Source organism: Streptomyces sp. Ru71, assembly GCF_002920535.1.
GTDB lineage: Bacteria > Actinomycetota > Actinomycetes > Streptomycetales > Streptomycetaceae > Streptomyces.
Genome location: NZ_PQSS01000019.1, coordinates 1 through 108,203, shown reverse-complemented (window position 1 = coordinate 108,203; position 108,203 = coordinate 1). Strand labels below are relative to the sequence as shown.

The 108,203-nt window shown below is 72.0% G+C and carries 95 protein-coding genes, 1 tRNA gene and 3 pseudogenes; 37 read left to right on the top strand and 62 right to left on the bottom strand.

The features are described 5' to 3' along the window. A pseudogene (locus C3489_RS14755) lies at nucleotides 1-498 on the bottom strand (hypothetical protein); the annotation flags it as partial. A 158-nt stretch (nucleotides 499-656) separates the two neighbouring features. On the opposite strand from C3489_RS14755, the gene C3489_RS14750 reads away from it, so the two are divergent. Further along, the gene (locus C3489_RS14750) at nucleotides 657-1,859 is read left to right on the top strand and encodes an amino acid deaminase/aldolase (RefSeq protein WP_103782257.1); all 1,203 of its coding nucleotides are present in this window, start codon (nucleotides 657-659) and stop codon (nucleotides 1,857-1,859) included. Nucleotides 1,860-1,872: 13 nt separating this feature from the next. Here C3489_RS14750 and C3489_RS14745 read toward each other — a convergent pair whose 3' ends face one another. Genes C3489_RS14745 through C3489_RS14725 form a run of 5 tightly spaced genes read right to left on the bottom strand, consistent with a single transcriptional unit; the run spans nucleotide 1,873 to nucleotide 7,695 of the window. After that, entirely contained in the window at nucleotides 1,873-2,859 is a 987-nt protein-coding gene (locus C3489_RS14745; RefSeq protein WP_374936744.1) for a DUF2510 domain-containing protein, read from the bottom strand. A gap of 28 nt (nucleotides 2,860-2,887) precedes the next feature. Continuing rightward, nucleotides 2,888-4,132 carry a hypothetical protein gene (locus tag C3489_RS14740; RefSeq protein WP_103782255.1) on the bottom strand — a complete coding sequence of 415 codons (1,245 nt, stop codon included), beginning with the start codon at nucleotides 4,130-4,132 and terminating at the stop codon, nucleotides 2,888-2,890. Nucleotides 4,133-4,157: 25 nt separating this feature from the next. After that, nucleotides 4,158-4,940 carry a 3-oxoacyl-ACP reductase gene (locus C3489_RS14735; RefSeq protein WP_103782254.1) on the bottom strand — a complete coding sequence of 261 codons (783 nt, stop codon included), beginning with the start codon at nucleotides 4,938-4,940 and terminating at the stop codon, nucleotides 4,158-4,160. Next, nucleotides 4,937-6,325 carry an aldehyde dehydrogenase gene (locus C3489_RS14730; RefSeq protein WP_103782253.1) on the bottom strand — a complete coding sequence of 463 codons (1,389 nt, stop codon included), beginning with the start codon at nucleotides 6,323-6,325 and terminating at the stop codon, nucleotides 4,937-4,939. The genes C3489_RS14735 and C3489_RS14730 overlap by 4 nt, the downstream gene beginning before the upstream one ends. Nucleotides 6,326-6,333: 8 nt before the next feature. Further along, the gene (locus C3489_RS14725) at nucleotides 6,334-7,695 is read right to left on the bottom strand and encodes a glutamine synthetase family protein (RefSeq protein ID WP_103782252.1); all 1,362 of its coding nucleotides are present in this window, start codon (nucleotides 7,693-7,695) and stop codon (nucleotides 6,334-6,336) included. A gap of 96 nt (nucleotides 7,696-7,791) precedes the next feature. Between C3489_RS14725 and C3489_RS14720 the strand changes: the two genes are divergently transcribed. Beyond that, nucleotides 7,792-8,538: a FadR/GntR family transcriptional regulator gene (locus C3489_RS14720; RefSeq protein WP_103782251.1), complete on the top strand. Its 747-nt coding sequence runs from the start codon at nucleotides 7,792-7,794 to the stop codon at nucleotides 8,536-8,538. A gap of 44 nt (nucleotides 8,539-8,582) precedes the next feature. After that, complete coding sequence (locus C3489_RS14715; RefSeq protein ID WP_103782250.1) at nucleotides 8,583-9,287, top strand: gamma-glutamyl-gamma-aminobutyrate hydrolase family protein; 705 nt, start codon at nucleotides 8,583-8,585, stop codon at nucleotides 9,285-9,287. A gap of 52 nt (nucleotides 9,288-9,339) precedes the next feature. Here the strand turns inward: C3489_RS14715 and C3489_RS14710 are convergent, their stop codons facing one another. Beyond that, the gene (locus tag C3489_RS14710; RefSeq protein ID WP_103782249.1) at nucleotides 9,340-10,290 is read right to left on the bottom strand and encodes a LysR family transcriptional regulator; all 951 of its coding nucleotides are present in this window, start codon (nucleotides 10,288-10,290) and stop codon (nucleotides 9,340-9,342) included. 70 nt (nucleotides 10,291-10,360) lie between these two features. Between C3489_RS14710 and C3489_RS14705 the strand changes: the two genes are divergently transcribed. Then, a complete protein-coding gene (locus C3489_RS14705) occupies nucleotides 10,361-11,482 on the top strand; it encodes a TDT family transporter (RefSeq protein ID WP_103782248.1) in 1,122 nt (373 codons plus the stop codon). Here the strand turns inward: C3489_RS14705 and C3489_RS14700 are convergent. From C3489_RS14700 to C3489_RS14685, 4 genes are all read right to left on the bottom strand, one after another. Further along, nucleotides 11,394-12,113 carry a helical backbone metal receptor gene (locus C3489_RS14700; RefSeq protein WP_103782247.1) on the bottom strand — a complete coding sequence of 240 codons (720 nt, stop codon included), beginning with the start codon at nucleotides 12,111-12,113 and terminating at the stop codon, nucleotides 11,394-11,396. The two genes, C3489_RS14705 and C3489_RS14700, sit on opposite strands and share 89 nt — an antisense overlap. Continuing rightward, nucleotides 12,110-12,679: a helix-turn-helix domain-containing protein gene (locus C3489_RS14695; protein ID WP_103782246.1), complete on the bottom strand. Its 570-nt coding sequence runs from the start codon at nucleotides 12,677-12,679 to the stop codon at nucleotides 12,110-12,112. The genes C3489_RS14700 and C3489_RS14695 overlap by 4 nt, the downstream gene beginning before the upstream one ends. 419 nt (nucleotides 12,680-13,098) lie before the next feature. Then, the gene (locus tag C3489_RS14690; protein WP_103782245.1) at nucleotides 13,099-15,708 is read right to left on the bottom strand and encodes an ABC transporter permease/substrate binding protein; all 2,610 of its coding nucleotides are present in this window, start codon (nucleotides 15,706-15,708) and stop codon (nucleotides 13,099-13,101) included. Then, nucleotides 15,701-16,795 carry a glycine betaine/L-proline ABC transporter ATP-binding protein gene (locus C3489_RS14685; protein WP_103782244.1) on the bottom strand — a complete coding sequence of 365 codons (1,095 nt, stop codon included), beginning with the start codon at nucleotides 16,793-16,795 and terminating at the stop codon, nucleotides 15,701-15,703. Before C3489_RS14685 ends, C3489_RS14690 begins: the two co-directional genes overlap by 8 nt. Nucleotides 16,796-17,023: 228 nt before the next feature. On the opposite strand from C3489_RS14685, the gene C3489_RS14680 reads away from it, so the two are divergent. Next, nucleotides 17,024-17,929 carry a 5'-3' exonuclease gene (locus C3489_RS14680; protein WP_181139675.1) on the top strand — a complete coding sequence of 302 codons (906 nt, stop codon included), beginning with the start codon at nucleotides 17,024-17,026 and terminating at the stop codon, nucleotides 17,927-17,929. Nucleotides 17,930-17,995: 66 nt separating this feature from the next. After that, nucleotides 17,996-18,838 (top strand): siderophore-interacting protein, encoded by an 843-nt coding sequence (locus tag C3489_RS14675; RefSeq protein WP_103782242.1) that lies wholly within the window; start codon nucleotides 17,996-17,998, stop codon nucleotides 18,836-18,838. A gap of 50 nt (nucleotides 18,839-18,888) precedes the next feature. On the opposite strand, the gene C3489_RS14670 is transcribed toward C3489_RS14675, so the two are convergent. Then, nucleotides 18,889-19,470, bottom strand: coding sequence for a GNAT family N-acetyltransferase (locus tag C3489_RS14670; RefSeq protein ID WP_181139674.1), 582 nt, complete (start codon nucleotides 19,468-19,470; stop codon nucleotides 18,889-18,891). 80 nt (nucleotides 19,471-19,550) lie between these two features. On the opposite strand from C3489_RS14670, the pseudogene C3489_RS14665 reads away from it, so the two are divergent. After that, nucleotides 19,551-20,521, top strand: a pseudogene (locus C3489_RS14665) (RluA family pseudouridine synthase). Here the strand turns inward: C3489_RS14665 and C3489_RS14660 are convergent. The 16 genes from C3489_RS14660 to C3489_RS14585 all read right to left on the bottom strand — a co-directional run bounded on the left by C3489_RS14660 (nucleotide 20,499) and on the right by C3489_RS14585 (nucleotide 37,034). Continuing rightward, on the bottom strand, nucleotides 20,499-22,079 hold the full coding sequence (locus C3489_RS14660) for a cytochrome P450 (protein ID WP_103782240.1): 1,581 nt from the start codon (nucleotides 22,077-22,079) through the stop codon (nucleotides 20,499-20,501). The pseudogene C3489_RS14665 and the gene C3489_RS14660 overlap by 23 nt on opposite strands. Before the next feature lie 51 nt (nucleotides 22,080-22,130). Beyond that, entirely contained in the window at nucleotides 22,131-22,751 is a 621-nt protein-coding gene (locus C3489_RS14655) for an ATP/GTP-binding protein (RefSeq protein WP_103782239.1), read from the bottom strand. Then, nucleotides 22,732-23,142 carry a DUF742 domain-containing protein gene (locus tag C3489_RS14650; protein ID WP_103782263.1) on the bottom strand — a complete coding sequence of 137 codons (411 nt, stop codon included), beginning with the start codon at nucleotides 23,140-23,142 and terminating at the stop codon, nucleotides 22,732-22,734. The genes C3489_RS14655 and C3489_RS14650 overlap by 20 nt, the downstream gene beginning before the upstream one ends. Further along, nucleotides 23,139-23,546 (bottom strand): roadblock/LC7 domain-containing protein, encoded by a 408-nt coding sequence (locus C3489_RS14645; RefSeq protein WP_103782238.1) that lies wholly within the window; start codon nucleotides 23,544-23,546, stop codon nucleotides 23,139-23,141. The genes C3489_RS14650 and C3489_RS14645 overlap by 4 nt, the downstream gene beginning before the upstream one ends. Continuing rightward, nucleotides 23,543-25,192 (bottom strand): sensor histidine kinase KdpD, encoded by a 1,650-nt coding sequence (locus C3489_RS14640; RefSeq protein WP_181139673.1) that lies wholly within the window; start codon nucleotides 25,190-25,192, stop codon nucleotides 23,543-23,545. The genes C3489_RS14645 and C3489_RS14640 overlap by 4 nt, the downstream gene beginning before the upstream one ends. A gap of 399 nt (nucleotides 25,193-25,591) precedes the next feature. Next, the gene (locus C3489_RS14635) at nucleotides 25,592-28,399 is read right to left on the bottom strand and encodes an RNA helicase (protein WP_103782236.1); all 2,808 of its coding nucleotides are present in this window, start codon (nucleotides 28,397-28,399) and stop codon (nucleotides 25,592-25,594) included. Nucleotides 28,400-28,629: 230 nt separating this feature from the next. Beyond that, nucleotides 28,630-29,580 (bottom strand): twin-arginine translocase subunit TatC, encoded by a 951-nt coding sequence (tatC, locus tag C3489_RS14630; protein ID WP_103782235.1) that lies wholly within the window; start codon nucleotides 29,578-29,580, stop codon nucleotides 28,630-28,632. A 47-nt stretch (nucleotides 29,581-29,627) separates the two neighbouring features. Beyond that, nucleotides 29,628-29,912: a Sec-independent protein translocase subunit TatA gene (gene tatA, locus C3489_RS14625; protein WP_103782234.1), complete on the bottom strand. Its 285-nt coding sequence runs from the start codon at nucleotides 29,910-29,912 to the stop codon at nucleotides 29,628-29,630. Between the two features lie 187 nt (nucleotides 29,913-30,099). Beyond that, nucleotides 30,100-30,294 (bottom strand): hypothetical protein, encoded by a 195-nt coding sequence (locus tag C3489_RS14620; protein ID WP_103782233.1) that lies wholly within the window; start codon nucleotides 30,292-30,294, stop codon nucleotides 30,100-30,102. Between the two features lie 58 nt (nucleotides 30,295-30,352). Further along, nucleotides 30,353-30,613, bottom strand: a complete 261-nt coding sequence (locus C3489_RS14615) for a hypothetical protein (protein WP_103782262.1) — start codon at nucleotides 30,611-30,613, stop codon at nucleotides 30,353-30,355. 29 nt (nucleotides 30,614-30,642) lie between these two features. Then, complete coding sequence (locus tag C3489_RS14610; protein ID WP_103782232.1) at nucleotides 30,643-31,707, bottom strand: YafY family protein; 1,065 nt, start codon at nucleotides 31,705-31,707, stop codon at nucleotides 30,643-30,645. A gap of 18 nt (nucleotides 31,708-31,725) precedes the next feature. Continuing rightward, nucleotides 31,726-32,679, bottom strand: coding sequence for a YafY family protein (locus tag C3489_RS14605; RefSeq protein WP_103782231.1), 954 nt, complete (start codon nucleotides 32,677-32,679; stop codon nucleotides 31,726-31,728). Nucleotides 32,680-32,809: 130 nt separating this feature from the next. After that, the gene (locus tag C3489_RS14600) at nucleotides 32,810-33,181 is read right to left on the bottom strand and encodes an FKBP-type peptidyl-prolyl cis-trans isomerase (protein ID WP_103782230.1); all 372 of its coding nucleotides are present in this window, start codon (nucleotides 33,179-33,181) and stop codon (nucleotides 32,810-32,812) included. 93 nt (nucleotides 33,182-33,274) lie between these two features. Next, nucleotides 33,275-34,276 carry an FKBP-type peptidyl-prolyl cis-trans isomerase gene (locus tag C3489_RS14595; protein ID WP_103782229.1) on the bottom strand — a complete coding sequence of 334 codons (1,002 nt, stop codon included), beginning with the start codon at nucleotides 34,274-34,276 and terminating at the stop codon, nucleotides 33,275-33,277. Between the two features lie 127 nt (nucleotides 34,277-34,403). Beyond that, nucleotides 34,404-35,765, bottom strand: a complete 1,362-nt coding sequence (gene pafA, locus C3489_RS14590) for a Pup--protein ligase (protein ID WP_103782228.1) — start codon at nucleotides 35,763-35,765, stop codon at nucleotides 34,404-34,406. A gap of 9 nt (nucleotides 35,766-35,774) precedes the next feature. Continuing rightward, complete coding sequence (locus C3489_RS14585) at nucleotides 35,775-37,034, bottom strand: MFS transporter (RefSeq protein ID WP_103782227.1); 1,260 nt, start codon at nucleotides 37,032-37,034, stop codon at nucleotides 35,775-35,777. A 95-nt stretch (nucleotides 37,035-37,129) separates the two neighbouring features. On the opposite strand from C3489_RS14585, the gene C3489_RS14580 reads away from it, so the two are divergent. Next, the gene (locus C3489_RS14580) at nucleotides 37,130-38,149 is read left to right on the top strand and encodes a LacI family DNA-binding transcriptional regulator (protein ID WP_103782226.1); all 1,020 of its coding nucleotides are present in this window, start codon (nucleotides 37,130-37,132) and stop codon (nucleotides 38,147-38,149) included. A gap of 57 nt (nucleotides 38,150-38,206) precedes the next feature. Here C3489_RS14580 and prcA read toward each other — a convergent pair whose 3' ends face one another. The 6 genes from prcA to arc form a co-directional block, all read right to left on the bottom strand. Beyond that, nucleotides 38,207-38,944 (bottom strand): proteasome subunit alpha, encoded by a 738-nt coding sequence (gene prcA / locus C3489_RS14575; RefSeq protein ID WP_103782225.1) that lies wholly within the window; start codon nucleotides 38,942-38,944, stop codon nucleotides 38,207-38,209. Nucleotides 38,945-39,007: 63 nt separating this feature from the next. Next, the gene (gene prcB, locus C3489_RS14570) at nucleotides 39,008-39,853 is read right to left on the bottom strand and encodes a proteasome subunit beta (RefSeq protein ID WP_103782224.1); all 846 of its coding nucleotides are present in this window, start codon (nucleotides 39,851-39,853) and stop codon (nucleotides 39,008-39,010) included. After that, nucleotides 39,805-40,410, bottom strand: coding sequence for an endonuclease VII domain-containing protein (locus C3489_RS14565; protein WP_103782223.1), 606 nt, complete (start codon nucleotides 40,408-40,410; stop codon nucleotides 39,805-39,807). The genes prcB and C3489_RS14565 overlap by 49 nt, the downstream gene beginning before the upstream one ends. A 50-nt stretch (nucleotides 40,411-40,460) precedes the next feature. Next, nucleotides 40,461-40,679 (bottom strand): ubiquitin-like protein Pup, encoded by a 219-nt coding sequence (locus tag C3489_RS14560; RefSeq protein WP_020939002.1) that lies wholly within the window; start codon nucleotides 40,677-40,679, stop codon nucleotides 40,461-40,463. A gap of 191 nt (nucleotides 40,680-40,870) precedes the next feature. Beyond that, a complete protein-coding gene (gene dop, locus C3489_RS14555) occupies nucleotides 40,871-42,382 on the bottom strand; it encodes a depupylase/deamidase Dop (protein WP_374936743.1) in 1,512 nt (503 codons plus the stop codon). Between the two features lie 244 nt (nucleotides 42,383-42,626). Next, the gene (gene arc, locus C3489_RS14550; RefSeq protein ID WP_103782221.1) at nucleotides 42,627-44,393 is read right to left on the bottom strand and encodes a proteasome ATPase; all 1,767 of its coding nucleotides are present in this window, start codon (nucleotides 44,391-44,393) and stop codon (nucleotides 42,627-42,629) included. 243 nt (nucleotides 44,394-44,636) lie between these two features. Here arc and C3489_RS14540 point away from each other — a divergent pair, with 243 nt between their 5' ends. Next, complete coding sequence (locus C3489_RS14540; RefSeq protein WP_103782220.1) at nucleotides 44,637-44,942, top strand: ferredoxin; 306 nt, start codon at nucleotides 44,637-44,639, stop codon at nucleotides 44,940-44,942. A gap of 116 nt (nucleotides 44,943-45,058) precedes the next feature. Here C3489_RS14540 and C3489_RS14535 read toward each other — a convergent pair whose 3' ends face one another. The 3 genes from C3489_RS14535 to C3489_RS14525 form a co-directional block, all read right to left on the bottom strand. Next, nucleotides 45,059-45,625, bottom strand: coding sequence for a hypothetical protein (locus C3489_RS14535; protein WP_103782219.1), 567 nt, complete (start codon nucleotides 45,623-45,625; stop codon nucleotides 45,059-45,061). 225 nt (nucleotides 45,626-45,850) lie between these two features. Then, nucleotides 45,851-46,753, bottom strand: a complete 903-nt coding sequence (locus C3489_RS14530; RefSeq protein ID WP_103782218.1) for a tRNA (adenine-N1)-methyltransferase — start codon at nucleotides 46,751-46,753, stop codon at nucleotides 45,851-45,853. Between the two features lie 60 nt (nucleotides 46,754-46,813). Further along, entirely contained in the window at nucleotides 46,814-48,340 is a 1,527-nt protein-coding gene (locus tag C3489_RS14525; RefSeq protein ID WP_103782217.1) for a site-2 protease family protein, read from the bottom strand. 922 nt (nucleotides 48,341-49,262) lie between these two features. Here C3489_RS14525 and C3489_RS14520 point away from each other — a divergent pair. Further along, nucleotides 49,263-50,195, top strand: a complete 933-nt coding sequence (locus C3489_RS14520) for a RecB family exonuclease (RefSeq protein ID WP_374936745.1) — start codon at nucleotides 49,263-49,265, stop codon at nucleotides 50,193-50,195. Nucleotides 50,196-50,276: 81 nt separating this feature from the next. Further along, nucleotides 50,277-50,948, top strand: coding sequence for a response regulator transcription factor (locus C3489_RS14515; protein ID WP_103782216.1), 672 nt, complete (start codon nucleotides 50,277-50,279; stop codon nucleotides 50,946-50,948). A 112-nt stretch (nucleotides 50,949-51,060) separates the two neighbouring features. On the opposite strand, the gene C3489_RS14510 is transcribed toward C3489_RS14515, so the two are convergent. The 4 genes from C3489_RS14510 to metH all read right to left on the bottom strand — a co-directional run bounded on the left by C3489_RS14510 (nucleotide 51,061) and on the right by metH (nucleotide 59,084). Then, nucleotides 51,061-52,641, bottom strand: a complete 1,581-nt coding sequence (locus tag C3489_RS14510) for an ABC transporter substrate-binding protein (protein WP_103782215.1) — start codon at nucleotides 52,639-52,641, stop codon at nucleotides 51,061-51,063. A 66-nt stretch (nucleotides 52,642-52,707) separates the two neighbouring features. Next, nucleotides 52,708-54,312 (bottom strand): ABC transporter substrate-binding protein, encoded by a 1,605-nt coding sequence (locus tag C3489_RS14505; RefSeq protein ID WP_103782214.1) that lies wholly within the window; start codon nucleotides 54,310-54,312, stop codon nucleotides 52,708-52,710. A 431-nt stretch (nucleotides 54,313-54,743) separates the two neighbouring features. Beyond that, on the bottom strand, nucleotides 54,744-55,445 hold the full coding sequence (locus tag C3489_RS14495) for an HAD family phosphatase (RefSeq protein ID WP_103782212.1): 702 nt from the start codon (nucleotides 55,443-55,445) through the stop codon (nucleotides 54,744-54,746). A 126-nt stretch (nucleotides 55,446-55,571) separates the two neighbouring features. After that, entirely contained in the window at nucleotides 55,572-59,084 is a 3,513-nt protein-coding gene (gene metH / locus C3489_RS14490; RefSeq protein ID WP_103782211.1) for a methionine synthase, read from the bottom strand. A 349-nt stretch (nucleotides 59,085-59,433) separates the two neighbouring features. Between metH and C3489_RS14485 the strand changes: the two genes are divergently transcribed. The 6 genes from C3489_RS14485 (at nucleotide 59,434) to C3489_RS14460 (ending at nucleotide 66,328) form a co-directional block, all read left to right on the top strand. Then, on the top strand, nucleotides 59,434-60,198 hold the full coding sequence (locus C3489_RS14485; protein WP_103782210.1) for an IclR family transcriptional regulator: 765 nt from the start codon (nucleotides 59,434-59,436) through the stop codon (nucleotides 60,196-60,198). Nucleotides 60,199-60,519: 321 nt separating this feature from the next. Next, nucleotides 60,520-61,314, top strand: a complete 795-nt coding sequence (locus tag C3489_RS14480) for an MIP/aquaporin family protein (RefSeq protein WP_103782209.1) — start codon at nucleotides 60,520-60,522, stop codon at nucleotides 61,312-61,314. A gap of 113 nt (nucleotides 61,315-61,427) precedes the next feature. Then, complete coding sequence (glpK, locus tag C3489_RS14475) at nucleotides 61,428-62,966, top strand: glycerol kinase GlpK (protein WP_103782208.1); 1,539 nt, start codon at nucleotides 61,428-61,430, stop codon at nucleotides 62,964-62,966. Nucleotides 62,967-62,973: 7 nt separating this feature from the next. Beyond that, complete coding sequence (locus C3489_RS14470; RefSeq protein WP_103782207.1) at nucleotides 62,974-64,590, top strand: glycerol-3-phosphate dehydrogenase/oxidase; 1,617 nt, start codon at nucleotides 62,974-62,976, stop codon at nucleotides 64,588-64,590. Nucleotides 64,591-64,710: 120 nt separating this feature from the next. Further along, a complete protein-coding gene (locus C3489_RS14465) occupies nucleotides 64,711-65,277 on the top strand; it encodes an SMI1/KNR4 family protein (RefSeq protein ID WP_103782206.1) in 567 nt (188 codons plus the stop codon). A gap of 133 nt (nucleotides 65,278-65,410) precedes the next feature. Further along, entirely contained in the window at nucleotides 65,411-66,328 is a 918-nt protein-coding gene (locus C3489_RS14460) for a PAC2 family protein (RefSeq protein ID WP_103782205.1), read from the top strand. Between the two features lie 159 nt (nucleotides 66,329-66,487). Here the strand turns inward: C3489_RS14460 and mshC are convergent, their stop codons facing one another. The 4 genes from mshC to C3489_RS14440 form a co-directional block, all read right to left on the bottom strand. Continuing rightward, nucleotides 66,488-67,717 carry a cysteine--1-D-myo-inosityl 2-amino-2-deoxy-alpha-D-glucopyranoside ligase gene (gene mshC, locus C3489_RS14455; protein WP_103782204.1) on the bottom strand — a complete coding sequence of 410 codons (1,230 nt, stop codon included), beginning with the start codon at nucleotides 67,715-67,717 and terminating at the stop codon, nucleotides 66,488-66,490. A gap of 162 nt (nucleotides 67,718-67,879) precedes the next feature. Beyond that, nucleotides 67,880-68,701, bottom strand: coding sequence for an SCO1664 family protein (locus C3489_RS14450; protein WP_103782203.1), 822 nt, complete (start codon nucleotides 68,699-68,701; stop codon nucleotides 67,880-67,882). Next, a complete protein-coding gene (locus C3489_RS14445) occupies nucleotides 68,665-69,255 on the bottom strand; it encodes a DUF3090 domain-containing protein (protein WP_103782261.1) in 591 nt (196 codons plus the stop codon). The genes C3489_RS14450 and C3489_RS14445 overlap by 37 nt, the downstream gene beginning before the upstream one ends. Nucleotides 69,256-69,327: 72 nt before the next feature. Continuing rightward, nucleotides 69,328-70,014, bottom strand: a complete 687-nt coding sequence (locus C3489_RS14440) for a histidine phosphatase family protein (RefSeq protein ID WP_103782202.1) — start codon at nucleotides 70,012-70,014, stop codon at nucleotides 69,328-69,330. Between the two features lie 62 nt (nucleotides 70,015-70,076). Between C3489_RS14440 and corA the strand changes: the two genes are divergently transcribed. Beyond that, a complete protein-coding gene (gene corA / locus C3489_RS14435) occupies nucleotides 70,077-71,072 on the top strand; it encodes a magnesium/cobalt transporter CorA (protein ID WP_181139671.1) in 996 nt (331 codons plus the stop codon). A gap of 52 nt (nucleotides 71,073-71,124) precedes the next feature. Here corA and C3489_RS14430 read toward each other — a convergent pair whose 3' ends face one another. Further along, nucleotides 71,125-71,913, bottom strand: a complete 789-nt coding sequence (locus tag C3489_RS14430) for a hypothetical protein (RefSeq protein ID WP_103782200.1) — start codon at nucleotides 71,911-71,913, stop codon at nucleotides 71,125-71,127. A 220-nt stretch (nucleotides 71,914-72,133) separates the two neighbouring features. Next, nucleotides 72,134-73,189, bottom strand: a complete 1,056-nt coding sequence (locus C3489_RS14425; protein ID WP_103782199.1) for an LLM class F420-dependent oxidoreductase — start codon at nucleotides 73,187-73,189, stop codon at nucleotides 72,134-72,136. Between the two features lie 182 nt (nucleotides 73,190-73,371). Here C3489_RS14425 and C3489_RS14420 point away from each other — a divergent pair, with 182 nt between their 5' ends. Both C3489_RS14420 and C3489_RS14415 read left to right on the top strand, forming a co-directional pair. Next, nucleotides 73,372-74,358: an aldo/keto reductase gene (locus C3489_RS14420; protein ID WP_103782198.1), complete on the top strand. Its 987-nt coding sequence runs from the start codon at nucleotides 73,372-73,374 to the stop codon at nucleotides 74,356-74,358. Next, nucleotides 74,355-76,598 (top strand): helix-hairpin-helix domain-containing protein, encoded by a 2,244-nt coding sequence (locus tag C3489_RS14415; RefSeq protein WP_103782197.1) that lies wholly within the window; start codon nucleotides 74,355-74,357, stop codon nucleotides 76,596-76,598. Before C3489_RS14420 ends, C3489_RS14415 begins: the two co-directional genes overlap by 4 nt. 144 nt (nucleotides 76,599-76,742) lie before the next feature. Here the strand turns inward: C3489_RS14415 and C3489_RS14410 are convergent, their stop codons facing one another. After that, nucleotides 76,743-77,441, bottom strand: coding sequence for a hypothetical protein (locus C3489_RS14410; protein ID WP_103782196.1), 699 nt, complete (start codon nucleotides 77,439-77,441; stop codon nucleotides 76,743-76,745). Between the two features lie 47 nt (nucleotides 77,442-77,488). Here C3489_RS14410 and C3489_RS14405 point away from each other — a divergent pair, with 47 nt between their 5' ends. Then, nucleotides 77,489-77,677 (top strand): DUF5703 family protein, encoded by a 189-nt coding sequence (locus tag C3489_RS14405; RefSeq protein WP_103782195.1) that lies wholly within the window; start codon nucleotides 77,489-77,491, stop codon nucleotides 77,675-77,677. A 73-nt stretch (nucleotides 77,678-77,750) separates the two neighbouring features. Here C3489_RS14405 and C3489_RS39855 read toward each other — a convergent pair whose 3' ends face one another. The 3 genes from C3489_RS39855 to C3489_RS14390 all read right to left on the bottom strand — a co-directional run bounded on the left by C3489_RS39855 (nucleotide 77,751) and on the right by C3489_RS14390 (nucleotide 80,518). Beyond that, the gene (locus C3489_RS39855; RefSeq protein WP_103782194.1) at nucleotides 77,751-78,593 is read right to left on the bottom strand and encodes a chaplin; all 843 of its coding nucleotides are present in this window, start codon (nucleotides 78,591-78,593) and stop codon (nucleotides 77,751-77,753) included. 165 nt (nucleotides 78,594-78,758) lie between these two features. Further along, on the bottom strand, nucleotides 78,759-78,992 hold the full coding sequence (gene chpH, locus C3489_RS14395) for a chaplin ChpH (protein ID WP_039651765.1): 234 nt from the start codon (nucleotides 78,990-78,992) through the stop codon (nucleotides 78,759-78,761). Between the two features lie 200 nt (nucleotides 78,993-79,192). Continuing rightward, nucleotides 79,193-80,518, bottom strand: a complete 1,326-nt coding sequence (locus C3489_RS14390) for a M20/M25/M40 family metallo-hydrolase (RefSeq protein ID WP_103782193.1) — start codon at nucleotides 80,516-80,518, stop codon at nucleotides 79,193-79,195. A gap of 207 nt (nucleotides 80,519-80,725) precedes the next feature. Between C3489_RS14390 and C3489_RS14385 the strand changes: the two genes are divergently transcribed. Together C3489_RS14385 and C3489_RS14380 are read left to right on the top strand one after the other, a co-directional pair. Further along, a tRNA-Leu gene (locus tag C3489_RS14385) sits at nucleotides 80,726-80,810 on the top strand. A 75-nt stretch (nucleotides 80,811-80,885) separates the two neighbouring features. Next, nucleotides 80,886-81,263 (top strand): YchJ family protein, encoded by a 378-nt coding sequence (locus C3489_RS14380; RefSeq protein WP_103782260.1) that lies wholly within the window; start codon nucleotides 80,886-80,888, stop codon nucleotides 81,261-81,263. A gap of 40 nt (nucleotides 81,264-81,303) precedes the next feature. On the opposite strand, the gene C3489_RS14375 is transcribed toward C3489_RS14380, so the two are convergent. Further along, the gene (locus tag C3489_RS14375; protein ID WP_103782192.1) at nucleotides 81,304-82,005 is read right to left on the bottom strand and encodes a FadR/GntR family transcriptional regulator; all 702 of its coding nucleotides are present in this window, start codon (nucleotides 82,003-82,005) and stop codon (nucleotides 81,304-81,306) included. A 130-nt stretch (nucleotides 82,006-82,135) separates the two neighbouring features. On the opposite strand from C3489_RS14375, the gene C3489_RS14370 reads away from it, so the two are divergent. Together C3489_RS14370 and C3489_RS14365 are read left to right on the top strand one after the other, a co-directional pair. Next, nucleotides 82,136-82,657 carry a gluconokinase gene (locus C3489_RS14370; protein WP_103782191.1) on the top strand — a complete coding sequence of 174 codons (522 nt, stop codon included), beginning with the start codon at nucleotides 82,136-82,138 and terminating at the stop codon, nucleotides 82,655-82,657. A 45-nt stretch (nucleotides 82,658-82,702) separates the two neighbouring features. Next, nucleotides 82,703-84,100, top strand: coding sequence for a GntP family permease (locus C3489_RS14365; RefSeq protein ID WP_103782190.1), 1,398 nt, complete (start codon nucleotides 82,703-82,705; stop codon nucleotides 84,098-84,100). A 67-nt stretch (nucleotides 84,101-84,167) separates the two neighbouring features. Here C3489_RS14365 and C3489_RS14360 read toward each other — a convergent pair whose 3' ends face one another. From C3489_RS14360 to C3489_RS14345, 4 genes and pseudogenes are all read right to left on the bottom strand, one after another. After that, complete coding sequence (locus C3489_RS14360; protein WP_103782189.1) at nucleotides 84,168-84,794, bottom strand: cytochrome b/b6 domain-containing protein; 627 nt, start codon at nucleotides 84,792-84,794, stop codon at nucleotides 84,168-84,170. Further along, nucleotides 84,778-85,509: a molybdopterin-dependent oxidoreductase gene (locus C3489_RS14355; RefSeq protein ID WP_103782188.1), complete on the bottom strand. Its 732-nt coding sequence runs from the start codon at nucleotides 85,507-85,509 to the stop codon at nucleotides 84,778-84,780. Before C3489_RS14355 ends, C3489_RS14360 begins: the two co-directional genes overlap by 17 nt. Before the next feature lie 67 nt (nucleotides 85,510-85,576). Further along, nucleotides 85,577-87,121 (bottom strand): APC family permease, encoded by a 1,545-nt coding sequence (locus C3489_RS14350; protein ID WP_103782187.1) that lies wholly within the window; start codon nucleotides 87,119-87,121, stop codon nucleotides 85,577-85,579. Between the two features lie 66 nt (nucleotides 87,122-87,187). After that, a pseudogene (locus C3489_RS14345) lies at nucleotides 87,188-88,137 on the bottom strand (hypothetical protein). Nucleotides 88,138-88,552: 415 nt separating this feature from the next. Between C3489_RS14345 and C3489_RS14340 the strand changes: the two are divergent. From C3489_RS14340 to C3489_RS14325, 4 genes are all read left to right on the top strand, one after another. After that, on the top strand, nucleotides 88,553-89,446 hold the full coding sequence (locus C3489_RS14340; protein WP_103782186.1) for a DMT family transporter: 894 nt from the start codon (nucleotides 88,553-88,555) through the stop codon (nucleotides 89,444-89,446). A 164-nt stretch (nucleotides 89,447-89,610) separates the two neighbouring features. Beyond that, on the top strand, nucleotides 89,611-90,126 hold the full coding sequence (locus C3489_RS14335) for an NUDIX hydrolase (RefSeq protein ID WP_103782185.1): 516 nt from the start codon (nucleotides 89,611-89,613) through the stop codon (nucleotides 90,124-90,126). Between the two features lie 115 nt (nucleotides 90,127-90,241). Beyond that, nucleotides 90,242-90,634 (top strand): YidH family protein, encoded by a 393-nt coding sequence (locus C3489_RS14330; RefSeq protein WP_103782184.1) that lies wholly within the window; start codon nucleotides 90,242-90,244, stop codon nucleotides 90,632-90,634. Then, nucleotides 90,631-90,969: a DUF202 domain-containing protein gene (locus C3489_RS14325; RefSeq protein WP_103782183.1), complete on the top strand. Its 339-nt coding sequence runs from the start codon at nucleotides 90,631-90,633 to the stop codon at nucleotides 90,967-90,969. The genes C3489_RS14330 and C3489_RS14325 overlap by 4 nt, the downstream gene beginning before the upstream one ends. A gap of 6 nt (nucleotides 90,970-90,975) precedes the next feature. On the opposite strand, the gene C3489_RS14320 is transcribed toward C3489_RS14325, so the two are convergent. After that, a complete protein-coding gene (locus C3489_RS14320; protein ID WP_103782182.1) occupies nucleotides 90,976-91,911 on the bottom strand; it encodes an NADP-dependent oxidoreductase in 936 nt (311 codons plus the stop codon). Nucleotides 91,912-92,094: 183 nt separating this feature from the next. On the opposite strand from C3489_RS14320, the gene C3489_RS14315 reads away from it, so the two are divergent. The 3 genes from C3489_RS14315 (at nucleotide 92,095) to C3489_RS14305 (ending at nucleotide 95,407) form a co-directional block, all read left to right on the top strand. Continuing rightward, nucleotides 92,095-93,117 (top strand): phosphotransferase family protein, encoded by a 1,023-nt coding sequence (locus C3489_RS14315; RefSeq protein WP_103782181.1) that lies wholly within the window; start codon nucleotides 92,095-92,097, stop codon nucleotides 93,115-93,117. A 6-nt stretch (nucleotides 93,118-93,123) separates the two neighbouring features. Continuing rightward, on the top strand, nucleotides 93,124-94,338 hold the full coding sequence (locus tag C3489_RS14310; protein ID WP_103782259.1) for an acyl-CoA dehydrogenase: 1,215 nt from the start codon (nucleotides 93,124-93,126) through the stop codon (nucleotides 94,336-94,338). 178 nt (nucleotides 94,339-94,516) lie between these two features. Beyond that, on the top strand, nucleotides 94,517-95,407 hold the full coding sequence (locus C3489_RS14305) for a LysR family transcriptional regulator (protein ID WP_103782180.1): 891 nt from the start codon (nucleotides 94,517-94,519) through the stop codon (nucleotides 95,405-95,407). A gap of 10 nt (nucleotides 95,408-95,417) precedes the next feature. Here the strand turns inward: C3489_RS14305 and C3489_RS14300 are convergent, their stop codons facing one another. Genes C3489_RS14300 through C3489_RS14290 form a run of 3 tightly spaced genes read right to left on the bottom strand, consistent with a single transcriptional unit; the run spans nucleotide 95,418 to nucleotide 98,467 of the window. Beyond that, on the bottom strand, nucleotides 95,418-96,011 hold the full coding sequence (locus tag C3489_RS14300) for a TetR/AcrR family transcriptional regulator (protein WP_103782179.1): 594 nt from the start codon (nucleotides 96,009-96,011) through the stop codon (nucleotides 95,418-95,420). Between the two features lie 30 nt (nucleotides 96,012-96,041). After that, on the bottom strand, nucleotides 96,042-97,706 hold the full coding sequence (locus C3489_RS14295) for a class I adenylate-forming enzyme family protein (protein ID WP_103782178.1): 1,665 nt from the start codon (nucleotides 97,704-97,706) through the stop codon (nucleotides 96,042-96,044). Continuing rightward, nucleotides 97,703-98,467 (bottom strand): SDR family oxidoreductase, encoded by a 765-nt coding sequence (locus tag C3489_RS14290; RefSeq protein ID WP_103782177.1) that lies wholly within the window; start codon nucleotides 98,465-98,467, stop codon nucleotides 97,703-97,705. The genes C3489_RS14295 and C3489_RS14290 overlap by 4 nt, the downstream gene beginning before the upstream one ends. 158 nt (nucleotides 98,468-98,625) lie before the next feature. Between C3489_RS14290 and C3489_RS14285 the strand changes: the two genes are divergently transcribed. After that, entirely contained in the window at nucleotides 98,626-99,864 is a 1,239-nt protein-coding gene (locus C3489_RS14285; RefSeq protein WP_103782176.1) for an exo-beta-N-acetylmuramidase NamZ domain-containing protein, read from the top strand. Nucleotides 99,865-99,966: 102 nt separating this feature from the next. Beyond that, nucleotides 99,967-101,292 (top strand): serine-threonine protein kinase, encoded by a 1,326-nt coding sequence (locus C3489_RS14280; RefSeq protein ID WP_103782175.1) that lies wholly within the window; start codon nucleotides 99,967-99,969, stop codon nucleotides 101,290-101,292. A gap of 5 nt (nucleotides 101,293-101,297) precedes the next feature. Here C3489_RS14280 and C3489_RS14275 read toward each other — a convergent pair whose 3' ends face one another. Next, nucleotides 101,298-104,087, bottom strand: coding sequence for a penicillin acylase family protein (locus C3489_RS14275; protein WP_103782174.1), 2,790 nt, complete (start codon nucleotides 104,085-104,087; stop codon nucleotides 101,298-101,300). A 257-nt stretch (nucleotides 104,088-104,344) separates the two neighbouring features. Here C3489_RS14275 and C3489_RS14270 point away from each other — a divergent pair, with 257 nt between their 5' ends. Continuing rightward, entirely contained in the window at nucleotides 104,345-104,947 is a 603-nt protein-coding gene (locus C3489_RS14270; protein ID WP_103782173.1) for a hypothetical protein, read from the top strand. 126 nt (nucleotides 104,948-105,073) lie between these two features. Then, nucleotides 105,074-105,802: a 3-keto-5-aminohexanoate cleavage protein gene (locus C3489_RS14265; RefSeq protein WP_181139670.1), complete on the top strand. Its 729-nt coding sequence runs from the start codon at nucleotides 105,074-105,076 to the stop codon at nucleotides 105,800-105,802. Here C3489_RS14265 and C3489_RS14260 read toward each other — a convergent pair. After that, nucleotides 105,748-106,482, bottom strand: a complete 735-nt coding sequence (locus tag C3489_RS14260) for a hypothetical protein (protein ID WP_103782172.1) — start codon at nucleotides 106,480-106,482, stop codon at nucleotides 105,748-105,750. The genes C3489_RS14265 and C3489_RS14260 overlap by 55 nt on opposite strands. A 154-nt stretch (nucleotides 106,483-106,636) precedes the next feature. Between C3489_RS14260 and C3489_RS14255 the strand changes: the two genes are divergently transcribed. Continuing rightward, nucleotides 106,637-107,707, top strand: a complete 1,071-nt coding sequence (locus tag C3489_RS14255; protein ID WP_103782171.1) for an RNA ligase (ATP) — start codon at nucleotides 106,637-106,639, stop codon at nucleotides 107,705-107,707. Nucleotides 107,708-108,203: the final 496 nt, after the last annotated feature.

Here is a 108,203-nt window from a genome sequence, read left to right as displayed (position 1 = left end):
GTCGCCCCGGTACACGGCCGACGCGCCGGTGTCGCCGAGGCGGGCGGCACCGGACGCGACCGGAACGGCACCGGTCAGCGAACCGGAACGGGTCGACGGAGCAACATCGGGCATCGGCTCGGCGGCGGCCGGAACGGGACGCAGACGCGCGGTGGTCTCCGTGGCGGTCTCGGCCGGCACCGGTGCCTGGGCGCCCCTGTCGACCGTCCCCCGGCCGACGGTCGGCGGGCTGTCGGGAAAGCGGGCCGAGGCGGGCGGCGGAGGCGGGGCGTCGGGGTAGCGGGCGGACGCGGGCGGCGGGGCGCCGGTGTCACCGCCGGCCGGCCGCAGCGACGGGAAGCGGGGTGCGGCCGACCCGGAAGCGGAATGCGGGAGCAGGCCGGAAGCGGAACCCGAGGGAGCGTCGGTGGCCGATGCGGAGGCCGGGTCGGGCGCCGGGCCGTCGGGACGCGGGGACTCCGGGTGGGGGCGGCTGCCGCGGCGTGCCTCCGTGCTCATGCACCCCCCGTTTCCTCGGCCCACGGCCATCGTCTCGCCTGCGCTGCGCGTCACTCTACGGGTTGGACCTGGCCGGACGGGAACCAGTGCGCGCGCGAGAGGCATCTGCCCGGAACGTCCCCCTACCCTGCGGTAATCGGGTCTGGCAGGCTGCCGTCATGACTGCGCGCGCCGCCGACCGGGCCCGTTACGACCGGGCCACCGCCCATCTGGACGCCCCCGTGGCGATCGTGGACCTGGACGCCTTCGACGCCAACGCGGACGACCTGCTCCGCCGGGCCGGGGGCAAGCCGATCCGGGTCGCCAGCAAGTCCGTGCGCTGCCGGGCGCTGCTGGAGCGGGTCCTGGCGAAGGACGGCTTCCGGGGCGTCATGTCGTTCACGCTCGCCGAGTCCCTGTGGCTGGCGCGCTCGGGCTTCGACGACGTGCTGCTCGCCTACCCGTCCGCCGACCGCGCCGGCTTCGCCGAACTGGCCGCCGATCCCAAGCTGGCGGCCTCGGTGACCGTCATGGTCGACGACGTGGCGCAGCTCGACCTGATCGACGCCGCGCGCGGCGACGGACGTGAAGTGGTGCGCGTCTGCCTGGAGCTGGACACCTCGCTGCGGCTGCTCGGCGGCCGCGTGCGGGTGGGTGCGCTGCGTTCCCCGCTGCACTCCCCCGCCCAGGTGGCCGAGCTGGCCCGGGCGGTGGCCCGGCGGCCGGGCTTCAAGGTCGTCGGGATCATGGCGTACGAGGGGCATGTCGCCGGGGTCGGGGACGCGGTCGCGGGGCGGCCGCTGCGGTCGCGGGCCATCCGCCTGATGCAGGCCGCCGCCCGCCGTGAACTCGCCGAGCGGCGGGCCGCGGTGGTGCGCGCGGTGCGGGCCGTCGTGCCGGATCTGGAGTACGTCAACGGCGGCGGCACCGGCAGCGTGCAGCACACGGCCGCCGAGGACGCCGTCACGGAGATCGCGGCCGGCTCGGGCCTGTACGTGCCGCGCCTGTTCGACAACTACACCTCGTTCAGCGGCCGTCCGGCGGCCCTGTTCGCGCAGCCGGTGGTGCGGCGGCCGGGCGTGGGCGTGGTGACCGTGCTGGGCGGCGGCTACCCGGCGTCCGGCGCGGCCGGGCCGGACCGGCTGCCGGTGCCGTATCTGCCCGAGGGGCTGCGCTACGACCCGCAGGAGGGGCCCGGCGAGGTGCAGACGCCGCTGCTCGGCTCGCCGGCCGACGATCTGCTGATCGGGGACAAGGTGTGGTTCCGGCACGCCAAGGCCGGTGAGCTGTGCGAGCGTTTCGACGTGCTGCACCTGGTCGAGGGCGACCGGGTGACCGCGACCGTGCCGACGTACCGGGGCGAGGGCCACACGTTCCTGTGACGGTTCACCGGCTCTACGGGGTGGGGCCGATGCTGCTGCCCACGCCGCCGCCGGTGGCCGCGTCGCCCACGGGCCGGATGCCCCGGGTGATGCGGTCCATGTCGGCGAGCGGCGGCCCGTCCTGGCCCGCGTCGAAGACGTACCGGACGACGACGGGGGCCTCGGTGCCCATGCTGGACGGGAAGACCAGGGACTGGACGTAGCCGCCGGGGCCCTTGGCGGTGGTCACCTGCCAGCGCACGTAGTACCCGGCGCGGCCCGCCACGGCCACCGGCCCCTGGGCGACGGTCTGATGCCCCGTCATGCCGCCGAAGGGGCGCCGGTTCAGGGTGTCCTGATCGAAGGCCAGCCCGGCCGCCTCGCTGATGTCCGCCTCGGCGAGGGCCTTGGGCGACGTCTCCTCCGTCGAGGTCGCGGTGTGGGTGGTGACCAGGCCGTGGCGGCACATCCCGGGGTCGCCGGGGCAGTCGTAGGTGCCGTCGGTGGTCATGACGACGGTGTCGTCGGAGACGAACTCGGGCTTCACCCAGCCGTCGGGCATGGTGAGGGTGATGCCGTTGAGCTGGTCGACGACTACCCTGGGGTCGCCGGTGGGCGAGGCGGTGGACGGTGGCGGTGTGGACGGCTCGTCCGTCGGTGGGGACGCGGTGGGGGCGGGGTGCGGTGTCGTCCCGGCCGTCGGGTCGCCGTCGTCGCCGCCGCGCAGGACGAACGCCCCGGTGACGATCGCCGCGACCAGCACGGCTCCGGCGACGGTGAGGGCGACGGCCCTGGCCCGCCCGGAGGAGGCCGCCGGTTGAGGGGTCGTCAGAGGCTGCTGGGGGTGGGCCACCGGCTGTGCCGGGAACGCCGGCGGCTGCGGCGGGACCTGGTGCGCGAGCGGTGCCGTGGGCGCCTCGCGGTGGCGCCGGTGCTCGGTCCAGGCCCTGCCGTCCCACCAGCGCTCCAGGTGCGCGGCCGTCGGGTCCGGGTACCAGCCGGGCGGGGGCGTCATGCTCATTGCGGCACTGTAGGCCGGGGCGCGGCGATCAGTACACGGTGTCCCGCCGGTCGGGCACCACCGAGCCGTCGTGGCGCCGCACCGGCCGGTGTGTGCCGTCGGGCGCCGTGTACGCGGTCGTCGAGCAGGGGTAGGGGGCGGTGCGGCGGGGCAGCGGCTGCAGGAACATCGGGTTGACCAGCCAGCGGCCGTCGGCGTCGTCGTAGGCCCTGCACATCAGTTCGGGCTTGTTGCGGTTGATCACGAGGTGCGCGGCGGTGGCGTCGGAGACGAAGGTGACGTCGGTGTCGGCGTCGCCGGCGGCGAGGGCGGGGCGCTGCGCGCGGGGCTGCCGCTGCCAGGCGGCGGGGCCGTGGACGCCGTAGATCTCCTGGTTGATCCAGCAGCGCTTGCCGTCGATGTAGGGGATGACCGCGCCGCGCGTGGCCGGGGCTCCGCCGCACCCCTCGTTCCAGGGGGTGATGCGGCCGTGGCGGTCGAGGACGGAGCGGATGGCGATCGTGTGCGCGGCGTCGACGCCCACGCCGCGGGACCAGACCTCGGTGATCGGCTCGGAGCCCGCGGAGACGACGTAGACGTCGAATCCGGCCCGGCGCAGGGTGCGGATCAGGTCGCGCTGCTGGTCGTAGTAGCGGACGGAGGCGGGCAGGGTGTGGGTGCCGACCCTGCGGGTGGCGCCGACGGGGGCGGCGAGGGCCTCGGCGCGGGCGGCTCGGGCGTAGGAGGCGAGTTCGGCCGGGGTGCGGCCGGTGAACAGCTGGGGCACCCAGGCGTACTGCGGGACCGTGCGGCGGTGGTTCCAGCGGCCGGCGAAGGCGGGGGCACCGCTCATGGTGGTGCCGTTCTCGCGGATCTGCAGGATCTCGTCGGCGCACGGGGCGTCGGTCGAGGTCGGCAGCGGGGTGCCGGGCTCGCCGGTGCCGCAGGCGCGGGTCAGGGCCCGGTCGGCGGCGTCGCTCAGCCAGGCGCTGGTGTCCGTCCAGCGGGCGGGGCGCAGCAGCCGGTCGTGGCGCAGGGCCCAGGCGAGGGTGGCGTCGGTGACGTCGTTCTTGGTGACGGTGTTGTCCCAGTCGAACGCGGCGACGGGGCGGGGGCGTTCGCGGTGTCCGGCGCAGGTACCGCGCTCGTCGATCACCTGCTGGAGGCGGGCGCGGTTGTCGCCGTACCAGGTGCCGGACAGGCGGGGGCAGGCGCCGGGGCCGTCGGAGTGCGCGGCGGGCGCGGTCGCCAGGACGGCGGTCACGGCCAGGGCGCACGCGAGAAGCTGTCGCATACGCCCGGACCGTACCGTTTCCTCCCTACAGGGGCGTGACGTACGCGCCCGAGATGCCGCCGTCCACCAGGAAGTCGGTGGCGTTGACGAAGGAGGAGTCGTCGCTGGCGAGGAAGGCGACGGCGGCGGCGATCTCCTCGGCCTCGGCGAACCGGCCGAGCGGGATGTGCACCAGCCGGCGCGCGGCCCGCTCCGGATCCTTGGCGAACAGCTCCTGCAGCAGCGGGGTGTTGACCGGCCCCGGGCACAGCGCGTTGACCCGGATGCCCTCGCGGGCGAACTGCACGCCGAGTTCCCGGGACATGGCGAGCACGCCGCCCTTGGAGGCGGTGTAGGAGATCTGACTCGTGGCCGCGCCCATCCGGGCCACGAACGACGCGGTGTTGATGATCGAGCCCCTGCCCTGGCGCCGCATGTAGGGCAGCGCGGCCTTGCAGCACAGGTAGACGGAGGTGAGGTTGACCTCCTGGACGCGCTTCCAGGCCTCCAGGCCGGTCTCCAGGATGGAGTCGTCGTCGGGCGGGGAGATACCGGCGTTGTTGAAGGCGACGTCGACGCTGCCGTAGGTGTCGTGGGCGGCCCGGAACAGGGCCTCGACCTGCTCGGGGTCGGTGACGTCGACCTTCACGAACAGCCCGCCGGTCTCCTCGGCGGCCGCCTTGCCGCGGGCCTCGTCGACGTCGCCGCACACCACGTGCGCGCCCTCGGCGGCGAGCCGGCGGGCGGAGGCGAGGCCGATGCCGCTGCCGGCTCCTGTGACGACGGCGGTCCGGCCGACCAGGCGGCGGCACACGATCTCTTCGGTCACTGTGCGGGGCCCTCCGTACTGATGAAGACGTTCTTGGTCTCGGTGAAGGCGGCCAGCGCGTCGGGGCCGAGTTCGCGCCCGACGCCGGACTGCTTGAACCCGCCGAAGGGGGTCCAGTAGCGGACGCTGGAGTGGGAGTTGACGGACAGGTTGCCGGCCCGCACGGCCTGGGAGACGCGCAGCGCGCGGCCGACGTCCCGGGTCCAGACGGAGCCGGACAGGCCGTAGTCGGTGGCGTTGGCGAGCGCGACGGCCTCGCGCTCGTCGGCGAAGGGCAGCACGACGGCGACGGGTCCGAAGATCTCCTCCACGGCCACGCGCGCGCGGGGGTCGACGCCGGTCAGGACGGTCGGCGGGAACCAGAAGCCGGGCCCCTCGGGGGCCTTGCCGCGGATGCCGTCGGCGCCGTCGGGGACGTAGGAGCGGACGCGGTCGAGCTGGGCGCGGGAGATCAGCGGGCCCATCTGGGTGGACTCGTCGGCCGGGTCGCCCACGACGACGGACTCGATCGCCGGGGCCAGCAGGGAGAGGAAGCGGTCGTGGACGGAGGCCTGCACCAGGATGCGGGTGCGGGCGCAGCAGTCCTGGCCGCTGTTGTCCAGGAAGGACATGGGGGCGGCGGCCGCGGCCTGTTCCAGGTCGGCGTCGGCGAAGACGATGTTGGGGCTCTTGCCGCCGAGTTCCAGGGTGATCCGCTTGAGCCGGTCGGCGCCCTTCGCCCACACCTGCTTGCCCACGGCCGTCGACCCGGTGAAGACGATCTTGGCGACGCCGGGGTGCTCGACGAGCGCGGTGCCCGCGACCGGCCCGCGCCCGGGCAGCACCTGGAACAGGCCCTCGGGCAGCCCGGCGGCCAGGGCGAGTTCGGCCAGCCTGAGCGCGGTCAGCGGGGTGGTCTCGGCGGGCTTGAGAATCACGGCGTTGCCGGCGGCGAGCGCGGGCGCGGTGCCCCAGGCGGCGATCGGCATGGGGAAGTTCCACGGCGCGATGACACCGACGACACCGAGCGGTTCCAGGATCGTCACGTCCAGCCCGCCGGGGACCGGGATCTGGCGTCCCGTCAGCCGCTCCACGCCGCCCGCCGCGTAGTCGAGCAGGTCGCGCACGTTGCCCGCCTCCCAGCGGGCGTTGCCGATGGTGTGCCCGGCCTCGCGGACCTCCAGCAGGGCCAGCTCCTCCAGGTGCTCGTCGACGACCCGGGCGAACCGGCGCAGCAGCCGGGCCCGGTCACCGGGCGGGAACGCGGCCCACTTCGCCTGGGCCCGCACGGCGCGGACCACGGCGGCGTCCACGTCGGCGGCGGTCGCGGCCGGGACGGTGGCGACGAGCTCCTCGGTGGCGGGGTTGAGGACGTCGAGGACGTTCGGGTCGGGCTGGTGGCTCACGCGGGGCCTCACATGCGTTCGAAGGAGCGGCGCAGCTCCCAGTCGGTGACGGCGGCGTCGAAGGCGTCCAGTTCGACGCGGGCCATGTTGCGGTAGTGCGCGACGACCTCGTCGCCGAAGGCGGCCTTGGCCAGCGGGCTGTTCTCCCACAGCTCGGCGGCCTCGCGCAGGGTGGTCGGGACGTGCGCGTAGTCGGCGGTGTAGGCGTTGCCGGGGCACGGATCGGGCAGCTCCAGCCGCTGCTCGATGCCGTACAGGCCGGCCGCGACCATCCCCGCCACGGCGAGGTGCGGGTTGACGTCGCCGCCGGGCAGGCGGTTCTCGAAGCGCAGGGAGCGGCCGTGGCCGACGACGCGCAGGGCGCAGGTGCGGTTGTCGTGGCCCCAGGCGACGGCGGTCGGCGCGAAGGAGCCGGGCTGGAACCGCTTGTAGGAGTTGATGTTCGGCGCGTACAGCAGCGAGAAGTCGCGCAGCGCGGCGAGCTGCCCGGCGAGGAAGTACCGCATGACGTCGGACATGCCGCCGCCGTCGGCCGCCATGACGCTGGTGCCGTCGGCGTCGGCGAGGGAGAGGTGGATGTGGCAGGAGTTGCCCTCGCGCTCGTTGTACTTGGCCATGAAGGTGAGCGAGACGCCCTCCTGGGCGGCGATCTCCTTGGCGCCGGTCTTGTAGAGCGCGTGCTGGTCGCAGGTGACCAGGGCCTCGTCGTAGCGGAAGGCGATCTCGTGCTGGCCGGGGTTGCACTCGCCCTTGGCGGACTCCACGGTCAGCCCGGCGCCCGCCATCTCGTTGCGGATGCGGCGCAGCAGGGGCTCGATGCGGCCGGTGCCGAGGATGGAGTAGTCGACGTTGTACTGGTTGACGGGTGTGAGCCCGCGGTAGCCGCAGTCCCAGGCCTGCTCGTAGGTGTCGCGGAAGACGATGAACTCCAGCTCGGTGCCGACCTGCGCGGTCAGGCCGTGCTCGGCGAGCCGTTCCAGCTGGTGGCGCAGGATCTGGCGGGGCGCGGCGGCCACCGGTGAGCCGTCCTCCCAGGCGAGGTCGGCGACCAGCAGGGCGGTGCCGGGGTGCCAGGGGACGCGCCGCAGGGTCCGCAGGTCCGGGTGCATGGCGAAGTCCCCGTACCCGCGCTCCCAGGAGGACATCTCGTAGCCGTCGACGGTGTTCATGTCGGCGTCGACGGCGAGCAGGTAGTTGCAGCCCTCGGTGCCGTGGTGGAGGACCTCGTCGAGGAAGAAGCGCGCGGCGAACCGCTTGCCCTGGAGCCGGCCCTGCATGTCGGGGAAGGCCAGGACGACGGTGTCGATCTCACCGCCGGCGACGAGGGCGTGCAGCTCCTCGGCGCTCAGCGGGGGTGTGCGGTCTGCCACGGGAGAGCCTCCTTGGGCGTCTGCGGCGTTCTCGTCCGACCCCGGAAGCCATAAGGTATTGCTGAGAACCATTGCTTGGGAAGGGGGCGCGACGAGATGGCGCGAACGGCGGGGGAGGGCGGAGCCGTGGACGCGGCGGACCGTCTCGCGCCGCTGCTGCGGCCCGTGCGGGCGGGCAACGGCTTCGAGGAGGCGCTGGAGCAGATCCTCCAGGTGGTGCGGCTCGGACTGGTGCCGGCCGGCGGCCGGCTGCCCGCGGAGCGGGAGCTGGCGGAGCGGCTCGGGATCAGCCGGGTGACGCTGCGGGAGGTGCTGAAGGTGCTGCAGGACCAGGGCTTGGTGGAGGCCCGGCGCGGCCGCTACGGCGGAACGTTTGTGCTGCCGCGCCCGGACGGAGGAGGCGAGGACGAGCTGCGCCGCCGGGTGGCCGGGGTCGACATCGAGGACGTGCTGCGGTTCCGGGAGGTGCTGGAGGTCGGCGCGGCGGGGCTGTGCGCGGGGCACGGGCTGACGCGGGAGCAGGCGCGGCGGCTGCGCGAGGCGCTGGCGGCCACGCGGGACGCGCCGCTGGCGGACTACCGGCGCCGCGACACCCTGCTGCACCTCACGCTGGCCGAGCTGAGCGGTTCGGCGTCGCTGACGGCGCAGTACGCGGCGGTGCGGGCCACGGTGAACGACCTGCTGGACTGCATCCCGCTGCTGGTGCGCAACCTGGAGCACTCCCAGCGCCAGCACACCGCGCTGGTGGAGGCGGTGCTGGAGGGGGACGCGGACGGCGCGCGGGAGATGATGCGCGAGCACTGCGCGGGCACGGCGGCGCTGCTGCGGGGTTTTCTGGCCTGACCGTCCGGCAAAGGTATCCGGACGACCCATTGCAGGGAGGGCGTATGGCGGACGGCCGGCGGCCGTTGATCGGCATCAGTACGTATCTGGAGTCCGGCGCCCGCTGGGGGGTGTGGGAGCTGGAGGCGGCCCTGCTGCCGGCCGGGTATCCGCGGCTGGTGCAGCGGGCGGGCGGCATCGCGGCGATGGTGCCGCCGGACGCGCCAGGGCACGCGGCGGAGGCGGTGTCCCGTCTGGACGGCCTGGTCGTCGCGGGCGGCCCGGACGTCGACCCGGCCCGCTACGGGGCGCGGCGCGAGCCGCGCACGGGGCCACCGGCCACGGAACGGGACGCCTGGGAGCTGGCGCTGATCGAGGCCGCGCTCGCCTCGGACACGCCCCTGCTGGGCATCTGCCGCGGCATGCAGCTGCTGAACGTCGCCCTGGGCGGCACGCTCACCCAGCACATCGACGGCCACGCGATCACGCCGGGCGTCTTCGGCCGCCACCCGGTCAAGCCGGTCCCGGGCACCCGCTACGCCGCGCTCGTCCCGGAGGAGACCTCGGTGCCGACGTACCACCACCAGTGCGTCGAGACCCTGGGCGAGGGCCTGCTGCCGTCGGCCCACGCGGCGGACGGCACGGTGGAGGCGATCGAGCTGCCCTCCCCGGACCGGTGGGTGGTGGGGGTGCAGTGGCACCCGGAGATGGGCGAGGACGTACGGGTGATGCGGGCGCTGGTGGAGGCGGCGGCACGCGGCGCACGCTGAGGTGTGCCCAGCTCAGATCGTCCCACCCGCCCGGCCATTCCCCCGGCGCGGGTCAGCCCGGTCTGCCCGACCGGGTCAGCGACAGCAGCTCACGTGCCGGGCCCGCGGGACGGTGGCCGGCCGGCCACACCGCCCGCAGGGCCCGCGCCAGTGCCACGCCCTCCACCGGCACCGGCACCAGCCGCCGCGACGCCAGCTCCTCCCCCACCGCCAGCTCGCTCAGCACCGCCGGGCCCGCCCCGCTCACCGCCGCCGCCTTCACCGCCGTCGTCGACGACAGCTCGATCAGCGGCACCGCGGGCGAGCCCAGCGCGGCGTCCAGCACCTGCCGCGTCCCCGAACCCTTCTCCCGCAGGATCAGCGGCGTCGCCGCCAGTTCCTCGGCCGAGACGGCCCCGCGCCGGCGCCGCGCCCAGGGATGTCCCGGCGCGGTCACGACGATCAGCCGGTCGCGGGCGATGACCGCGGAGTCCAGCCCGCCGGGCAGCGTCAGCCCCTCCACGAAGCCCAGGTCGGCCTCCCCGGACAGCAGCCGCTCCGCCACCACCGCCGAGTTCCCGGCGAGCAGGGACACCGCCGTGTCGGGCCGCCGGGTGCGCAGCGCGATCAGCCAGCCCGGCAGCAGATACTCGGCGATCGTCATGCTCGCCGCCACCCGCAGCCGCGAGTCCCGCCGGTCCCGCAGCGCCTGCGCTCCCACGTCGAAGGCCTCGGCGGCCTCCACGACCCGCCGCGCCCAGTCCGTCACCAGCGCTCCGGCGTCCGTCAGCCGAGACCCGCGCGGCGAGCGGTCCACCAGGGCCACCCCGAGCTGCCGTTCCATGGAGCGGATGCGGCTGCTCGCGGCGGGCTGGGTTATGCCCGTCTCCCGCGCGGCCGCGCCGAGGCTGCCGAGCCGTGCCACGGCCAGCAGCAGCTCCAGCGCGCCCAGATCCGGCACCCGGTGCGCCAGCGACCCGCCCGGCGCCTGGGTTCCGTTGTCGCTCCCCCTCGCGTCCGTCATAAACCCAGCTTATGCCCTCATAGAGACATCGTCCCTGGTGGGCAGCGTCCGCTCCGGGCACGGTGGTGCCATGATCACCGCAGTCCGGCATCTCGGCCCCAACTGGTACGCCTGCGTGATGGGCACCGCCGTGCTCGCCACGGCCGGCGTCGCCCTGCCCGCCCACCTCCCCGGTCTGCGAACGGCCTGCACGGCGGCGTGGGCGCTCGCCACGGCCCTGCTGCTGGTCCTGCTCACCGCGCGCGCCCTGCACTGGCGCCACCACCGCGACCAGGCCCGCGCCCACCTCCTCGACCCCGCCGTGGCGCCCTTCTACGGCTGTCTGGCGATGGCGCTGCTGTCCGTCGGCGCCGGCGCGGTGACCACCGGGCGCGACTGGATGGGGACGACGGCCGCCGTCGCCCTGGACACCGTGCTGTTCACCACCGGTACGGTCACCGGACTCGCGGCGGCGGTCGCCGTGCCGTACCTCATGGCCGTACGCCATCGTGTGGAGCCGCGGCAGGCGACGCCCGTGTGGCTGCTGCCGCTCGTCGCGCCGATGGTGTCGGCCGCCGCCGGGCCGCTGCTGGTGCCGCACCTGCCGCCGGGGCAGGCGCGCGAGACCCTGCTGCTCGCCTGCGTCGCGCTGTTCGGGCTGAGCCTGCTGGCCGTCCTGCTGGTGCTGCCCTTCGTCTTCGCCCGGCTGCTCGGCGGATCGCTGCCGCTCGCGCTCACCCCGACGCTGTTCCTGGTGCTGGGCCCGCTCGGCCAGTCCACCACCGCGGTGGGCAAGTTCGCGGACACCGCACAGGTGGCAATGGAGCAGTCGTACAGCACGGGCTTCCGGGTGTTCGCCGTCCTGTACGGGGTGCCGGTGATGGGGTTCGCGCTGCTGTGGCTGTGCCTGGCCACCGCCCATGTGGTGCGGGCCCGGCGGCACGGCATGGGGTTCGCGATGACCTGGTGGGCGTTCACCTTCCCGGTCGGCACCTGTGTCACCGGTGCCGAGGCGCTGGGCGCGCACACCGGGCTGGTCGTCTTCGACGCGCTCGCGCTCGGGCTGTACGCCGCGCTGGTCACCGCCTGGCTCGCGGCGGCCGCCGGCACCGTGCGCGGGCTGCTCAGCGGCGAGCTGCTGCGAGCGCCGCGCCCAGCACCCGTGGCGCCTCGGCCAGTGACGGTCCGTACCACGTCAGGTGCCGTCCGCTGACCAGCGCGCAGGCCAGGCCCGGGAAGGCCTCGGGCCCGTCGTCGGCGGTGAAGCGGTAGGGCTCGTCGGGCAGCACCACGACGTCGGGCCCGGCCGCCCGCAGTTCCTCCACGGCCACGCGCGGGTAGCGCTCGGCGTGGGCGGCGTACAGATGGTCGACGCCGAGCCGGGCCAGGACGTCCCCGGCGAAGGTGTCGCGGCCCAGCACCATCCAGGGCCTGCGCCAGATCGGCACGACGGCGGTGCGGCGCGCGGCGGGCTCGGGCAGCGTGCGCCAGGCCGCCTCCGCCTCGTCCAGCCAGCGCGGCCGGTGCAGCACCCCGCAGGCGGTGACGACCCGGTCGAGTTCCCGGAAGGCCTGCGGCACGTCGCGCACCTCGGTGACCAGCACCTCGACGCCGGCGGCGCGCAGGGCGGCCAGGTCGGGGGCGCGGTTCTCCTCCTCGTTCGCCACCACCAGGTCGGGCGCGAGATCCAGGACGCGTTCGATCTTCGGGTTCTTGGTGCCGCCGACGCGGACCACGTCCAGGCCCGCCGGGTGGGTGCACCAGTCGGTGGCGCCCACGAGCACGCCGGGGGCGGAGGCGGCGACGGCCTCCGTCAGCGACGGCACCAGGGAGACGACCCTCACCGGCCCCGCCGGTCCCGTACGGCCTCGATGTGCTCGGCGACGGCGACGACGATCAGCCGGGTGTCGGGCACGGTCGCCCGCCAGCGGTGCCGCACCCCGCCGGTCAGGTACAGGGTGTCGCCGCGGCCGAGCCGGTAGGCGCGGCCCTCGGCCTCGATCTCCACGGCGCCGTCGGCGACGTACATCAACTGGTCGTTGCGGTACTGGAACTCGCGGCCGGCGTCGTGGTCGCCGATGAACTCCGAGGCGTGCATCTGGTGGTGCCCGCGCACCAGGGACCGCACGTGCGGCACCGGCCCGGGTTCCAGGTCCTCGGCGCGCACGAGGTCGACGCTGGACGCCGGGTCGGCGGCGGCGAGCAGTTCCACCGCGGTGGTGCGCAGCGCGTCGGCGACCTTCTCCAGGGAGCTGCGGCTGGGCCGCGCCCGGTCGTTCTCGATCTGGCTGAGGAAGGGCACCGACAGGCCGCTGCGCTCGGCCACGACGGCGAGGGTGAGGTCCAGGGCCCGGCGACGCCGCCGCACGGCCGCACCGACCCGCAGGGGCTGCTCTTTGTGGTCGCCCATCGCTCCGGCTCCCTCCTTCGCTCGTCGTGCCGCTCGTCGTGTCCCGGTCAGCGGGTGCAGGTGTGCTGATGAGTTCTCTGCACCCTACGCATGTTCGGCAAACCGTTTCATGCGGCCGTCACAACGAGGACACACTGCGTCGGCTTCGACCTGATGGTTCGCGCCAGTGGATCACCTGCCCGGGCGGTCGCCGGATGGGGCGTTCGGCGTACTGCGGGGCCCCTGTCATGTTCAATGCGGTGGTCGTCCCGTGTGTTCCCGCCCACAGGAGGCCGGGTTCTGGCGACCGCGTAGCTGTGTGTGGTTGGCCGGATCCTTGTCGTACGCGTGGGCGAGTGCGGAGACGACCCGAGGGGTGGGCCGTCCCACGCCGTCAGGTGGCGTGGGGGCCCACCCCTCGGGGGTGCGGGTGGCGGCGGTTACCGCGGGGTCATGCGGTCGACGATGTCCGGGTGCTGCCCGATCCAGGCGGCGACGGCGTCGTCCTCATGGCCCTGGCCACGCTTGTTGATCTCGGCCTCCAGGCTGCCCAGCTCCGCCTCGCTCATCCGGAAGTTCCTGATCCACCGGGTGAGCTGCGGATACTGCTCGGGGAACTTCTGGTTCGCGATGGTGCGGATGGTGTTGCCCTCGCCGAAGAGCTTCTTGTCGTCCTTCAGCTTGGTGAGGTGGTACTGGCTGTACGCCCAGTGCGGCGACCACAGGACGACGGCGACCGGCTGCTTCTTGGCGTAGGCCCGCTTGAGCTCGGCGAGCATCGCCGGGGTGGAGCCGTCGACGACCTTGTACTCCTTGTCCAGGCCGTAGCCCGGCAGCACCTTGGTCTTGAGCAGGTTCATCTCACCGGTGCCCGGCTCGATGCCGATGATCTTCCCGCCGAAGGTGCCGGCCTTGCCCTTGAGGTCCGCCAGCGAGGTCACGCCCTTGACGTAGGACGGCACGGCGATCTCCAGCGAGGTCGGCTGGTACCAGGTGCCGAGGTCCTTGAGCCGGTCCTTGCTCTTGTCCCAGTAGTTGGCCTGCGCGTACGGCAGCCAGGCGTCGAAGTTGAGGTCGAGGTCGCCGGCGGCCAGGCCCGTGTAGACCGGGCCGACGTCCATCTGCTTCAGGTTCAGCCGGTAGCCGCGCCGCTCCAGCACGTTCTTCCACAGATGGGTGACGGCGATGTCCTCGTCCCAGGGGAACCAGGCCACGTCGATCGGCCGCTTGGCCTCGGCGGCGGCCTGCGCGTCCCGCACCGGGGCGAGCTTGTCCACCAGGCCCGGGTTCCTCTTCAGCCAGGCGCGCACGGCGTCCTGCTGCTTGCCCTTGCCCGCCTTGGTGATCTCGGCTTCGAGGCTGGTCAGCTGCTTCTCGTCGAGCTTGAAGCCCTTCAGCCACTTCGCCACGACGGGGTTGTCGCCGGCGAAGCCCTTGCGGGCCAGCGTGTGCAGGCCGTCGCCCTTGCCCCAGGCTCCCTTGGGGTCCTTGAGCTTCTTCAGCCGGTAGTCGTTGTACGCCCAGTGCGGCGACCAGAGCGTGACGGCGATCGGCTCCTTCTTGCTGTAGGCCCGCTTCAGCTCGGCCAGCATGGCCGGGGTGGAGCTGTCGACGACCTTGTACTCCTTGTCCAGGCCGTACTCCTTGAGGACCTTGCTCTTGAGCAGGGCCATCTCACCGGCGCTGGACTCGATGCCGGTGATCTTCCCGCCGAAGCGGCCGGCCTTGCCCTTGAGGTCCGCCAGCGAGTCGACGTCCTTCATGTACGCCGGGACGGACAGCTCCAGGGACGTGGGGCCGTACCAGGTGCCGAGGTCGTCGACCTGGGAGCCGTACTTCTTCCAGTACTGGGCGTGGGTGGTCGGCAGCCAGGCGTCGGTCTGGAAGTCGATGTTGCCGGCGGCGAGGGAGGTGTAGAGCGGTCCGGCGTCGAGCTGCTTGGCCTCCACCTGGAAGCCGCGCTGTTCGAGGACCTCCTTCCACAGGTAGGTGGAGGCGATGCCCTCGTCCCAGGGGATGTAGCCGATGGTGACCTTCTTGCCCCGGCCGACGTCCTTGCCGTCGGCGACGGCCGTGGCGGCGCCCTTGCCGCCGAAGACGCCCATACCGCCGGCGACCAGGCCGAGGATCACCACGCCGATCACGGCGACCTGCGGCCGGGGCCGGTAGGACCAGATCTTCAGGCCCTTCGCGGCACGCGCGCGTGCGGCGGCGCGGCGGCCGAGCGGGGAGACCTGGGTGCCCAGCGCGCTCGTCATCCGGTCCAGGTAGATCGCGAGGATGACGATGGCGACGCCCGCCTCGGAGCCGAGACCCACGTTCAGCTGGCCGATGGCCTCGTTGACGTCACCGCCGAGGCCGCCGGTGCCGACCATGCCGGCGATGGCGGCCATGGACAGGCCCAGCATGATCACCTGGTTGACGCCGGCCATGACGGTGGGCAGCGCCAGCGGCAGCTGGACCCGCAGCAGCGTGCTGCGGGGCGTGGTGCCGAAGGCCTCGGCGGCCTCCACCAGCTCCTTGTCGACCTGGCGGATGCCCAGCTCGGTCATGCGCACACCGGGGGCGAGCGCGAAGATCAGGGTGGCCACGATGCCGGCGGAGGCGCCGGTGCCGAAGAACAGGATCGCCGGGATGAGGTAGATCATCGCGGGCAGCGTCTGCATGAAGTCCAGCACCGGCCGCACCAGGCCGCTGACCCGGCTGGAGCGGGCGGCCCAGATGCCCACCGGCACCGAGATCACCAGGGCGATCAGCGTGGCCACGAGGACGAGCGACAGCGTCACCATCGCGTCGTCCCACAGTTCGAGGGAGTCGATGAAGGCGAAGCCCGCGAAGGTGAGCACACCGGCGAGGGTGCCGCGCAGCCAGAAGGCGAGCACGGCGAGGATGCCGGCGAGCAGCAGCGGCTCGGGCGCCTGGAGGACGGCGTTGATGCCGTCGTAGGCGCCGGTGAAGACGGTCTTGAAGAAGTCGAACAGCCAGGAGACGTGGTTCAGGAGCCAGTCGACCGCGCTGTTGACCCAGTCGCCGAGCGGAATCCTAGGCACGGGCCATCACCTTCTCCCCGCCCTTGTCCCGCCGGTTGTCGCAGGCGGCGGGTTCTGCCTCCTCGACGTCGCCGAGGAAGCCGACCAGCCGCTGACGCGGCACGACGCCGACGAGTGCGCGGTCGGCGTTCAGCACGGCGACCGGGTGCGGCACGCGCGCGGACAGCGCGCACAGCTCGGTGAAAGGCGTCTCGGGCGTCGCGGTCGGGCAGTCGCAGTCGGCCTCGTCGCCGCGCAGGCCGTCGGCGTCCATGACGGCCGCGGCCGTGACCACGCGGGAGCGGTCCACGTCCTGGATGAAGGAGGCGACGTAGTCGTTGGCGGGGCGCAGCAGGATGTTCTCGGCGGTGCCGTTCTGCACGATGCGCCCGTCGCGCATGACGGCGATGCGGTCGCCCAGGCGCATGGCCTCGTTGAGGTCGTGGGTGATGAAGACGATGGTCTTCTTCAGGGTGCGCTGCAGTTCGAGGAGCTGGTCCTGCATGTCGCGGCGGATCAGCGGGTCCAGGGCGCTGAAGGACTCGTCCATCAGCAGCAGGTCGGCGTCGGTGGCGAGCGCGCGGGCCAGGCCGACGCGCTGCTGCATGCCGCCGGACAGCTCGTCGGGCCAGGAGTCCTCCCAGCCGGCCAGCCCGCACAGGGCGAGCGCCTCGGTCGCGCGGCGGTCGCGCTCGGCGCGGGGCACGCCCTGGACGGCGAGGCCGTAGGCGGCGTTCTCCTTCACGCTGCGGTGCGGGAAGAGCGCGAAGTGCTGGAAGACCATGCTGATCTTCCGGGCGCGGACCTCGCGCAGCTCCTTGCCGGCGAGCGAGGTCAGGTCCTGGCCGTCGAAGCGGACCTGGCCGGCGGTGGGCTCCAGCAGTCCGTTGAGCATGCGCAGCAGGGTGGACTTGCCGGACCCGGACAGGCCCATGACGACGAAGATCTGGCCGGGGTCCACGGTGAAGGACGCGTCGATGACGGCGGCCGTGGTGCCGTCCGCGCGCAGCTCCTCGCGATCGGCTCCCGCACGGAGCCGTTCCACCGCCTGGTCTGGTCGTCTGCCGAACACCTTGTAGAGATGCTCGGCCTCTAGCCTGGCTGACACGCGGACCTTCTCTTCTCGACGACAGGGCCAGGAGCGAGGGCGTCGCATGCACCACACAAAGGTTGAACGCGCAACCGGCACCGCTCCGAACGCGCGCCTCCCCGCTTTCCTCGGGGGCAAACGCACAAGTGGGCCACGTCACGTAAAAGGCGCAACGCGTTGCACCCTGCGCGCCGGGCGACCGCTGTCAGTGCCGTACGGCATGATGCGAGCGTGACCGGACGACTGATGCTCCTCGACACCGCCTCGCTGTACTTCCGCGCCTACTTCGGCGTGCCGGACTCCGTGAAGGCCCCGGACGGCACCCCGGTGAACGCCGTGCGCGGCCTGCTCGACTTCATCGACCGCCTGGTCAAGGACCACCGGCCGGCCCACCTGGTGGCCTGCATGGACGCCGACTGGCGGCCCCAGTGGCGGGTCGAGCTCATCCCCTCCTACAAGGCGCACCGGGTCGCCGAGGAGCACGAGAGCGGGCCGGACGAGGAAGAGGTGCCCGACACGCTGTCGCCGCAGGTGCCGGTCATCGAGGCGGTCCTGGACGCGCTCGGCATCGCCCGCGTGGGCGTCGAGGGATACGAGGCGGACGACGTCATCGGCACCTTCACCGCCCGCGCCAAGGGACCCGTCGACATCGTCACCGGCGACCGGGACCTGTACCAGCTGGTCGACGACGCCCGGGACGTGCGCGTGCTGTACCCGCTCAAGGGCGTCGGCACGCTCCAGCTGACCGACGAGGCGGTGCTGCGCGAGAAGTATGGCGTCGACGGCCGCGGGTACGCGGATCTGGCGCTGCTGCGCGGCGACCCGAGCGACGGGCTGCCGGGCGTGGCCGGCATCGGCGAGAAGACGGCGGCCAAGCTGCTCGCCGAGTTCGGCGACCTGGCCGGCATCCTGGCGGCCGTGGACGACCCGCGCGCCAAGCTCACGCCGACGCAGCGCAAGCGGCTCACCGAGGCCAGGCCGTACCTCGCGGTGGCACCGAAGGTGGTCCGGGTCGCCGACGACGTCCCGCTGCCCGAGGTCGACACCGTGCTGCCGCACACCCCGCGCGACGCGGCGGCCGTCGAGCAGCTGGCGGCGCGCTGGGGACTGGGCGGGTCGCTGCAGCGACTGCTGACGACGCTTGCGGCGTGAGAGGTGTCCCTCCCGGGCCGAGGTGCTAACTTAGGTAAGCCTAAGCACGGGAACAGGGAGGCCGTCATGGCAGAACGTCCGGGACGCAAGCCGCGCAGGGTCCACTCCGCGCGCGTCGTCCGCACCGAACGGCTCACCCCGCACATGCAGCGCGTGGTACTCGGCGGCGAGGGCCTGGCCGCCTTCGACGCGGGCAGCTGCACCGACCACTACGTCAAGCTGCTCTTCCCGGCGGACGGCGTGACCTACCCCGAGCCCTTCGACATGGAGCGCGTGCGCGAGGAGTTCCCGCGCGAGCAGTGGCCGGTGACCCGGACGTACACCGTGCGCGCCTGGGACCCCGAACACCGCGAGCTGACCCTGGACTTCGTGATCCACGGCGACGAGGGCCTGGCCGGCCCGTGGGCGACCCGGGTGCGGCCCGGCGAGAGCGTCCGCTTCATGGGCCCCGGCGGCGCCTACGCCCCCGACCCGGACGCCGACTGGCATCTGCTCGCCGGTGACGAGAGCGCGCTGCCCGCCATCGCCGCCGCCCTGGAGGCCCTGCCCGACGGCGCCGTGGTGCACGCCTTCATCGAGGTCGCCGGGCCCGAGGAGGAGCAGAAGATCGACTCCGACGTGGACGTCGTCTGGCTGCACCGCGGCGAACGGCCGATCGGCGAGAAGCTGGTCGAGGCCGTGCGCGCGCTCGACTTCCCCGACGGCCGGGTGCACGCCTTCGTGCACGGCGAGGCGGCCTGCGTGAAGGAGCTGCGCCGGCTGCTGCGCGTGGACCTCGGCATCCCGCGCGAGGACCTGTCGATCTCCGGCTACTGGCGCCTGGGCCACAACGAGGACGGCTGGCAGGCCTCCAAGCGGGAGTGGAACGCCCGGGTGGAGGCCGAGCAGGAGGGCACGCCGGCCGCCTGACCGACGGCCGTGGGCCCGCGCCGCCTTACCGGCGGCCCCCGAGGGGCGGGTCAGTCGCCCCGTACGCGCGCGTGCAGGTGCATGTCGTGCCAGCCGTCCGGGTGGAGCAGGGCCCGGCGCTTGGTGCCCTCCAGGGCGAAGCCGGCCTTGGCCGCCACCCGGCAGGACGCCTCGTTGCGCACGGCGTGCAGCAGCTCCAGGCGCTCGAACCCGATCTCCTCCAGGGCCCAGCGGGCCAGCGCCCGTGTGGCGCGCGCGGCGACGCCCCGCCCCCGCGCGGCCGCGTGCGTCCAGTAGGCGACCTCGGCGGCGCCGTCGAGCAACTCGATCTGGCGCAGTCCGACCCGGCCCAGCAGCCGGTCGCCGTCCGCGTCGGCGACGGCCCACTGCGCCGTGCGCTCCCCCGCCCAGGCCCGCTGCCACTCCGCAATCCAGCCGCGCACCTCCTCCTCGGAGTCGGCGGAGCGGACGTGCCACTGGTGGATCACCGGGTCCTGGAAGGCCTCGTACACGGCCGGCGCGTCCTGCGCGCGCCAGGGGCGCAGCACCAGGCCGTCGTCGGTGGGGATGGTGGGCTGCGGTGTGCGGGAGAGGGTGCCGGCGGGCAGGACGGGCTGCGTCAGATAAGGCATGATCGCCATCCTGCCCACGAGCGCCCGCGAGGCCCAGCGGTTTTCCCCCGCCGCCCGCGACCCTCGTACGCTGGCTCCCGATGAGACGTCGCCGCACCCCTCCCCGCCCTCACCCCTCCCCCAGCGGGACGGGGTGGACCCCGTGCGCGTGCGCCTGCCGGGAGAAGGACCGTGGGACACCGTGCGGGAGCACCTGGTGGAACGGCTCAGCGGGGCCGGGGCCGGGGTGATCGAGGGGATGTTCGACGCCGGTTTGATCGTCGGGGCGGACGGACGGCCGGTGGCACCGGACGCGCCCTATGTGCCGGGGATGTTCGTGTGGTTCCACCGGGACCTCGCCCCGGAGGTGCCCGTGCCGTTCGCCGTCGACGTCGTGTACCGCGACGCGCACATCGTGGTCGCCGACAAGCCGCACTTCCTCGCCACCACCCCCCGCGGCAGCCATGTCGCCGAAACCGTGCTGGCGCGGCTGCGCCGGGACCTGGACATTCCCACGCTGACCGCCGCGCACCGGCTGGACCGGCTCACGGCCGGGCTGGTGCTGTTCACGGTGCGGCCCGAGGAGCGCGGCGCGTACCAGACCCTGTTCCGCGACCGGCGGGTGCGCAAGACGTACGAGGCCGTCGCCCCGTACGACCCGGAGCTGGAGCTGCCGGTGACCGTGCGCAGCAGGATCGTGAAGGAGCGCGGGGTGCTCACGGCGCGGGAGGTGCCGGGCGAGCCGAACGCGGTCAGCCGGATCGAGCTCGGCGAGCACCGGGGCGGGCTGGGCCGGTACCGGCTGCTGCCCGCCACCGGGCAGACGCATCAGCTGCGGGTGCACCTGAACGCGCTGGGCGTCCCGATCCTCGGCGACCCGCTGTACCCCGAGGTCGCCGCCCCCGTCGCGGCCGGTGACTTCCGGCGCCCGCTGCAACTGCTGGCGCGGGAGCTGGAGTTCACCGATCCGGTGACGGGGGCGGCGCACCGCTTCCGCAGCGGCCGCACCCTGGCGGCCTGGTCGTCGTACGACGACTGGGCCGGGGCGGTCAGTTCCCCCGCCACCAGCTGAGGAACCGCCGCCACAGGCCGCGCGGCCGGGCCGGTTCCCCCTGCGGGGCGGCGGACGGCGGGGCGGGCGGCTGCGGGGCCGGTTGCGGGACAGCGGTCTGCTGCGGGCCCTGCTGCTGGGCCGGCACGGTCGGCGGCGCGGACACAGCCGTGGCGACGCCCGCCGGTGCCGCCCCCGCCGGGGCCGACGCGGGCTGCGGCTGGGGCGCGGTCACCTGCCACACCGGGGGCCGCTGCTGCTGCGGCTGCCCGTGCAGGCTCGGCACGGCCCGCACGTCCTGCTGCTCCTTGGGCTCGAATCGCACCGGTAGCTCCACCAGGTGCCGGGAGGCGATCGACTCCGTCCAGCGCAGGTCGTCCTCGTCGCAGTCGAGCTGTACGTCGGGCAGCCGCATCAGCAGCGCGTCGACGCCGGCGTCGGCGATGGCACGGCCGATGTCCTGGCCCGGGCACTCGTGCGGCCCGCCGCCGAAGGCGAGGTGGGAGCGGTTGCCCTGCATGTTGGCGCTGAGGTCGGGCCGCACCCGTGGGTCGATGTTGCCGGCCGCCGGCGCGAACAGCAGCCCGTCGCCCTTGCGGATGCGCTGGCCGCCCAGCTCGGTGTCCTGCTTGGCGTAGTAGGCGAAGACGGTGGAGAACGGCGGCTCGTCCCACAGGGACTGCTCCACCGCCTCCGGCACGGTCATCTGGCCGCCGTTGAGCTTGGCGTAGAAGCGGTCGTCGGTGATGACCATGAGCAGCACGTTGGCGAGCAGGTTGGCGGTGGCCTCGTAGGCCGCCATGAGGACCAGCCACAGGTGCTTGGTGACCTCGTCGTCGGTGAGCTGCGCGGGGTGGCGGATGAGCTGGCTGGCGAAGTCGTACTGCGGCTCGGCGCGGCGGCGCGCGGTGAGCCGTTGCAGTACCTCCATGACGTAGGCGTGGCTGGCGATGGCGGTCTCGGAGCCGCGCAGCATGTCGCGGGCGGCCTCCACGATCCGGTCGTTGTACTCCTCGGCCATGCCGAAGATCTCGCACATCACGGCCATCGGCAGGTGCTCGGCGAACTGGCCGACGAGGTCCGCCTCGCCTCTCTCGCAGAAGGCGTTGACGAGCAGCTGCGAGTAGCGGGTGATGTGGCGGCGCAGGCTGCGGTGGTCGATGGTGGTCATGGCGCCGGTGACCGCGCCGCGCAGCCGCAGGTGCTCGTCACCCTCGGCGTAGGAGCAGATGGGCTCCCAGGCGATGTGCGGCATCAGCGGGTGGTCGGGCTTGACCATGCCCTCCTTCAGCGGCGTCCAGATGCGGCTGTCGCGGCAGTACTGCCCGGGCGAGCGCACCAGCTGGAGGTTCTCGGCATGGCCGAGGACCACCCACATCGGGATGTCCTCGGGCAGCAGGACCGGCGCCACGGGGCCGTACTCCTCGCGCAGGTGCTCGTACAGCCCGCCCAGGTCCTCGGCCCCGGGGCCGTAGAGCCGGTGCAGCCCGCCGGGGCCCTTGGCATGGGCGGGGCAGCCGGGCGGCGGACTGAGGGCGGCGTCGTCCGTTCCGGTCGTGGACAGGGGTTCAGGCGTCACGGGGTCGCTCCGGTGAAGGTCTGGGCGGTGCAAAAAGAGAGGTACGGACGGTCAGTTGAGCCTGCCGTCGGCCGACAGGCCGTGCAGGAACCGCATCAGGGTCATCAGGACGTCGCGGCTGGAGGCGCGGCGGCGGGCGTCGCACTCCAGGATCGGGATCTCCGGGATCAGGTCGAGCGCCTGCCGCAGGTCCTCGACGGGGTAGCGGGGCGCGTCCGGGAAGGTGTTGACGGCGACCACGAACGGCACGCCGCGCTCCTCCAGGCGCCCCATCACCTCGTAACTGACCTCCAGGCGGCGGGTGTCGAGCAGGACGACGGCCCCCAGGGCACCGTCGAACAGCCGGTCCCACAGGAACCAGAAGCGCTCCTGGCCGGGCGTGCCGAACAGATAGAGGACGACCTGCTCGGAGATGCGGATGCGGCCGAAGTCCATCGCCACGGTGGTGGCGGTCTTGGTCTCGGAGCCGAAGTTGTCGTCGACCCCGACCCCGGCCTGGGTCATGGTCTCCTCGGTGGTCAGCGGCTTGATCTCGCTGACCGAGCCGACCATGGTCGTCTTGCCGACACCGAAGCCGCCCACGATGACGATCTTCGCCGCCGCCTGGGTGGAGTGCGGCAGATGGTCCTCCACCCGTGGGCCGGGGAGGGTGTCAGAGCCTTTCAAGTCCATGCATCACCGCTTCGAGGAGGGTTCGGTCGGGCATCTGCTGGCGGATGATCGGGGCGCGCGCGTGCACGAGTTCGGCGGCCAGCATCTCCGTGAGCAGCGCGGTCATCGCGCTGAACGGCAACTGCAGATAGGCCGAGAGTTCGGCCACGGACAGGGGGGCGACGCACATCCGGAGCACCGACGTCTGCTCGGGGGTGGCGGACGAAGGGGGATCGGCGCGCGCCACGATCAACGTGACCAGGTCGAGCTTGGCCCGGTCGCCCTCGGCGCCCGTGATGATGTACAGCCGTTCGGGCTGCTTGCCCTCACCTTCCTGCTGTGCCGGCTGGGGCGGCGCGGGGGACGGTGGGGGTTCGACACGCTGCCGCCTCTGGCGTTTGGGAGGCGTCATACGGTCTGCCCGTTGCGGCGGGGCGGACTGGTCAGGTGCTCACCGATGCGCAGCACCAGGTCGCGCATGTAGTGGCTCATCGCGCCCGGTTCGCAGCGGATGTCGGAGAGCACCGCGAGATAGGCGTTCGCGCCGGCGGCCATCAGATAGAAGTAGCCCTTGTCGAGCTCGACGACGACCATCTTCATCTCGCCGTTGCCGACCGGCAGTTCCTGGGCGACCGCGGCGGCCAGGCTCTGCAGTCCGGCGCAGGCGGCGGCGACACGGTCGGCGGCGTCGGGGTCGCCGCTGTAGCGGGCGATACGCAGGCCGTCGGCGGACAGCACCACGATCATCTCGATGCCCGGGACGCTGTCGTAGAGCTCCTTGAGCATCCAGTCGAAGTTCTGTCGCTGCTGGATCACGTCAGATCCCCTTCGTCGTCGCCCTCGGGGCGGGGCTTGTCGTTGAGCAGGTAGGTGAACGCGCTGGGGTTGCGCGTGAACTCGGTGGGGTGGGTGCCCGGCGGCAGGTCCTTCTTCAGCCCCTCCCAGAACGCCTCGACCCACAGACCGGGCGCGGGCTCGTCCTTCGCGGGCGCCGGCTCCGGCTCCGGTTCGGTCCTGGACTGCTCCCACACCTTCGCCTTGGCAGCGGCCTCGGCCTCCTCGGCCTCGCGGCGGTACTGCTCGCGGTACTGCGCGGCGATGATCTCGGGGTACTGGACCGCGACCTTGCTGCGCCGCTGTGGCAGCCCCTTCTCGGTCCACTCGGTGATGACGGGGACGTCGTCTTCCAGCGACAGGTTCTCCGGGATGCGCGGGTTGGTGGGGCGGCGCTTCTTGGGCGGGCGCTTGGGGCCCTCGGCCACGTCGGGGCCGACCGCGGGCAGGGAGGTGGCGCCGATGCCGTGCGCGAAACCGGGCGCCGGATGGTTGGTGAGCATTTCGCTGGGCACGATCAGCACGGCGCGGACACCGCCGTACGCCGACGACCTGAGCGAGATCTGCATGTTGTACGCCGTGCACAGGCGGCCGACGACCGCGAGGCCCAGGCGCGGTGCCTCGCCGAGGACGTTCAGGTCGACGCCCCGCATGGCGCGGTCCAGGATGCCCTCAAGGCGGGCGCGCGACTCCTCGGTGAGGCTGACGCCGGAGTCCTCGATCTCGATGGCGACGCCGGTCTGCACCTCGGTGGCGGTGACGTGCACCTTGGTCTGCGGCGGCGAGTAGCGGGTGGCGTTGTCGAGCAGCTCGGCGCAGGCGTGGATGACCGGCTCGACGGAGATGCCGCGGACGTTGACCTTGGCGATGTTGTCGAGCGAGATGCGGCGGTACTCCAGGATGCGCGACATGGCGCCGCGCAGCACGCTGTACAGCGGCACGGGCTCGGGCCACTGGCGGCCGGGGCGGCCGCCGCCGAGGACGGAGATGGAGTCGGCGAGGCGGCCGATCAGCGAGGTGCCGTGGTCGATGCGCAGCAGGTCGTCGAAGACCTCGGGGCTGCGGCCGTGGTCCTCCTCCATCTCCCGCAGTTCCTTGAACTGCTGGTGGACGATGGCCTGCACGCGCCGGGCGACGCTGACGAAGGCGCGCTGCTGGGAGTCGCGCAGGTTCTCCTCGTGGTCGAGGATCTGGAGCACGGAGAGGATCACTTCGCGGCCGGACGGGCGCAGTCCACGAAAGCGTGAATCGCCGTCGAGGATGTCGCGGGTCGTGTCGAAGAGTGAATTTCCGCGGCGCAGATACTCGATGGCGATCGGCAGCTGCTCCTTCGCCAGGCGTTCGTTCTCCGCGTCGTGGGTGGCGAGGCGCTGTTCCAGATACGCGGTGTGACGGGCGTGTTCGGCCTGCTGCGCGCGCATCCGGCGGCCACGGCGCAGCGCTTCGGCGGCCGTCAGGGCGACCAGGAGCGTGGCGACGCCGCCGCAGACGCCCACGGCCGGCCGGGCCGGTTCGGTGACGAGGGCGACGGCGGCCCCGGTCGCCGCGGCCATCGCTATGACGGGCAGCAACAGCACGCCTGCCCAAGGGAGTTCACGGCGACGAGGGGGGGATTGGACGCTCACCATGCAGGTCCTTGAATCTAAGGAGTTTTGGGGAAGATTCGAACTTCGGGGAACAAACGCACGAATACGCCTCAACTCGGTGCGCTGCGGGCGAGCTTAGTGGCGACCGGATCATCGCCGGGTCATATTCGGGAAGCCCCTGAATTCCCTCCCGTGACAGGAGTACCCTCGACTCCATTTGCACGGTGTGGATTCACTCGCACACGATGCGTCACGGTGCACGGGTGTGCGATGTCACTCACCGCAACGAGTGACGAAACGGCCGACGCCGGCCGCACGGCCCCGAGGGGCCCGCAGCCGGCGTCGGCCGTCAGGTTCGGTCCAGCCGGTTCAGCCGGTTCGGTCGGCTCAGCCGGTTCGGTCGGTTCAGCCGGTTCAGCCGGTTCAGCCGGTTCAGACGGTTCAGCCCACCGACGAGTACGCCACCACTCCGCGCAGCAGCCCCTCGACCGCCTTGCGGGCGGCCTTCGGGACCGTTGAGCCCGCGGCGGGGGCCGCCGCCTGGATCTGGCCCAGGACGTCGATGACCTGCTTGCACCAGCGCACGAAGTCACCGGCCGGCATCTCCGCCTCGCGCAGCACCTCGTCCAGGCCCTTGCCGGAGGCCCACATGAACGCGGCCCAGGCGAAGCCCAGATCCGGCTCGCGCTGGCCGACGCCCTCGGTCTGGTTGATGCGGAACTCCTCCTCCAGGGCGTCCAGCCGCCCCCAGATCCGCACCATCTCACCGAGCGCCGCCTTGGCCTTGCCCGACGGCAGCTTGGGCGCCATGGCGTCGTCGCTGAGCCGCGCCTCGTACACCAACGCCGAGACGCAGGCGGCGAGTTCGGGCGGGGTGAGGCCCTCCCAGACGCCCGCGCGCAGGCATTCGCTGGCCAGCAGGTCCAGTTCGCCGTAGAGCCGGGCGAGCCGCTTGCCGTGCTCGGTGACCTCATTGCCGCGCAGGTAGTCCAGCTCGGTCAGCAGGGCCACGATCCGGTCGAAGGTGCGCGCGATGGTGTTGGTGCGGCCCTCGATACGGTGCTCCAGCTGCCGGGTGTCGCGCAGCAGCCGGTGGTAGCGCTCCGCCCAGCGGGCGTGGTCCTCGCGCTCGTCGCAGCCGTGGCAGGGGTGCGCCCGCAGCGCCTTGCGCAGACGGGCGATCTCCCGGTCGTCGGCGGCCTGGGAGCGCTTCTTGCGGTGCCGCTCCGGCGGGATGTGCCCGGCCTTGGTGCGCAGCGCGGAGGCCAGGTCGCGCCGGGACTGCGGGGAGCGCGGGTTGAAGGACTTCGGGATCCGCATCCGCTCCAGCGGCTCCACCGGCACCGGGAAGTCGATCGCCCCCAGCCGCTTGACCTGCCGCTCGGCGGTCAGCACCAGCGGGCGCGGGCCGTCGTGGGCGTCGAAGCCGCGGTGGCCGTTGGAACGCCCGGCCGGCAGACCGGGGTCAAGCACCAGGGCCAGCCCCGCGTACTTGCCGGTCGGGACGTGGATGACGTCACCCGGCTTGAGCCGCTCCAGGGCCGTCGCGGCCTCGGCACGCCGCTGGTTGGCGCCCTGCCGGGCCAGCTCCGTCTCGCGGTCCTTCAGTTCGCGGCGCAGCCGCGCGTACTCCTCGAAGTCGCCCAGGTGGCAGGTCATGGAGGCCTTGTAGCCCTCCAGGCCCTCCTCGTTGCGCTGCACCTGCCGGGAGATGCCGACGACCGACTTGTCGGCCTGGAACTGCGCGAACGACGTCTCCAGCAGCTCGCGCGAGCGGTGCCGCCCGAACTGCTCGACCAGGTTGACCGCCATGTTGTACGACGGCTTGAAGCTGGAGCGCAGCGGATACGTACGCGTGCCCGCGAGCCCGGCGAGGTGCTCGGGGTTCATGCCGCGCTGCCACAGCACCACCGCGTGGCCCTCGACGTCGATGCCGCGCCGGCCGGCCCGCCCGGTGAGCTGGGTGTACTCGCCGGGGGTGATGTCGGCGTGCTGTTCGCCGTTCCACTTCACCAGCTTTTCCAGCACGACGGAGCGGGCGGGCATGTTGATACCGAGCGCGAGGGTCTCGGTGGCGAAGACCGCCTTGACCAGGCCGCGCACGAACAGCTCCTCGACGACCTCCTTGAAGGTCGGCAGCATGCCCGCGTGGTGCGCGGCGATGCCCCGCTCCAGGCCCTCCAGCCACTCGTAGTAGCCCAGGACGTGCAGGTCCTCGGCGGGGATGGACGCCGTGCGCTCCTCGACCAGGGCGCGCACCTGTTCGCGGGCCTCCTCGTCGTTCAGCCGCAGCCCCGCGTACAGGCACTGCTCGACGGCCGCCTCGCAGGCGGCCCGGGAGAAGATGAACGTGATCGCGGGCAGCAGCCCCTCGGCGTCCAGACGCTCGATGACCTCGGGCCGGCCCGGCGTCCAGATCCGCGAGCGCTGGCGGCGCTCCCGCTCCCGGTCGGCCTCGCGCATGTTCCGGCCGCGTCTGCGGTCCTGGAAGGACGGGCGGGTCGCCTCCATGCGCGCCATGCGCATCAGGTCGGGGTTGACGGCCTTGCGGTGGCCCTCGCCCTCCTCGAACAGGTCGTACATCCGCCGGCCGGCCAGCACGTGCTGGAACAGCGGGACGGGCCGGTGCTCGGAGACGATCACCTCGGTGTCGCCGCGGACGGTGTCCAGCCAGTCGCCGAACTCCTCGGCGTTGGACACGGTCGCCGACAGTGACACCAGCGTCACCGACTCGGGCAGGTGGATGATCACCTCTTCCCACACGGCGCCGCGGAAGCGGTCGGAGAGGTAGTGCACCTCGTCCATCACCACATAGCCCAGGCCCAGCAGGGTCTGGGAGCCCGCGTAGAGCATGTTCCGCAGCACCTCGGTGGTCATCACGACCACCGGCGCGTCGGAGTTGACGCTGTTGTCGCCGGTGAGCAGGCCGACCTTGTCCTGGCCGTAGCGGCGGCACAGGTCGGCGTACTTCTGGTTGGACAGCGCCTTGATGGGCGTGGTGTAGAAGCACTTCTTGCCCTGCTGGAGGGCGAGGTGGACGGCGAACTCGCCGACGATCGTCTTGCCGGAGCCGGTGGGTGCGGCGACCAGCACGCCCTTCCCCGCCTCAAGGGCCTTGCAGGCCTCGATCTGGAAGGGGTCGAGGCCGAAGTCGTACATCTCGCGGAAGGACGCGAGTGCGGTGGCCTGCTCGGCAGCTCGCCTGCGTGCTGCCGCGTACCGCTCGGCCGGTGAGAGGTCCTGTGTCATCGTGCTTTCCACCGTACCGGCCGCACTGACAACAGGACGATCATTAACCGGATCTCCTGCTGTGAATCCCGGGTACGCCCAGCTCAGCGGGCATGCGGCAGGCGGTGCCCGGGACCTTGGCAGCAGATGCGGAACCGGCGCCTCCCGAGCGATCCGGACCGGGGACCTCGCAGATGCGGGACGGCCGCCCCCGCAGCGCGGGGACGGCCGGCCGAGCGGGGTTCGGCGGCTCAGGTGACGTCGTCGTAGCCGTTGACGCGTTCCGTGCTCGCCTGCTCGGGCAGCGCCCGGCTGGCGGCGACCGGCTCGGCCTCCTCGATGGCCTCGGGGGTGAGGTCCAGCTCGGACGCCTCGTCGTCGGCGGGACCCGCGGCCGCGCGGCGGGCCCGGCGCCGGTCGTTGAGCAGGGAGAAGGCCACCGCGCCGAAGTACAGCACCCAGATCGGCCCGGACAGCGCCAGCATGGACAGCGGGTCCGTGCTGGGCGTGGCGATGGCGGCGAAGACGGTGATGCCGAGGATCATGCCGCGCCACCAGCCGAGCATCCGCCGGCCGGTGATGACGCCGGTGAGGTTCAGCATGACCAGCAGCAGGGGCAGCTCGAAGGAGAGCCCGAAGACGAGCACCATGCGGGTGACCAGCTGCAGCAGGTCGTCCAGCGGCAGCAGGTTGTCCACGCCGTTCGGCGTGAAGTCGATGAGCACCTTCGCGGTGGTGGGCAGCACCCGGTAGGCGAAATAGCCGCCGCCGAGGAAGAGCGGCACGCCGGTGCCGACGAACGCGTAGGCGTACTTCTTCTCGTGCCGGTGCAGACCCGGCGCGACGAAGGCCCACAGCTGGTAGAGCCAGATCGGCGAGGCGAAGACGACACCCGCCATCAGGGACACCTGCAGGGCCAGCGTGAACGGCGCGAGCAGACCGTTGATGGTGATCCGCGCGCACTGCTGGTTCTCGCTGGAGGACCGGGCCAGCTCCTCGAAGGTCTTCCCGCAGCCCACCGAGTCGAGGATCGGCTGGGTGAGGAAGTTGATGATGTCGTTGTAGAAGAAGGCGGCGACGACCGTGACGACGACGATGGCCAGCATGGCCTTCGCGAGCCGGTTGCGGAGCTCACGAAGGTGCTCCGCGAGGGGCATCCGCCCCTCGGGATCCTTCTCCTTCTTGCGGGCAGGCTTCAGCAACCCACGTTCCCATCTCGTGCGGCGGGCCGGAGGTCACCGGCCCTGCGTCAGCGCTTGGTCGTGTCCGTCGGCTCGTTGACCGGGCGGGCGCTGTTCACGTCGCCGGGGGCCGCCTGGATGGTGCGCTGCGCGGGAGGCTGCTCGTTGCTGGTGGGCGCCTGGGCGGACGTGCCGCTGCTGCCCTCCTCCTTCATCGCCTTGGCCTCGCTCTTGAGGATGCGCGCGGACTTGCCGAGCGAGCGGGCCATGTCCGGAAGCTTCTTCGCGCCGAACAGCAGGATGATGACGACGAGGATGAGAATGATCTCGGGGGCTCCGAGCCTTCCGAACATAAGTCTTTACCTTCTCACCGAGGCGGCAGGGTGGGTGCTGTCCGACTGGTCGGACAGGTGTCCGATCAGCCGTTCTGGCAGCGATCGTAACGCCCAGGGGTAAACGTGAGGCAATCCCCGTGCGTACTCCCGGTCCACGGAGCGGGCCTCGTTCTCCGCCCCGCGATCAGCCAGCCTACCCGGGCGGTCACAGCGAATCCACGGCCCGTGCCGCGCTCGTCGAGGCGCTCTCCAGCTCCTCGGCCGCCTTGTTGATACGGCGTGTGGAATCCGCCACCTGCCGGCCCAGCCGCTGCGCCTCGACGAACACCCGGACGGCGAGCACACCGAGCACGGCGAGACCCAGAAAACCCACAGCTACCGCGAACATCGGCCAGAACATGCCGTCGAGCCTAGACCCTGGGCCGGTCGCGGCCCGCCCGGGCCCGCCCGCTGGGGCCTCAGACCGTCGAGTGCAGTCGCAGCGTGCGCACCCCGCCGCCGGTCAGCAGCTCCACGATCCGCTCCCCGGCCGGCTTGCGCACGGCCACCCCGCACTCGGGGCAGGTGAACGAGTAGAAGGTGGTGCGGCTGGAGGCGCCGATGGCCAGCCGCAGCGCGCTCGCGGCCAGCTCGAAGCGGCCCCGGCAGTCCGGGCAGCCGGCCCTGAACACCACCGGGGCCACACTGCGCATCCCCGCGAACGCGGAGGCCACCGTCATGGCCGGCCCACCCGGCGACGCCGACTCGCTCACAGCCTCTGCTCCTGCCTGTCGTCCCGCGCCTGAGCCGCCCCGGCCGGCGTCACACCGGGCACGTGCGCCCCCTCGGCCTCGATCCCGTCGTACGCGGCCAGCGCCTCGCGGGCCGCCCGGCGGGCGCTGTCGGCCAGCTCCGGCGGCGAGACGATCCGCCCGTCGCGGCCGAGCCGCAGCGCGAGGCGTCTGAGCGAGGCCGGGTCGGGGGTGCGCAGCGTGATCCGCAGCCCGCCGTCGGCGAGCTCCTCGGCGCTGTCGTGCGGGTAGTACTCGGCGACCCAGCGTCCGCCCGGGGCGACCTCGACGACGACCTCCGGGTCCTCGGCGGCCGGCTGCACCAGTCCCTCCGACAGGTCGCGCAGCTCCACCTCCGGCGGGGCCGACGGCTCGTCCAGGATGCGGATCTCGGCGACCCGGTCGAGGCGGAAGGTGCGGCGTGCCTCGGAGCGGCGGCACCACGCCTCCACATAGGTGTGGCCGACGCTGACCAGGCGGATCGGGTCGATCTCCCGCTCGGTGACCTCGTCACGGGCCGGCGAGTAGTAGCGGATCCACAGCCGGCGGCGCTCGGAGATCGCCCGGTCGACGTCGGCAAAGACACCGCCCTCGGACTCGAAGGTCACCGACAGCCGCGAGCTCGCGCCGGCCGCCTCGCCGGCCGCCGTCTCCACCTTGGCGGTGGCCCGCAGCAGGGCCTGCCGGTCGCTCTCGCGCAGCCCGGGCAGCGTGGCCACCGCGCGCGCCGCGACCAGCAGCGCGGTCGCCTCGTCGGCGGCCAGCCGCAGCGGCTCGGCCGCCTCCGCGCCGAGCGCGGCCGGGTTGTGCCACCAGATCCGCTCGCCGTCGGTGTCGATGTCGAGCAGGTCCCCGCCGCGGAAGCTGGTGCCGCACATGGGCAGCACGTCGAGGTCGGAGACCAGCTCGTCCTCGGTGATCCCGAAGGCGCGCGCCACGTCCTCGACCCGGGCGCCGGGGCGCTCCCTGAGATAGGTCACCAGGGAGAGCATCCGCCGGGTCTGGTCGATGGCGCTGGTGGGCCTGACCGGTTTGCCTGCCACGTCTCGCTCCGCTCCCCCTCAGCCCTTGGCCACGGCACGCAGCCGGTCCACGACGTCGGCCCGCAGCTCGGCGGGCTCCAGCACGACCACGTCCGGGCCGAACTCCACCAGCCAGGCGTCCAGGCCGTGCCCGTACGGAATCTCCAACTCGTCCCAGCCGTCGCCGAGTTCCCGCACCGCCGTGGCCTTCGCCCGAAGGGGGTAACCGGCGCCGGAGCGCAGCCGGATCAGGGCACTGCGGTCGGCGGTCTCGCCGGCCCAGCTCGCGACGGTCTCACGGACGGTGACGACGTCGGGGACGGGCGCGGTGAACTTCCCGCCGCGCGAGCGCACCTTGCCGGTGATCCGGGAGAGCCGGAAGACGCGCTCCGCGCCCCGGTCGCGGTCGAAGCCGGCCAGGTACCAGTGGCCGCGCCAGCACTCCAGCGCCCACGGCTCGACGTGCCGGGGCTCGGGCTGGGCGGCGTTGGCCTTGCGGTAGTCGAAGATCACCGGGCGGCGGTCGCGGCAGGCCAGCATCAGCGGCTCGAAGGCGGCCTCGTGGACCGGGATACGCGGTTCCAGCGCGCTGTGCGCCTCGTAGGGGTCGACGTCCTCGGGCAGTCCGGCCGCGCGCAGCTTCTGCAGGGCGCCGCTGGCCGCGCCGGCCAGGCGGGCCTGCTGCCAGACCTTGGCGGCCAGGCCCAGGGCCGCGGCCTCCTCGGCGTCGAGGGTGATGGGCGGCAGACGGTTGGAGTCACGGCGGGCGAGATAGCCGATCTCGCCGTCCAGGCTCTCCACGGTCTCGATGACCAGGCCGAGCTCGCGCAGGTCGTCCTTGTCCCGCTCGAACATGCGGTTGAAGGAGTCGTCACTGCCCGCTTCCAGGTAGGCCTCGATGGACTCCCGCAGCTCACGCTTGCTGAGCGGCCGCCGCGTCCCGAGCAGACACAGCGCCAGGTTCATCAGCCGCTCTGCCTTGGCAATGGCCATCGACGCCCTTCGCCTTCCCTATGGTCCTTACGATCGATGACCGTACCGCTCCGCGGGGCGATGACAAAAGCCGAGGGTCCATGCCCGCACGGGCATGGACCCCATGTGATCAGCTCTGATCGTGTGACGATCAGACGCCGAGCAGGTCCACGACGAAGATCAGCGTCTCGCCGGGCTTGATCGCCGGGGTCGGGCTCTGGTTGCCGTAGGCGAGGTGGGCCGGAATGGTCAGCTGGCGACGGCCGCCGACCTTCATGCCCTGCACGCCCTGGTCCCAGCCCTTGATGACACGGCCTGCGCCGAGCGGGAAGCGGAACGGCGTACCGCGGTTCCAGCTGGCGTCGAACTCCTCGCCCGTGCTGAAGGCGACGCCCACGTAGTGGACGGTGACCGTCTGGCCCTCCTGCGCGACCGGGCCGTCGCCCTCCCAGATGTCCTTGATCTCAAGGTCCGCCGGGGGCTCGCCGCCCGGGAAGTCGATCTCGGGCTTGTCGATGCTCACGTCTGAAGCTCCTGCATCTCTACAACACGTAACGCGGACAGTCTTTCATCCCGGCCCGGCACGCGCCCGCGGCGGGCCCGCACCGGCGGGGCGCTACATCTTGGCCAGGATGTCCACCGTGAACACCATGGTGGAGTCCTTCTTGATGCCGCTGCCCTGCGGCGGGTTGTCGCCGTAGCCCAGGGCGGGCGGGACGACGATCAGGACGCGGCTGCCGACCTTCTTGCCGGTCAGGCCCTGGCCCCAGCCCTTGACGACCTGCTGCAGGGAGAAGGACGTGAGCGCCTTGCGGCCGTAGGTGGAGTCGAACTCCTTGCCCGTGTCCCACAGCACGCCCTTGTACTGCACGAGCACCGTGCTGTCGGCCTTCAGCTCCTCGCCGTCGCCCTCCAGGACGTAGTTCGCCACCAGCTTCGTCGGCGGCTTCACCTTGGGCACCTCGATGGACGGCGCGGCGCCGTCGGTGTTGGTACCGACCTTCGGCAGCGAGGAGTCGTCCTGCGGGACCTTCTTGCCCTGGGCGGAGCTCTTGGCGTTGAAGGTGTCCTTCAGGTCGACCACGAACACCAGCGTGTCGGTGCCCTTGATGCCCGCCTGGGCGTTGCCCTGCGGGCCGTACCCCCAGCTCGGCGGGATGGAGAACTCCACCCGGCTGCCGGTCTTCTTCCCGGTCAGGGCGTACCGCCAGCCGTCGATGATCTGGCCCTGGGCGAGCTGGATCAGCAGCGGCGTCTTGCGGTCGTAGGAGTTGTCGAACACCTTGCCGGTGTTCCAGATCTGGCCGAGGTAGTCCGCCTGGATGAAGTCGCCCTCGGCCACCGTGCGCCCGTTGCCGGCGACCAGCGTCTTGACCGCGATGTCCTTCGACGGCTCCCCGCTGCCCTTGGCGACCGTCGGCTTCTGGCCGAACCCGGCACCCGCGGTGATCGCCGGCAGCGGACCGGCGACGATCTTCGGCGTCGGCACGGCCGACGTCTGGGGCGCCGACGGCGACGCGCTGTCGCTGGCCTTGCTCGAATCGGACTTGTCGTCGCCGCAGCCGGCGAGCGTGACCAGTCCGGCGGGTACGGCAATCATCAGGGAGCGTCGGCGCACGATAGGGCCTCGTAATCGGTCGATCTTGTGGATGGCGTGCGCGCAACTCTACGGCGTGAGAAGGGCGCCGTACGGAGAACGTACGGCGCCCGTGTTGCGTTCCGGCACGGTGTGCGGAACCGCCGGCTCACATTCCTGCGATGAGCTTCTCCACCCGGTCGTCCACCGACCGGAACGGGTCCTTGCACAACACGGTCCGCTGTGCCTGGTCGTTGAGCTTCAGATGCACCCAGTCGACGGTGAAGTCACGGCGCTGTTCCTGCGCCCGGCGGATGAAGTCGCCGCGCAGCCGGGCCCGAGTGGTCTGCGGGGGAACCGACTTGCCCTCGAAGATCTTCAAGTCGTTGCAGATCCGGGCGGCTTGCCCCTTCTTCTCCAGCAGGTAGTACAGGCCACGACGGCGGTGGATGTCGTGGTAGGCGAGGTCTATCTGGGCGACCCGCGGATGCGACATGGTCATGTTGTGCTTGGCCCGGTACCGCTCGATGAGCTTGTACTTCATCACCCAGTCGATCTCGGTGTCGATACGGTCGAGATCCTCGGTCTCGATCGCCTCCAGCGTGCGGCCCCACAGCTCCAGCACCCGCTCCACCGTGCCGGTGCGGATACCGCGGCGCTCGCAGAAATCGACGGCCTTCTCGTAGTACTCGCGCTGCACCTCCAGCGCGGAGGCCTCGCGTCCACTGGCCAGGCGGACCTTGCGGCGGCCCGTGATGTCGTGGCTGACCTCGCGGATCGCCCGGATCGGGTTCTCCAGGGTGAGGTCGCGCATCACCGTGCCCGCCTCGATCATGCGCAGCACCAGGTCGGTCGCGCCGACCTTGAGCAGCATGGTCGTCTCCGACATGTTGGAGTCGCCCACGATGACGTGCAGCCGGCGGTAGCGCTCGGCGTCGGCGTGCGGCTCGTCCCGGGTGTTGATGATCGGACGCGAGCGGGTCGTCGCCGAGGAGACACCCTCCCAGATGTGCTCGGCGCGCTGGCTGACGCAGTAGACGGCGCCGCGCGGGGTCTGCAGGACCTTGCCCGCACCGCACAGCAGCTGCCGCGTCACCAGGAAGGGAATGAGAATGTCCGCGAGCCGCGAGAACTCCCCGTGCCGGGCCACCAGGTAGTTCTCATGGCAGCCGTAGGAGTTGCCCGCCGAGTCGGTGTTGTTCTTGAAGAGGTAGACGTCGCCCGCGATTCCCTCCTCGTGCAGGCGTCGTTCCGCGTCCACCAGGAGGCCTTCGAGAATGCGCTCTCCGGCCTTGTCGTGGGTGACCAGCTCGATCACGTTGTCACATTCGGGTGTCGCGTATTCCGGGTGAGAGCCCACATCGAGATAGAGGCGGGCACCGTTCCGCAGAAACACATTGCTGCTGCGGCCCCATGACACGACACGGCGGAAGAGGTACCGCGCCACCTCGTCAGGTGACAGACGGCGCTGTCCCCTGAACGTGCACGTGACGCCGTACTCGTTCTCCAGCCCGAAAATGCGGCGGTCCATGAGGGAACATTACGCCTGATCCTGCGAACTGAAACGGGGTTCGACGGCACGATTTGGATCATTTTCCGATGACGCCGCAACAACCCCTCCCCCAGCGGGAGCTGCGAGGACGGTGCGTGTACCCACAAGGACGAGCAGCGAAACCGCGCCCGCGGCACCGGGCACCGCGAATCCCCACAGCGCGCCACCCGCCTGGACGACCGGCCCCGCCAGGCCCGTTCCCACCGAGGCACCCACCGTGAACGTCGTCACCAGCCACGAGAACGCCTCGGTGACCGTGCCGCTCGGCGCGTGCCGGTCGACGATGACGAACGCACAGGCGATGGACGGCGCGAGGAACACCCCCGCGAGCGCCGTCAGCGCCACCATGGCGACCGCGCCCGGCATCAGCATCAGCGGCAGGTAACACACCGCCAGAAACGCCACCAGCACCCGCAGTCGCCCCTCCGGCGCCCCCGCCCACTGCCGCGCCCCGTACACCGAGCCACCCGCCAGCGCGCCCAGGCCCAGCGCGGCCATCAGCCAGCCGTACACCCCGTCTCCGCCGTGGTCGTCGGCGTACGGCACGGCGGCCACCGTGATGGAGCCCAGCGCCATCCCGATGAACAGGAACGCCGCGAGCAGCGCCAGCAGCCCCGGCGAGCGCAGCGCGCCCAGCCAGTGCGCCTCACGCGGCGCGGAACGCCAGCCGCGCGAGGGCGGCGACAGCACGACGGACAGCGCGCCGAGGACACCGAGGACGTTGAGCACGAGCAGCGCCGCCTGCGCCGACCACAGGGACACGCACAGCGTCACCAGCAGCGGGCCGACGGTGAACATCACCTCCTGGGCGATCGCGTCCATGGCGTACGCCGTGTGCACCTGGTCCTCCCGGCGCAGCACGCTCGGCCACAGTGCCCGCAGACCGCCCTCCAGGGGCGGGGTGAACAGGCCGGCGGCGGCCACGGCGACATAGGCGAGCGGCGCCGGGGAGACCCCGACGGCGGCGAAGGCGGTCATCGCCAGCGCCGAGACGACCGCCGCGGGCAGCTGGACCCGCGGCTGCCCGTGCAGGTCCACCAGTCGGCCGAGCACCGGCTGGCCGACGGCGTTGGCCACGCCGTACACGGCCGCCAGCGCGCCCGCGAGGCTGTAGGTGCCGCCCTCGGCCCGCACGAACAGCACGATCGCGATGGCGGCGGTGGCGTTCGGCAGCCGCCCCACCAGCGTGCCCACGAGCAGGCGGGCGGCGTGCCTCGCCCTGAGGATCTCCAGGTATCCCGCGGCCATCTCCGCCCTCCGGCTCAAGTTTTACGTATAACGTCCTGCGTCATACGTACCATGTGCGCTGTTCGACAGTCCAGACAACGGGAAGAGGCCGGACGGTGGCACGAGGCAGCAGCACCCGCCCCACCAGCCGCGACGTCGCCCAAGCGGCCGGCGTCTCCCAGGCCGCCGTCTCACTCGTCCTCGGCGACAAATGGCGCGGCCGCGTCTCCGAAGCCACCGCCGAACGCGTCCGCGAAGCCGCCCGCGACCTCGGCTACCGCCCCAACCTCGCCGCACGCAACCTCCGCCTCGGCCGCACCCGCACCGTCTTGCTCGTCGTCCCCGCCCTCACCACCGAATTCTTCGCCGGCGTCTACACCGGCGCCGCCCGCGTCGCCGCCGACCACGGCTTCGGCGTCGTCCTCTACCCCTCCCCCGAAGGCATCGGCCCCGCCCGCGACCCCTTCGCCTCCGCCCAGGCCGCCCTCGACGGCGTCATCGCCTCCTCCATGGCCGCCGACGCCCTCACCGCCATCCGCGGCGACCAGCTCCCCCTCGTCATGCTCGACAGCGACCCCGAAGGCAGCCTCGGCGCCGCCACCGTCAACCTCGACATCACCGACGGCACCCGCCAGGTCACCCAGCACCTCCTCGACCTCGGACACCGCCACTTCCTCCACCTCGCCGCCGACGTCCCCTCCTGGACCTTCGACGTACGCGCCCGCGAACTCACCCGGCGCATCGGCGCGGTACCGGGCGCCTCCCTACGCACCGCACCCGCACCCATCTCCATCGAAGGCGCCCTCGCCGCCACCGAGACCGCACTGCGCCACGCGCGGCCCCACCCCACGGCGATCATCTGCGACGACGACAAACTCGCCGCCGGCGCCTACAAAGCCCTGCGCCGCCTCGGCCTGCGCGTCCCCGACGACGTCTCCGTCACCGGCATGGACGACCTCGGCCTCGCCACCGCCATCGACCCCGAACTCACCACCGTCCGACTCGACGCGGAACTGTTCGGCGAACACGGCATGCGCGCCCTCCTCGCCGTCCTGGAAGGCCGCACACCGCAAGAGGGAGACATTCCCGTCGAACTCGTCGTACGGGGCTCCACAGCCCCACCCAAAGCCTCCTGAACACCACTGCGCCCCGGCCGTCACCCGGCCGGGGCGCAGTACGGGTACTCCCGGGAACTACTCCTCGTCGCTGCTCTCCGCCTCCGTGGCCGTGCTGCCCGCCTGCAGCAGACGGCCCAGCTGCGCACCCACGATCCGCTTGAACTTGCGCTGCTGCGGACGCGTACGGTCCAGCACCGCCACCTCAAGACGCTCGGCCGGAATCTCCCGCTCCGTGCCATTGGTGTCCCGCGACAGCGCCCGCACCGCCAGCTGCAGCGCCTCCGCCAGGCTCATACCGTCCCGGTGGTGCTGATCCAGGAAGCTGCTGATCTGCTCCGAATTGCCGCCGACCGCGACCGAACCGTGCTCGTCCACGATCGAGCCGTCATGCGGCAGCCGGTAGATCTGGTCACCCTCCGGGGTCTCCCCCACCTCCGCCACGACCAGCTCCACCTCGTACGGCTTCTCCGCCGCCGACGAGAAGATCGTGCCCAGCGTCTGCGCGTACACGTTCGCCAGACCCCGGGCCGTGACGTCGTCCCGGTCATAGGTGTAACCCCGCAGGTCGGCATAGCGAACGCCGCCGATCCGCAGGTTCTCGTACTCGTTGTACTTGCCGGCCGCGGCGAAACCGATCCGGTCATAGATCTCGCTGAACTTGTGCAGCGCACGGGACGGGTTCTCGCCGGCGAACACGATGCCGTCGGCGTACTGCATGACGACCAGGCTGCGGCCACGCGCGATGCCCTTGCGGGCGTACTCGGCACGGTCGGCCATCGCCTGCTGGGGTGAGACATAGAACGGCGTCGACACCGGTTATCCGTCCCTTTCTGTGGAAGTCACTCGATCACCTGACAACAAATCCGGGCCCGGCCCTCAGAGCAGCGCCGCGCGCGGGCCGTCCGGCTGCTCCAGACGGCGCTGCAGCACCGAGCGGGCGATCTCGGAGGACTCGTCCTCGGTGAGCCGGCGGAAACCGTCCTCGGTGATCACGGTGACGATCGGGTAGATCCGGCGGGCGACATCGGGACCACCGGTCGCCGAGTCGTCGTCTGCCGCGTCGTACAGGGCCTGCACCACCAGTGTCGTGGCATCGGCCTCGGTCAGGTCCTCGCGGTACAGCTTCTTCATCGCGCCCCGGGCGAACACCGAGCCCGAGCCGGTGGCCGCGAAGCCCCGCTCCTCCGTACGGCCGCCGGTGACGTCGTAGGAGAAGATGCGGCCCTTGTCGCGGTCCACGTCGTAGCCGGCGAACAGCGGGACCACGGCCAGGCCCTGCATCGCCATGCCCAGGTTGGAGCGGATCATCGTCGACAGGCGGTTGGCCTTGCCCTCCAGCGACAGCTGGGCGCCCTCGACCTTCTCGAAGTGCTCCAGCTCCAGCTGGAAGAGCTTGACCATCTCCACGGCGAGACCGGCGGTGCCGGCGATACCGACCGCCGAGTACTCGTCGGCCGGGAACACCTTCTCGATGTCCCGCTGTGCGATCACATTGCCCATGGTGGCCCGGCGGTCACCGGCCAGCACCACGCCGCCGGGGAACGTCACGGCCACGATGGTCGTGCCGTGCGGCGCCTCGATCACACCCTCCACCGGAGGCAGCCGGCGCTTGCCCGGCAGCAGCTCCGGCTGGTGCTCGGCGAGGAAGTCCATGAAGGAGGAAGACCCTGGCGTCAGGAAGGCAGCAGGTAGACGCCCGGTGCCACGAGAGTTGGCTTCCACGAGGTTCCTTCCACGTATGCGGCAGCCCGCCTTATGACGTCGGGCCGATCCTTGAACTGCCCCAGTGCTGCATTGCAGCTGAAGCACAGTACGCCACGGACCCTACCCGTCTCGTGACAGTGATCCACATGAGCGGGCGGAGCGGAAAGGCATATGCAGCAGACTCCCCCCTGAGCCGCGATCAACGCGTCCCGTTCGGCTTCGGTGAGGCCGTACTGGCGCTTGAGATGGAGCTCCCGCCCCTGCGCCGCCCGGCACGCCTTGCAGCGCGTGGACAACCCGTCGGACGCCGTGGCATTGCGGTGCCACTCACTGTGCGGCTTGATCTCGCCGCACGTCCGGCAGAGCTTGTGCCCAGGCGGGACGTCCACCTTCTCCCGTACCGACTTGCCCAAAGCCTCCCGGCGCCGCCGGTAGTGCGCGGCGCTGTACTCCGCCACGCACTCCCGACAGTCCACCTGGAGGCCGTCGCGCCGATTCCTGTCCCGTGCGAATGCGGCAAGAGGCAGGACCCGCTTGCATTTCCTGCATTGCTTCGCGTCCGCTTCGCCGGCCACTCTTACCCCCCGCCACCTTCAATTCGAAGGTCTAAGTGCGCTAGCGGCCTTTACTCTCCGCCTTTTTGCACGAAGGAACGCACGAAATCCTCGGCATTTTCCTCGAGGACATCGTCGATCTCGTCCAGCACGGAGTCCACGTCGTCGCTCAGCTTCTCGTGGCGCTCCTTGAGGTCCTCGGAGGCCTGCGCGTCCTGCGCCTGCTCCTCGACCTCCTCAGTGGAACGTGTGGCCTTCTGCTGGCCGCCACCGGTGTCCTTGGTCGCCATAACCCTCACCCCGCTCTTTCGCCCGACATGGGTCGGCAGGTCGGCATTCCTGCCGATCGGTGATGATCAGACCCTACAAGCCGGGTCCGACATCGGCCCCGCAGTTTCCTCAACGTGCGGGGGCCACCTCGATGATTCCCGGCCGGGGGCATTTCCACCCTGTTCCGGCCGGGGAGGCCGACGAGTACCCCTCAGCCGCCGGACAGCACCCTGACCAGGTCTTCCGCCGTGCGGCAGCGGTCCAGCAGCTCCTTGACGTGATTTCGCGTTCCGCGAAGCGGTTCCAGGGTTGGAACGCGCTGGAGCGAGTCCCGGCCCGGGAGGTCGAAGATCACCGAGTCCCAGGAGGCCGCGGCGACGTCGTCGGCGTACTGCTCCAGGCAGCGGCCGCGGAAGTAGGCACGGGTGTCCTCCGGCGGCTTCTGCATGGCCCGCTCGACCTCCGCCTCGTCCAGCAGCCGCTTCATGCGTCCGCGGGCCGCCAGGCGGTTGTACAGGCCCTTCTCGGGGCGTACGTCGGCGTACTGGAGGTCGACCAGGTGGAGGCGGGCCGCGTCCCAGTCCAGGCTGTCGCGGCGCCGGTAGCCCTCCATCAGCTCCCGCTTGGCCACCCAGTCCAGCTCGCCGGCCAGGCTCATCGGGTCCCGCTCCAGGCGCGTGAGGGTGTCCTCCCAGCGCGCCAGGACGTCCTTGGTCTGGTCGTCCGCGTCGGCGCCGAAGCGCTCCTCGACGTACTTGCGGGCCAGCTCGAAGTACTCCATCTGCAGCTGTACCGCCGTGAGTGTGCGGCCGCTGCGCAGCGTGACGAGGCGCTTGAGGGAGGGGTCGTGGGAGACCTGGTGGAGGGTGCGTACGGGCTGGTCGACGGCGAGGTCGACGGCGATGAAGCTGTCCTCGATCATGGACAGGACCAGGGCGGTCGTGCCCAGCTTGAGGTAGGTGGAGATCTCGGAGAGGTTGGCGTCGCCGATGATCACGTGCAGGCGGCGGTACTTCTCGGCGTCGGCGTGCGGTTCGTCGCGGGTGTTGATGATGGGGCGCTTGAGGGTGGTCTCCAGGCCGACCTCGACCTCGAAGTAGTCGGCGCGCTGGCTGAGCTGGAAGCCGTGTTCGTGGCCGTCCTGGCCGATGCCGACGCGACCGGCGCCGGCGAAGACCTGGCGGGAGACGAAGAAGGGCGTCAGGTGGCGCACGATGTCCGAGAAGGGGGTCTCCCGCTTCATCAGGTAGTTCTCGTGCGTGCCGTAGGAGGCGCCCTTGTTGTCGGTGTTGTTCTTGTAGAGGTGGATCGGCTGGGCGCCGGGGAGCTGGGCAGCCCGTTCCGCCGCTTCGGCCATGATCCGCTCGCCGGCCTTGTCCCAGAGGACGGCGTCGCGCGGGTTGGTGACCTCGGGGGCGCTGTATTCGGGGTGGGCGTGGTCGACGTAGAGGCGGGCGCCGTTGGTGAGGATCACGTTGGCGAGGCCGATGTCCTCGTCGGTGAGCTGGCTGGCGTCGGCGGCCTCGCGGGCGAGGTCGAAGCCTCGCGCGTCCCGCAGCGGGTTCTCCTCCTCGAAGTCCCACCTGGCGCGGCGGGCGCGGTGCATCGCCGCCGCGTAGGCGTTGACGATCTGGGACGAGGTGAGCATGGCATTGGCATTGGGGTGGCCGGGGACGGAGATGCCGTACTCCGTCTCGATGCCCATTACTCGCCGTACGGTCATGCGGCCCTCCTTGCCCGGCGGCACCCTCGGTCGTGGGCGCCGCTCAAGTACCGCGATTGCTCCGGTGTGTGTGCGGTGCCCCTCCCCGCACTGCGCGACCGGGCGGTACGGAAGAGCCTAGAACGCCTTTGCGCTGGTGGGGAGATCATTTTCGTCATTGCCTAGTGTGCTGTGCCCCGGATGTGTCCGGAAAAAACAGCGGGCTGCGGGTACCCGGTGAGGGCACCCGCAGCCACCCTGCTTTTTACAGGTACTGTCCGGTGTTCGCCACCGTGTCGATGGAGCGTCCGGTGTCCGCGCCCTGCTTTCCGGTGATGAGGGTGCGGATGTAGACGATCCGCTCGCCCTTCTTTCCGGAGATCCGGGCCCAGTCGTCCGGGTTGGTGGTGTTGGGCAGGTCCTCGTTCTCCTTGAACTCGTCCACGCATGCCTGGAGCAGGTGGGAGACGCGAAGACCCTTCTGGTTCTTTTCCAGGAAGTCCTTGATCGCCATCTTCTTGGCCCGGCCCACGATGTTTTCGATCATGGCGCCGGAGTTGAAGTCCTTGAAGTAGAGGACTTCCTTGTCACCGTTGGCGTAGGTGACCTCCAGGAAGCGGTTCTCCTCGGATTCCGCGTACATGTGCTCGACCGCGGTCTGGATCATGGCCTGGACGGTGGCGGACTTGTCGCCGCCGTGCTCGGCGAGGTCGTCGCCGTGCAGCGGGAGGCGTTCGGTGAGGTACTTGCCGAAGATGTCCTTGGCGGCCTCGGCGTCCGGGCGCTCGATCTTGATCTTCACGTCGAGCCGGCCGGGGCGCAGGATGGCGGGGTCGATCATGTCCTCGCGGTTGGAGGCGCCGATGACGACCACGTTCTGCAGGCCTTCCACGCCGTCGATCTCGGCGAGCAGCTGCGGGACGATGGTGTTCTCCACGTCCGAGCTGACGCCGGAGCCGCGGGTGCGGAAGAGGGACTCCATCTCGTCGAAGAAGACGATCACGGGGGTGCCCTCGGAGGCCTTCTCCCGGGCTCGCTGGAAGACGAGGCGGATCTGCCGCTCGGTCTCGCCGACGTACTTGTTCAGCAGCTCGGGGCCCTTGATGTTGAGGAAGAAGCTCTTCCCGGCGGCCTGGCCGGTGACCTCGGCGACCTTCTTGGCCAGCGAGTTCGCGACGGCCTTGGCGATCAGCGTCTTACCACATCCAGGGGGTCCGTAGAGCAGCACGCCCTTGGGCGGCCGCAGTTCGTGCTCCTTGAACAGGTCGGGGTACAGGTAGGGGAGCTCGACGGCGTCGCGGATGGCTTCGATCTGGCCGCCGAGGCCGCCGATGGCCTCGTAGCCGATGTCGGGGACCTCTTCGAGGACGAGTTCCTCGACCTCGCTCTTGGGCACGACCTCGTAGACGTAGCCGGAGCGGGGTTCGAGCAGCAGGGCGTCGCCGGGGCGGATGGTGACGTCCAGCAGCGGCTCGGCGAGCCGTACCACCCGTTCCTCGTCGGTGTGCCCGAGCACCAGGGCGCGCTCGCCGTCCTCAAGGATCTCCTTGAGGGTGACGATGTCGCCGACGCTCTCGAACTCCATGGCCTCGACCACGTTGAGCGCCTCGTTGAGCATGACTTCCTGGCCGCGCCGGAGGTCGTCGAGTTCGACGTTCGGGCTGACGTTCACGCGGAGCTTGCGGCCGCCGGTGAAGATGTCGGCGGTGCCGTCCTCGTTGGCCTGCAGGAAGACGCCGAAGCCGGCCGGCGGCTGGGCGAGCCGGTCGACCTCTTCCTTGAGGGCCACGATCTGGTCGCGGGCTTCGCGCAGGGTGTTGGCGAGCCGCTCGTTCTGGGCGGAGACGCCGGCCAGGTTGGTCTGCAGCTCGACGATCCGCTCTTCGAGAATCCTCGTGTGTCGCGGAGAGTCGGCGAGCTTGCGTCGCAGGACGGCGATCTCCTGCTCAAGGTAGGCAATCTGCCCGGATGGGTCGTCGGACCCGCGTCCCGGGCGGATGCCGCGGTCAATGTCGTCGTCGTGGGCTGCCACGGTCCTCACCTCCTCCAAGGGGAGCTGGACGCTTCCAGACCCTACCTGGGCGGGTGTCGATTGAAACCCCTAGATCACAAAGACGGTCGGGGTGTGTCCGATCTTCACCCTTGCGCTCTCCCTCACGCCAGGGGAATACCCACCGAACATGATTGGAAAGCGGGCCCAGGTAGGGTCGAAGTGTTCAACACCCGTCAGAGCCTGCATCGTTCCCGTGCGGCTCGACCGTAAACGGCAGGAGAGGTGACCGTGCAGCAGGAGGCCGCGTCCGGCGGCGAGGCGCTGGAGGTCTGGATCGATCAGGACCTGTGCACCGGCGACGGCATCTGTGTCCAGTACGCGCCGGAGGTGTTCGAGCTGGACATCGACGGTCTGGCGTATGTCAGGGGTGCCGGCGACGAGCTGCTGCAGGCGCCGGGTGCGGCGGCGCCGGTGCCGTTGCCGCTGCTGACGGACGTGGTGGATTCCGCGCGTGAGTGTCCGGGCGAGTGCATCCATGTCCGCCGGGTCTCGGACCGGGTGGAGGTGTACGGCCCGGACGCTGAGTGACGGTTCGGGCGCCGGGCGTTAAGTCGTCTTCAAGACGGATTCGAGGGCGGTCACGGGGCATGCGCCCGGTGACCGCCCTGTCGATTGTCTGATTTCTCACACCGTCGTGGCGTGGGTCACACGCTGCGGGCCTGGGCGGGGGTGGACCGTACGAACGCGCCGTCCTTCCACTGCCACTTCACGCTCTGCCGGATGTCGGGGCAGCAGGCGGGCACGTCGTCGGAGGAGTAGCCGAGCAGAGTGCCGTGCACGGCTCGGTCGCGTACGGCGATGTCGGTGACGTTGGTGCGGTCCTTGGGGTCGGCCAGGGTCGCGACGATGCGGGGCAGGCCGGTGCCGGAGGCGCGCGTGAGGACGTAGACGCCGTCGGGCGGGGTGCCCATGGGGGCGTCGCAGTGGACGACGGCGACGGTCTCGGGCCGGTGGTCGCCGTCGAGGTCTCCGGTGGCCTGCTTGGCGACGACGGCCTTGACGGGTCCGCAGTCCAGGGGGAAGTCGACGCCGGCGGTGGCGGGGGCGGCGACGGTGGTGGTTTCCGCGCCGGGGGTCGGGGCAGCCGTGGCCGTGCGGGGTTGCAGGAGCGAGGAGAGCGCCACGACGCCGGCGAGGGCGGTGGCGGTCGCCAGCCAGTGGATGGGGCGGGTGTGCGTGTGGGCCAGTTCCGGGACGGCGGGTTGCTGCACTAGGAGCGTCTCCTGTGAGGGCTGTGCCGGTGGGGGTGGCCAGCATGGTGCCACACGTCACAGTGCGGGGGAACGGCGGGGGTGCGGCTTGTTCTCCGGCTTGCGGGCCGGGCGGTGGCGGGTGCCGGGTGGGCGGCTCAAGACGACGGCGCCGCCGCCGAGTTCCACGCGGGGTGCGGGAACTGGGCGGCGGCGTCGTCGCGTTGAAGCCGTTGTCGGCCCGGCTCAGCGGCCGAGGCCTCCGTCGGCGTTGGGGCCGCTGTAGTCCTCGCCGTAGGCGCCCTTGGCGGGGCGGCGGCGGCGCATGGGCGGCTCGACGCCGTCGGCGAGGCGGCGGGCGGTGAGCAGGAAGCCGGTGTGGCCGATCATCCGGTGGTCCGGGCGGACGGCGAGGCCCTCGATGTGCCAGTTGCGGATCATGGTCTCCCAGGCGGTCGGCTCGTTGAAGCAGCCGATCTCCCGGATGGACTCCACGGTCCGGGCGAGCTGGGTGGTGGTGGCGACGTAGCAGCAGACGATGCCGCCGGGCACCAGCGCCTTGGAGACGGCCTCCAGGCACTCCCAGGGGGCGAGCATGTCGAGGATGACGCGGTCGACGTCGGTGTCGGACAGGTTGTCCTGGAGGTCGCCGACGGTGAGCTGCCAGGCCGGGTGCGGGCCGCCGAAGTAGCGCTCCACGTTCTGCTTGGCGATCTCGGCGAAGTCCTCGCGCCGCTCGTAGCTGTGCAGCATGCCCTGGTCGCCGATGGCCCGCAGCAGGAAGCTGCTGAGCGAGCCGGAGCCGACGCCGGCCTCCACGACGCGGGCGCCGGGGAAGATGTCGGCGAAGGCGAGGATCTGCCCCGCGTCCTTGGGGTAGACGACGGCTGCCCCGCGGGGCATGGACAGGACGTAGTCGGGGAGCAGGGGGCGCAGCGCGAGGTAGGCGACGTTGCCGGTGGTGCGGACAACGCTGCCCTCGGGAGCGCCGATCAGTTCGTCGTGCGGGAAGGACCCCTTGTGGGTGTGGAAGTTCTTCCCGGCTTCGAGCGTGAACGTGTAGTGGCGACCCTTGGGGTCGGTCAGCTGTACCTGGTCCCCGACCTTGAAGGGCCCGCGGCGGCGGGCGGCACCGGTCGGTTCGGACATGTGACCAGCGTACCGGGGTTTGCCGGGGGCGTTGACCACCGGGCCGGGGCCTGGGAGGGCCTAGGAGGGGCGGGCCATGGCCTTGACGAAGGCGCGCTCGACGTCGGCGGCGGAGAGGACGCCGTAGATCTCGCCGGTCTCCTCGACCACCAGGTACTCGGTGGCGGGGGTGGCGCGCAGGACCTCCAGGAGGTCCTCGCCGGCGAGTTCGGCGGAGACCCGCATACCGTCGGTGATCTCCTGGGCGAGGCCGCTGACCGCGACCCAGGGGCGGCGGTGTTCGGGGACGCCGACGATGGCGGCCTCGCGGACCAGGGAGACGGGTTCGCCGTCGGTGTCGACGACGACGAGGGCGCGGGCGCCGGCGTCGTTGGCGCGGCGCAGGGCTTCGGAGAGCGGGGTGTCGGTGTGCACGGGGACCGCGCGCCGGGTGAGGTTGCGGGCGCGCAGTTCGGGCAGGTGCTCGCGCAGCCGGGCGACGCGCAGGCTGTTGCCGGCTCCGGTCCAGATGATCGCGGCGAGGATGGCGGCGAGCAGGGCGTCGGTGACGGTGTCCATGCCGACGTTGTCCTCGGCGGTGGAGCCGAGCGCGCCGGACTGGGTGAGCAGCGGCAGGCCGATCAGGACGGAGACGGCGAGGGCGCGGCCGACCCAGGCGGCGGCGACGGTGCCGCTCATGGGCCTGCCGGTGATCTTCCAGACGACGGCGCGGAGCATGCGGCCGCCGTCCAGGGGGAGGCCGGGCAGCAGGTTGAAGATCGCCACGATGAGGTTGGAGACCATCAGCCCGGCGAGCAGCACGCCGGGGACGGTGCCGGGCTCGACGGGCTGCATGGCGAGGTAGAAGACGCCGGCCAGGACGAGGGAGAGCAGGGGGCCGACGAAGGCCAGCCAGAACTCCCGGCCGGGGGTCTCGGCCTCCTTCTCGATCTCGCTGACGCCGCCGAAGAACTGGAGCTGGATGCGGCGCACCGGGAGCTTGAAGCGGAGGGCGGCGACGGTGTGGGCGAGTTCGTGGACGAGCACGGAGGCGTAGAAGGCGACCGCGAAGAAGAGGGAGACGAGGTAGCGGGCGGCTCCGAGTTCGGGGAGCACGCGGTCGAGCTGGCCGCCGAAGACCCAGGTGATCAGGGCGGCGACGAGGAACCAGCTGGGCGCCACGTAGACGGGCACGCCGAAGGGGCGTCCCATGAGCAGGCCGCTGCGCGGCTCCGGGGGCCGCGGGGGGCGTTTGCCGGCGGGGGTGTGCCGTTCGGGGGCGGAGTGGGCGTGGCTGCGGTCGGGGTGCAGGTCCGGGGTGGGGGGCTGGTGGGGGGTGCCCTGGGTCTCGCCGGAGCCGGCGGGGGCTTGCTCGCCGGGGGCGGGCTGCTCGCTCGGGCGGTCCGACGGGGCGGCGGGGTCCGGTGCCGTGGGCTTCGGGGCCGGTGTGTGGGCCGTCCCCTCTTCCCGGGGTTCCTCGGACGCCCCGTGGCTCTCGGGCGGCTCGGGGTGTGCGGGGGCGGCGGGCGGGGTGGGCGGACCTGCGTGTTGCTCGGCCGCCTCGTCGTCGCCCGACCGCGGCTGCGCGCTCCGGCCGCTCTCGTCCACGGTGTCCCCTCGTTCGAAGCGTCTTCCGAGCCGGCCGGCCGGAAGGGTCTCGGGTCGATGGTATGCGTCCGTGGCGGCGCGTTCCGCCCCGGCACCCCCTGTGTTCGCCGTGCCGTACCCCTCGTGCCGCGCCGCCGGGTTGGGTCGCTGTCAGTGCCGGGCCGTAAGGTCTGGGGGCATGGAGACGAGCAGCGAGGGCACGGCCGAGCCGAGCGGCGGCGGCACCGAAGTGGTGCGGCCTCCGTCCGGTGCGGGCGTCGTGTCGGCGGCAGGGGAGCGGCTGTCCGCGACCGTGCCGGCCCAGGAGCCGGGGCACGGGGTCGCGGGGGTGACCGCCACGGAGGCCGAGGCGAACGCGGACACGTCGTCGATACGGCCCGCAGCGAGCCCGTCCCCGGCCACGCCCGCCTCCGGCGGCACGGCAGCCGACTCCACTGGCATCGCGGCCGACTCCAGCGACAACGCCGCCGACTCCGGTGCTGCGGCCGACACCAGCGGCACCCCAGCCGACTCCAGCGGCACGGCGGCCGACCCCGGTGGCACGGCGACCGACCTCAGCGGCAGCGCGGCCGACCCCGGTGGCACGGCGGCAGAATCCAACGGCACCCCAGCCGACCTCACCGGTGCCGCAGCCGACCCCAGCGGCACCGCGCCCGACCCCACCGGCACCGCGCCGGCCCAGCGGACCTCGCGTCCGGGTGACGGCCCCGAGTCCGCGGACGGGGTGCCGGCCGACGGCACGGCTCCGGCCGACGGCACGGCTCCGGTCACCGACGGGCCCGTGCACGGCACGCCGGGCGAAGTGGCCGCTCTTGTCCCCGACGCGCCCGCGGGCGGCACCCCGGGCGACGGCGCCGCTCGTGTCCCCGACGCGCCCGCCGTCGCCGGGACGCCCGGGTCGGGCGTGGCGGCGCCGCCCCCGGTGGATCCCGCCTCGCCGGAGGTCTCCGTCGCCGCGGGTGAGGACGGGCATCCCGAGGCCGCGCCCGCCGGTGACGCGCCGGTGGCCGGTGGGTCGGGAGCGGGGCGGGGGGCGCCGGTCGGGCTGTCCCCCTCTCGTGCCAGTGACTTCATGCAGTGCCCGTTGCTGTACCGGTTCCGGGTGATCGACCGGCTGCCCGAGAAGCCGAGCGCGGCGGCCACCCGGGGCACGCTGGTGCACGCGGTGCTTGAGCGGCTGTTCGACGCCCCGGCCGGTGAGCGGACGGCGCCGCGCGCCAAGTCGCTCATCCCGGGGCAGTGGGAGCGGCTGCGGGAGAGCCGTCCGGAGGTGAGCGAGCTGTTCGCCGACGATCCGGACGGCGAGCGGCTGGCGCAGTGGCTGGCGGAGGCCGAGCGGCTCGTGGAGCGCTGGTTCACGCTGGAGGACCCGACCCGGCTGGAGCCCGCGGAGCGGGAGCTGTTCGTGGAGGCCGAGCTGGAGTCGGGGCTGAGGCTGCGCGGGATCATCGACCGGGTGGACGTGGCGCCCACCGGTGAGGTGCGGATCGTCGACTACAAGACGGGCAAGGCGCCGAGGCCGGAGTACGCCGAGGGCGCCCTGTTCCAGATGAAGTTCTACGCGCTGGTCGTGTGGCGGCTGAAGAACGTGGTGCCCCGGCGGCTGCAGCTGGTGTACCTGGGCAGTGGGGATGTGCTGACGTACGACCCGGTCCTGGCCGACCTGGAGCGGGTGGAGCGCAAGCTGCTGGCGCTGTGGGAGGCCATCCGCCGGGCCACGGAGACCGGCGAGTGGCGGCCGCGGCCGACGAAGCTGTGCGGCTGGTGCGACCACCAGGCGCACTGCCCGGAGTTCGGCGGCACTCCCCCGCCCTATCCGCTGCCGGTGCGGCCGGCCCAGTCCGGCGGCGCCTGACCGGCCGGGCCGCGTCCCCCTGGGGCCGAACTGGCGGGCGGGTCAGGGCAGAATGGGGCCGGACGAGCGAAGGAGACTCACGTGGCCATCCGTGTCCTACTGGTCGACGACCAGCCGCTGCTGCGTACGGGCTTCCGGATGATTCTGGAGGCCGAGCAGGACATCGCGGTCGTCGGCGAGGCCGGGGACGGCCTCCAGGCGCTCGACCAGGTGCGTGCCCTGCAGCCCGATGTGGTGCTGATGGACATCCGGATGCCCCGGATGGACGGTGTCGAGGCGACCCGGCAGATCACCGGGCCGGAGCGGGACGGTCCGGCCAAGGTGCTGGTGCTGACCACGTTCGACCTCGACGAGTACGTCGTGGAGGCGCTGCGCGCCGGGGCCAGCGGCTTCCTGCTGAAGGACGCGCCCGCCAACGAGCTGGTGCAGGCGATCCGGGTGGTGGCGGCCGGTGAGGCGATGCTGGCGCCCAGCATCACGCGGCGGCTGCTGGACAAGTACGCCACTCATCTGCCGTCGGGCGAGGAGCCGGTCCCGGACACGCTGCACACGCTGACCGACCGTGAGGTCGAGGTGCTGAAGCTGGTCGCCCGCGGCCTGTCCAACGCCGAGATCGCCGCGGACCTGTTCGTCAGTGAGACGACGGTCAAGACGCATGTGGGTCACGTGCTGACCAAGCTGGGTCTGCGTGACCGGGTGCAGGCCGCGGTGTACGCGTACGAGAGCGGTCTGGTGCGTCCGGGCGCGCAGTAGCCGGCCGTTCCGCCGGCCCCCGGCACGGAACAAGGGCGCCCCCTCCCCCGGTCGATCGTGGAGGAAGGGGCGCCCTTGCGTGTGTCACGGGCCTTGGCGGGCGGCCGTCGGCTCAGCCCTTGTGCAGGGCCCAGAAGCGGAACACGGTGGAGGCGTCGAGGCAGTACTCCAGGCCGTAGACGCCGTCCCGGGCGACCGCGTACTGCTTGCCCTGCCAGATGGGCAGGACGGGGATGTCGTCGGCGACGATGTCCTGGAGTTCGCCGAACTCCTTGCCGGTGGAGGCGCGGTCGCTCTGCGCGGCGGTCTGCGGCAGGAGCCTGCCGGTGATGGTCTTGTTGGTGTAGTTGTTGCCGAGCACGTTGCCCTTGCCGAAGAAGGGCGCGGTGAAGTTGTCGGCGTCCGGGTAGTCGGGCACCCAGCCCTTGACGTACACGCCGTACTTGCCGGCCGCGATGTCCTTCTCGTACTGCTCGAAGGCCACCGACTTCACGTCGGCCTCGAACAGTCCGCTGGCGTTGAGCTGGCCGGCTATCGCCTTCAGCTCCTCGTCGGTGGAGGGGCCGTAGCGGGACGGCGTGGACCACAGGGTGAGCTTCACCTTGCCGCTGATACCGGCGGCGTTCAGCGCGGCGGCGGCCTTGGACCGGGAGGGGCGGGCGCCGTAGGTGTCGAAGAAGGCCGTGTTGTGGCCGGTGATGCCGGCCGGGATGATCGAGTACAGCGGGGTCGCGGTGCCCTGGTAGACGTCGCGGATGAGGGCGTCGCGGTCCAGGAGGTAGGCGATGGCCTTGCGGACGGCGGGCTTGGAGGCGACCGGGTCGTTCATGTTGAAGACCAGGTGCTGGACCTCGGCGCTGGTGCCCTCGATGACCTCGACGCCCGAACTGTTGCCGCTCTTCTGTACGTCGGCGATGTCGGCGGCGCTCAGGCCTCGGTAGGCGGCGTCGATCTCGTCGTCGAGGAGGGCCTTCTTGAGGGCGGCCCGGTCGTCGTGGAAGAACTTCAGCGTCACGCCGGAGTTCTTCACCTTCGCGGTGCCCTGGTAGTGCTCGTTGACGGAGAAGACGGCCTCTTCGTCGTTGAAGGAGTCCAGCTTGTAGGGGCCGGAGCCGACGGCCTTGCCGTCCTTGCGCAGGCCGTTCGCGTCGTACTGGGTGTGGTCGACGATGGAGCCGGCACCGGAGGCGATCTTGCTGGGGAAGGTCGCGTCGGAGGTCTTGAGCTGGAAGACGACCGTCTTGTCGTCCGGTGTCTCGACCGAGTCGAGCATCGGGAACATGATCGCCGGACCGGCGGGGTCGTTGATCTTCAGCATGCGGTCGAAGGAGAACTTCACGTCCTTCGAGGTGAGCGGGTCACCGTTGCTGAACTTCAGGCCGTCCTTGAGGGTGCACCGGTAGACCTGGGCCTGGGTGTCGGTGAAGCCGCAACTCTTCGCCGCTTCCGGCTGCGGCTCGGTTGCTCCCTCGGGGAAGCTGAGCAGCGACTGGAAGACGTTGTTGAACAACAGCCAGGATCCGGGGTCGTATCCGGAGGCGGGGTCCGTGGCCAGGACGTCGTCGGACATCCCCATCACCACGGCGGAGCCGGTCCCCCCGGAATCGCCGTTCTCCGTTCCACATCCGGTCAACAGGCCGGAGGCCAGCCCTGCCACGATGGGCAGGACCGGCCACTGGTTGCGCATGTTCACGTACGTGTGCCTTGTCTTCGGTTCTCCGACGACCCGGGGCCCGGTCCCGGGCCCCGGGCAGGTGCGTCAGCCGCTCACACCGCGGCCGAGCTCCCACAGTTGCAGGGTCGAGGTGTTGTTCAGCGCGTAGGCGGTGCCCGTGACGTCGTCCCGTGCGGCGACGTACTGCTTACCCTGCCACAGCGGCAGGACGGGCACGTCATCGGCCACGATGTCCTGGATGTCGGTCAGGCTGCCGGAGGCGGCCAGCCGGTCGGCCTGGCGCCGGGACTGGGGGATCAGGTGGTTGATGATGTCGCTGTTGTGGTACGGCGACTTGAGGAAGTTGTCCTTGTCGAGGAACGGCGCGAGGTAGTTGTCGGCGTCCGGGAAGTCAGGGAACCAGCCCATGCCCCACACGTCGTAGCTGCCCTTGCGCTGGGCGGGCACGAACGCGTCCCAGGCGGTGCCCTGGATCTGGACGTCGAACAGACCGCTGGCGTTGAGCTGCTGCTGGAGCACCTCGAACTCCCGCTTGGTGGCGGCGCCGTAGTGGTCGGTGGTGTAGTGCAGGGTCAGCTTGACCGGGGTGGAGATGCCGGCCTTGTCCAGCAGCGACTTGGCCTTGGAGGTGCTCGGGTCGCCGTACGTGTTGAAGAACGAGTTGGAGTGGCCGGTGACGGTCGCCGGGACCAGCGAGTACAGCGGCTCGGCCTGGTCGCCGTAGACCTGGGAGACCAGTGCGGCGCGGTCGACGACCTGGGCGACGGCCTGGCGGACGGCCTTGGTCTTGACGGTGGGCGCGCTGGTGTTGAAGGCGAGGTAGCGGATCTCCAGGCCGGGCATCTCGACCAGGTCGATGTTCTTGCCCGGGTCGGCGGACAGCTTCTTGACCTGGTCCGGCGTCATGGTGCGGGTCATCAGGTCGATGTCGCCCTTCTCCAGCGCGGCGCCCATGGCGTCGGCGTTGTCGAAGGAGACCAGTTCGACCTTGTCGTTGTTCACGGTCAGCGACCCCTTGTAGGAGGGGTTCTTGGTGAACACGGCCTTGCTGACGGAGCCGCCCTCGGTCTCGGCCTTGAGGGTGTACGGCCCGGAGCCGTCCACGGAGAACCCTTCGCGCAGCTTGTCCTTGGGGTAGTCGGCGGGGTTGACGATGCCGGCGACCGGGGTGGACAGCTTGTAGGGGAAGGTCGCGTCGGAGGTCTTCAGGTGGAAGACGACCTCCTTGTCGCCCTGCGTCTCGACGGTGTCGATGGTGGACAGCAGGCCCGCGACGCCGGAGTCGGCCTGGATGGCGAGTGCGCGGTCGACGGAGTACTTCACGGCGTTCGCGGTGACGGGGCTGCCGTCGGAGAAGGTCAGTCCGTCGCGCAGCTTGCAGGCGTAGCGCTCGTTGCCGCTGTCGGTGAAGCCGCAGCTCTGGGCCGCCTCGGGCACGGGCTGGCCGCCGCCCTTGGGCTGGATCATGAGGGTCTGCACGGTCTGGCGCAGGACGTTCCAGGTGCCGACGTCGTAGGCGTAGGCCGGGTCCAGCGGTGCGGGAACGTCCTTGGTGGCGGTGAACCGGTCCGTGGTGCCGACGGCGATGGCGTTGCCGCCTGAGCTGCCGCTGTCGGACCCGCCGCAGGCGGCGAGCACGGGTGCGAGCAGGCCGGCCATGGCCGGCAGCACCAGAGTCTTGCGGTTCATGCTCGTGTTTCTCCAGAGCGTCTGACTCCGTGTATCGGGCATGCAGGGGTGTCGCAGCCGAGCACGGGGGTAAGGGGCGATGTTCTCGCGACGAGATTAGTCCGCGCCCGCACCAGGGTTGGCAGCCAGTGGAGTTGAGGTCTCATCACGGAGCGAAACCGGGCGGGGACACAACGAAAACCCGACAGCGGAAGGATTCGTGCAGGGTTTCATCAATCGGGACACAAGGGTGCGCCCTGTGGCCGCCTTGAGGGGTGGTCAGCACAGTGCGCCACGCCTGTCGAGGCCTCCGGGCGTGGGGAACGTCACACGGGCGCGGAGGGGTGCGGGGGCTTGAATTCGGCGCGTGACGCGGCGTGAATTCAGCGGAGTGCCGTGGTGCCGCCGTTGTGGAAATGCCGGTCAATCGGCGCGGTACACAGGGTGAACGGTTATCGCATTTCCGTCATCAGGCCGCGCAGAAATGCGAGATCGACTTCTTCCAGCGAGGTGACGACGGTGCGCCGGGCGGCCGGGCTGATGGGGGCCACCGAGGGTACGGCGACGACGTGGCAGCCCGCGGCCTCGGCTGCCGCGACCCCGGTGGCGGTGTCCTCGACGACCGCGCACCGGGTGGGGTTCACGCCGAGGCCGGCCGCGGCGAGCAGGTAGGGGTCGGGGTGCGGCTTGGTGCGGGAGACCTCGTCGCCGGCGATGCTCAGGGAGAAGTGGTGGGCGCCGAGCGTGGTCAGCACGCGGTCGATGATGCGCCGGTGGGAGGCGGAGACCAGGGCCGTGGGGATGCCGTGCTGGTGCAGTTCGGCCAGCAGCCGGGCGGCGCCGGGCATCATCGGCAGGGCGGTGTCGATACGGTCCTCGAAGCCCTGGTTGAGCAGCAGGGTCAGCTCGGCGAGGGTGATGTCGGCGCCGGTGGCCTCGATCAGGAACCCGGCGCTGCGGGTCATGGGGCCGCCCACCACGACATGGCGCCAGGCGTCGTCCAGGGTGTGGCCGAGGGCGGAGAACACCTCTACCTCGACGTCCCACCAGAAGCCCTCGGTGTCCACCAGGGTTCCGTCCATGTCGAGGAGCACGGCCTGCAGGGCGGAGTCTTCGGCTGTACCGGTTCCGAGCGCGGGGACCGTTGTCGTCATCCGGCGTACCTCCTTGAGGGACGACCAGGCCGGTTCCCGAGGGGGAACCGGCCTGCGGTGGACCGACCAGTGTACGTCGATTTCGGTCGGCGTGCTGAGACGCCTGTCACGTTGTGTCGGGTGACGTCACCGTGCGTTGAAGTACTTGGCCTCCGGGTGGTGGATCACGATGGCGTCGGTGGACTGCTCGGGGTGCAGCTGGAACTCCTCGGAGAGGTGGACGCCGATGCGTTCCGGCTTCAGGAGGTCGGCGATCTTGGCGCGGTCCTCCAGGTCGGGGCAGGCGCCGTAGCCGAGCGAGAAGCGGGCGCCGCGGTACTTCAGCTCGAACATGGCCTCGATCCGGTCGGGGTCCTCGCCGGCGAAGCCGAGCTCGGCGCGCACGCGTGCGTGCCAGTACTCGGCGAGGGCCTCGGCGAGCTGGACGGACAGGCCGTGCAGTTCGAGGTAGTCGCGATAGGCGTTGGCCTCGAACATGCGCGCGGTCTCCTCGCCGATGCGGGAGCCGACGGTGACGACCTGGAGGCCGACGACGTCGGTCTCGCCGGACTCCTCCGGGCGGAAGAAGTCCGCCAGGCACAGCCGGCGGCCGCGGCGCTGGCGCGGGAAGGTGAAGCGGGTGCGCTCGTTTCCGGCCTCGTCCAGGATGATCAGGTCGTCGTCCTTGGACACGCACGGGAAGTAGCCGTAGACGACGGCCGCCTCCAGCAGGTTCTCCGTCTGCAGCCGCTCCAGCAGGCCGCGCAGCCGGGGCCGGCCGTCGGTCTCGACGAGCTCCTCGTAGGTGGGGCCCTCGCCGGTGCGGGCCTGCTTCAGGCCCCACTGGCCCTTGAACAGGGCGCCCTCGTCGAGCCAGGAGGCGTACTCCTTGAGCTGGATGCCCTTGACGACGCGGGTGCCCCAGAACGGCGGGGTGGGCACCGGGTTGTCGGTGGCCACGTCGGAGCGGACGTGGCCCTCCTGCGGGCGTTCCTCGACCTCGACCGTGGCGGCGCGCACCCGGCGCTGCTTGAGCTCGGGGAGCTTGGCGCCGGGCACGCCGCGCTTGATGCCGATGAGGGCGTCCATCAGGCGCAGGCCCTCGAAGGCGTCGCGGGCGTAGCGGACCTCGCCCTGGTAGATCTCGTGCAGGTCCTGCTCGACGTAGGCGCGGGTGAGGGCGGCGCCGCCGAGGATGACCGGGTACTTGCCGGCGAGCTCGCGGGCGTTGAGCTCCTCCAGGTTCTCCTTCATGATCACGGTGGACTTCACCAGCAGCCCGGACATGCCGATCACGTCGGCCCGGTGCTCCTCGGCGGCCTCCAGGATCGCGGAGACGGGCTGCTTGATGCCCAGGTTGACCACGTTGTAGCCGTTGTTGGACAGGATGATGTCGACGAGGTTCTTGCCGATGTCGTGGACGTCGCCGCGCACGGTGGCCAGCACGATGGTGCCCTTGCCGGCCTCGTCGGTCTTCTCCATGTGCGGTTCGAGGTAGGCGACCGCGGTCTTCATCACCTCGGCGGACTGCAGCACGAACGGCAGCTGCATCTGGCCGGAGCCGAAGAGCTCACCGACCACCTTCATGCCGTCCAGCAGGGTCTCGTTGACGATGTCGAGGGCCGGGCGGGACTGCAGGGCCTCGTCGAGGTCGGCTTCCAGGCCGTTGCGCTCGCCGTCGATGATGCGGCGCTTGAGGCGCTCCTCCAGCGGCAGCGCGGCCAGCTCCTCGGCCTTGGAGGCCTTCAGGGACTTGGCGGTGGCGCCCTCGAACAGCTGCATGAGCTTCTGCAGCGGGTCGTAGCCCTCGGAGCGGCGGTCGTAGATCAGGTCCAGGGCCGTGGTGACCTGCTCCTCGTCGAAGCGGGCGATCGGCAGGATCTTGGAGGCGTGCACGATCGCCGAGTCCAGGCCCGCCTTGACGCACTCGTCCAGGAACACGGAGTTCAGCAGGATGCGGGCGGCCGGGTTCAGGCCGAAGGAGATGTTGGACAGGCCGAGGGTGGTCTGCACGGCCGGGTGGCGCTTCTTCAGCTCCCGGATGGCCTCGATGGTGGCCAGGCCGTCCTTGCGGGACTCCTCCTGGCCGGTGCAGATGGTGAAGGTGAGGGTGTCGATGAGGATGTCCTCCTCACGGATGCCCCAGTTCCCGGTCAGGTCGTCGATCAGCCGCTCGGCGATCTCCACCTTCTTCTCCGGGGTGCGGGCCTGGCCCTCCTCGTCGATGGTCAGCGCGATCAGCGCCGCACCGTGCTCGCGGGCCAGCTGGGTGACCTTCGCGAAGCGGGACTCGGGGCCGTCGCCGTCCTCGTAGTTCACCGAGTTGATCACCGCGCGGCCGCCCAGCTTCTCCAGGCCGGCCTGGATGACGTCGACCTCGGTGGAGTCCAGCACGATCGGCAGCGTGGAGGCGGTCGCGAAGCGGCCGGCCAGCTCCTGCATGTCGGCCACACCGTCGCGGCCGACGTAGTCCACGCACAGGTCGAGCATGTGCGCGCCCTCGCGGATCTGCTCGCGCGCCATCTCCACGCAGTCGTCCCAGCGGCCCTCCAGCATGGCCTCGCGGAACTTCTTCGACCCGTTGGCGTTGGTGCGCTCACCGATGGCCAGGTAGGAGGTGTCCTGCCGGAACGGCACCGTCTGGTAGAGGGAGGCGGCGCCCGGCTCGGGGCGCGGGTCGCGCTCGCCGGGGGCGAGGCCGCGCACCCGCTCCACGACCTGCCGCAGGTGCTCGGGCGTGGTGCCGCAGCAGCCGCCCACCAGGGACAGGCCGTAGTCGCGGACGAAGTTCTCCTGCGCGTCGGCGAGCTCCGGCGCGGTGAGCGGGTAGTGGGCGCCGTCCTTGGTCAGGACGGGCAGTCCGGCGTTGGGCATGCAGGACAGCCGCACGCGCGCGTGCCGGGCGAGGTAGCGCAGGTGCTCGCTCATCTCCGCCGGGCCGGTCGCGCAGTTCAGGCCGATCATGTCGATGCCCAGCGGCTCCAGCGCGGTCAGCGCCGCGCCGATCTCCGAGCCGAGCAGCATGGTGCCGGTGGTCTCCACGGTCACCGAGACGATCAGCGGGACGTCGTAGCCGGCCGTCTCCATCGCGCGGCGGGCGGCGATCACGGACGCCTTGGTCTGCAGCAGGTCCTGCGTGGTCTCCACCAGCAGCGCGTCGGCGCCGCCGGCCAGGAGGCCCTCGGCGTTGGCCTGGTAGGCGTCGCGGATCGCGTCGAACGTGGTGTGGCCGAGGGTGGGCAGCTTGGTGCCGGGGCCCATGGAGCCCAGCACCCAGCGGCTGCGGCCGTCGCGGGCGGCGAACTCGTCGGCCGTCTCCCGGGCGATCCGCGCACCCGCCTCCGACAGCTCGGCGACCCGCTCGGGGATGTCGTACTCGCCCAGGGCGGTGAGGTTGGCGCCGAAGGTGTTGGTCTCCACGCAGTCGACGCCCGCGTCGAAGTACGCGGCGTGCACCGAGCGGACGATGTCCGGGCGGGTGACGTTGAGGACCTCGTTACAGCCCTCCAGCTGCTGGAAGTCCTCCAGCGTGGGTTCCTGCGCCTGGAGCATGGTGCCCATGGCTCCGTCGGCGACCACCACACGGGTGGCGAGCGCCTCACGGAGCTCGGACGCACGGGTCCGGCTGTCGGCGGAAGGGGTCAGCGGCGACGAGGCCATGGAGGGGCTCCCTTGGATGCGACGGCTGTCGGCTATGCGGCTTCCCGGGCGGATTTCCGGCCAGGCGCACGGCGCCAGCCTAACCGGGTCTTCTGGAGGATGGGCAGAGCGTCCACGGGGCGGACGGGTGGGACCCGGGCCGGTTGCGAAGATGGCGCCTGCCGCGCGACGCCGCTTTCCTCGACAGGTCCTGGGGGCCGCCCGGTGTGGCCGATCACCGGCACATGGCGTAACAAGTACCGTCCGACCATTGGCGGGAGGTCGGCATGGACCGGTAGTGTTCGACATTGCCGAACGACGGTGGGGACACCGGGCGTGTGCGGTCGATGGGGACGGAGGCAGGACGGCGATGGCACGGAACATCCAGTCGCTGGAGCGGGCGGCCGCGATGCTGCGGCTGCTCGCGGGTGGTGAGCGACGACTGGGCCTGTCGGACATCGCCTCGTCGCTGGGCCTCGCCAAAGGCACCGCGCACGGCATCCTGCGCACCCTCCAGCAGGAGGGCTTCGTGGAGCAGGACGACGCCTCCGGGCGCTACCAGCTGGGCGCGGAGCTGCTGCGCCTGGGCACCACCTATCTCGACGTGCACGAGCTGCGGGCGCGCGCCCTGGTGTGGACGGACGACCTGGCCCGCTCCAGCGGGGAGAGCGTCTATCTGGGCGTGCTGCACCAGCAGGGCGTGCTGATCGTTCACCACGTCTTCAGGCCCGACGACAGCCGGCAGGTGCTGGAGATAGGGGCCATGCAGCCGCTGCACTCCACCGCGCTGGGCAAGGTGCTGTCGGCCTACGACCCGGTGGCGCACAGCGAGGCGCTGGAGGCCGACCGCAAGGCCTTCACGGACCGCACGGTGTGCGACCCGGACGACTTCGAGCACATCCTCGACGTCACACGCGCGCGTGGCTACGCGGCCGACGTGGAGGAGACCTGGGAGGGCGTCGCGTCCATCGCCGCGCCCATCCACGACCGGCGGCGGATGCCGGTGGGCGCGGTCGGCATCACGGGTGCCGTGGAGCGGGTGCGCCGGGACGGGGAGCTGCGCCCCGAGCTGATCGCGGCGGTGCGGGACTGCGCCCGTGCGGTGTCGCGGGACCTGGGCGCCGGGCGGTTCTGAGACGACGTGTCCACCATGGGGCCGGAGCGCTGGGTCAGCGCTCCGGCCCCTGGTCGTGCCCGCTCGCGGCGGAGGTCGCACATAGCGATCAGTAACGATCGGGCTTTCGATGCCAGAGGTGTTGCCCAGACCTCTTGACGCACCTGTGAAGGCGAAGCAAGACTCCCGTCCATCGGTCGGCATTGTCGAACACCTACCGGCAATACGCGCTAGAGTGTGACAACGCCAAGGGACCGGATTCGCTCTCATCCCCGAGGGCGCCGCAACCCCGGTGGGACCCGGGAGTTCGGCTTCCCTGGACGAAGGACAAAGGAGTCGCGGGTGTCCAGCTCCGACATCTTCATCGGCGAGACCATCGGTACCGCCATACTCATCCTCCTCGGCGGCGGCGTGTGCGCCGCCGTGACCCTGAAGGCCTCCAAGGCCCGCAACGCCGGCTGGCTCGCCATCGCCTTCGGCTGGGGTTTCGCCGTGCTGACGGCCGTGTACATCTCCGGCCCGCTCTCCGGTGCCCACCTCAACCCGGCCGTCACCGTCGCCCTGGCCATCAAGGACAGCGACTGGACGAACGTCCCGGTCTACTTCGCCGGTCAGCTGCTCGGCGCGATGATCGGCGCGGCCCTGGTCTGGGTGACCTACTACGGCCAGTTCCAGGCGCACCTGACCGACAAGGAGATCGTCGGCGGTCCGGGCGCGCAGGCCACCACGGCCAAGGCTGTCGAGGCGCAGGAGAAGGGGGCCGGCCCGGTCCTCGGTATCTTCTCCACCGGTCCGGAGATCCGGAACACGGTGCAGAACCTGCTCACGGAGATCATCGGCACCGTCGTGCTGATCCTCGCGGTCCTCACCCAGGGCCTGAACGACAAGGGCAACGGCCTGGGCATCCTGGGCGGTCTGATCACCGCGCTGGTGGTCGTCTCGATCGGTCTGTCCCTCGGCGGCCCGACCGGCTACGCCATCAACCCCGCCCGCGACCTCGGTCCGCGCATCGTGCACGCCCTGCTGCCCCTGCCCAACAAGGGCGGCTCCGACTGGGGCTACGCCTGGATCCCGGTGATCGGCCCGCTGATCGGCGGCGCCATCGCCGCTGGCCTCTACAACGTCGCATTCGCGTAGGAGCCAGCTCAGGATGTTCGTGAGGACCTGACGAGACCTCCCTCGCGGACCACCGAGCACTGCACGCGCCGTATCCATCAGCCCCACAACGACGGATCTTCCAGGAGCACACAGTGACCGACGCGCACACCGCCGGCCCCTTCATCGCCGCCATCGACCAGGGCACCACCTCCAGCCGCTGCATCGTCTTCGACCGGGACGGCCGGATCGTCTCCGTCGACCAGAAGGAGCACGAGCAGATCTTCCCCAAGCCGGGCTGGGTCGAGCACAACGCCACCGAGATCTGGACCAACGTCCAGGAGGTCGTCGCCGGAGCGATCGCCAAGGCCGGCATCACCCGCGACGACATCAAGGCCATCGGCATCACCAACCAGCGCGAGACCACCGTGCTGTGGGACAAGAACACCGGGGAGCCCGTCCACAACGCCATCGTCTGGCAGGACACCCGCACCGACGCCCTGTGCAGGGAACTCGGCCGCAACGTCGGCCAGGACCGCTTCCGCCGCGAGACCGGCCTGCCGCTGGCCTCCTACTTCGCCGGCCCCAAGGCCCGCTGGCTGCTCGACAACGTCGAGGGCCTCAAGGAGCGCGCCGAGGCCGGGGACATCCTCTTCGGCACCATGGACACCTGGGTCATCTGGAACCTGACCGGTGGCACGGACGGCGGCAAGCACGTCACCGACGTCACCAACGCGTCCCGCACCATGCTGATGAACCTGCACACCATGGAGTGGGACGACAAGATCGCCGAGTCGATCGGCGTGCCGCTGCAGATCCTGCCCGAGATCCGCTCCTCCGCCGAGGTCTACGGCGAGATCAAGGGCGGCAAGCTGGGCGACCTGCTCGGCGGCATCCCGGTCGCCTCCGCGCTCGGCGACCAGCAGGCGGCCCTGTTCGGCCAGACCTGCTTCGCCGAGGGCGAGACCAAGTCGACGTACGGCACCGGCACCTTCATGGTGATGAACACCGGCGACAAGATCATCAACTCCTACGCCGGTCTGCTCACCACCGTCGGCTACAAGATCGGCGACCAGGACACGGTCTACGCCCTGGAGGGCTCGATCGCCGTCACCGGCTCGCTGGTGCAGTGGATGCGCGACCAGATGGGCCTGATCTCCACCGCCGCCGAGATCGAGACGCTCGCGCTGTCGGTCGAGGACAACGGCGGCGCCTACTTCGTGCCGGCCTTCTCCGGCCTGTTCGCCCCGCACTGGCGCTCCGACGCCCGCGGTGTGATCGCCGGCCTGACCCGGTACGTCACCAAGGCGCACCTCGCGCGCGCCGTCCTGGAGGCCACCGCCTGGCAGACCCGGGAGATCGCCGACGCCATGGTCAAGGACTCCGGCGTCGAGCTGGTGACCCTCAAGGTCGACGGCGGCATGACCGCCAACAACCTGCTGATGCAGACCCTCTCGGACGTGCTGGACGCACCCGTGGTGCGCCCCATGGTCGCCGAGACGACCTGCCTCGGCGCCGCCTACGCCGCCGGTCTCGCCGTCGGCTTCTGGAACAGCACCGACGACCTGCGCGCCAACTGGCGCCGGGCCGCCGAGTGGACCCCCCGCATGGACGCGGAAACCCGCGACCGTGAGTACAAGAACTGGCTCAAGGCCGTCGAGCGGACCATGGGCTGGCTTGAGGACGAGGAGTAAGAACCGCATGACCACCAAGTCCACCCTGCAGTCCGTGCCTGCCCTGGGGACGCACCCGGCCTCCGGCTCGAACCCGAGCCGGGCCGAGACCAGGGAGCAGCTTTCCAAGGCGTCGTACGACCTTCTCGTGATCGGCGGCGGCATCCTGGGCATCTCCACCGCCTGGCACGCCGCGCAGTCCGGCCTCAGGGTGGCTCTGGTGGACGCCGGCGACTTCGCCGGCGCCACGTCCTCCGCCTCCTCCAAGCTGCTCCACGGCGGTCTGCGCTACCTGCAGACCGGTGCGGTGAAGCTGGTGGCGGAGAACCACTTCGAGCGCCGTGCGGTCTCCCGTCAGGTGGCCCCCCACCTGGCGAACCCGCTCACGTTCTACCTCCCCGTGTACAAGGGCGGGCCGCACGGCGCGGCGAAGCTGGGCGCGGGCGTCTTCGCCTACTCCGCGCTCTCCGCGTTCGGTGACGGCGTCGGCCACCTGCTCTCCCCCGCCAAGGCGGCGCAGGACGTGCCGGAGCTGCGCACCGAGAACCTCAAGGCCGTGGCCGTGTACGGCGACGACCAGATGAACGACGCGCGTATGGCGCTGATGACGGTCCGCGCGGCCGTCGACGCGGGCGCGGTCGTCCTCAACCACGCCGAGGTGACCGGTCTGCGCTTCACCAAGGGCCGGGTGACCGGCGCCGACCTGCGCGACCGCCTGTCCGGTGAGGAGTTCGGCGTCAACGCCCGCCTGGTGCTCAACGCGACCGGCCCGTGGGTCGACCACCTGCGCCGGATGGAGGACCCGAACGCGGCGCCGTCGATCCGCCTGTCCAAGGGCGCGCACCTGGTCCTCAAGCGCACCTCGCCGTGGAAGGCGGCGCTGGCCACGCCGATCGACAAGTACCGCATCACCTTCGCCCTCCCCTGGGAGGACATGCTGCTGCTCGGCACGACCGACGAGGAGTACGAGGGCGACCCGGCGGACGTCGCGGTCAACGACAAGGACATAGCCCAGATCCTGGACGAGGCCGCGTTCTCGATCCGGGACCAGCAGCTGAGCCGGGACCTGATCACGTACTCCTTCGCGGGTCTGCGGGTGCTGCCGGGCGGCCCCGGCGACACCGCCAAGGCCAAGCGCGAGACGGTGGTGACCGAGGGCAAGGGCGGCATGCTGTCCGTCGCGGGCGGCAAGTGGACCACCTTCCGCCACATCGGCCGTACGGTGATGCAGAAGCTGGAGGCGCTGCCGGGCCACCCGCTCGGTGACGACTTCGAGCCGATCTCCTCGCTGCCGAAGAAGCTGCCGCTGCCCGGTGTGGCCAACCCGCGGGCGGTCGCGCACCGGCTGCTGGTCGACCGTCCGGCGCCCGGCCCGCGCATGGCCGCGGACACCGCCAAGCACCTGGCGACGCACTACGGCTCGCTGGCGTTCGACATCGCCCGCCTGGCCAACGAGAACCCGGAGCTGGGCGAGCGGGTCCACCCGGACGCCCCGGAGATCTGGGCGCAGGTCGTCTACGCCCGCGACCACGAGTGGGCCGAGACGGCGGACGACGTGCTGCGCCGCCGCACCACGCTGACGATCCGCGGCCTGGCCACGGACGAGGTGCGGGCGAGGGTCCAGGACCTGCTCGACAAGAAGTAGGGCCGGCAGGGCAGTCGACGGCCGGACGGCCCTACACAGGCAAAGGGGCGGCTCCCCGCACAGAGCCGCCCCTTTCGCCTGCCCACGGGGGTGTCGGTGCCGGGTGATATGCAGGGGGACATGAACAACGACCACGCGGACCCGGCCGAACTCGACGCCCTGCGGGCCGCTTTCGGAGTCGACGACGGGGGTGCCTCGGCGCTCGGCTGGGAGGCCGTGCGCGCCTTCGAGGCAGAGCACGGGATCGTCCTGCCGGAGCCGTACCGCACGTTCGTCGCGGAGATCACGGACGGCTCGCACCAGGGCCCGCCGGACTACGGGCTGCTGGGGCTGACCGAGCTGCCCACCGGCTGGGACGGCGACGCGGCGGACCGCGACCTGAGCAAGCCGTTCCCGCTGACCGAGACCTGGGTGTGGGAGGACGACGACAGGGACGACGACGAGCGGGACGCCCTCATCGACCGGGTCCTCCACCACGGCTCGGTCGTCCTCGGCACCGACGGCTGCGGCATGGACTGGCACCTGGTGGTCAGCGGACCCCACCGCGGCCACATATGGCAGGTCACGGATGTGGGCGCGCTGCCCTTCGGCGCCGAGTTCGGCCATACGACCGCCGAGCCGGGCTTCACCGGCTGGGTGCGGCACTGGGCGGCCGACAAGGAGTGGTTCGACGCGGAGAGCGGGTGAGGACCGGGGTGTCCGGGGGTGGCGAACGGGGCAGTGATCCGTTCACTCCCCCGTGCAAGGGGGCTGCGGGCGCCCCCGCCGGACGCCGTAAGGTTGGGTGGTCAAGCGAGGGCTCGTCGGAAGGAGGCACTGGGTGATCGAGCTGGAGGGGGTTCCCGAGCTGATCGACCCAGTCATGGTGGCCGCGTTCGAAGGCTGGAACGATGCCGGCGACGCCGCCTCGACGGCGGTCGCGCATCTGGAACGCGAGTGGAAGGGCGAGGTGTTCGCGGCGCTGGACGCCGAGGACTACTACGACTTCCAGGTGAACCGCCCCACGGTGTTCATGGACGGAGGCGTCCGCAAGATCACGTGGCCGACGACAAGGTTGTCCGTGGTGCGCGTCGGCGGCGACAAGCCGCGCGACCTGGTGCTGGTGCGCGGCATCGAACCGTCCATGCGCTGGCGTTCGTTCTGCAACGAGCTGCTGGGCTTCGCGCACGAGTTGGGCGTGGAGCTGGTGGTGATCCTGGGCGCCCTGCTCGGAGACACCCCGCACACGCGTCCGGTGCCGATCAGCGGGACCACCTCGGATCCTGACCTGGCACGCCGGATGGACCTGGAGGAGACCAAGTACGAGGGTCCCACCGGGATCGTCGGGGTGCTCCAGGAGGCCTGCACGCACGCGGGTGTGCCCGCGGTGTCGCTGTGGGCGGCCGTGCCGCACTACGTGTCGCAGCCGCCCAACCCGAAGGCCACGCTGGCTCTGCTGAACCGGCTGGAGGACCTGATCGACGTGCGCATCCCGCTGGGCGAGCTGCCCGAGGACGCGCGCGCCTGGCAGGTGGGTGTGGACCAGCTGGCGGCGGAGGACAGCGAGGTGGCCGAGTACGTCCAGACGCTGGAGGAGGCCCGCGACACCGCGGAGCTGCCGGAGGCGTCGGGCGAGGCGATCGCGCGGGAGTTCGAGCGGTATCTGCGGCGCCGGGACGTCAGCCCTCCGGGCGGCAAGCCGAGGCCGCCGGCCTCCGGCGGCGGCGCCAAGGACGACGAGGACGACGCCGAGGACTGAGGTACGGCGAAGGGGCGCTTCCCGGGTTGGGAAGCGCCCCTTCTTCGTGGTGCCGACGCGCCGGCGGGTGCCACTACGGGTCGTCTTGCGTCCACCGGCTCGTTGTGGCTGGTCGCGCGGTTCCCCGCGCCCCTTACAGGGGCGCTTCCCCCACCGGGGTCAGAGCGCCACGCCGAGCAGCGCGTCCACCGCGCGGGAGGCGACGCCGGGGGCGCCGGGGTCCGTGCCGCCCCGCTCCTGCTGGAGGGCGACCCAGCGGTCGACGGCGGCGAGGGCCGCCGGGGCGTCGAGGTCGTTGGCGAGGGCGTCGCGGATCTCCTCGACGAGGGCGTCGGCGGAGGGGCCGTCGGGCCGGGAGACGGCCGCGCGCCAGCGCTCCAGGCGGGCGACGGCGTCGGCGAGGACCTGGTCGGTCCACTCCCAGTCGGCGCGGTAGTGGTGGGCGAGCAGCGCCAGCCGGATGGCGGCGGGGTCGACGCCGTCGCGGCGCAGCGCGGAGACGAAGACCAGGTTGCCCTTGGACTTGGACATCTTCTCGCCGTGCAGGGCGACCATGCCGGCGTGGACGTAGGCCTTGGCCATCGGGAACTCGCCGGTGAGCACCTGGGCGTGCGAGGCGCCCATCTCGTGGTGCGGGAAGGCGAGGTCGCTTCCGCCGCCCTGCACGTCGAAGCCCATGCCGAAGTGGTCCAGGGCGATGGCGACGCACTCGATGTGCCAGCCGGGCCGGCCGCGGCCCAGCGTGCCGCCGTCCCAGCTCGGCTCGCCGGGGCGGGCGGCCATCCACAGCATCGGGTCGAGCGGGTTCTTCTTGCCCGGGCGGTCCGGGTCGCCGCCCCGCTCGGCGGACAGCAGCCGCATGGCGGCGGCGTCGAGGTTCGAGACCTTGCCGAAGTGCGGGTCGGACTCGACGGAGAAGTAGGTGTCCCCTTCGAGCTCGTAGGCGGCGCCGAGGTCGCGCAGCCGCTCGACGAGGGGGACGATGCCGGGTATCGCCTCGACGGCGCCTATGTAGTGCCGCGGCGGGAGCATCCGCAGTGCGGTCATGTCCTCGCGGAAGAGGGCCGTCTCCTTCTCGGCGAGGGCGACCCAGTCCAGGCCGTCCCGCTCCGCGCGCTCCAGCAGCGGGTCGTCGACGTCGGTGACGTTCTGGACGTAGTGAACCTGCCGCTTGGTGTCGAGCCACACGCGCTGCACGAGGTCGAACGCGTTGTAGGTGGCCGCGTGTCCCATGTGGGTGGCGTCGTACGGGGTGATGCCGCAGACGTAGATGCGGGCGACGGGACCGGGCTGGAGGGTGACCAGCTGGCCGGTCGCGGTGTCGTGGATCCTCAGGTCGCGGCCCTGACCGGGCAGGGCGGGGACTTCGGAAGCGGGCCAGGCATGCATGTCATGAGCCTAACCGGACCGGGGTTCGGTATACGAACCGGAGCGGGCTGGATGGCCGGGAAGGCACTCTTGTGTCTTCCCGGCCCGTATGCATCGAGGCGCTGTGCGTGCCGTCGGAGCGATGTGCTGCCGTCGGAGCGCTGTGCGTCCCGTCGGAACGCCCTACACGGGTGGCCAGGGAATCGCCGGCCATTCCCCGCTCGGCTCCGGATGCCTCCCGGAGGCGAGCAGCGCCTCGACACGCGCGCGTGTGGCGTCGATCTCGGCGGGGGTGATCAGAGCGGCGAGCCGCTCGGCGAGCGGTGCGCCCTCCTTCAGCTCCGCGCGCAGCCGGGTCAGCACCTCCACGGCCTCCTCGGTCAGCGGCTCCCCCGCCCAGCCCCACAGCAGGGTGCGCAGCTTGTTCTCGGCGTTGAAGGTGACGCCGTGGTCGATGCCGTACAGCCGTCCCCCGGCGGCGGGCAGCAGATGGCCGCCCTTGCGGTCGGCGTTGTTGATCACGGCGTCCAGGACGGCGAGCCGCCGCAGCCGCGGGTCGTCGGCGTGCACGAGCAGGGCGGTGCGGTCCTCGCCGACCTCGGCGAAGCCGATCGCCTTCCAGCCCGGCTCCGGCTCCTCGCCGTCGACGAGCGCGAGCAGCTCGGCGCCCTCGGGCTCGACGTCGATCCACAGCTGGCACATGCCCTCGCCGTACGGCCCGTCGCGCAGCACGGTCGGCGGGACCAGCTGCCAGCCGGTCGCCTCGGACACCTCGTACGCGGCGACCTCGCGCCCGGCGAGGGTGCCGTCGGGGAAGTCCCACAGGGGGCGCTCACCGGCGACGGGCTTGTAGACGCAGGCGGCCTCCCGGCCGTCGTAGGACACCGTGCAGTACAGGGCCGCGTTGGAGGCCTCCCGTATGCGTCCTCGCACCGTCAGCTCCCCCTCGGCGAGGAGCTGGGCGGAGGTCACGCTCCGCGGCGGTATCCGTTCTGGCGCGGACATACGTGTCCCTCCGGGTCGAGCGGCAGGCTGCACAGCGGGCAGGGCGGCCGGCCGGCGTTGACGACGTCGAGGGCGCGCTTGGCGAACGCTCTGGCCTGGGCGCCGGTGAGCCGGACCCGCAGCATCGGGGGCCCGTTCTCCTCGTCCTGCAGCAGCCGCTCCTCGGCCTCGGCGAGGTCCTCCTCGGAGTCGGCGTCGAGCTCCACGAGGGCCTGCGCCTCGACGATCATGCGCTGCTCCTCGCCGTCCCAGGCGAGCGCCATGGTGCCCACCCGGAACTCCTCCTCGACGGGAGTCTCCAGCGGGGCGGTGTCGGAGATCTCCGCCGGCGCCACGGCCGGGACGGCGGCGTTGCCGCCACTGCGCCGTACGACCTCGTCGAGGAGCTCGTCCATGCGCTCGGCGAGCGCGGCGACCTGGGTCTTCTCCAGGGCCACGCTGGTCACCCGGGCGCCGGCGGTGGCCTGCAGGAAGAAGGTACGGCGCCCGGGCAGTCCGACCGTACCGGCCACGAAGCGGTCCGGTTGGTCGTAGAGGAACACCTGACGGGACACGTCCAGCTCCAAGAAATCGTGGTGGGCAATCGCGGTGCTACTGCGACCGCTTCACCCTACTGCGGCCGACGATCACGGTGCGCCCGCACCACCCCCCACGGTGGCGTCGTCGCCGGACGGCTCCTCGCGCGGCACCAGGGAGGCGAAGTCGCCGGTGTCGCCGAGGCGCACCAGGAAGGGCCGCAGCCGGGTGTAGCGGATCGCGGTGATGGAACACGGTTCGACAGAGATCCGCTGGAAGAGGTCCAGATGCAGGCCGAGCGCGTCCGCCACGAGGGACTTGATGATGTCGCCGTGGGAGCACATCAGGTACACCGCGTCGGCGCCGTGGTCGCGCTCCACGCGCGCGTTCCACTCGCGCACCGCCTCGGCGGCCCGGGTCTGCATGGCCCGCATGGACTCGCCGCCGGGGAAGGCGGCCGCGGACGGGTGGGCCTGGACGACCTCCATCAGCGGTTCGTCCTTCAGCTCGGCGAGCTTGCGGCCGGACCAGTCGCCGTAGTGGCACTCGCCGATCCGTTCGTCGACGTGCGCGGTCAGTTCGGGGCGGGCGTCGAGCAGCGGCCGGACGGTCTCCTGGCAGCGCTGGAGGGGGCTGGTGACGATCTCGGCCAGCGGCAGCGCGGCGAGCCGCCCGGGCAGCGCCCGGGCCTGCTCGGTGCCGCGCTCGTCGAGGGCGACGCCGGGCGTCCAGCCGGCGAGGAGGCCCTCGGTGTTGGCGGTGGAACGTCCGTGCCTTACGAGGATCAGCGTGGGCATGCGCCCCAGGGTAGGCGTACGCAGGGCTGCGGTGTCGGCCCGCAGGAAGGAGAATGCGCTCCGTGATCGTCGATTGCGCCATCTACCACGACGGCCGGCGGACGGAAGGTCCGCAGGACTTCTCCGAGGCCCTGGAGGAGGCGCGGGCCGTGGGCGGGTTCGTGTGGGTCGGCCTGTACGAGCCCACCGAGCGCGAGTTCGACCATGTCACCCAGGAGTTCGCGCTGCATCCGCTGGCCGTGGAGGACGCCCTGAAGGCGCACCAGCGGCCCAAGCTGGAGGTGTACGACGACTCGCTGTTCCTGGTGCTCAAGCCGGTGGTGTACGAGCCGGAGAGCGACACCGTCACGGCCGGCGAGGTGATGGTGTTCCTCGGCGACGCCTTCGTGGTGACCGTGCGGCACGGTGAGGGTTCGCCGCTGGGCGTGGTGCGCCGGCGGCTGGAGCAGGAGCCGGAGCTGCTGGGCAAGGGGCCGACGGCGGTGGCGTACGCGATCGCCGACGCCGTGGTCGACCACTACCTGGAGGTGGCGACGGAGCTGCAGACCGACCTGGAGGAGCTGGAGGCGGAGGTGTTCTCGCCGGCCGAGGGCGGCTCGCGGCACACGGCGTCGCGGATATACACCTTCAAGCGGCAGGTGCTGGAGTTCCGGCGGGCGACGGGGCCGCTCGCGGTGCCGCTGAGCAGGCTGGCGGGCACCGGCGCGTTCGGGATGAGCGTGCCGTTCGTGGACGACACGGCGCGGCCGTTCTTCCGGGACGTCAGCGACCATCTCACGCGGGTGAACGAGTCCGTGGAGGGCCTGGACCGGCTGGTGTCGGACATCCTGTCGGCGCATCTGGCGCAGATGAGCGTCCGGCAGAACGGCGACATGCGGAAGATCTCGGCGTGGGCGGCCATGGCCGCGGTGCCCACGATGATCGCGGGGATCTACGGCATGAACTTCGACCACATGCCCGAGCTGCACTGGGTGTGGTCCTACCCGGCGCTGATCGTCCTGATGGTCTCCCTGGTGCTGCTGCTGTACGTGGTGTTCAAGCGGCGGGGCTGGATGTGAGAGCGGGTCGGTGAGGCCGGGGGCGTGTCCGGTGGGCGCCGGGCGGACGGGCTCAGGCGAACTCGGGGGCCGTGGGCGCCGTTCCGCCGAGCGCGTTGCGGCGCTCGGGCATGCGCAGGGACACCATCCGGTGCCAGCCGGCGAACCGCTCCCAGGCGTACACCGCGTGGATACCGGCCGCGAGCAGCGCCGACCTGGCCCGGGACCAGCCGAGGATGCGGCCCATGTGCGCCATGACGGCGAGGCTGACGTCGCGGTAGATGCGGATCTCGGCGAGGGCGCACGCGCGCAGGGTGCGCTGGATGAGCCGGCCATGGCCGGCGGCCGCGAGCCGCAGCAGCTCCTCGTGGGTGTACGCCAGGTGGTTGTCCTCGTCGTGGGAGATCATCCGGACGGCTTTGCCGACGTCGGGGTGGTCGGCGAAGTACGCGCGCAGCATGTCCATCTGCTCGGCGGCGCGCTGCTCGGTGACCCGGCTGTGCGCGAGGTAGACGACGATGTCCTCGACAGCGAGCGGCTGCTCCGCCCTGAGCCGGTCGTGCGACAGGCCGATCCCGTACTTCTCCAGCAGCATCGTGTAGTCGGTATCGGGCGGCACCGGTACCGGTTTCAGGCCGCGCTTGCGCATCAGGGCCTGGAAGATGCGGCCGTGCTTGTCCTCGTCGGCCCCGTGCCTGCTGATCTTGCCGGCCATGGCGCGTTCGCTCGGCGGCACGAGAGCGGCGATACGGCCGTTCTCCCAGCCCCCCTGCGACTCGCCGCCGGCGGCGATGGAGCAGAACAGCGCGAAGGACTCGTCGTTGTCGAGGATCTCCTGGAACAGACTCTTCGCCGAAAGCATCTGAGGCACCTCTCTGCAGGACTCCCGCAAAGAACGAGTCAAGTGCGGTGGGAAAGGTGCTGCAACACATGTGTCGGACCACTCCGCCGAACGGAGGACCCCGGGCGGGGGAAAGAGCCGTAACCCGGGGCGTCCTGGCGCGTTGTTCCCGATGACGGCCGTGGCGGGGAAGACCCCCGAGCCCCCACCACGGCCGTAGAGCTTTTCCGGGGCCCGTCGCCTACGCGAGGCCCGCGCGCTCCAGGGCCTCGACGCCGGCGCGCAGCGCGGCGACGCGCTCGTCCAGGGTGAAGCCGGCCGGGTTGAGGTTGAGCGTGGTGACGCCGGCCGCCGCGTAGGCCTTCATCCGGTCGGCGATCCGGTCCACGGAGCCGAGCAGCGTGGTGGCGTCGATCAGCTCGTGCGGTACGGCGGCCGCGGCGCCCTGCTTGTCGCCGGCCAGGTACTTCTCCTGTACCTCGGCGGCCGCCTGCTCGAAGCCCATGCGCCGGGCGAGCTGGTTGTAGAAGTTCTGCTTGGCGCTGCCCATGCCGCCGACGTACAGCGCGGTGTAGGGCCGGAAGGCGTCGGCGAGGCCGGTCACGTCCTTGTCGTCGCCGAGGTGCAGCGGGAGCGTGGGGGCGACGTCGAAGCCGTCCATGGTCTTGCCGGCCTTCTCGCGCCCGGCGCGCAGATACCGGAGCGTGGTCTCCTCCAGGTGGTCTGCGGAGGGGAAGATCAGCAGGGCGCCGTCGGCGATCTCGCCGGTCTGCTCCAGGTTCTTCGGGCCGATCGCGGCGATGTACAGCGGGATGTGCTCGCGCTGCGGGTGCACGGTCAGCTTGATCGGCTTGCCGGGGCCGCCGGGCAGCGGCAGCGTCCAGTGCTCGCCGTCGAACGACAGGCGCTCGCGGCTCATCGCCCGGCGCACGATCTCCACGTACTCGCGGGTGCGCGCCAGCGGCTTGTCGAATTTGACGCCGTACCAGCCCTCGGAGACCTGCGGTCCGGAGACGCCGAGGCCGAGCCGGAAGCGGCCGCCGGAGAGCGAGTCGAGGGTGGCGGCGGTCATGGCGGTCATCGCCGGCTGGCGGGCCGGGATCTGGAAGATGGCCGAGCCCACGTCGATGCGCTCGGTCTGGGCGGCGACCCAGCTGAGCACGGTGGCCGCGTCGGAGCCGTAGGCCTCGGCGGCCCAGCAGACCGCGTAGCCGAGCCGGTCGGCCTCCTGGGCGACGGCGAGATTGTCCGCGTCCATCCCGGCGCCCCAGTAGCCGAGGTTGATCCCGAGCTGCATGCGCTCCCCTTACCGATCAGTAATGTCCCGTGTGCGGCCGACCTTAGCGCGGGGCCGCCGACCAGGGCAGGGTGGTGTGGCGAGCGTCGCGCCCGCGCGCCGCGCAACCCCTGTGGACAGCCGGGAAATCCGTTGTCCACAGGCAACCCACGGCGCATCCGTGGCCAGTAATCTCGGCGTCCATGGAGCAGAGGCATCTCGGCCGCACCGGCCTGCGTGTGTCCCGGATCGGGCTCGGCACCCTGACCTGGGGCCGGGACACCGACGAGCATGACGCCGCGGACCTGCTGAAGACGTTCTGGGAGGCGGGCGGCACGCTCGTCGACACCGCGGACGTGTACGGAGACGGGGAGGCCGAGTATCTGCTGGGGCGGCTCATAGAGGGGCTGGTCCCGCGCCGGGATCTGGTCATCTCCACGAAGGCGGGCAGCGTGCCCGACCCGGACCGCCGGTTCGACGGCTCGCGCGGGCATCTGCTGGCCGCCCTGGACGCCTCGCTGGCCCGGCTCGGCACGGACTACGTCGACCTGTGGCACCTGCACGCCTACGACCCCGACACACCGCTGGAGGAGACCCTCCAGGCCCTGGACATCGCGGTGAGCAGCGGGCGGGCGCGCTATGCGGGGGTGTCCAACTTCTGCGGCTGGCAGCTCGCCAAGGCCGGCACCTGGCAGCTGGCGGCGCCGGGCACGCGGACCCGGCTGGCGAGCACGCAGATGGAGTACTCGCTGCTGCAGCGAGGGGTGGAGCGGGAGGTGCTGCCGGCCGCGCGGGACCTGGGCATCGGGCTGCTGCCGTCCTCGCCTCTGGGCCGCGGGGTGCTCACCGGCAAGTACCGGGGCGACGCCCTGCCGCCCGACTCGCGCGGTGCCTCCGATCACATGGCGCCGTTCGTCGCGCCCTACCTCGACGACACCGCGAGCCGGATCGTGGACGCGGTGACCACGGCCGCCGACGGGCTCGCGGTCACCCCGCTCCAGGTGGCCCTGGCGTGGGTGCGCGACCGGCCCGGCGTGAGCGCGCCGATCGTCGGCGCGCGCACGGCACAGCAGCTCACGGCGGCGTTGTCAGTGGAGGCGCTTAGTCTTCCTGACGAGATCTGCCGGGCGCTCGACGATGTGTCGGCGCCCGTGCACCGCTATCCCGATCACGACTGGAGCACGCTGTGAGCACGGAGCCGGAGACCACGGAGGACACCGAGCCGGGGACGCCGGACGCCGAGCCGGGGACACCGGACGCCGGGGCGGAGGCCGCCACCGCGCCGGAGGAGGCCGCCACCCCGCCCGAGGAGGCCGACGACGACCCGGGCGCCGACGACGCCGGTGCCGAGGGCTCCAGCACCGAGGACTCCAGCGCCGCTGATGGCGATGCGGGTGCCGGTGAGTTGTCCGAGGCCGAGGCCGAGCTGCAGGCGCAGCGGATCGAGCGGGAGCGCATCGAGCGGCGCAAGGCCGAGAAGAAGGGGCCGATCGAGAGCGGGGCCAAGCTCAGCGGCACCGCGGCCGACCTGCTCGCCGCCGTGCGGGCCGTGGAGAGCGGCGAGAAGCCCGCGCGGACCGTCTTCAGCGAACCGGCCGCCCCGCGCCGCCCCGCCCCGGAGCCGGTACGGCGGCCCCAGCCGGCACCGGCCGAGGCCGCGCCGGTGGCACCCGCGCCGGTCCCCGCCCAGACCGTCGCCGTCGAGACCGTCGCCGCCGTGGGGCGGGTGCTCGCCGACGGCGGCGCCCCCGAGGCCCTGGCCCCGCAGGCCGCCGCCGTCCTCGGCGAGGGCGCGGCCGAGGCGCTGCGTGAGGACCCCTGGCAGCTGCTGCGGGTCGCCAGCGTCCGCCCCGAGCACGCCGACTCCTTCGCGCGGGCGCTGCTCGGCCCGGAGTGCGCACCCGGCGACGAGCGGCGGGGCCGCGCGCTGACCGGCTGGCTGCTGGAGCAGGCGGCGGTGGCCGGGCACACCGCGCTGGACGTGGCCGCGCTCACCGCCGCGCTCGGACAGCGCGGGGTGCCCGACCCGGACGCCGCCCTGCAGGACGCGCTCGCCGAGGGCGAGGCGCTGGCCTTCCAGGACGCCCTCGACGAGCAGCCGACCCCCGCCCCCGTGGAGGAGGGCGAGGAGGAGCCCGAGCGTCCGGTGCGCGTGCTGGTCGGCCTGGAGCGGTATGCGCTCGCCGAGGAGAGCCTCGCCGACGGTCTCGCCCGGGTGGTCAACTCCGTCGCCAAGGACGACGGGGTGGACTGGGCGTCGGCCGCGGCATCGGCATCCGGCAGCGCGGCCGAGCTGATCCGCGCCGTCGCGGGGCACGGGCTGGTGCTGCACACCGGCGGCGAGGCGGCCCGCGCCGAACCGGCGGCCCTTCTCACAGCGGCCCGCGCGCTCGGCCTGCGAGCCGTCGCCGCCTGCCACACCCCGGACGGACGGCGCCGGTTCGCCGGCCTGCTCCCGAAGGACGGCGCCGCACAGGACGTCGTGACGGTCGCCGGGCTGCTCTCCGGTGCCGAGGGTCCCGGGCGGGACGCCGACGGCGCCCTCGGGCTGGATCTGCTGGTGGTGCTGGACGCGCCCCAACTGGACGTGGAGAGCGCGGCGATGGTCGTCGAGTCGCTGCCGGACGGGGCGCGGCTGGTGCTCAGCGGCGATCCCGCGGTGCTGTGGTCGGCCGGGCCCGGGCGGGTCTTCGCCGATCTGCTGGCCGCGCGGGTGTGCCCGCAGATCGCCTCGCGCACCCCCGACCCCGGGCCGATCGGCGAGCTGGTGTCCGGGATCGGCGTCGGCGAGCTGAACCAGGTCGACGCGCCCGGCAAGGAGATCGTGATCGTGCCGGTGCGGGACGCGGGCGAGGCCGTGCACCGCACCGTGCAGCTGGTCGCGGACTCGGTGCCGCGGGCCCTGGGCGTGCCGCCCGAGCAGACGGTCGTGATCACACCGGGCCACGGTGGCGCGGCCGGCACGCGGGCGCTCAACGCGGCCCTGAAGGAACGTCTCAATCCCGGCCCCGGCCGGTTCGGCGGCTTCGACCCGGGTGACCGGATCGCCTACTCCCCCGCGCCGGGGCGCACGGTGCCGGGCCGGGTGACCGGGGCCGACGCCGACGGGCTGCGTCTGGAGTGCGCGGGCGTCCCCGTCGCCGTGCCGCGGGAGCGGGTGGAGCAGAGTGTGCGGCACGGGTGGGCGCTGACCGCGCACCAGGCGGTCGGCAGCCGGTGGCCGGCCGCGGTCGTGGTGCTGCCGGGCGACGCGGCGCAGGCGCTCAGCCGGCCCTGGGTGTACACGGCCTTCGGCCGGGGCGAGCGGCATCTGTCCGTGGTCCACGGGGTGGAGCAGGCGCTGCCCAGAGCGGTCGCCGAGGTCCCGGCCAAGCCCCGGACGACCCGGCTGCCCGTGCTGCTGCGCACGCAGGTCCCGGCGGCGGGCTGACCGACGCCCGCCCCCCGTCCCCGTGGGACGCGTACGGCCCGGGACACCTCGTCCCGGGCCGGTCATGGCTCGTAGGGCACGCTCTCACTCATGCCGGGCGTGCTCACACTCAAGCCGGGCGTGCTCTTCGCGCGCGGCGCGCTCTCAGCGGTCGGCGTCCAGCGGCTCCAGATCCTCGTCGCCGTCCTCGTCCCCGTCGAGGGCCGGGTGCCCGTCGTCGTCCTCGTCGTCCTCGCCGAGGTCGTCGTCGAACACCGCGCTGACGTCGAAGCGGCAGACCACCCGTTGCGGATCGACCTGCTCGAACGGCGCCTCCAGCCACTCGCCGGGTTCGGCCGGTTCCTCCGCGGCGACCACCCACAGCGTGGAGTCGCCCTCCTCCAGGCCGAACTCCTTGTGCCGGGAGGCGATCTCGTCCGGTTCGAACTCGCCGAACAGGATGCCGAGCGCCCCGTGCACGGTCCCGGAGACGCCCTCGTCCGCGCTGTCCTCGTCCGCCGCCTCGATGCGCTGGGCCTGCGCGCGCAGCCGCTGTGGCTGCGCGACCGCGTAGTCGCGGCGGATCAGCACGCTGAGCGCGTTCGGCTCCTCGGGGCCCGTGTACGGCGGCAGTGAGTCGTCGGCCCCGGGGATCTCGAAGGGCGTGACCTCGTCGTAGCGGTCGTAGAGCAGCTCGTCGTACGCCTCGGCGGCCGCGGCCAGCTGGTTGAAGGCCTCGTAGACATCGGGGTCGTCCTCGCCGGACCTGCGTTCGACCGCGGCCAGGTGGCGGTCGAGCGCGGTCTTGACCGCCTCGGCGGCGGCGCGTACCTCGGCAGCGGTGGGCTGCGCAGCATCAGACATAGTGCAGACGCTATCCGTACCGGGCCCCAGCCCGCACAATAGATGCGATGCCGGAATACGAATTTGTCGACGTGTACCTACCGCGCGGGGTCTCCCGCAAGGAGACGACACGTCTGCTGACCGAACACGCCGAGTACGGACACTGGGAGTTGTACCGCCTGAGCCTGCTACGCGACGGCAGCCGCAGGGTGCGGTTGCGGCGGCGGATCATCCGCCAGGTGCGCGCCACGTGGTGACGTGAGGCAGACGGAGCGGGCCCCGCCGATGCGGGGCCCGTTCCGTTGTGTGCCGACGGCGGCAGCGCGCCGCTCAGGCCGAGGCGCGCGCCTTGCGGTACATCACCGCACCGGCGAGCAGTGCGCCCGCGCCGACCGGCAGGACGACGCCCATCGGCAGTTCGCTGCCGGTGTGGGCGAGCTGGGCCGAGCCCGCGGGCCGGGTGACCGAGTGGGTGCCCGGGTGGTTGGGCCCGCCCGGAGTGCCGGGCGTGTGCTCACCCGGGGTGCTCGGCGTACCGGGGTGACTCGGGGTGCCGGGGTGACCCGGGGTGCCGGGGTGACCCGGGTTGCCGGGAGTTCCGGGTGTGCCGGGATTGCCAGGAGTACCCGGCGTGCCGGGCGGGGTCTCGCCACCGCCCGGAGGCGTGGTGTGGCCACCGCCCCCGCCGCCGTTGGCGCAGTCGTTGCCCATCGCCGGGTTGCCGACGCCGACGACGTCGACGCTGTTGCCGCAGACGTTCACCGGTACGTCGACGGGCGCCTCGACGTGGTTGCCGGATCCGACGCCGGGCGAGTCGCCGGTGTGTCCGCCGGCCTGCGCGCCCCCGGAGCCGCCGGATCCGCCGGACCCGCCGGACCCCCCGGAGCCGCCGTGCCCGCCCGTCGAGCCGCCGCCGCTGTGGCTGCCGCCGCCCTGGTTGGCGCACTTGTTGCCCATCGCCGGGTTGAGCGCCCCGACGACGTCGACCGTGTTGCCGCACACGTTCACCGGGACATGCACCGGCGCCTGCACCGAGTTGCCGGACAGCACGCCCGGCGAGTTCGAGGCGGAGCCGCTCGCGCCCGAGTCGGCGTGGGCGTAACCGCCGGCGGCGGCGAGCACGCCGGTCGCTGCCGCCACCGTCATGAGGCTTTTGCGGGTGACTTGTCGCATTGCTGAATTTCCCTGCCTTTCGCGATTCCTCGCACCTTCATGTCACATCGTGAACGCGCAAAAGACCGGTCGGCCCCGGAGCGCATGGCGCGCGCTCCGGGGCCGACGGTGTGGACGACCCTCAGAGGACCGACCCGCGAAGGACCAACCCCCGGGGAGAGGACGTCAGTTGTTGACGCAGGTGTTGCCGAAGGCGGGGTTCAGGAGCCCGATCACGTTGATCGTGTTGCCGCACACGTTCACCGGTACGTGCACGGGCACCTGGATGACGTTGCCGGACACGACGCCCGGGGAGTGCACGGCGGCACCCTGGGCGCCCGAGTCGGCGACGGCGAGGCCCGCGCCCGCGAGAACCAGCCCACCGGTGGCAGCCGCAGCAGCGACGACCTTCTTGATCATTATTCCTCCTTGTTGGCAAAAGCGATCCCAGCGTTGCGGATCGCATCACCTGTAACGAGGAGGGAGTAATCAGGCTACGAGCGTATCGTCGCATTCACTCTTCTCAGTTGTTGCCGCACACGCGCCCGAATAGTGAAGTCGCGTTTCAGCAGGCGAAAAAGGACCGTTCGGGGCCCTGAAAGGGCCCCGCGGCGGTCCGTTCAGGAGGCGTCGATGAACCGGTCGAGCACCCGCACGCCGAACTTCAGACCGTCCACCGGCACGCGCTCGTCGACCCCGTGGAACATCCCGGCGAAATCCAGCTCCGGCGGCAGCTTCAGCGGCGCGAAGCCGAAGCCGCGGATGCCGAGGTCGTCGAAGGACTTGGCGTCGGTGCCGCCGGAGAGCATGTACGGGATCGCCTTGGCGGCCGGGTCCTCGGCGACCAGCGCGGACTGCATGGCCTCCACCAGGGCGCCGTCGAAGGTGGTCTCGACGGCCTTGTCGGCGTGCACGTCCTCGCGGCGCACGTTCGGGCCGAGCAGCCGGTCGAGGTCGGCGAGGAACTCCTCCTCGTGGCCGGGCAGGAAGCGGCCGTCGATGTGCGCGGTGGCCTCGCCGGGGATGACGTTGACCTTGTAACCGGCGTTCAGCTGGGTGGGGTTGGCGGTGTTGCTCAGGGTCGCGCCGATCAGCTTGGCGATGCCGCCGAGCCGGGCGAGTGTGGACTCCATGTCCTCGGGGTCCAGTTCGGTGCCGAGGGCGTCGCCGAGCTCGTCGAGGAAGGCGCGGGTGGTCTTGGTGACCCGCACCGGGAACTTGTGCCGGCCGACGCGCGCGACAGCCTCGCTCAGCTCGGTGATCGCGTTGTCCCGGTGGATCATCGAACCGTGTCCGGCGGTGCCGGCCACGGTGAGCTTCATCCAGTGCATGCCCTTCTCGGCCGTCTGGATCAGGTAGAGCCGGCGCTGCTCGCTCACCGTGAAGGAGAAGCCGCCGACCTCGCTGATCGCCTCGGTGACGCCCTCGAAGAGGTCCCGGTGGTTGTCGACCAGATGACGGGCGCCGTAGGTGCCGCCGGCTTCCTCGTCGGCGAGGAAGGCGACCACGATGTCGCGCGGGGGCCGGCGCCCGGAGCGCAGCCGGTCGCGCACGACGGCGAGCGTCATGGCGTCCATGTCCTTCATGTCGACGGCGCCGCGGCCCCAGACGCAGCCGTCGGCGACCTCGCCGGAGAACGGGTCGTGGGTCCAGTCGGCGGCGTTGGCCGGGACGACGTCGAGGTGGCCGTGGATGAGCAGCGCGGGCCGGGACGGGTCCTCGCCCTCGATGCGGGCCACCGTGGAGGCGCGGCCGGGGTGGGACTCGAAGATCTTCGGCTCCAGGCCGACCTCGGCGAGCTTCTCGGCGACGTACTCGGCGGCCTTGCGCTCACCGGGCCCGGAGTGGTCGCCGTAGTTGCTGGTGTCGAACCGGATCAGCTCGCGGCAGAGGTCCACGACCTCGTCCTCGCCGGTGACGCCCCTGGCCGTGTCCGTCTCGCTCACGCTGCTTCCTCCCGGTGTCACTGCGGTGTCACTGCTGGTGGTCCCCCTCATCCTCCCTCCGCCCCCCGCCGGGTCCAAGACCGGTCCCGGCCCGACACACGCCGTTCACGTGACGGCGGCGACAGCCGGGGGGTGATCGGCCACCCGGGAAAGCCTGGTAATGTTTACGTCGTCGCCGCGAGGGAAACCGCGCACGACAGACACCTTGTCCGGGTGGCGGAATGGCAGACGCGCTAGCTTGAGGTGCTAGTGCCCTTTATCGGGCGTGGGGGTTCAAGTCCCCCCTCGGACACAGCGAGAAGGCCCCTGCAGAGCAGGGGCCTTCGGCGTTTTCGCGCCACCGCGGTGACCAGGCACAATGGCGGGCATGACGACGCGCCCCTGCCCCTGCGGTCTGCCGGAGCCGTACGCCGCGTGCTGCGGCCGCTACCACCGCGGCGAGGCGGCCGCGCCGACCGCCGAGGCGCTGATGCGCTCGCGCTACAGCGCCTTCGTCAAGGGCGACGCCGACTACCTGCTGCGCACCTGGCATCCCCGGACCCGGCCCGCGCGGCTCGATCTGGATCCCCGGATGCGCTGGACGGGGCTGGAGATCCTCGGCACGAGCGACGGCTCGGCCTTCCACTCCACCGGGACGGTGACCTTCCGCGCCTCCTACCGGGGCGGGTCGCTGCACGAGCACAGCCGCTTCGAGCGGGTCGACGGGGCGTGGGTGTACGTCGACGGGGACTTCCCCGGGGAGTAGGGCCGGGCGGGGCCCGCCGCTCCGGACGCGGGGCCCGGGCTCAGGGCGCCAGGATGTCCAGCTCCTGCAGCGCCCCCACCGTGATCTCCCGGGTCAGCCGCTCCGCGCGCTCGGCGTCCCGCGCCCGGACCGCTTCGGCGACCTGGACGTGCAGGGTGACGGCGGCCGGGTCGGGGTCCTCGAACATGACCTCGTGCTCGGTGCGGCCGGTGAGGACCTCCGCGACGACGTCGCCGAGGCGCGCGAACATCTCGTTGCCCGAGGCGGTGAGGATCACCCGGTGGAAGGCCACGTCGTGGAAGAGGTAGCCCTCCAGCTGGTGGCCGCGGGAGTTGGCGACCATGCCGAGGGCGCACTCGGTGAGCTCGGCGCACTGTTCGGCGGTGGCGTGGCGGGCGGCCAGGCCGGCGGCGACCGGTTCGACGGCCGAGCGCAGCACGGTCAGTGAGCGCAGCTGGTGCGGGCGGTCCGCGCCGGCCAGGCGCCAGCGGATGACCTGCGGGTCGTAGACGTTCCACTCGGCCTTGGGGCGCACGGTCACGCCCACCCGCCGCCGGGACTCCACCAGATGCATGGACTCCAGCACCCGGACGGCCTCGCGCATCACGGAGCGTGACACGTCGAAGCGCTGAGCGAGCTCGTCGGTGAGCAGGACGCTGCCCGGCGGGTACTCGCCCGCTGTGATCGCGGGGCCGAGGGTGTCCAGTACATGGCCGTGCAGCCCCCGGCCCGGAGTGGTCATGCACACAGAGTACGGGCCGGGTCACGGGAACAAAAAGTCAGACTTATTTGTCACAGACTCTTGAATTCGTCGTACCTAATAGGTTTCAGTAGCCCGGCATCAACGTGTCGACGAAGACAGCGAGGCAGCGATGAACACCCCCCACGTCGTCGTGGTCATGGGCGTGGCAGGCACCGGCAAGACGACCATTGGTCCCCTGCTGGCCGCCCGGCTCGGCGTCCCGTACGCCGAAGGCGACGACTTCCACCCCGCGGCCAACATCGCCAAGATGTCGGCCGGCACCCCGCTCACCGACGAGGACCGGTGGCCGTGGCTGGACGCCATCGGCCGCTGGGCGGACGGACGGGCCGGGCTCGGCGGGGTGGTCAGCTGCTCAGCGCTGAAGCGGTCCTACCGGGACCGGCTGCGGGCCGCCGCGCCCGGGCTGGTGTTCGTGCACCTGACCGGTGACCGCTCCCTCATCGCCGACCGGATGTCGCACCGCCAGGGTCACTTCATGCCCACGGCACTGCTCGACTCCCAGTTCGCCACGCTGCAGCCGCTGGCGGCGGACGAGGCCGGCGTCGAGGTGGACGTCGAGGGCGGCCCGGAGCAGATCACCGAGCGGGCCACGTCCGCTCTGGCCGCTCTGCCCGAGCCGACGGCCCGGTAACCCCTCCCCACCCTCCCCATCCCCCGTCTCTGCAAGGGAACCCCCGTGACCAGACTCAGCGTCGAGATGCTGGCAGCGGACAAAGTCGAGCCGATCACCTCGGCCGGCCACGCCCAGCTGGGCATAGCCGTGCTGGCGGGCATCGCCGTCATCGTCCTGCTGATCACCAAGTTCAAGCTCCACGCGTTCCTGTCCCTGACGCTCGGCACGCTCGTCCTCGGCGCGGTCGCCGGAGCACCGCTCGACAAGGCCATCGCCAGCTTCACCACCGGGCTCGGCACCACCGTGGCCGGTGTGGGCGTACTGATCGCCCTCGGCGCGATCCTCGGCAAGATGCTCGCCGACTCCGGCGGCGCCGATCAGATCGTCGACACGATCCTCGCCAAGGCCGGCGGGCGGGCGATGCCGTGGGCCATGGTGCTGATCGCCTCGGTGATCGGTCTGCCGCTGTTCTTCGAGGTCGGCGTCGTCCTGCTGATCCCGGTCGTGCTGATGGTCGCCAAGCGCGGCAACTACTCCCTGATGCGCATCGGCATCCCGGCGCTGGCCGGTCTGTCCGTGATGCACGGCCTGGTCCCGCCGCACCCCGGTCCGCTGGTCGCGATCGACGCGGTCAAGGCCAACCTCGGTGTCACGCTGGCGCTCGGCGTCCTCGTCGCCATCCCCACGGTGATCATCGCCGGTCCGCTGTTCTCGAAGGTCGCGGCCCGCTGGGTGGACGTCCCGGCGCCGGACCGGATGATCCCGCAGCGCGCCTCGGAGGAACTGGAGACCCGTCCGGGCTTCGGCGCGACGCTGGTCACCATCCTGCTGCCGGTCGTCCTGATGCTGTCCAAGGCGCTGGTCGACATCACGGTGGACGACCCCGACAAGAACGTGCAGCGGATCTTCGACGTGATCGGCTCGCCGCTGATCGCCCTGCTCGCCGCCGTCCTGCTGGGCATCTTCACGCTGCTGCGGCCCGCCGGGTTCGGCAAGGAGCGCGTCACGCCGCTGGTCGAGAAGGGCCTCGCGCCCATCGCCGGCATCCTGCTGATCGTCGGCGCGGGCGGCGGCTTCAAGCAGACGCTGATCGACACCGGCGTGGGCCAGATGATCCTGGACATCTCCAAGGACTGGAACATCCCGGCGCTGCTGCTGGCCTGGCTGATCGCGGTGGCGATCCGGCTGGCGACCGGTTCGGCGACCGTCGCCACCGTCTCGGCGGCCGGTCTGGTCGCGCCGCTCGCGGCCGACATGTCGACGACGCACGCGGCCCTGCTCGTCCTCGCGATCGGCTCGGGCTCGCTGTTCTTCAGCCATGTCAACGACGCCGGCTTCTGGCTGGTGAAGGAGTACTTCGGGCTGAACGTCGGCCAGACCATCAAGAGCTGGTCGGTGATGGAGACGATCATCTCGGTGGTCGGCGGCGGCCTGGTGCTGCTGCTGTCCCTGGTGATCTAGACGTCGTACGGCGACGACGGCCCACCTCCTCGCGGGGGTGGGCCGTTCTCTTCGGGGGGCGAATCGCTCAGGGCCGCCACAGCGGGTGCTCCCGCTCGGCCCAGCCCCTGCTGACCAGGCCCGTGCGCAGTCCGCGGCGGGCCTCCGGGTCGCCCAGCGCCATGCCGATGTGGCCGGCCAGCACGACACCGACCGTCAGGGCCAGCCAGTCGTGCACGAAGGTGGCGCTGGTGCGCCAGCGCAGCGGGGTGAGATGGGTGAACCACATCAGCAGCCCCGTGCCGAGCATCACCAGCGTCGCCCCGGCGATCCAGGCGGCGTAGACCTTCTGACCGGCGTTGAACTTGCCCGCCGGGCGGGAGGTGTGCCGTTTGTCGCGGACCAGCGCGGCGTGCAGCCAGCGCCTGTCGTGCGGGCCGAACCGGTTGAGCCGGCCGAGGTCGGCGCGGAAGGCGCGGGAGGCCAGGCCCAGCAGCACCGGCACGGGCAGGGCCAGGCCGGCGCACTCGTGGACGCGGACCACCAGCTCGCGGCGGCCGACGAGTTCGGCGAGCTGCGGGATGTACAGGAAGGCCGCGGTGATCACGCACAGGCCCATCAGCGCGGCCGTGGTGCGGTGGATCCAGCGTTCGGCCCGGGTGAAGCGCCGTACGTGCGCCGTGGCCGGGGCCGGGGCGTCAGCTCGTAGGCTCATCGTCGCGTCCGTTCGACCGGCCCACCCAGGCGTCGACGTCGTAGCCGCGTTCCTCCCAGTAGCCGGGCTCGACCTCGTCGGTGACGGTGATGCCGGAGAGCCACTTGGCGGACTTGTAGAAGTACATGGGGGCGACGTAGAGGCGGACCGGGCCGCCGTGGGCGTGGCCCAGGTCCTTGTTCTGCATGCGCAGCGCGACCAGGACGTCGGGGCGGCGGGCCTGGGCGAGGGTGAGGGACTCGCTGTAGGTGCCGTCGAAGCAGGTGAAGCGGATCGCCCGGGCCCCCGGCCGCACCCCGGCGGCGTCCAGCAGCCGCGACAGCCGCACGCCGTCGAACGGGGTGCCCGGCACCCGCCACCCGGTGACGCACTGGACGTCCCGGACCAGCCGGGTCTGCGGCAGGGCCCGCAGCTCGGCCAGGGTGTAGCTGCGCGGGCGGTCGACCAGGCCGTCGACGGTGAGGCGGTAGCTGTGGGCATCGCGGTGCGGGACGGACGCGGCGACGGAGTAGTAGCGGAAGCCGCCGCCGTTGGGCAGCAGTCCGGTCAGGCCGGTGGGGTCGCCGCTGAAGAGGGACTCCAGGTTGCGCTGCAGCGTCGGTGCGGTGAGCACGCCCAGGGCGCCCAGGCCCAGGGTGCCGAGCAGGACACGGCGGCCGATGGGCCGGCCCCCTTGGTCGGCCGGCTCGGGTGGTTGCGGCGGTGCGGGGTTCACCTCTTCATTCGAACACTCGCGAACCCCTGCGGAGAAGGGTTCACGGGTGCGCGTCAGGCTTCCGTAATCACTGCTCGACGGGGGTGGCCGCCGCCTTGTCCAGCCGGAACGCCTCGTTGCCGAGGCCGATGCGGGCGTGCGCCTCGGGGTTGCGGGAGCGCAGCAGCAGGCCCTGTGCCAGGCCGGCGACCAGGGCGAGGCCGATGACGGCGGGCAGCGCCCAGCTCAGGGCGGAGCCGGGGCCGGCGCCGACCAGGACGTCGAAGTCCTTGACCGTGTAGCCGGCGAGCACCAGCAGGGCGAGCCCGGCCAGCGCGGAGGTGACGAGCCGCCAGGCCTGGGCCCGTCCGGCGCCGCGCCGGACGAAGAAGACGATCACCGACAGGGAGGCGGCGGCCATCAGCACGATCACGCCGAGCGCGCCGAGGTTGCCGCACCAGGTGAACAGGTGCAGGACGGGCGCGGTGGGGTCGCCGGTGGGCTTGCCGTCGGTGGCGGCGAAGACGATGACGACGACGGCGGACACGGCGCTCTGCAGCAGCGAGCCGGTGCCGGGCGCTCCGCCGGCGCCGGTGGTGCGGCCGAACGCCCGGGGCAGCAGGCCCTCGCGGCCCATGGCGAAGGCGTAGCGGGCGACGACGTTGTGGAAGCTGAGCGTGGCGGCGAACATGCCGGTCACGAACAACACGTGCAGGATGTCGGTGAAGGTGGCGCCCAGCCGGGACTCGGTGAGCGTGAACAGCAGTCCCGCGCTCTCCTTCTGGGCGGTGCCGACGATCGCGGAAGGGCCGGTGGCGACGGTGAGCGCCCAGGAGCTGAGCGCGAAGAACACGGCGACGGAGCCGACGGCGAGGAACATCACGCGCGGCACGAGGACGTGCGGCCGGCTGGTCTCCTCGGCGTAGACGGGGGCCTGCTCGAAGCCGGTGAAGGCGGCGATGCAGAAGCACAGGGCGGTGGAGACGCCGGCGCCGGTGAGGGTGCCGGGGTCGAAGGCGTGCAGGGACAGGCCCTCCTTGCCGGGGTCGGAGATCGCGGCGACGTCGAAGATCACGACGAGGGCGACCTCGATGACGAGGAGGACGCCGAGGACGCGCGCGTTGACGTCGATCTTCAGCCAGCCGAGCGCGCCGACGACGGCGACGGCCGCCAGCGCCGGTATCCACCAGGCGACGGTGACGTCGGCGTAGGTGGCGAGCAGCCCGGAGACCTCGAAGCCGAAGATGCCGTAGATGCCGACCTGCAGGGCGCTGTAGGCGACGAGGGCGACCAGGGCGGCGCCGGCGCCCGCGGTGCCGCCGAGGCCGCGGGCGATGTAGGCGTAGAAGGCGCCCGCGTTGTGCACGTGCCGGCTCATCTCGGCGTAGCCGACGCTGAACAGGACCAGGACCACGCCGAGCGCGACGAACAGCAGGGGCTGGCCGACGATGCCCATCACCGCGTACGTGGTGGGCATGACACCGGCGACGACCATGAGCGGGGCGGTCGCGGCGAGCACGGAGAGCAGCAGGCCGGAGGTGCCGAGGCGGTCGGCGCGCAGGGCGCGGTCGGGGCCCAGATAGGTGCTGATGTCGTCGGCGGGTCTGGTGGTGCGGGGGCTGCCGGTCGTCATGCGGGGTCCTTTCGGGGGCGGGGGCGCGGTTGCCGTCGTCGGTGCGGGTCCCGACGTCGGCGTACGTCAGCCCGTGCCGAGGGCGCGGTCGCGGGCGGCACGGAAGGCGGCGTGGGGGTCGCGGTCGGGGTAGGACCAGGGGGCGGGGTGGGGTGGTCACCGATGCGGTGGAAGAGGGCGGCGGCCTCGGCGCCGCGGCCCTCGCAGACCTTGGCGTGGGCGAGGTAGTTGAGGTCGACCAGGCGCCGGGGGTGGCCCTCGTGCTCCCACTCCAGCCACCAGTCGAAGGCGGCCTTCATCACCTGCCGGGCGCGGCGGCCGGTCCAGTGTCCGGAGGCGAGCGGGTCGGCGGGTTCGAACCCGGCGCCGGCCAGGACGCGGTAGCGCTCGGCGTGCGCGACGACCGGGAGCATGGCCAGCGGGGAGTCGGCGGGGGCCTGCTCGGCGGCCCAGGCGGCGAAGTCGTAGACCTCGTGCAGCGGGTCGGGTCCGACGTCGGCGCGGCGCTCGGCGAGCCGGGCGACCATCAGGTGGTGGGCGTGGTGGTGGTCGGCGTGGCGGGCGCGGACCTGTTCGAAGGTGCGGACGACCTCGGTGTCGTCGCCGTGGACGCGCTCCAGCAGGAGCAGGGCCAGCCAGGGGGTGGGATCGGCCGGGACGAGCGCGGCGGCGGTGTGGCAGGCCTCGCGGGCGGCGGCGGGCTTCTCCTTGCCGCGCAGGGCGCGCTGGACGCGGGCGGCGGCGAGCAGCGCGGCGGCGTCGGCGGAGTCGGGTTCGACGAGGAGCCAGTCCTTCGCCCAGGCGGCGCTGTAGGGTTCGGCGCCGAGGACGGTGATCCGGTGGCCGCGGCGGTCGAAGTCGTCACCCGTACGGGCCAGCAGCGAGCGTGCGGACTGCCATCGGCCCTGGGCCAACGCGGCGCGGGCCGCGGTGAGTTCGGTGTCGTCGAGGGCGGCGTCGAAGGCGTGGGCGGCGCGTTTGCGGCCACGGCCCAGGGGAGGCGGGGGTGGGGGCACCGCGGGGCTACCTCGTCTTCGTTTTCCTCGTGCGTCGTGGCGGTTCGCGGGCCGGAGGGCCGCTCGGGCCTGTCTCCCGTGTACGGGCATGAACCTGCCACCGTTCGATCACGCACAGCCAACCCTCCGGGGGTGAGGCGCGTCAAGGGCCGACGGGTCGATGACACGCGTCAACTGACCGGCGAATGGCGGGATTTGAGCGCCGGCGGGTGTGCCGGTTCCGGGGTGGTGTGGCGTGCGCCATGGCAGCACCGGCGTTCGCGTCCCAGCATGACGGCAGGGCCGGGCTCAGGCGCCCGGGCGGGGGTGTACGCACGGGCACCGTTGCGCGCGCTCCGGGGGCACCGAGGGGGCCGGGCGGTTAGAGTCGGGCCTCACGACCCCGTGACCCGACCGGACGATCGAGGGACGCAGCGTGTCGGTTCTGGTTCTTGTTCTCGCCGTGAGTGCCGCGTGCTGCCTGGGGTTCGGGTTCGTCCTGCAGCAGAGCGCCGCGCAGCGGGCACCGCTCGGCGACTTCCTCTCACCCCGGCTGCTGCTGGCCCTGATGCGGGTGCCGAGCTGGATCGGCGGGATCGCGCTGATGGTGGCCGGAATGGCCCTCGGTGCGGTAGCGCTGGGCCGGGGCGAGGTGTCCCTGGTCGAGCCGCTGCTGGCGACGAACCTGCTGTTCGCGCTCGCGCTCTCCCGCCGTCGCACCCGGCAGCCGCTGGGGCGGCAGGGGTGGGCGGGGCTCGCCCTGCTCGCGGGCGGGGTGAGCGCGTTCATCCTGGCGGGCGAGCCGCGCGGGGGCACGGCGGTGACCGATCCGGTGCGGCACTGGGTGATCATCGGGGTGATGGCGGGCCTGGCCCTGCTGCTGACCGCCTGCGCCAAGCGCGCCCGGCTGAGCTGGGGGCCGGTCCTGCTGTCCCTCGCGGCCGGACTGCTCTACGGCGTGCAGGACGCCCTGACCCGGGTGAGCGGGCAGCGCTTCGCCGACGGCGGCCTGGCCGAGCTGCTCACGGGCTGGCAGCCGTACGCGGTACTGGCGCTCGGCATCACCGGTCTGGTCCTCGTCCAGAGCGCGTTCGAGACGGCGCCGCTGCGCATGTCGCTGCCCGCGCTCACCGCGGCCCAGCCGCTGGCCGGCATCGCCTGCGGCGTCGGCTTCCTCGGCGACCGCCTGCACACCGACACCGGGGCACTGGCCTGGGAGGCGACCGGGCTGGCAGCGATCGTCACGGGCATCGTCCTCCTGGGCCTGCACCCCTGCCTGCCGCAGGGCACAGCGGGCGAGGAACGGGTGGACGCACTCCAAGGGGGCTGAGGGGCAGCGCCCGGAGGCTCGACGGCCCCCACCGGGACACCGTCGCACCACCGCCCCGTCGCTCCCCCCACCCGGCGCCCCGCCCCCGCACGGACGTCGGCCGGGCCCCCGTCGGGGCGTTGGCGGTGCCCCGGGGACACCGGTGGGCCTGCTTGGATGGGTTCATGCGTGCTGCTGACGAGATTCTCGACATCGTCGACCTCCACGACCAGGTCATCGGGCAGTCCCCGCGCGGTGAGGCCTACGCCCGTGGGCTGCGTCACCGGTGTGTGTTCATTCAGGCCCGTGACGCGGACGGGCGGGTCTTCGTGCACCGTCGGACGCCGACCAAGCTGGTCTTTCCCTCGCGGTACGACATGTTCGTCGGCGGGGTCGTCGGCGCCGGCGAGTCCTACGACGACGCGGCCCTGCGCGAGGCCGAGGAGGAGCTGGGCGTGACGGGGCTGCCCCGTCCCACGTTCCTGTTCAAGTTCCTCTACGACGACGGGGCCGGGCAGAGCTGGTGGTCGGCCGTGTACGAGGTCCGCTGCGAGCTGCCGGTGCGGCCGCAGGTGGAGGAGGTCGCCTGGTACGCCTTCCTCACCGAGGAGGAGCTGCGGGCACGCCTCGGCGAGTGGGAGTGGGTCCCGGACGGCATGGCGGCCTACGAGCGCCTGACGAACCACCGGCCGACGGGCTGAGCGGCGTTCACCTCCCGGTGAGCGCTGCGGCGAGGACGCGTGCCGGCCAGGGGCCCCACGCTGGCCGCGACCGCTGACAGCGCCCCGGGTTCGCGCTGCGGATAGGGTCCTGCACGTGATCGAACTCGTACGGAACGTCCGGTTGTGGTTCGCGCCGGAGCGGGTGCGGGAGGAGGGCGGCACGCCCGACTACCGGTTCTCGCTGGCCAACGAGCGCACCTTCCTGGCCTGGCTGCGCACCGCGCTCGCGCTGATCGGCGGCGGGTTCGCGGTGGACCAGTTCCTGCCCGACCTGCGCTGGGGCTGGCGCGTCGGCCTGGCGCTCGCGCTGCTGGCGGCGGGCGTGCTGTGCGCGCTGCGGGCGGTCAACCACTGGGTGCGCTGCGAGCGGGCGATGCGCCGCGGGGAGGACCTGCCGGTGTCCCGGTTCCCGGTGGTGCTGAGCCTCGTCGTCGCCGTCGTCGCGGTGGCGATGGTCGTCGTCGTGCTCATCGGGTGGGAGGGATGAGCGGCGGGCACCCGGTCGCGGGGGTGAGCGGCGAGCGGGACCCGGGGCTGCAGCCCGAGCGGACCCGGCTCGCCTGGCGTCGTACGACCCTGGCGTGGGCGGTCGCGGCCGTGCTCGCCGTGAAGGCCACGCTGCAGGGCGGCGCCTCCGCGGCCGACGTCGTCGCCGGCGCCCTGTGCTGCGCGCTGTGGGTGGGCTTCCTGCTCGTCGCCCATCACCGCATCCGTCTGCTGGCGGCGGCGGACCGGCCCCGGCCGATGCCGGCGCGGCTGGCGACGGCGGCGGTGCTGTGCACGGTGGCGATGGCGGTGTGCGCGATCGCCGTGGTGCTCTGAGCCGCGTCAGTCCTCCTCGGGCACCGTCACCACGATCTTGCCCCGGGTGCGGCCCTCCTGGCTGTGCCGGTGGGCGTCCGCCGCGCGCTCCAGCGGGAAGGCCGCGTCGATGTGCACCGAGACCACGCCCTGGTCGGCCAGGTCCGACAGTTTCTGCAGGTCCTCGGCGTCGGGCCGGACCCAGTAGTAGCGGCCGCCGTACGTCTGCACCTCCGGGTCGGCGATCGAGGCGAGGCGGCCCCCGGCGCCCAGCAGGTTCACGGAGGCCTGCAGCGCGTCGCCGCCGACGGTGTCGAAGGCCGCGTCCAGGCCCTCGGGCGCCAGTCCCCGCACCCGGTCGGCGAGCCCCTCGCCGTAGCTGACCGGTTCACCGCCGAGCCCCCGCACGTAGTCGTGGTTGCGCTCGCTGGCCGTGCCGATCACACGGGCGCCGAAGTGCCGGGCGAGCTGGACGGCGATGGAGCCGACGCCGCCGGCCGCGGCGTGCACCAGCACCGTCTCGCCGCGCTTGACCTGGAGCGCCTTGACCAGCACCTGGTAGGCGGTCAGTCCGGCCAGCGGCAGCCCGGCGGCCTGTTCGAAGGACAGGTTGCGCGGCTTGCGGGCGAGGGTGCGCACGGGGGCGGCCACGTACTCGGCGAAGGTGCCGCGGGAGAGGAAGTCCTCGCGGACGTAGCCGATGACCTCGTCGCCCTCGGCGTACTCCGTGACGGACACGCCGGGTCTGACCACGACGCCGGACATGTCCCAGCCGGGCACCACCGGGAAGACGGATTCGATCATGCCGTCGAGGTAGCCCTCGCGGCACTTCCAGTCCACGGGGTTCACCGCCGCCGCCCGCACCCTGACCAGGACGGCGTCGGGGCCGACCTTGGGTTCGCGCACCTCCCCGTACTCCAGCACCTCGGGTCCGCCGTACCGGCTGTAGCTGATCGCCTTCATGGCACCGACCCTCCGGGGTGGTCCCGCGCCGCGCAAGCCCGGATGGACCACGCGTGCGCGCTTCGCCGGTCGGGGGTCGTCGGCCTATGGTGGTCCCGGTCACGTTCCGCTCCGGCACTGGACGACATACCGACCGGTCAGCATGATGGTGGGAGACCTGTTCACCTGCCTGTAGGAGCGATGATGAGCCCCGACCACCCGCCCGGACTCGATCTCGACCGGCTGCGCGGTCTGCTGGAGCGCGAGCGGCCCGGTCTGGTGACCGGTCCCCTGACCGGCCGGCTGGTCGAGGGCGGACGGTCGAACCTCACCTATCTGGTCGGCGACGGCACGCAGCAGTGGGTGGTGCGCCGGCCTCCGCTCGGGCATGTGCTGGCCACCGCGCACGACATGAAGCGCGAGCACCGGGTGATCAGCGCCCTGCACCCGACCAAGGTGCCGGTGCCGGAGCCGGTGCTGCTGTGCGAGGACGAGGAGGTGCTCGGGGCGCCCTTCTACGTCATGGAGTTCGTCGAGGGCACCCCGTACCGCACCGCCGAGCAGCTCGCCCCGCTCGGCCCGGAGCGCACCCGGCAGGCGGTGCTCTCGCTCGTCGACACACTCGTGGAGCTGCACGCCGTCGACCCCGCCGAGGTCGGCCTCGGCGACTTCGGCCGCCCGGAGGGCTTCCTGGACCGGCAGCTGCGCCGCTGGGGCAAGCAGCTGGACGCCTCCCGCAACCGCGAGCTGCCCGGCATCGACGAGCTGCACGCCGCGCTCGGCCGGGAGCTGCCCTCCTCCCCCGCCCCGACGATCGTGCACGGCGACTACCGGCTGGACAACGTCCTGATCGGCGCCGACGACGAGATCAAGGCGGTGCTGGACTGGGAGATGTCCACGCTCGGCGACCCGCTGACCGACCTGGGGCTGCTGGTGATGTACAGCCGGCCGCTTCAGCTGCCGGACTCCCCCGTCTCCACCACCGCCCAGGCCCCGGGTCACCCGGCGCCGCGGGAGCTGATCGAGCGGTACGCCGCGCGCTCGGGGCGCGACGTGTCGGCCGTGGCCTGGTACACGGCGTTCGCCTGGTTCAAGCTCGCCGTGATCCTGGAGGGCATCCACTACCGCTACACCCTGGGCCAGACCGTCGGCCGCGGCTTCGACCGCATCGGCGAGCTGGTCCCGGTCTTCATCGAGCACGGACTGACGACTCTTCAGGAAGGCTGAGTGGCCATGGACTTCGCGTTCGACGCACGCACCGAGGAACTGCGCGCCAAACTGCTCGCCTTCATGGACGAGTACGTCTACCCGGCCGAGGCGGTGGCCGAGGAGCAGCGCGCCGCGCTCGCCTCCCCGTGGGACACCCCGCAGGTCGTCGAGGACCTCAAGGCCGAGGCCCGCCGCCAGGGCCTGTGGAACCTCTTCCTGCCCGACGAGGAGTACGGCGCCGGCCTGACCAACCTGCAGTACGCGCCGCTCGCCGAGATCACCGGCCGCTCCCCGCAGCTCGCGCCCACCGCACTGAACTGCTCCGCGCCGGACACCGGCAACATGGAGGTGCTCGCGCAGTTCGGCGACGAGCAGCAGAGGAAGCAGTGGCTGGAGCCGCTCCTCGCGGGGGAGATCCGCTCGGCGTTCGCGATGACCGAGCCGGAGGTGGCCTCCTCGGACGCCACCAACATCACCACGCACATCGAGCGTGACGGCGACGAGTACGTCATCACCGGCCGCAAGTGGTACATCTCCGGCGCGATGGACCCGAACTGCAAGATCTTCATCGTGATGGGCAAGACGGACCCGGACGGCGCGGACATCCGCCGCCAGCAGTCCATGGTCCTGGTCCCGCGCGACACCCCGGGCGTCACCGTCAAGCGTGCGATGCAGGTCTTCGGCTACGAGGACCACTACCACGGCGGCCACGCCGAGGTGATCTTCGACCACGCGCGCGTGCCGGTGACGAACCTGATCGGCGAGGAGGGCGGCGGCTTCGCCATCGCCCAGGCCCGGCTCGGGCCCGGCCGTATCCACCACTGCATGCGGCTGATCGGCATGGCCGAGCGGGCCATCGAGCTGATGTGCAAGCGGGCCGTGTCCCGCACCGCGTTCGGCAAGGCATTGGCCCAGCAGGGCGTGGTGCAGAACTGGATCGCCGACGCGCGGGTGACGGTGGAGCAGCTGCGGCTGCTGGTGCTGAAGACGGCCTGGCTGATGGACACCGTCGGCAACAAGGGCGCCCACACGGAGATCCAGGCCATCAAGATCGCCACGCCGCGCGCGGTGGTCGGCATCCTGGACCGGGCGATCCAGCTGCACGGCGCGGGCGGGGTGAGCCAGGACTTCCCGCTGGCCGAGCTGTACGCCGGCGCCCGCACCCTGATGCTCGCCGACGGCCCGGACGAGGTGCACCAGCGCTCGCTGGCCCGGCGCGAGCTGAAGAAGTACCTCTAGTAGCCGCCCGAGTAGTGGTGGTCCTCGCGCGCGAGGGCCTGGAGGAACGACAGGAACCGCTGGAGAAGAGAGGGTCTGCGTGTCATGCGTCCAGCGTGGCGCGCAGGCCGTCGACCGGTCCAACAGATGGTTTCGCTGGCCGGCATCTGTGAAATAGATGGATCTCTACAATGCACGGATGGAGATCCGTCAGCTCCGCCATTTCATGGCGGTCGTGACCGAGGGCGGCTTCACCGCGGCCGCCCGGGCCGAGCTCATCGTGCAGTCGGCGCTCAGCACCTCGATCAGGAACCTCGAACGGGAGCTGGGCGCCGATCTGTTCGAGCGGACGGGGCGCCGGGTGGTGCTCACGGAGGCGGGGCGCGCGCTGGTGCCGCAGGCGCGGGCGCTGCTGGCCGGCGCCGAGGCCGCCCGGGACGCGGTCGCCGCCGTGACGGGGCTGGCGACCGGCCGGGTGTCCGTCGGCACCATCCAGACGCTGACCTGCGTCGACCTGCCCGCCGAACTGGCCTCCTTCCACCAGGAGTTCCCCGGTGTCCAGGTGTCCGTGCGGGACGCCCCCGTCGGCGAACTGACCGACGCGCTGCGGGCCGGGGAGCTGGATCTGGCCTTCCTCGCGCCGGACGCACGGGAGTTGCCCGAGGGGCTGCACTCCCACGCCACCTGGCGGGAGGAGCTGGTGCTGATCACCGCTCCGGGGCATCCGCTGGCCCGGGCCGGGCGCACGCTCATCAAGGACCTCGCCGACGAGCCGTTCGTCGACTTCCGGGCCGGGACGGGTCTGGAGACGGCCGTGCGGCGCCTGGCCGCGCACTGCGGCCTTCAGCGCCGTATCACCTGTGACGTCACCCAGATCGGGCTGCTGGTGGATCTGGTGCGGGCCGGGATCGGGGTCGCGTTCGTGCCGCGTGCCATCGGGGAGCGGGCCGGGCTGCCCTGCGTGCGCGTGACGCAGCCCGAGCCCGGCCGTACGGTCGTGCTGGCGGGGCGGGGGCCGGCGCCGCGCAATCCGGCGGCGGCGGCCCTCGCCCGTCACCTCACGGGCGCGGCGCCCGCGGCGCGTCCTTGAGGGCGCGTCCTCAAGGGCGCAGTGCCCGCAGCAGCAGGTCGGCCAGGTGGTCGGCGACCTCCTGCGGGCTCAGCGAGCCGTCCGCGCGGTACCACGTCGGCAGGTGGTGGACCGAGCCGAAGTGGTAGTCCACGACGAGGTCGGCCGGGGTGGCCGTGGAGAAGACGCCGGCGCGCTGCCCCTCCTCGATGAGCGCGCGGAAGCGCTCGTGGTAGCGCCGGCGCTCGGCGCGCACCTGCTTGTTCTTCTCCGGGCTGAGGTGGTGCATCGACCGGAAGAAGATCGACGTGTCGTCGAGGTTGTCGATGGTGGTCACCACCACGTCCGCCGCCGCGTCCCGCAGGCGCTGCTCCACCGGCGCGTCCAGGCCGGCGAAGTGGTCGAGCCGCTCCTGCTGGAGGCGCAGCACGCGCGCGTACACCTCGTGCAGCAGATCGTCCTTGGAGCCGAAGTAGTGGTACAGCGCCCCCTTGGTGACGCCGGCCGCCTCGACGATCTCCTGCACCGAGGTGCGGTCGTAACCCTGCTCGGCGAAGAGCCGGGTGGCGGCGGCCAGGAGCCGCTGCGGCACCGGAGTGCCGTCCCCGTCCGTCGTCCTGGGCACTGCCGCCACCTGCCTTTCCGTTCCGGGTGTCTAACTGTCTCGCGTGCGGGAACGCAGTTCCCGCCGGAGGATCTTCCCACTTGCCGTCTTGGGCAAGTCGGGCAGGATCTCGACCTGCCGAGGGTATTTGTAGGCGGCCAGTCTCTCCTTGCAGTACGCGGCGAGTTCCTCCGGGTCCGCCTCGACGCCCGGACGCAGGCTGATGTAGGCCCGCACGGTCTCGCCACGGTAGCCGTCGGGGACGCCGACGACGGCCGCCTCGCGCACCGCCGGGTGGGTGTAGAGCACGTCCTCGACCTCGCGCGGCCACACCTTGAAGCCCGAGGCGTTGATCATGTCCTTCTTGCGGTCGACGACGTACAGCCAGCCCTGCTCGTCCATGAAGCCGATGTCGCCGGTGCGCAGCTCGCCGTCGGGGAAGGTCTCGGCGGTGGCGTCGGGGCGGCGCCAGTAGCCGGGGACGACCTGCGGGCCCCGTACGGCGATCTCGCCCTGCTCGCCGAAGGGCACCTCCTGGCCCTGCTCGTCGATGATCCGTACGACCGTGTCGGGGCCCGGCACGCCGACGGCCAGCGTCCCGGAGGCCGGGTCGACGGGCGCCTCAAGGCCGGGCGGCACGGAGGCGCAGGGTGCGGTGCACTCGGTGAGGCCGTAGCCGTTGCGGATGTACGGTCCGAAGCCCGCCCGGAACTTCTCCACCAGGGCCGGCGGCAGCGGGGCGCCGCCGGAGGAGATGACCGTGAAGGACGCGAAGTGCTCCCGGGTGCAGGAGGGGTGGGCGGCCAGCGCCATGAACGCGGTCGACGGGCCGACGGTGTAGTGCGGGCGGTGCGCGGCGAACGCGTCGAGGACGACGCCCGCCTCGAAGCGGTAGGCCAGCACCAGCGTGCCCGCGCTGTTCAGGCAGGCGCCGAACTGGCAGACCATCCCGGTGATGTGGAACAGCGGCGCCAGCGCGAAGTACACGGGCGCCTCGGGCAGGCCGAGCCCGGTGCTCTGGCGCTCGGCGTTGTACATGATGTTGCCGTGCGTGTTGGTGGCGCCCTTGGGCGTGCCGCTGGTGCCCGAGGTGTAGCTGATCAGGGCGGTGTCGGCGGGCGCGGGGTCGCGGCCCTCGGGGGCCTTGTGCCCGGCGCGGGCGACGGCGGTCAGGTCGTCGGCGTCCGGGGCCTGCGGCAGCCGTTCGAAGGACAGCACGCGCGCGTCGTCGCTCGTCTGGAAGTCCAGCTCGCAGGCGGTCAGCGCGATCCGCACCGGTGAGCCGGCGGCCGTGTCGCGCAGATACGTCTCCCACGCGCGGTCGCTGCACACGAGTGCCGTCACCTCGGCGTCCCGCAGGACGTGGGACACCTCGCCCGACTTGTACATCGGGTTGACGGGGACGACGACCGCGCCGGCCTTCCAGGCGCCCAGCACGGCGAGCACGAAGTGCGGGGAGTTCTGCAGCACGACGGCCACCCGCTCGCCGCGCTCCAGGCCGCGTGCGGCGAGGTGGCCGGCGACGGAGTCGCTGAGCTCGTCGATCTCGCGGTAGGTGAGCCGGCCGTCGAAGTAGGCGAGGGCGGTGCGTCCGGGCGCCTGGGCGACGGCCCGGCGCAGGGCGTGGACCAGGGAGTCGGCGGGCTCGACGGGGGCCTTCTGGGCGTCGTCGAGGAGGGCCAGCCAGGGCTTGGCCGCGTAGCGTGACGCGCTCATCGGGCCTCCTCCCACTTGCGCTGGAGCTGGTTCATGCCGGCGAGCCAGCGGTCGGGCTCGGCGGCCCGGGCCTGGTAGTACCCGGCGACCTCGGGATGCGGCAGGATCAGGAAGCGGTCCTCCTCGATGCCCTTGAACAGCGCGTCGGCGACGTCGTCCGGCTCGATCGCGGTGGGCTTGAGGACCAGGTCGCCGGCGCTTCCGGTGGCGGAGAGCATGTCGGTGCGCACGCCCTGCGGGCAGATGGCGTGCACCTTGATCCCGCGGTGGCGGTAGGTCAGCGACAGCCACTCGGCGAAGGCGTAGGCGCCGTGCTTGGTGACGCTGTAGGGGGCGGCGCCGATCATGGTGAGCAGTCCGGCGGCGGAGACGGTGGAGACGAACCGGCCGCTGCCGCGCTCCAGCCAGCCGGGCAGCAGGGCGCGGGCCGCGCGCACGTGCGCCATGACGTTGACGTCCCAGGCGAGCTCCCAGACGCTCTCCTCGGCCGCCTCGGAGCCGCCGGAGCCGACGCCGGCGTTGGCGCAGTAGACGTCGACCGTGCCGCCGAGGGCGTCCAGGGCGGCCTCGACGATCGCGGAGGCGTCGCCGGGGACCGCGGTGGCGCCGATCTCGTCGGCGACGGCCTGCGCCTTCGCGGCGTCCAGGTCGTTCACGACGACCCGGGCGCCCTCGGCGGCGAAGCGGCGGGCCAGGGCGGCGCCGATGCCGCCTCCCGCTCCCGTGACGACCACTCCAGCACCCTGAACGGCTCCCACCATCGGTCTCCTTCGACGCGGCTCGGCTCCCCCGTGCGCCGCCACACTAACCAGTCGGTATGTAGCTGCGGAAGACCTGTTTGCGTCCGCTTCGTTCCTCGGGGGCCGAGCGGACGCTAGCGTGCGTGGGCATGACACACCCGGATCACGGAGGTCGTCGCATGAGGCTGTCCAGACGAAGTGTGCTCGCGAGCGCCGCCGCGGTGGCCGCGTCGGCCGCCCCCGCGCAGGCGGCCGCGCCGACCGGCGGCAGGCGGCTGCGGACGGGCTTCGAGCGCCTCGCCGCCGACGGCTGGGCCCTGCTGGACGGGCAGCGGGTCGGGATCGTCACGAACCCCACCGGTGTCACCCGGGACGCCCGCCACATCGTCGACGTGCTGCACGCCGACCCGCGCGTCGATCTGCGGGCCGTCTTCGGCCCCGAGCACGGCTTCCGCGGCACCGCGCAGGCGGGCGGCTCCGAGGGCCGCTACGACGATCCGGCGACCGGACTTCCGGTGTACGACACCTACCTCAAGAGCGGCCGGCCGCTGGCCGACGTGTTCACCGCGTCCGGGGTGGACACCGTCGTCTTCGACATCCAGGACGTGGGCGCGCGCTTCTACACGTACATCTGGACGCTGTACGACTGCATGGAGGCGGCCGCGCTCGCGGGCAAGCGGTTCGTGGTGCTGGACCGGCCCAACCCGGTCACCGGACGAGCCGCGCTCGGGCCGGTGCTGCACCCGGAGTTCGCGACCTTCGTCGGCCGCAAGCCGATCGCTCAGGCGCACGGGATGACGGTCGCGGAGCTGGCGGGGCTGTTCAACGGGGAGTTCCTCACCACCCCCGTCGCCCTGGAGACGGTGACGATGACCGGCTGGAAGCGGTCGGAGTTCTACGACGCCTCCGGCCTGCCGTGGGTACCGCCGAGCCCGAACATGCCGACCCCGGACACCGCGCTCGTCTACTCCGGCACCTGTCTTTTCGAGGGCACCAACCTCTCCGAGGGGCGCGGCACCACCCGCCCCTTCGAACTGCTCGGCGCCGAGGGGATCGACGGGCGCTGGGCGGCCGCCGCGAACGCGCTCGAACTGCCCGGGGTGCGGTTCCGGGAGGCGTACTTCGCGCCGACGTTCTCCAAGTTCCAGGGCAAGACCATCGGCGGGGTGCAGATCCATGTGCACGACCGGGAGGCCTACGACCCGGTGCGCACCGGCATCGCTCTGCTGGTGACCGCCAAGCGGGTGTGGAGCGGCTTCGCCTGGCGCTCCGACAACTGGATCGACAAACTGACCGGCTCCACCTGGGTGCGCACGGCCATCGACGCGGGCGCCGGCACCGACGCGGTCGTCGCCGGCTGGCAGGACGAGCTGGCGGCCTTCGCACGGGTACGGGAGCGGTATCTGCTGTACCGGTGAAAACCCGCCGTACGGGTGATGCCGTGACGTATGGCCAATCTCCTCCGTTCGCAGGACGATGCGCCACACAGCGCAGCGCATGGGGGGACGAAGGAGTCCGTCATGGCAGAGCCGGCGATGAGTGTGACGCCCTACTGGGAGCTGACCTTCGACGCGGACGGCGACGTCGACCGCGCGGAGAGGGACCGGCTGCTGACCCAGGCGGCCCAGCGGGGCGTGCGCGACCTGGTGGTGTTCGCGCACGGCTGGAACAACGACCGCTCGGGCGCCACCCGGCTGTGCAGCAGCTTCTTCGCACCCTTTCCGGAACTGGCCCCGGGCGCCCGGATCGGGTACGTCGGCGTGGTCTGGCCGTCGATGCGGTTCTCCGACGAGCCGATCCCCGACTTCCCGCGGTCGGTCACCGCCGAGCCGCCGCGCCGCCCGGCGCTGGACAAGGACACCCGGCACGCGCTGCTGGAGAGCTTCCCCGGGCGGGCGCCGATCGTCGAGCAGATCGCGCGGCTGCTGGAGCAGCAGCTCGGCGAGGAGGCCGAACTGACGGAGTTCGGGCGGCTGGTGCGGCTGCTGGTGGAGGTCGTGGCGCCCGGCCCGCAGGCGCTGTTCGCCGCCGACACGGTGGCGGAGGGGGTGCCGCAGGACGAGCCGGCGATGTTCACCCGGCCGGTGACCGAGGTGTGCGCCGACTTCGCCGCTGCGCTGGCGGACGCGGAGGGCGGGCGGGAGGGGTTCGGGCTGCCCAACCCCTGGGACGGGGCGCACGAGCTGCTGCGGCAGGCGACGTACTACGCGATGAAGCGGCGCGCGGGGACCGTCGGCGAGCGCGGGCTCGGCCGGGTCGTCGGGGAGCTGGCCACCGCCGTGCCGGGGATCCGGGTGCATCTGGTGGGGCACAGCTTCGGCGGGCGGCTGGTGTCGTTCGCGCTGCGCGGGCTGCCCGAGGGGGTGCGCGCGGTGGCGTCGGTGACGCTGCTGCAGGGCGCCTTCTCGCACTACGCGTTCTCCTCCCGGCTGCCGCACGACCCGCGCGCGGGAGGTGTGCTCCAGGACCAGCAGCACCGCGTGGACGGTCCCGTGGTGTGCTGCCACTCCCGGCACGACACGGCCCTCGGCACCTTCTACCCGCTCGCGTCGAAGATGGCGGGTGACGCGCGGGGGGCGGCGCAGGAGTTCGGCATCGGGCAGCTGCTCGGCGCCAAGTGGGGCGCGATGGGCCACGACGGGGTGCAGGCGGTGCCGGGCACCCGCGCGATGACGCTCGCCGACGCGCTGCGCGGGCCGCTGCCGGCGTCGGGCTGTGTGAACGTGGACGCGGCGGCGGTGGTCTGCCACGGCGGCCCGCCGGCCGGCGCGCACAGCGACATCCTGCACCGGGAGCTGGCGCAGGTCGTGGCGGCGGCGGGCCGCATCGGCCGGCCCGCCGCCTGAAGCCGTCAGCGGTGTGAGGTGAACTCCACGACCTGCTGATAGGTCGGCCGGTTCTGCCAGCCGATCTTTCCGTGCTTGATGCCGCCCAGCGTGCGCTGCACGATCGCGTCCGCGCACCACTGGTCGCCCGCGGAGCACTGGTCGTCACCGGGGTAGACCTGCGCGGCGGTCCTGCCCGCGGCCTCCTTCAGTGTGCCGAGGAGCAGGTCACGGCAGGCGCCGAGGCTGCCGCCGCCGCAGTACGTGTGCGCCAGCGGGCCGCGCACCGGCTCACCGAGGACCGCGCGGACGTCCTTGTCGACATAGCTCCACCAGCCGTACTGGAAGGAGCTCCCGGCGTGCGCCCCGGTGGGCCCGTGGCCGGCCGACGGGGCCTCGTCGACAGGCAGGTTGCGGGTGAAGGCGGTGTACAGCTCGGTGCCCAGGCCGGGTTCGAACTCGGCCTTGACCAGCAGCGGCCACCACGCGTCCAGGATGCGGATCGCGTCGGCGTCGGCATACGTCTTCGATCCGGCCGAGGTCTCGGTGCGCCGGGCGCCCGCGGCGAGCCAGGTCCGGAGCTTCCCGGCTGCCGCCGCGGCCGTCGCGTCGGTCACCGGGGCGCTGTCGATCACCTTCAGCAGGTCCGGTACGACGTCCTCCGCGCGCAGGTCGGTCAGGCCCGCCTCGGCCATCGCCCGGGTCAGGGAGGCGCGGGTGACGCCGCCGGCCGCGACCAGCTTCCGCACCCGGTCGTCGAGCAGGTCGCCGCGGTGCACGGACCCCTCACCCCAGGGCGCGGCCGCGTAGTCCTCGGCCTGCTTGTTGTTCCAGGAGATGTAGTAGTCCTGGTCGAGGGAGTGGGGGTGCGCGGAGGGCGGGGTGTAGGTCGCCGTGTTGGTCGCCGGGTCCCAGCCGCGCCACTCGTACGCCGGCCGCGCCCAGGCCGGGAACTCGGCGTCGACGCCGCTCGCGCGGACCGGGTTGTCGCCGCTGTTGTAGTACGCGGTGTGCGCGGAGTCGGCGTAGAACCAGTTGAAGGTGTAGTTGATGTGCCGCACCGCGCTCTGGAAGTCCTCGGGCCCCTTGACGTAGTCGGGGTCGTTGAGCATCTGGAAGCCGATGATGGAGTCGGCCTCGTGCAGGAAGGACGAGCGCAGCGTGGTGTAGGCGACCTTCTTGCCGCCGACGGTGGCCCGGTACTCCACCGGTCCGTACGCGGTGCGCCACACCCGCATCGTGTACGAGCCGGCGGCGGTGCCGTCCGCGACGGTCGGGTTCCAGGCGTTCTTCTGCTCGACCTGCTCCATCGGTGTGCAGGTGCCGCGGTAGAGGTAGTGGTGGTCGTCCTGGCACAGCTCGACGGCGTAGGTGTCGATGATGTCCTGGCCGGACGTGGTGGCGCTCCAGGCGTAGTCCTGGCCGCGGCCCAGTTCGACGTACATGCTCAGCCCGGCGAAGGAGGCGCCACGGGCGCTCAGGCCGGGGCCCTGGATCTCCTGGAGCATGAGCAGCTGGGGCGCGAAGTAGCCGGTCTGCGGGCCGAACACGGCAACGGGGTGGCCGCTCGCGGTGTGCGCGCCGCTGACGACGAGCGCGTTGGACATGCCGCGCCGGGCCGAGGAGAGGGCGTTGCTCGCGGCCGTCTTCGAGGTGGTGCTCGCGGCGGCCGTGGCCGCGCTGCCGGTGCGGTCGAAGACCAGCGGTTCCTCGGTGACCGAGCCCGGGTCGGGCAGGGCCTCGCCCTGCGGGTCGTCGGGCCGGGTGGCATAGGGGAAGCGCTGCCCGTCGTGGAGGGTGAGCACGGCCTCGGGGTCGTTGCGCTCGCGGAAGGACTCCCAGACCTTCGTGCCCTCCGCCACGCCGTACTTCTGCTGGGCGGCGAGCAGGGAGAGCGCGTTGTTCACCTCACCGCCGCCGCCGGAGCCGAACAGGGCGCCGATCACCGAGGCGAGCGCGACCATGTCGGTGTCCTTGAAGTGCTCGATGGTGCCGGCGTTGGTGATGGAGTCCTTGTGGCCGGTCAGGACGTACTCGCCGGGGAAGTAGCGTCCGCTGTCGGAGGCGTCGATGTAGGCGTTGACGCCGTCGAGGTAGGCGTGGACGTCCGCCAGGGCCTGCTGCCCGCGGGCGCCCGCGCCGGCTACGGCCCGGTCGATCTGGGCCTGCAGATCGGCCTCGGTGTAGGGGGCGTTGCGCCAGAACTGCTGCTCCAGGCCCTGGTTGGCCGGTGCGCCGCCCGCGAAGGAGGTCAGCCGGCCGCGTCCGACGTGCCGGAAGACGTCCATCAGCCACAGCCGGTCCTGGGCGGCGGCGTATCCGGCGCCGAACTCGGTGCCGTAGCGGGTGGTGCCCGTGATGTGCGGTACGCCCGTCTTCTTGTCGCGGACGATCGTGACGTCGGTGCGGCCGGCCGGCTTGAGGGTGGAGGCGATCTGGTCGGCCGGGACGCCGAAGGAGGCGTCGTTGAAGAACGTGTTGATCTTGTCGGTGGTGAGGGACGGGTAGCCGGTGGCCAGGTTCGCGTAGGGGCCCAGCTGGCCCTCGGCGTGGCTCGGCTGGGTGCCGAACGCCTGGTTGAGGAGGATCTGGGCGAGGGTGGCGTTGCCGTTCTGGCCCGGCGGCAGGATGTCCGAACACTGGCCGCCGCAGTGGTCATCGGCGGTGGCGGCCTCGGCGGCCGTTGCCGCGGTCTGGGAAAGCGGTGACAAAAGCCCGGCAACGAGGGCGCATACGGATGCGGTCTTCAGGAACCCGTGGAATCCGCGAGGAGTTCTCAGTCTGTCAAGCGTGCTTCGTGGGGTGCGCCATGACATGGGCGGCTCCTACCGACGTGGGGGTTGGCCGGATGTTACCGGCGGTATCCCCGCGTTTGAAGATGAACATGCGTCACGTTTGGGGGTCAACTCGGGCCGTGGCAGGGCCCGTCGGGGTCAACCGGGGGCTGATGGATGGACGGCATCGGAAAACGGAGGGAGCCGGATCGCGTGTCGATACGTCTATTCGGCGACGTCCGCACGACGACGCCGACGTGACCGAAGTACAGGTGCAGGTGTGACGGAGGTGCAAGGCGATGGCCGGTTTCCGGAGTCTGGCGAGACAGGTACGCGATCCGCGGTGCGATCTGGCGCTACGCCGCTACTCGTTGCGCAAATGTCTGGAGCGGTTCGCTCCGTACGGGCACAGGGCGACCTGGGACCATCTGTGCGGCCGGTGGGGGTTCGGACCGGAGGACAGGTCTCCCGACCCGGCGCGGCTCGTGGCCGCGCTGGGCGAGCTGGAGGAGGCGCGGTCGGTGTGGCTCGCCTATGAGGTGGAGTTCGCCGAGCGGCGCAGGAAGGAGAAGCACGACGGGCTGCGCAGGCCGGGCAGCGTGGACGACTGGCACCGGATGACCTGGGGCGGATTCGGGGTCGCCTGGTGCGACGACCCGCGGGTGCATCCGCGCGAGCCGCTGGCGGAGGTGCTGCGCCGGCTCATCGCGGCGCTGGAGCGCGAGCCGGGTACGAGCTGTCCGGTGTGCGACGGGAGCCGGCTGGTGTGGCGGTACGGGCTGGACCATGAGCCGTCCGCAGGTCCGGTCTGCGTGGACTGCGGGATTCTGGTGCCGCGGCCGGTTCTCACGCCGGAGGCGCTGACACAGGCGCGGTTCGGCCGGTTGCTGGTGTCGGCCTGAGCACGTGCGGCCGGCTGCTGGTGGCGGCCTGAGCACGTGCGGCCGGGGCCGCTCGGTGGGGGTGTGCCGGGGGACGCACCCCCTTCGCCGGGGCGTGCTGTCCGTGGTGTCGGGCACCATCGGGGCATGGTGCAGGTCTGTCTGAACGGAACCCGGGGTGCCGCCGACGGCGCCGCCGTGCCGCGTACGCCGCGGGAGCTGGCCGAGGCCGCCGCGCGGGCGGTCGCGGCCGGGGCCACGGACATCCACGTCCACCCGAGGACACCGTGCGGCCACGACTCCTTGTCGCCCCGCGTGGTGGGGCCGGCGCTGGAGGCGATACGCGCCCGGGTGTCCGTGCCGGTGGGCGTGACGACCGGCGCGTGGGCGGAGCCCGAACCGGCCGCCCGCGTCGCGCGGATACGGAGCTGGACGGTGCTGCCCGACCACGCCTCGGTCAACTGGCACGAACCGGGCGCCGAGGAGGTGGCCGCCGCCCTGCTCGACCTCGGCGTGGGCATCGAGGCGGGCGTGTGGTCCGGCACCGAGGGCGCCGCCCGCTTCCTGCGCTCCCCGCTCGCGCCGAAGGTGCTGCGGGTGCTGGCCGAGGTCATGGAGCCCGACCGCGGCACGGCCGAGGACACGGCACGGGCACTGCTCGCCGAACTGGGCCCTGCGCACGGCCGCCCGGTGCTGCTGCACGGCGAGGACGGCGGCGCCTGGCCGGTGCTGCGGCTGGCGGGGCGGCTGGGCCTCGCCACACGGATCGGGCTGGAGGACACGCTGCTCCTGCCGGACGGCCGACCGGCCCTGTCCAACGCTCAGTTGGTGGCGGAGGCGCTGGTCCAGTACGGGTGCGCCCAGCGCTCGTCGTAGGGCAGGGCGAGCAGTCCCGCCCGGGTCGCCAGGTCCCGGTCCCCGCGCGCCCCCAGGCGGGCGGCGCCGGGGCCGGACAGCCAGTGCCGCAGCTCGGTGACGGCGGCAGCCTCGTCGTCCGGGTCCCACCAGGTCAGCGGCCACCGGTCGACGAGCAGGTCCTCCATCCACCCGCGCGCGCAGGCGGCCAGGTGCGCGTCCGGCGTGGACCCCTCCGGCCAGCGGTGCAGCAGCGCGGTCATGCCGCACAGGATCGAGCCGCACGTCTCGAAGACCGCCTCCGCCGGGTACGACGGCGCGGGCGTCAGGAGGACGTCCTGACACCAGGCGTGCACGAACGCCTCGACTGCGGCCGCCTGTTGGGCCGGCCAGGCCCGCCAGTCGACGCGGGCCAGCCCGTGCCATCCCCAGCCGATGCCGTCGAGGGTGCCGTCGGCCATGGCCCGTGCCGCCTGCGGCAGCAGACGGCGCAGCACGGCGGGGTGGTCGTCGTAGTGCAGAGGGTCCTTGAAGAGGAAGCGGGCGAGCAGCCCGTCCGGCACTCTGCGGTACGGGGTGCGCAGACAGGCGGTCTCCTCGGGGCGGAAGCAGCGTTCGCAGCCGGTCTCCCCCGGACTGGCGAAGCCGTTGAAGACCGTCTCGACGTCCGCGAGCGCGGCGTCAAGGGCAGCTGAGGGCAAGGGCGTTGTCCTTGTCACGGCTCCGTGCGCGGTGTCGCCACCGGCCGAAGATCGCCACGCTAGCAGTCCGAAATCCGCTCGCTCCAGCCCTTTGCGGTCCGGACAGTGGGGAGGCGATGAAACCGACCTGACGACCAGGAAACCGAGGATTCCCATGTCGACGCTGCGCGTCACCGCCGAAGTGCTGACCGTTCACGAGCATCCCGACGCCGACGCGCTGGAGCTGGCCCAGGTGGGCCTGTACCGCGCGGTGGTCGCCAAGGGCGCGTACCGCACGGGTGAGGCCGCCGTCTACATCCCCGAGCAGGCGGTGCTGCCGGACGCGCTGATCGAGGAGCTGGGGCTGACCGGGCGGCTGGCGGGCGGCGCCGCCAACCGGGTCAAGGCGGTGCGGCTGCGCGGTGAGCTGTCGCAGGGCATCGTGTGCCGGCCCAGGGCGCTGGCCGGCGTGGACCTGCTGCGGGCGGCGCGGGAGGGCACGGACTTCGCGGAGCTGCTGGGCATCACCAAGTGGGTGCCGCCAGTGCCGCCGACGATGGACGGCGAGGTGGAGTCCGCGCCCGAGCTGCTGCCGTGGGTGGACATCGAGAACATCCAGCGGTATCCGGACGTCTTCGCGCCGGGCGAGCCGGTGGTGCTGACGGAGAAGCTGCACGGTTCGGCCTGCCTGCTGACCTATGTGGCCGACACCGGCCGGGTGTTCGTGTCGTCCAAGGGCTTCGGGGCGAAGTCGCTGGCGTTGAAGGAGGATCCACGCAACCTGTACTGGCGGGCGGTGCGGGCGCACGGCGTCGCCGAGGTGGCCGCCGGGCTCGCCCGGCGGCTGGGGGCCGGCCGGGTCGGGATCTTCGGCGAGGTCTACGGCGCGGGCGTGCAGGATCTGACGTACGGCGCGGACGGGCGCCGGGACCACGCGCTCGGGTACGCCGTGTTCGACGTGTCGGCGGAGATCGACGGGGCGGTGCGCTGGCTGGACGCGGCCGAGCTGCTCGACGGGGAGCTGCCGTTGGTGCCGCGTCTGTACGAGGGGCCGTTCGGCATCGACCGGGTGCTGGAGTGGGCCAGTGGACGCGAGACCGTCTCCGGCCGGGAGCTGCACCTGCGGGAGGGCGTGGTGATCCGGCCCGCGCGGGAGCGCTACAGCCCGGTGACCGGTGGCCGAGCCATCGCCAAGGCGGTCAGCCCGGCGTACCTGACCCGCAAGGGAGGCACCGAGTTCGAGTGACGACCACGAAACGGTCACCATCAGGGGAGGTCCGAGCCGAAGCCCGGGCCTCCACGTGACGGCCGAGCCGGGGATGGGCCCCACGGGACCGCCGGGCCGGAGCCCGGACCTCCACGTGACGGCCGAGCCGGGGATGCGGCCTCAGGGACCGCCGAGCCGGAGCCCGGACCTCCACGTGACGGCCGAGCCGGGGATGGGGCCTCAGGGACCGCCGAGCCGGAGCCCGGGCCTTCACGTGACGGCCGAACCGGAGACGGGCCTCACGGGACCGCCGGGCCGGAGCCCGCGCCATCACGGGACGGCCGAGCCGAGGACGGGGCCCTTCACGGGACCGCCGAGTGCGAGACCCCCGGGGCCCGGTCTGGCCCGCTCCCTGCCCGTCATCGACCTCCTGGACGACGACGTGGACCTGGCGCCCGCCCGCCATCTGCCGCCCGCGACGCCGGCCGACGGCGCGGGGCCGCTCACGGCGGTGCGCGAACGCCTCGGCGAGACC

What these genes read in the sequence shown, in the direction of transcription:
- C3489_RS14305 (WP_103782180.1), top strand. Translation starts at nt 94,517, where the DNA reads ATGGAGATCCGTCAGCTCCGCCATTTCATGGCGGTCGTGACCGAGGGC.
- C3489_RS39855 (WP_103782194.1), bottom strand. Translation starts at nt 78,593, where the DNA reads ATGCGACAAGTCACCCGCAAAAGCCTCATGACGGTGGCGGCAGCGACC.
- C3489_RS14705 (WP_103782248.1), top strand. Translation starts at nt 10,361, where the DNA reads ATGATCACCGCAGTCCGGCATCTCGGCCCCAACTGGTACGCCTGCGTG.
- C3489_RS14265 (WP_181139670.1), top strand. Translation starts at nt 105,074, where the DNA reads ATGGTGCAGGTCTGTCTGAACGGAACCCGGGGTGCCGCCGACGGCGCC.
- C3489_RS14425 (WP_103782199.1), bottom strand. Translation starts at nt 73,189, where the DNA reads ATGCAGCTCGGGATCAACCTCGGCTACTGGGGCGCCGGGATGGACGCG.
- C3489_RS14640 (WP_181139673.1), bottom strand. Translation starts at nt 25,192, where the DNA reads ATGGTGAGCGTCCAATCCCCCCCTCGTCGCCGTGAACTCCCTTGGGCA.
- C3489_RS14255 (WP_103782171.1), top strand. Translation starts at nt 106,637, where the DNA reads ATGTCGACGCTGCGCGTCACCGCCGAAGTGCTGACCGTTCACGAGCAT.
- C3489_RS14335 (WP_103782185.1), top strand. Translation starts at nt 89,611, where the DNA reads ATGCGTGCTGCTGACGAGATTCTCGACATCGTCGACCTCCACGACCAG.
- tatA (WP_103782234.1), bottom strand. Translation starts at nt 29,912, where the DNA reads ATGTTCGGAAGGCTCGGAGCCCCCGAGATCATTCTCATCCTCGTCGTC.
- C3489_RS14615 (WP_103782262.1), bottom strand. Translation starts at nt 30,613, where the DNA reads ATGACGGTGGCCTCCGCGTTCGCGGGGATGCGCAGTGTGGCCCCGGTG.
- C3489_RS14670 (WP_181139674.1), bottom strand. Translation starts at nt 19,470, where the DNA reads ATGCCTTATCTGACGCAGCCCGTCCTGCCCGCCGGCACCCTCTCCCGC.
- C3489_RS14680 (WP_181139675.1), top strand. Translation starts at nt 17,024, where the DNA reads ATGCTCCTCGACACCGCCTCGCTGTACTTCCGCGCCTACTTCGGCGTG.
- C3489_RS14710 (WP_103782249.1), bottom strand. Translation starts at nt 10,290, where the DNA reads ATGACGGACGCGAGGGGGAGCGACAACGGAACCCAGGCGCCGGGCGGG.
- C3489_RS14285 (WP_103782176.1), top strand. Translation starts at nt 98,626, where the DNA reads ATGAGGCTGTCCAGACGAAGTGTGCTCGCGAGCGCCGCCGCGGTGGCC.
- C3489_RS14750 (WP_103782257.1), top strand. Translation starts at nt 657, where the DNA reads ATGACTGCGCGCGCCGCCGACCGGGCCCGTTACGACCGGGCCACCGCC.
- mshC (WP_103782204.1), bottom strand. Translation starts at nt 67,717, where the DNA reads ATGCATGCCTGGCCCGCTTCCGAAGTCCCCGCCCTGCCCGGTCAGGGC.
- C3489_RS14295 (WP_103782178.1), bottom strand. Translation starts at nt 97,706, where the DNA reads ATGAGCGCGTCACGCTACGCGGCCAAGCCCTGGCTGGCCCTCCTCGAC.
- C3489_RS14495 (WP_103782212.1), bottom strand. Translation starts at nt 55,445, where the DNA reads ATGACGACAACGGTCCCCGCGCTCGGAACCGGTACAGCCGAAGACTCC.
- C3489_RS14740 (WP_103782255.1), bottom strand. Translation starts at nt 4,132, where the DNA reads ATGCGACAGCTTCTCGCGTGCGCCCTGGCCGTGACCGCCGTCCTGGCG.
- C3489_RS14605 (WP_103782231.1), bottom strand. Translation starts at nt 32,679, where the DNA reads ATGGCCATTGCCAAGGCAGAGCGGCTGATGAACCTGGCGCTGTGTCTG.
- C3489_RS14560 (WP_020939002.1), bottom strand. Translation starts at nt 40,679, where the DNA reads ATGGCGACCAAGGACACCGGTGGCGGCCAGCAGAAGGCCACACGTTCC.
- C3489_RS14420 (WP_103782198.1), top strand. Translation starts at nt 73,372, where the DNA reads ATGGAGCAGAGGCATCTCGGCCGCACCGGCCTGCGTGTGTCCCGGATC.
- C3489_RS14655 (WP_103782239.1), bottom strand. Translation starts at nt 22,751, where the DNA reads ATGGACTTGAAAGGCTCTGACACCCTCCCCGGCCCACGGGTGGAGGAC.
- C3489_RS14470 (WP_103782207.1), top strand. Translation starts at nt 62,974, where the DNA reads ATGACCACCAAGTCCACCCTGCAGTCCGTGCCTGCCCTGGGGACGCAC.
- C3489_RS14485 (WP_103782210.1), top strand. Translation starts at nt 59,434, where the DNA reads ATGGCACGGAACATCCAGTCGCTGGAGCGGGCGGCCGCGATGCTGCGG.
- C3489_RS14280 (WP_103782175.1), top strand. Translation starts at nt 99,967, where the DNA reads ATGGCAGAGCCGGCGATGAGTGTGACGCCCTACTGGGAGCTGACCTTC.
- C3489_RS14695 (WP_103782246.1), bottom strand. Translation starts at nt 12,679, where the DNA reads ATGGGCGACCACAAAGAGCAGCCCCTGCGGGTCGGTGCGGCCGTGCGG.
- C3489_RS14405 (WP_103782195.1), top strand. Translation starts at nt 77,489, where the DNA reads ATGCCGGAATACGAATTTGTCGACGTGTACCTACCGCGCGGGGTCTCC.
- C3489_RS14450 (WP_103782203.1), bottom strand. Translation starts at nt 68,701, where the DNA reads ATGTCCGCGCCAGAACGGATACCGCCGCGGAGCGTGACCTCCGCCCAG.
- C3489_RS14440 (WP_103782202.1), bottom strand. Translation starts at nt 70,014, where the DNA reads ATGCCCACGCTGATCCTCGTAAGGCACGGACGTTCCACCGCCAACACC.
- C3489_RS14505 (WP_103782214.1), bottom strand. Translation starts at nt 54,312, where the DNA reads ATGAACCGCAAGACTCTGGTGCTGCCGGCCATGGCCGGCCTGCTCGCA.
- C3489_RS14315 (WP_103782181.1), top strand. Translation starts at nt 92,095, where the DNA reads ATGAGCCCCGACCACCCGCCCGGACTCGATCTCGACCGGCTGCGCGGT.
- C3489_RS14585 (WP_103782227.1), bottom strand. Translation starts at nt 37,034, where the DNA reads ATGGCCGCGGGATACCTGGAGATCCTCAGGGCGAGGCACGCCGCCCGC.
- C3489_RS14270 (WP_103782173.1), top strand. Translation starts at nt 104,345, where the DNA reads ATGGCCGGTTTCCGGAGTCTGGCGAGACAGGTACGCGATCCGCGGTGC.
- C3489_RS14465 (WP_103782206.1), top strand. Translation starts at nt 64,711, where the DNA reads ATGAACAACGACCACGCGGACCCGGCCGAACTCGACGCCCTGCGGGCC.
- C3489_RS14275 (WP_103782174.1), bottom strand. Translation starts at nt 104,087, where the DNA reads ATGTCATGGCGCACCCCACGAAGCACGCTTGACAGACTGAGAACTCCT.
- C3489_RS14745 (WP_374936744.1), bottom strand. Translation starts at nt 2,859, where the DNA reads ATGAGCATGACGCCCCCGCCCGGCTGGTACCCGGACCCGACGGCCGCG.
- C3489_RS14530 (WP_103782218.1), bottom strand. Translation starts at nt 46,753, where the DNA reads ATGTCCGAACCGACCGGTGCCGCCCGCCGCCGCGGGCCCTTCAAGGTC.
- C3489_RS14715 (WP_103782250.1), top strand. Translation starts at nt 8,583, where the DNA reads ATGGCGGACGGCCGGCGGCCGTTGATCGGCATCAGTACGTATCTGGAG.
- C3489_RS14620 (WP_103782233.1), bottom strand. Translation starts at nt 30,294, where the DNA reads ATGTTCTGGCCGATGTTCGCGGTAGCTGTGGGTTTTCTGGGTCTCGCC.
- C3489_RS14290 (WP_103782177.1), bottom strand. Translation starts at nt 98,467, where the DNA reads ATGGTGGGAGCCGTTCAGGGTGCTGGAGTGGTCGTCACGGGAGCGGGA.
- dop (WP_374936743.1), bottom strand. Translation starts at nt 42,382, where the DNA reads ATGACCGTACGGCGAGTAATGGGCATCGAGACGGAGTACGGCATCTCC.
- C3489_RS14370 (WP_103782191.1), top strand. Translation starts at nt 82,136, where the DNA reads ATGAACACCCCCCACGTCGTCGTGGTCATGGGCGTGGCAGGCACCGGC.
- C3489_RS14675 (WP_103782242.1), top strand. Translation starts at nt 17,996, where the DNA reads ATGGCAGAACGTCCGGGACGCAAGCCGCGCAGGGTCCACTCCGCGCGC.
- C3489_RS14410 (WP_103782196.1), bottom strand. Translation starts at nt 77,441, where the DNA reads ATGTCTGATGCTGCGCAGCCCACCGCTGCCGAGGTACGCGCCGCCGCC.
- chpH (WP_039651765.1), bottom strand. Translation starts at nt 78,992, where the DNA reads ATGATCAAGAAGGTCGTCGCTGCTGCGGCTGCCACCGGTGGGCTGGTT.
- C3489_RS14375 (WP_103782192.1), bottom strand. Translation starts at nt 82,005, where the DNA reads ATGACCACTCCGGGCCGGGGGCTGCACGGCCATGTACTGGACACCCTC.
- C3489_RS14320 (WP_103782182.1), bottom strand. Translation starts at nt 91,911, where the DNA reads ATGAAGGCGATCAGCTACAGCCGGTACGGCGGACCCGAGGTGCTGGAG.
- C3489_RS14650 (WP_103782263.1), bottom strand. Translation starts at nt 23,142, where the DNA reads ATGACGCCTCCCAAACGCCAGAGGCGGCAGCGTGTCGAACCCCCACCG.
- C3489_RS14350 (WP_103782187.1), bottom strand. Translation starts at nt 87,121, where the DNA reads ATGACGACCGGCAGCCCCCGCACCACCAGACCCGCCGACGACATCAGC.
- metH (WP_103782211.1), bottom strand. Translation starts at nt 59,084, where the DNA reads ATGGCCTCGTCGCCGCTGACCCCTTCCGCCGACAGCCGGACCCGTGCG.
- C3489_RS14310 (WP_103782259.1), top strand. Translation starts at nt 93,124, where the DNA reads ATGGACTTCGCGTTCGACGCACGCACCGAGGAACTGCGCGCCAAACTG.
- C3489_RS14430 (WP_103782200.1), bottom strand. Translation starts at nt 71,913, where the DNA reads ATGCTTTCGGCGAAGAGTCTGTTCCAGGAGATCCTCGACAACGACGAG.
- C3489_RS14325 (WP_103782183.1), top strand. Translation starts at nt 90,631, where the DNA reads ATGAGCGGCGGGCACCCGGTCGCGGGGGTGAGCGGCGAGCGGGACCCG.
- C3489_RS14720 (WP_103782251.1), top strand. Translation starts at nt 7,792, where the DNA reads ATGGCGCGAACGGCGGGGGAGGGCGGAGCCGTGGACGCGGCGGACCGT.
- C3489_RS14380 (WP_103782260.1), top strand. Translation starts at nt 80,886, where the DNA reads ATGACGACGCGCCCCTGCCCCTGCGGTCTGCCGGAGCCGTACGCCGCG.
- C3489_RS14360 (WP_103782189.1), bottom strand. Translation starts at nt 84,794, where the DNA reads ATGAGCCTACGAGCTGACGCCCCGGCCCCGGCCACGGCGCACGTACGG.
- pafA (WP_103782228.1), bottom strand. Translation starts at nt 35,765, where the DNA reads ATGGACCGCCGCATTTTCGGGCTGGAGAACGAGTACGGCGTCACGTGC.
- C3489_RS14635 (WP_103782236.1), bottom strand. Translation starts at nt 28,399, where the DNA reads ATGACACAGGACCTCTCACCGGCCGAGCGGTACGCGGCAGCACGCAGG.